106 protein-coding genes, 1 tRNA gene, 1 pseudogene and 1 riboswitch (1 of these 109 only partly in view) are annotated in these 111,654 nt (G+C 67.3%); of the genes and pseudogenes, 56 read left to right on the top strand and 52 right to left on the bottom strand.

What is annotated here, in order from left to right; translation table 11 throughout:
• Positions 1-180: 180 nt before the first annotated feature.
• Positions 181-1,149, bottom strand: coding sequence for a LysR family transcriptional regulator (locus tag IMX13_RS03205; RefSeq protein ID WP_193395738.1), 969 nt, complete (start codon positions 1,147-1,149; stop codon positions 181-183).
• 109 nt (positions 1,150-1,258) lie between these two features.
• Between IMX13_RS03205 and aceB the strand changes: the two genes are divergently transcribed.
• The 4 genes from aceB (at position 1,259) to IMX13_RS03225 (ending at position 8,168) form a co-directional block, all read left to right on the top strand.
• On the top strand, positions 1,259-2,881 hold the full coding sequence (gene aceB / locus IMX13_RS03210) for a malate synthase A (protein WP_053518609.1): 1,623 nt from the start codon (positions 1,259-1,261) through the stop codon (positions 2,879-2,881).
• A gap of 63 nt (positions 2,882-2,944) precedes the next feature.
• The gene (gene aceA / locus IMX13_RS03215; RefSeq protein WP_053518608.1) at positions 2,945-4,237 is read left to right on the top strand and encodes an isocitrate lyase; all 1,293 of its coding nucleotides are present in this window, start codon (positions 2,945-2,947) and stop codon (positions 4,235-4,237) included.
• Positions 4,238-4,594: 357 nt separating this feature from the next.
• On the top strand, positions 4,595-5,635 hold the full coding sequence (locus IMX13_RS03220; protein ID WP_053518607.1) for a GGDEF domain-containing protein: 1,041 nt from the start codon (positions 4,595-4,597) through the stop codon (positions 5,633-5,635).
• 16 nt (positions 5,636-5,651) lie between these two features.
• Complete coding sequence (locus tag IMX13_RS03225; protein ID WP_193395739.1) at positions 5,652-8,168, top strand: putative peptide modification system cyclase; 2,517 nt, start codon at positions 5,652-5,654, stop codon at positions 8,166-8,168.
• Positions 8,169-8,175: 7 nt separating this feature from the next.
• Here the strand turns inward: IMX13_RS03225 and IMX13_RS03230 are convergent, their stop codons facing one another.
• On the bottom strand, positions 8,176-8,460 hold the full coding sequence (locus IMX13_RS03230) for an NHLP-related RiPP peptide (protein WP_053518604.1): 285 nt from the start codon (positions 8,458-8,460) through the stop codon (positions 8,176-8,178).
• 118 nt (positions 8,461-8,578) lie between these two features.
• Here IMX13_RS03230 and IMX13_RS03235 point away from each other — a divergent pair, with 118 nt between their 5' ends.
• Positions 8,579-9,748 carry a putative peptide maturation dehydrogenase gene (locus IMX13_RS03235; protein ID WP_193395740.1) on the top strand — a complete coding sequence of 390 codons (1,170 nt, stop codon included), beginning with the start codon at positions 8,579-8,581 and terminating at the stop codon, positions 9,746-9,748.
• Between the two features lie 6 nt (positions 9,749-9,754).
• On the opposite strand, the gene IMX13_RS03240 is transcribed toward IMX13_RS03235, so the two are convergent.
• Genes IMX13_RS03240 through IMX13_RS03250 form a run of 3 tightly spaced genes read right to left on the bottom strand, consistent with a single transcriptional unit; the run spans position 9,755 to position 14,547 of the window.
• On the bottom strand, positions 9,755-11,737 hold the full coding sequence (locus IMX13_RS03240) for an acetyl/propionyl/methylcrotonyl-CoA carboxylase subunit alpha (protein ID WP_193395741.1): 1,983 nt from the start codon (positions 11,735-11,737) through the stop codon (positions 9,755-9,757).
• Between the two features lie 26 nt (positions 11,738-11,763).
• Positions 11,764-13,374 (bottom strand): carboxyl transferase domain-containing protein, encoded by a 1,611-nt coding sequence (locus tag IMX13_RS03245; protein ID WP_065174183.1) that lies wholly within the window; start codon positions 13,372-13,374, stop codon positions 11,764-11,766.
• A gap of 9 nt (positions 13,375-13,383) precedes the next feature.
• Positions 13,384-14,547 carry an isovaleryl-CoA dehydrogenase gene (locus tag IMX13_RS03250; protein WP_053518598.1) on the bottom strand — a complete coding sequence of 388 codons (1,164 nt, stop codon included), beginning with the start codon at positions 14,545-14,547 and terminating at the stop codon, positions 13,384-13,386.
• 155 nt (positions 14,548-14,702) lie between these two features.
• Between IMX13_RS03250 and IMX13_RS03255 the strand changes: the two genes are divergently transcribed.
• The 3 genes from IMX13_RS03255 to IMX13_RS03265 all read left to right on the top strand — a co-directional run bounded on the left by IMX13_RS03255 (position 14,703) and on the right by IMX13_RS03265 (position 17,683).
• Complete coding sequence (locus tag IMX13_RS03255) at positions 14,703-15,320, top strand: TetR/AcrR family transcriptional regulator (protein ID WP_053518597.1); 618 nt, start codon at positions 14,703-14,705, stop codon at positions 15,318-15,320.
• Positions 15,321-15,519: 199 nt separating this feature from the next.
• Complete coding sequence (locus tag IMX13_RS03260; RefSeq protein ID WP_053518595.1) at positions 15,520-16,038, top strand: c-type cytochrome; 519 nt, start codon at positions 15,520-15,522, stop codon at positions 16,036-16,038.
• A 199-nt stretch (positions 16,039-16,237) separates the two neighbouring features.
• A complete protein-coding gene (locus IMX13_RS03265; protein ID WP_193395742.1) occupies positions 16,238-17,683 on the top strand; it encodes an ExeM/NucH family extracellular endonuclease in 1,446 nt (481 codons plus the stop codon).
• A 136-nt stretch (positions 17,684-17,819) separates the two neighbouring features.
• Here the strand turns inward: IMX13_RS03265 and IMX13_RS03270 are convergent, their stop codons facing one another.
• Positions 17,820-18,677 (bottom strand): hypothetical protein, encoded by an 858-nt coding sequence (locus tag IMX13_RS03270; RefSeq protein WP_053518593.1) that lies wholly within the window; start codon positions 18,675-18,677, stop codon positions 17,820-17,822.
• A gap of 43 nt (positions 18,678-18,720) precedes the next feature.
• Between IMX13_RS03270 and IMX13_RS03275 the strand changes: the two genes are divergently transcribed.
• Positions 18,721-19,392, top strand: coding sequence for a CocE/NonD family hydrolase (locus IMX13_RS03275; RefSeq protein ID WP_111186532.1), 672 nt, complete (start codon positions 18,721-18,723; stop codon positions 19,390-19,392).
• Positions 19,389-20,489 (top strand): cell division protein ZapE, encoded by a 1,101-nt coding sequence (gene zapE, locus IMX13_RS03280; RefSeq protein ID WP_053518589.1) that lies wholly within the window; start codon positions 19,389-19,391, stop codon positions 20,487-20,489. Before IMX13_RS03275 ends, zapE begins: the two co-directional genes overlap by 4 nt.
• A gap of 67 nt (positions 20,490-20,556) precedes the next feature.
• Here zapE and IMX13_RS03285 read toward each other — a convergent pair whose 3' ends face one another.
• Complete coding sequence (locus IMX13_RS03285; protein ID WP_053518587.1) at positions 20,557-21,366, bottom strand: DUF2884 family protein; 810 nt, start codon at positions 21,364-21,366, stop codon at positions 20,557-20,559.
• A gap of 560 nt (positions 21,367-21,926) precedes the next feature.
• Between IMX13_RS03285 and IMX13_RS03290 the strand changes: the two genes are divergently transcribed.
• Together IMX13_RS03290 and IMX13_RS03295 are read left to right on the top strand one after the other, a co-directional pair.
• Positions 21,927-24,329 (top strand): ribonucleoside-diphosphate reductase subunit alpha, encoded by a 2,403-nt coding sequence (locus IMX13_RS03290; protein WP_053518585.1) that lies wholly within the window; start codon positions 21,927-21,929, stop codon positions 24,327-24,329.
• A 106-nt stretch (positions 24,330-24,435) separates the two neighbouring features.
• Entirely contained in the window at positions 24,436-25,455 is a 1,020-nt protein-coding gene (locus tag IMX13_RS03295; RefSeq protein WP_005420683.1) for a ribonucleotide-diphosphate reductase subunit beta, read from the top strand.
• A gap of 144 nt (positions 25,456-25,599) precedes the next feature.
• On the opposite strand, the gene IMX13_RS03300 is transcribed toward IMX13_RS03295, so the two are convergent.
• On the bottom strand, positions 25,600-26,235 hold the full coding sequence (locus IMX13_RS03300; protein ID WP_193395743.1) for a LysE family translocator: 636 nt from the start codon (positions 26,233-26,235) through the stop codon (positions 25,600-25,602).
• A gap of 91 nt (positions 26,236-26,326) precedes the next feature.
• Between IMX13_RS03300 and IMX13_RS03305 the strand changes: the two genes are divergently transcribed.
• The 3 genes from IMX13_RS03305 to IMX13_RS03315 all read left to right on the top strand — a co-directional run bounded on the left by IMX13_RS03305 (position 26,327) and on the right by IMX13_RS03315 (position 28,801).
• The gene (locus IMX13_RS03305) at positions 26,327-26,728 is read left to right on the top strand and encodes an acyl-CoA thioesterase (RefSeq protein ID WP_053518579.1); all 402 of its coding nucleotides are present in this window, start codon (positions 26,327-26,329) and stop codon (positions 26,726-26,728) included.
• Positions 26,729-26,771: 43 nt separating this feature from the next.
• The gene (locus IMX13_RS03310) at positions 26,772-27,578 is read left to right on the top strand and encodes an NAD-dependent protein deacetylase (protein WP_193395744.1); all 807 of its coding nucleotides are present in this window, start codon (positions 26,772-26,774) and stop codon (positions 27,576-27,578) included.
• Positions 27,579-27,700: 122 nt separating this feature from the next.
• On the top strand, positions 27,701-28,801 hold the full coding sequence (locus IMX13_RS03315; protein ID WP_080375304.1) for an NADH:flavin oxidoreductase/NADH oxidase: 1,101 nt from the start codon (positions 27,701-27,703) through the stop codon (positions 28,799-28,801).
• A 3-nt stretch (positions 28,802-28,804) separates the two neighbouring features.
• Here the strand turns inward: IMX13_RS03315 and IMX13_RS03320 are convergent, their stop codons facing one another.
• Complete coding sequence (locus IMX13_RS03320) at positions 28,805-29,716, bottom strand: LysR family transcriptional regulator (RefSeq protein ID WP_111186534.1); 912 nt, start codon at positions 29,714-29,716, stop codon at positions 28,805-28,807.
• A 113-nt stretch (positions 29,717-29,829) separates the two neighbouring features.
• Here IMX13_RS03320 and purU point away from each other — a divergent pair, with 113 nt between their 5' ends.
• A complete protein-coding gene (gene purU, locus IMX13_RS03325; RefSeq protein WP_053518573.1) occupies positions 29,830-30,681 on the top strand; it encodes a formyltetrahydrofolate deformylase in 852 nt (283 codons plus the stop codon).
• A gap of 22 nt (positions 30,682-30,703) precedes the next feature.
• Here purU and pncA read toward each other — a convergent pair whose 3' ends face one another.
• The 3 genes from pncA to metE all read right to left on the bottom strand — a co-directional run bounded on the left by pncA (position 30,704) and on the right by metE (position 34,418).
• Complete coding sequence (pncA, locus tag IMX13_RS03330) at positions 30,704-31,330, bottom strand: bifunctional nicotinamidase/pyrazinamidase (protein ID WP_065174191.1); 627 nt, start codon at positions 31,328-31,330, stop codon at positions 30,704-30,706.
• 55 nt (positions 31,331-31,385) lie between these two features.
• Positions 31,386-32,057, bottom strand: a complete 672-nt coding sequence (locus IMX13_RS03335) for an epoxyqueuosine reductase QueH (protein WP_053518569.1) — start codon at positions 32,055-32,057, stop codon at positions 31,386-31,388.
• A 63-nt stretch (positions 32,058-32,120) separates the two neighbouring features.
• A complete protein-coding gene (gene metE, locus IMX13_RS03340) occupies positions 32,121-34,418 on the bottom strand; it encodes a 5-methyltetrahydropteroyltriglutamate--homocysteine S-methyltransferase (protein WP_128987913.1) in 2,298 nt (765 codons plus the stop codon).
• 218 nt (positions 34,419-34,636) lie between these two features.
• A riboswitch (cobalamin riboswitch) is annotated at positions 34,637-34,866 on the bottom strand.
• A gap of 142 nt (positions 34,867-35,008) precedes the next feature.
• Here metE and IMX13_RS03345 point away from each other — a divergent pair.
• Complete coding sequence (locus IMX13_RS03345; RefSeq protein WP_164972340.1) at positions 35,009-36,856, top strand: patatin-like phospholipase family protein; 1,848 nt, start codon at positions 35,009-35,011, stop codon at positions 36,854-36,856.
• A 356-nt stretch (positions 36,857-37,212) separates the two neighbouring features.
• Here the strand turns inward: IMX13_RS03345 and IMX13_RS03350 are convergent, their stop codons facing one another.
• The gene (locus tag IMX13_RS03350; RefSeq protein ID WP_053520141.1) at positions 37,213-38,580 is read right to left on the bottom strand and encodes a short-chain fatty acyl-CoA regulator family protein; all 1,368 of its coding nucleotides are present in this window, start codon (positions 38,578-38,580) and stop codon (positions 37,213-37,215) included.
• A gap of 112 nt (positions 38,581-38,692) precedes the next feature.
• On the opposite strand from IMX13_RS03350, the gene IMX13_RS03355 reads away from it, so the two are divergent.
• The 5 genes from IMX13_RS03355 to mmsB are packed head-to-tail and all read left to right on the top strand — an operon-like array spanning position 38,693 to position 44,226.
• On the top strand, positions 38,693-40,198 hold the full coding sequence (locus tag IMX13_RS03355) for a CoA-acylating methylmalonate-semialdehyde dehydrogenase (RefSeq protein WP_053520140.1): 1,506 nt from the start codon (positions 38,693-38,695) through the stop codon (positions 40,196-40,198).
• Positions 40,199-40,212: 14 nt separating this feature from the next.
• Complete coding sequence (locus IMX13_RS03360; protein ID WP_193395745.1) at positions 40,213-41,379, top strand: acyl-CoA dehydrogenase family protein; 1,167 nt, start codon at positions 40,213-40,215, stop codon at positions 41,377-41,379.
• A complete protein-coding gene (locus IMX13_RS03365; RefSeq protein WP_193395746.1) occupies positions 41,376-42,173 on the top strand; it encodes an enoyl-CoA hydratase in 798 nt (265 codons plus the stop codon). The genes IMX13_RS03360 and IMX13_RS03365 overlap by 4 nt, the downstream gene beginning before the upstream one ends.
• Positions 42,170-43,339, top strand: a complete 1,170-nt coding sequence (locus IMX13_RS03370; protein ID WP_065174195.1) for an enoyl-CoA hydratase/isomerase family protein — start codon at positions 42,170-42,172, stop codon at positions 43,337-43,339. Before IMX13_RS03365 ends, IMX13_RS03370 begins: the two co-directional genes overlap by 4 nt.
• On the top strand, positions 43,336-44,226 hold the full coding sequence (gene mmsB, locus IMX13_RS03375; protein WP_065174196.1) for a 3-hydroxyisobutyrate dehydrogenase: 891 nt from the start codon (positions 43,336-43,338) through the stop codon (positions 44,224-44,226). Before IMX13_RS03370 ends, mmsB begins: the two co-directional genes overlap by 4 nt.
• Before the next feature lie 200 nt (positions 44,227-44,426).
• Here the strand turns inward: mmsB and IMX13_RS03380 are convergent, their stop codons facing one another.
• Positions 44,427-44,852 (bottom strand): organic hydroperoxide resistance protein, encoded by a 426-nt coding sequence (locus IMX13_RS03380; protein WP_049464150.1) that lies wholly within the window; start codon positions 44,850-44,852, stop codon positions 44,427-44,429.
• A 110-nt stretch (positions 44,853-44,962) separates the two neighbouring features.
• Complete coding sequence (locus tag IMX13_RS03385) at positions 44,963-45,943, bottom strand: cation transporter (protein ID WP_193395747.1); 981 nt, start codon at positions 45,941-45,943, stop codon at positions 44,963-44,965.
• A gap of 159 nt (positions 45,944-46,102) precedes the next feature.
• Here IMX13_RS03385 and dusA point away from each other — a divergent pair, with 159 nt between their 5' ends.
• From dusA to IMX13_RS03405, 4 genes are all read left to right on the top strand, one after another.
• Positions 46,103-47,134 carry a tRNA dihydrouridine(20/20a) synthase DusA gene (gene dusA, locus IMX13_RS03390; protein WP_193395748.1) on the top strand — a complete coding sequence of 344 codons (1,032 nt, stop codon included), beginning with the start codon at positions 46,103-46,105 and terminating at the stop codon, positions 47,132-47,134.
• A 212-nt stretch (positions 47,135-47,346) separates the two neighbouring features.
• Positions 47,347-47,721 (top strand): hypothetical protein, encoded by a 375-nt coding sequence (locus IMX13_RS03395; RefSeq protein WP_053520383.1) that lies wholly within the window; start codon positions 47,347-47,349, stop codon positions 47,719-47,721.
• 73 nt (positions 47,722-47,794) lie between these two features.
• Positions 47,795-48,478 (top strand): response regulator transcription factor, encoded by a 684-nt coding sequence (locus IMX13_RS03400; RefSeq protein WP_053520384.1) that lies wholly within the window; start codon positions 47,795-47,797, stop codon positions 48,476-48,478.
• 25 nt (positions 48,479-48,503) lie between these two features.
• The gene (locus tag IMX13_RS03405; RefSeq protein WP_128987909.1) at positions 48,504-49,928 is read left to right on the top strand and encodes a sensor histidine kinase; all 1,425 of its coding nucleotides are present in this window, start codon (positions 48,504-48,506) and stop codon (positions 49,926-49,928) included.
• A 77-nt stretch (positions 49,929-50,005) separates the two neighbouring features.
• Here the strand turns inward: IMX13_RS03405 and IMX13_RS03410 are convergent, their stop codons facing one another.
• Positions 50,006-50,794 carry a M90 family metallopeptidase gene (locus tag IMX13_RS03410; protein WP_193395749.1) on the bottom strand — a complete coding sequence of 263 codons (789 nt, stop codon included), beginning with the start codon at positions 50,792-50,794 and terminating at the stop codon, positions 50,006-50,008.
• Positions 50,761-51,039: a hypothetical protein gene (locus IMX13_RS03415; protein ID WP_053520154.1), complete on the bottom strand. Its 279-nt coding sequence runs from the start codon at positions 51,037-51,039 to the stop codon at positions 50,761-50,763. The genes IMX13_RS03410 and IMX13_RS03415 overlap by 34 nt, the downstream gene beginning before the upstream one ends.
• A 142-nt stretch (positions 51,040-51,181) precedes the next feature.
• On the opposite strand from IMX13_RS03415, the gene birA reads away from it, so the two are divergent.
• The 6 genes from birA to IMX13_RS03445 all read left to right on the top strand — a co-directional run bounded on the left by birA (position 51,182) and on the right by IMX13_RS03445 (position 56,306).
• Positions 51,182-52,150, top strand: a complete 969-nt coding sequence (birA, locus tag IMX13_RS03420) for a bifunctional biotin--[acetyl-CoA-carboxylase] ligase/biotin operon repressor BirA (RefSeq protein WP_053520153.1) — start codon at positions 51,182-51,184, stop codon at positions 52,148-52,150.
• Positions 52,147-52,878 (top strand): type III pantothenate kinase, encoded by a 732-nt coding sequence (locus IMX13_RS03425; protein ID WP_193395750.1) that lies wholly within the window; start codon positions 52,147-52,149, stop codon positions 52,876-52,878. Before birA ends, IMX13_RS03425 begins: the two co-directional genes overlap by 4 nt.
• A 9-nt stretch (positions 52,879-52,887) precedes the next feature.
• Positions 52,888-53,709 carry an SPOR domain-containing protein gene (locus IMX13_RS03430; protein WP_193395751.1) on the top strand — a complete coding sequence of 274 codons (822 nt, stop codon included), beginning with the start codon at positions 52,888-52,890 and terminating at the stop codon, positions 53,707-53,709.
• Positions 53,710-53,748: 39 nt separating this feature from the next.
• A tRNA-Thr gene (locus tag IMX13_RS03435) sits at positions 53,749-53,824 on the top strand.
• A gap of 523 nt (positions 53,825-54,347) precedes the next feature.
• Entirely contained in the window at positions 54,348-55,376 is a 1,029-nt protein-coding gene (locus IMX13_RS03440; protein WP_227255246.1) for a thymidylate synthase, read from the top strand.
• The gene (locus IMX13_RS03445; protein WP_193395753.1) at positions 55,377-56,306 is read left to right on the top strand and encodes a hypothetical protein; all 930 of its coding nucleotides are present in this window, start codon (positions 55,377-55,379) and stop codon (positions 56,304-56,306) included.
• Here the strand turns inward: IMX13_RS03445 and IMX13_RS03450 are convergent.
• Positions 56,290-57,363, bottom strand: coding sequence for an ImmA/IrrE family metallo-endopeptidase (locus tag IMX13_RS03450; protein ID WP_193395754.1), 1,074 nt, complete (start codon positions 57,361-57,363; stop codon positions 56,290-56,292). The two genes, IMX13_RS03445 and IMX13_RS03450, sit on opposite strands and share 17 nt — an antisense overlap.
• Complete coding sequence (locus IMX13_RS03455) at positions 57,360-57,650, bottom strand: hypothetical protein (protein ID WP_193395755.1); 291 nt, start codon at positions 57,648-57,650, stop codon at positions 57,360-57,362. The genes IMX13_RS03450 and IMX13_RS03455 overlap by 4 nt, the downstream gene beginning before the upstream one ends.
• 689 nt (positions 57,651-58,339) lie before the next feature.
• Between IMX13_RS03455 and IMX13_RS03460 the strand changes: the two are divergent.
• Positions 58,340-58,547, top strand: a pseudogene (locus IMX13_RS03460) (hypothetical protein).
• A 42-nt stretch (positions 58,548-58,589) separates the two neighbouring features.
• Here the strand turns inward: IMX13_RS03460 and IMX13_RS03465 are convergent.
• A complete protein-coding gene (locus IMX13_RS03465; RefSeq protein WP_193395756.1) occupies positions 58,590-58,982 on the bottom strand; it encodes a RidA family protein in 393 nt (130 codons plus the stop codon).
• Positions 58,983-59,104: 122 nt separating this feature from the next.
• Positions 59,105-59,509: a hypothetical protein gene (locus tag IMX13_RS03470; protein WP_193395757.1), complete on the bottom strand. Its 405-nt coding sequence runs from the start codon at positions 59,507-59,509 to the stop codon at positions 59,105-59,107.
• A gap of 784 nt (positions 59,510-60,293) precedes the next feature.
• On the opposite strand from IMX13_RS03470, the gene rocF reads away from it, so the two are divergent.
• From rocF to IMX13_RS03485, 3 genes are all read left to right on the top strand, one after another.
• Positions 60,294-61,214, top strand: a complete 921-nt coding sequence (gene rocF / locus IMX13_RS03475; protein ID WP_193395758.1) for an arginase — start codon at positions 60,294-60,296, stop codon at positions 61,212-61,214.
• Positions 61,215-61,372: 158 nt separating this feature from the next.
• Positions 61,373-61,510, top strand: a complete 138-nt coding sequence (locus IMX13_RS03480; protein ID WP_053520147.1) for an entericidin A/B family lipoprotein — start codon at positions 61,373-61,375, stop codon at positions 61,508-61,510.
• A 214-nt stretch (positions 61,511-61,724) separates the two neighbouring features.
• Positions 61,725-61,946, top strand: coding sequence for a CsbD family protein (locus tag IMX13_RS03485; protein ID WP_019661831.1), 222 nt, complete (start codon positions 61,725-61,727; stop codon positions 61,944-61,946).
• Between the two features lie 72 nt (positions 61,947-62,018).
• Here IMX13_RS03485 and IMX13_RS03490 read toward each other — a convergent pair whose 3' ends face one another.
• A complete protein-coding gene (locus IMX13_RS03490) occupies positions 62,019-62,816 on the bottom strand; it encodes a hypothetical protein (protein ID WP_065174207.1) in 798 nt (265 codons plus the stop codon).
• 108 nt (positions 62,817-62,924) lie between these two features.
• On the opposite strand from IMX13_RS03490, the gene IMX13_RS03495 reads away from it, so the two are divergent.
• The 4 genes from IMX13_RS03495 (at position 62,925) to IMX13_RS03510 (ending at position 67,408) form a co-directional block, all read left to right on the top strand.
• Positions 62,925-64,220 (top strand): tryptophan--tRNA ligase, encoded by a 1,296-nt coding sequence (locus tag IMX13_RS03495; protein ID WP_111186494.1) that lies wholly within the window; start codon positions 62,925-62,927, stop codon positions 64,218-64,220.
• 128 nt (positions 64,221-64,348) lie between these two features.
• Positions 64,349-64,639, top strand: a complete 291-nt coding sequence (locus IMX13_RS03500; protein ID WP_065182023.1) for a hypothetical protein — start codon at positions 64,349-64,351, stop codon at positions 64,637-64,639.
• A gap of 102 nt (positions 64,640-64,741) precedes the next feature.
• Positions 64,742-65,674 (top strand): MBL fold metallo-hydrolase, encoded by a 933-nt coding sequence (locus tag IMX13_RS03505; RefSeq protein WP_053520143.1) that lies wholly within the window; start codon positions 64,742-64,744, stop codon positions 65,672-65,674.
• 81 nt (positions 65,675-65,755) lie between these two features.
• On the top strand, positions 65,756-67,408 hold the full coding sequence (locus IMX13_RS03510) for a M28 family metallopeptidase (protein ID WP_128987916.1): 1,653 nt from the start codon (positions 65,756-65,758) through the stop codon (positions 67,406-67,408).
• Positions 67,409-67,411: 3 nt separating this feature from the next.
• Here IMX13_RS03510 and IMX13_RS03515 read toward each other — a convergent pair whose 3' ends face one another.
• Positions 67,412-67,762 carry a hypothetical protein gene (locus IMX13_RS03515; protein ID WP_227255248.1) on the bottom strand — a complete coding sequence of 117 codons (351 nt, stop codon included), beginning with the start codon at positions 67,760-67,762 and terminating at the stop codon, positions 67,412-67,414.
• Between the two features lie 13 nt (positions 67,763-67,775).
• Entirely contained in the window at positions 67,776-69,110 is a 1,335-nt protein-coding gene (locus tag IMX13_RS03520; RefSeq protein WP_111186492.1) for an MFS transporter, read from the bottom strand.
• A 224-nt stretch (positions 69,111-69,334) separates the two neighbouring features.
• Here IMX13_RS03520 and yedA point away from each other — a divergent pair, with 224 nt between their 5' ends.
• Together yedA and rarD are read left to right on the top strand one after the other, a co-directional pair.
• Entirely contained in the window at positions 69,335-70,240 is a 906-nt protein-coding gene (gene yedA / locus IMX13_RS03525) for a drug/metabolite exporter YedA (RefSeq protein ID WP_193395759.1), read from the top strand.
• Entirely contained in the window at positions 70,237-71,136 is a 900-nt protein-coding gene (gene rarD, locus IMX13_RS03530) for an EamA family transporter RarD (RefSeq protein ID WP_193395760.1), read from the top strand. Before yedA ends, rarD begins: the two co-directional genes overlap by 4 nt.
• A gap of 72 nt (positions 71,137-71,208) precedes the next feature.
• Here rarD and IMX13_RS03535 read toward each other — a convergent pair whose 3' ends face one another.
• The 4 genes from IMX13_RS03535 to IMX13_RS03550 form a co-directional block, all read right to left on the bottom strand.
• Positions 71,209-72,531: an ABC transporter permease gene (locus IMX13_RS03535; protein ID WP_128987897.1), complete on the bottom strand. Its 1,323-nt coding sequence runs from the start codon at positions 72,529-72,531 to the stop codon at positions 71,209-71,211.
• 13 nt (positions 72,532-72,544) lie between these two features.
• Positions 72,545-73,702 carry an ABC transporter permease gene (locus tag IMX13_RS03540; protein ID WP_053516548.1) on the bottom strand — a complete coding sequence of 386 codons (1,158 nt, stop codon included), beginning with the start codon at positions 73,700-73,702 and terminating at the stop codon, positions 72,545-72,547.
• A 14-nt stretch (positions 73,703-73,716) separates the two neighbouring features.
• Positions 73,717-74,406: an ABC transporter ATP-binding protein gene (locus IMX13_RS03545; protein ID WP_053516547.1), complete on the bottom strand. Its 690-nt coding sequence runs from the start codon at positions 74,404-74,406 to the stop codon at positions 73,717-73,719.
• 118 nt (positions 74,407-74,524) lie between these two features.
• Entirely contained in the window at positions 74,525-75,772 is a 1,248-nt protein-coding gene (locus tag IMX13_RS03550; RefSeq protein WP_065174211.1) for an efflux RND transporter periplasmic adaptor subunit, read from the bottom strand.
• Positions 75,773-75,974: 202 nt separating this feature from the next.
• On the opposite strand from IMX13_RS03550, the gene IMX13_RS03555 reads away from it, so the two are divergent.
• Genes IMX13_RS03555 through IMX13_RS03565 form a run of 3 tightly spaced genes read left to right on the top strand, consistent with a single transcriptional unit; the run spans position 75,975 to position 77,979 of the window.
• On the top strand, positions 75,975-76,160 hold the full coding sequence (locus tag IMX13_RS03555; RefSeq protein WP_065182016.1) for a hypothetical protein: 186 nt from the start codon (positions 75,975-75,977) through the stop codon (positions 76,158-76,160).
• Positions 76,157-77,380 carry a sensor histidine kinase gene (locus tag IMX13_RS03560; protein ID WP_193395761.1) on the top strand — a complete coding sequence of 408 codons (1,224 nt, stop codon included), beginning with the start codon at positions 76,157-76,159 and terminating at the stop codon, positions 77,378-77,380. Before IMX13_RS03555 ends, IMX13_RS03560 begins: the two co-directional genes overlap by 4 nt.
• On the top strand, positions 77,377-77,979 hold the full coding sequence (locus IMX13_RS03565) for a response regulator transcription factor (protein ID WP_193395762.1): 603 nt from the start codon (positions 77,377-77,379) through the stop codon (positions 77,977-77,979). The genes IMX13_RS03560 and IMX13_RS03565 overlap by 4 nt, the downstream gene beginning before the upstream one ends.
• Before the next feature lie 90 nt (positions 77,980-78,069).
• On the opposite strand, the gene IMX13_RS03570 is transcribed toward IMX13_RS03565, so the two are convergent.
• The 9 genes from IMX13_RS03570 to IMX13_RS03610 all read right to left on the bottom strand — a co-directional run bounded on the left by IMX13_RS03570 (position 78,070) and on the right by IMX13_RS03610 (position 85,962).
• Entirely contained in the window at positions 78,070-78,606 is a 537-nt protein-coding gene (locus tag IMX13_RS03570) for a cytochrome b (protein WP_065182014.1), read from the bottom strand.
• Positions 78,603-79,706, bottom strand: coding sequence for a catalase family peroxidase (locus IMX13_RS03575; RefSeq protein WP_193395763.1), 1,104 nt, complete (start codon positions 79,704-79,706; stop codon positions 78,603-78,605). The genes IMX13_RS03570 and IMX13_RS03575 overlap by 4 nt, the downstream gene beginning before the upstream one ends.
• A gap of 141 nt (positions 79,707-79,847) precedes the next feature.
• Positions 79,848-81,215 carry a M17 family metallopeptidase gene (locus IMX13_RS03580; RefSeq protein WP_193395764.1) on the bottom strand — a complete coding sequence of 456 codons (1,368 nt, stop codon included), beginning with the start codon at positions 81,213-81,215 and terminating at the stop codon, positions 79,848-79,850.
• 3 nt (positions 81,216-81,218) lie between these two features.
• Positions 81,219-81,938 (bottom strand): HAD-IA family hydrolase, encoded by a 720-nt coding sequence (locus tag IMX13_RS03585; protein ID WP_065174216.1) that lies wholly within the window; start codon positions 81,936-81,938, stop codon positions 81,219-81,221.
• Positions 81,939-81,969: 31 nt separating this feature from the next.
• Positions 81,970-83,079, bottom strand: a complete 1,110-nt coding sequence (locus tag IMX13_RS03590; protein WP_053516537.1) for an AI-2E family transporter — start codon at positions 83,077-83,079, stop codon at positions 81,970-81,972.
• A 67-nt stretch (positions 83,080-83,146) separates the two neighbouring features.
• Complete coding sequence (locus IMX13_RS03595; RefSeq protein ID WP_053516536.1) at positions 83,147-83,584, bottom strand: hypothetical protein; 438 nt, start codon at positions 83,582-83,584, stop codon at positions 83,147-83,149.
• Positions 83,581-84,051 (bottom strand): phage holin family protein, encoded by a 471-nt coding sequence (locus IMX13_RS03600; RefSeq protein WP_053516534.1) that lies wholly within the window; start codon positions 84,049-84,051, stop codon positions 83,581-83,583. Before IMX13_RS03600 ends, IMX13_RS03595 begins: the two co-directional genes overlap by 4 nt.
• Positions 84,052-84,060: 9 nt before the next feature.
• Positions 84,061-84,426, bottom strand: a complete 366-nt coding sequence (locus IMX13_RS03605; protein ID WP_053516533.1) for a hypothetical protein — start codon at positions 84,424-84,426, stop codon at positions 84,061-84,063.
• 102 nt (positions 84,427-84,528) lie between these two features.
• Positions 84,529-85,962, bottom strand: a complete 1,434-nt coding sequence (locus tag IMX13_RS03610) for a Do family serine endopeptidase (RefSeq protein WP_053516532.1) — start codon at positions 85,960-85,962, stop codon at positions 84,529-84,531.
• Between the two features lie 491 nt (positions 85,963-86,453).
• Here IMX13_RS03610 and IMX13_RS03615 point away from each other — a divergent pair, with 491 nt between their 5' ends.
• On the top strand, positions 86,454-87,281 hold the full coding sequence (locus IMX13_RS03615; RefSeq protein WP_053516530.1) for a hypothetical protein: 828 nt from the start codon (positions 86,454-86,456) through the stop codon (positions 87,279-87,281).
• 136 nt (positions 87,282-87,417) lie between these two features.
• Positions 87,418-88,101, top strand: coding sequence for a hypothetical protein (locus tag IMX13_RS03620; RefSeq protein ID WP_193395765.1), 684 nt, complete (start codon positions 87,418-87,420; stop codon positions 88,099-88,101).
• Positions 88,102-88,115: 14 nt separating this feature from the next.
• Here the strand turns inward: IMX13_RS03620 and IMX13_RS03625 are convergent, their stop codons facing one another.
• Positions 88,116-88,475: a DUF1428 domain-containing protein gene (locus IMX13_RS03625; protein ID WP_053516528.1), complete on the bottom strand. Its 360-nt coding sequence runs from the start codon at positions 88,473-88,475 to the stop codon at positions 88,116-88,118.
• A 274-nt stretch (positions 88,476-88,749) separates the two neighbouring features.
• Between IMX13_RS03625 and IMX13_RS03630 the strand changes: the two genes are divergently transcribed.
• Both IMX13_RS03630 and IMX13_RS03635 read left to right on the top strand, forming a co-directional pair.
• Positions 88,750-89,322, top strand: coding sequence for an Ax21 family protein (locus IMX13_RS03630; protein WP_053516527.1), 573 nt, complete (start codon positions 88,750-88,752; stop codon positions 89,320-89,322).
• Positions 89,323-89,508: 186 nt separating this feature from the next.
• Positions 89,509-90,180: a response regulator transcription factor gene (locus tag IMX13_RS03635; RefSeq protein ID WP_053516559.1), complete on the top strand. Its 672-nt coding sequence runs from the start codon at positions 89,509-89,511 to the stop codon at positions 90,178-90,180.
• 9 nt (positions 90,181-90,189) lie between these two features.
• Here IMX13_RS03635 and IMX13_RS03640 read toward each other — a convergent pair whose 3' ends face one another.
• Entirely contained in the window at positions 90,190-90,579 is a 390-nt protein-coding gene (locus IMX13_RS03640; RefSeq protein WP_065174221.1) for a DUF6165 family protein, read from the bottom strand.
• Positions 90,580-90,743: 164 nt separating this feature from the next.
• Here IMX13_RS03640 and IMX13_RS03645 point away from each other — a divergent pair, with 164 nt between their 5' ends.
• Complete coding sequence (locus IMX13_RS03645) at positions 90,744-91,436, top strand: TorF family putative porin (protein WP_319637165.1); 693 nt, start codon at positions 90,744-90,746, stop codon at positions 91,434-91,436.
• Positions 91,437-91,488: 52 nt separating this feature from the next.
• On the opposite strand, the gene IMX13_RS03650 is transcribed toward IMX13_RS03645, so the two are convergent.
• The gene (locus IMX13_RS03650) at positions 91,489-91,956 is read right to left on the bottom strand and encodes a DUF1456 family protein (protein ID WP_193395766.1); all 468 of its coding nucleotides are present in this window, start codon (positions 91,954-91,956) and stop codon (positions 91,489-91,491) included.
• 85 nt (positions 91,957-92,041) lie between these two features.
• Here IMX13_RS03650 and IMX13_RS03655 point away from each other — a divergent pair, with 85 nt between their 5' ends.
• Positions 92,042-92,533, top strand: coding sequence for a hypothetical protein (locus IMX13_RS03655; RefSeq protein ID WP_053516522.1), 492 nt, complete (start codon positions 92,042-92,044; stop codon positions 92,531-92,533).
• Between the two features lie 88 nt (positions 92,534-92,621).
• A complete protein-coding gene (locus IMX13_RS03660) occupies positions 92,622-93,374 on the top strand; it encodes an SDR family NAD(P)-dependent oxidoreductase (RefSeq protein ID WP_065174225.1) in 753 nt (250 codons plus the stop codon).
• Between the two features lie 98 nt (positions 93,375-93,472).
• On the opposite strand, the gene IMX13_RS03665 is transcribed toward IMX13_RS03660, so the two are convergent.
• The 4 genes from IMX13_RS03665 to IMX13_RS19015 form a co-directional block, all read right to left on the bottom strand.
• Complete coding sequence (locus tag IMX13_RS03665) at positions 93,473-94,351, bottom strand: SPOR domain-containing protein (protein WP_128987884.1); 879 nt, start codon at positions 94,349-94,351, stop codon at positions 93,473-93,475.
• A 21-nt stretch (positions 94,352-94,372) separates the two neighbouring features.
• Positions 94,373-96,061 carry an arginine--tRNA ligase gene (gene argS / locus IMX13_RS03670; RefSeq protein ID WP_053516518.1) on the bottom strand — a complete coding sequence of 563 codons (1,689 nt, stop codon included), beginning with the start codon at positions 96,059-96,061 and terminating at the stop codon, positions 94,373-94,375.
• 114 nt (positions 96,062-96,175) lie between these two features.
• On the bottom strand, positions 96,176-96,880 hold the full coding sequence (gene radC / locus IMX13_RS03675; protein ID WP_065174506.1) for a DNA repair protein RadC: 705 nt from the start codon (positions 96,878-96,880) through the stop codon (positions 96,176-96,178).
• A 70-nt stretch (positions 96,881-96,950) separates the two neighbouring features.
• A complete protein-coding gene (locus IMX13_RS19015) occupies positions 96,951-97,577 on the bottom strand; it encodes a response regulator transcription factor (protein ID WP_065182003.1) in 627 nt (208 codons plus the stop codon).
• Positions 97,578-97,804: 227 nt separating this feature from the next.
• Here IMX13_RS19015 and coaBC point away from each other — a divergent pair, with 227 nt between their 5' ends.
• The 3 genes from coaBC to IMX13_RS03695 are packed head-to-tail and all read left to right on the top strand — an operon-like array spanning position 97,805 to position 101,892.
• Positions 97,805-99,067: a bifunctional phosphopantothenoylcysteine decarboxylase/phosphopantothenate--cysteine ligase CoaBC gene (coaBC, locus tag IMX13_RS03685; RefSeq protein ID WP_193395767.1), complete on the top strand. Its 1,263-nt coding sequence runs from the start codon at positions 97,805-97,807 to the stop codon at positions 99,065-99,067.
• A complete protein-coding gene (gene dut / locus IMX13_RS03690; RefSeq protein ID WP_053516506.1) occupies positions 99,064-99,537 on the top strand; it encodes a dUTP diphosphatase in 474 nt (157 codons plus the stop codon). Before coaBC ends, dut begins: the two co-directional genes overlap by 4 nt.
• A gap of 12 nt (positions 99,538-99,549) precedes the next feature.
• Positions 99,550-101,892 carry a phosphomannomutase/phosphoglucomutase gene (locus IMX13_RS03695; RefSeq protein ID WP_193395768.1) on the top strand — a complete coding sequence of 781 codons (2,343 nt, stop codon included), beginning with the start codon at positions 99,550-99,552 and terminating at the stop codon, positions 101,890-101,892.
• Positions 101,893-101,930: 38 nt separating this feature from the next.
• Here IMX13_RS03695 and IMX13_RS03700 read toward each other — a convergent pair whose 3' ends face one another.
• The 8 genes from IMX13_RS03700 to pyrE form a co-directional block, all read right to left on the bottom strand.
• Positions 101,931-102,644 carry a response regulator transcription factor gene (locus IMX13_RS03700; RefSeq protein WP_053516504.1) on the bottom strand — a complete coding sequence of 238 codons (714 nt, stop codon included), beginning with the start codon at positions 102,642-102,644 and terminating at the stop codon, positions 101,931-101,933.
• On the bottom strand, positions 102,625-105,279 hold the full coding sequence (locus tag IMX13_RS03705) for a sensor histidine kinase KdpD (RefSeq protein WP_065182159.1): 2,655 nt from the start codon (positions 105,277-105,279) through the stop codon (positions 102,625-102,627). The genes IMX13_RS03700 and IMX13_RS03705 overlap by 20 nt, the downstream gene beginning before the upstream one ends.
• Before the next feature lie 36 nt (positions 105,280-105,315).
• Positions 105,316-105,966: a potassium-transporting ATPase subunit KdpC gene (gene kdpC / locus IMX13_RS03710; protein WP_111186476.1), complete on the bottom strand. Its 651-nt coding sequence runs from the start codon at positions 105,964-105,966 to the stop codon at positions 105,316-105,318.
• Complete coding sequence (gene kdpB / locus IMX13_RS03715) at positions 105,963-108,020, bottom strand: potassium-transporting ATPase subunit KdpB (protein WP_193395769.1); 2,058 nt, start codon at positions 108,018-108,020, stop codon at positions 105,963-105,965. Before kdpB ends, kdpC begins: the two co-directional genes overlap by 4 nt.
• Positions 108,021-108,030: 10 nt before the next feature.
• Positions 108,031-109,737, bottom strand: coding sequence for a potassium-transporting ATPase subunit KdpA (kdpA, locus tag IMX13_RS03720; RefSeq protein ID WP_065181998.1), 1,707 nt, complete (start codon positions 109,735-109,737; stop codon positions 108,031-108,033).
• A gap of 12 nt (positions 109,738-109,749) precedes the next feature.
• Complete coding sequence (locus tag IMX13_RS03725; RefSeq protein ID WP_053516498.1) at positions 109,750-109,842, bottom strand: potassium-transporting ATPase subunit F; 93 nt, start codon at positions 109,840-109,842, stop codon at positions 109,750-109,752.
• A gap of 174 nt (positions 109,843-110,016) precedes the next feature.
• Positions 110,017-110,679, bottom strand: a complete 663-nt coding sequence (locus tag IMX13_RS03730; protein ID WP_053516496.1) for a hypothetical protein — start codon at positions 110,677-110,679, stop codon at positions 110,017-110,019.
• Positions 110,680-110,698: 19 nt separating this feature from the next.
• Positions 110,699-111,358 carry an orotate phosphoribosyltransferase gene (pyrE, locus tag IMX13_RS03735; protein WP_065174233.1) on the bottom strand — a complete coding sequence of 220 codons (660 nt, stop codon included), beginning with the start codon at positions 111,356-111,358 and terminating at the stop codon, positions 110,699-110,701.
• A 162-nt stretch (positions 111,359-111,520) separates the two neighbouring features.
• Here pyrE and IMX13_RS03740 point away from each other — a divergent pair, with 162 nt between their 5' ends.
• A protein-coding gene (locus tag IMX13_RS03740) for an exodeoxyribonuclease III (protein WP_065174234.1) crosses the window boundary here: on the top strand, positions 111,521-111,654 show its start. Its footprint extends 667 nt past the window's final position; only the first 134 of its 801 coding nucleotides appear in the window; its start codon is at positions 111,521-111,523; its stop codon lies off the right edge, out of view.

Raw genomic sequence — 111,654 nt, forward strand, 5'->3', positions numbered from 1 at the left:
TGGGTCCGGTTGCGGGGGTGTGAGCGGCATGGATGCCGCGACCAAGCCCCCATGGACGGGTTTACGGCGTCCCCCGCAACCGGACCCACCCCGCGGTCCCACACATAGCCAGCTGTTGCCGTTGCTTCGGCTTGAGGCTTCGGCAGGTGCAGGGCGGCAGCCCTGCAAACCAGCCCCCCCTCAGCGCTCGGAATGCCCGCTCTGGTCGTAATCGCGCGGACTGAACAGTTCCGGCTGGATCAGCTCGATGAACGCTCGTGCCTGCGCCGACAGCGCCCTGCCGCGGCGCACGATCACGCCATAGCTGCGCTCCGGGAACCAGCGCTTCATCGACCGCGCCGCCAGTCGCTCGTGGTCGGTCTCGTTCAGGCACAGCGCCGGCACGATGGAAATACCCATGCCCATCGCCACGTACTGCTTGATTACTTCCCAGCCGCCCACCTCGAGGGCGACGGTGTACGCGATGCGATGGCGCTGGAACACCTGGTCGACCAGACGGTAGGTGATCTGCCGCTTCGGCGGCAGCACCAGCGGATAGCGGGCGATGTCGGCCAGCTCCAGCTCCGCGCCCCGGGCCAGCGGATGGTCATGCGGCGCGATCAGCACCTGCTCGAAACGATAGGCCGGGGCGTAGCTGAGGTCGGCGGGCACGTCGGTCATCGAGCCGATGGCAAGGTCAGCGGCGTCCTCGCGCAACAGGTCGGTGCCGTCCGCGCTGATCGCGTTGTGCAGGGTCAGGCGCACGTCCGGGTGATGCATGCGGAAGCGCTCGACGATCTTCGGCAGCAGGTACAGGATGGTCGAACTGTTGGCCGCGATGTTCAGTTCGCCCGCATCCAGCCCGCGCACCTTGTCGCGGAAGCGCGCCTCCAGCCCGTCCAGGCTCTCCACCAGCGGTTGCGCCATTTCGTACAGCAGCTGGCCCTCGCGGCTGGGCACCAGGCGGCGGCCGCTGCGCTCGAACAGCGGCACGCCCAGCTCCCGCTCCAGCGCCTGCAATTGCAGGCTGATGGCCGGCTGGCTGACGAAAAGCGCCTCAGCCGCCCGTGAGACTGAACCCAGACGCACGGTCTGGCAGAACGCACGCAAGGGTTTCAGGCGGTCGGATTTGTAGGAAAAACGAGGACTTGGCGAGCTGCGCGTGGTCATGGCGTAACGAGTATTAGCACAATTTATGTAAATCATTGCAAAAACTGTTTTGCCAAATACTGAGCGCCAGCGGCACGGTGGAGACGTTCCCCACTGCTGGAGTCGTCCCATGTCCGCCGTCGCTTCCGCTGTTCCCTCCCCCGCCGCCAAGGCCACGCCCGGCATCGCCCTGGCGACCCGGGTGGCCGGCCAGGACACCCTGCTGCCGGCGCCGCTGCTGGCCCTGCTGGTGTCGCTGCACCGGGCGGTGGAGCCGGGTCGGCAGGCGCGGCTGCAGGCTCGCCGTGAGCGCCAGGCGTTCTTCGACCGCGGCGGCCTGCCGGACTTCCGTGAGGACACCGCCGCGATCCGCAGCGGCGACTGGACCGTCGCACCGCTGCCAGCCGCGCTGCAGGACCGCCGCGTCGAGATCACCGGCCCGACCGATCCGAAGATGGTCATCAACGCGCTGAACTCCGGCGCCAAGGTGTTCATGGCCGACTTCGAGGATTCGACCTCGCCGACCTGGCGCAACCTGCTGGCCGGGCAGCAGTCGCTGGCCGCTGCGGTGCGTGGTGACCTGGAGTACACCGCGGCCAATGGCAAGCACTACACCCTGCGCCCGTACGACGAGCAGGCCGTGCTGATCGTGCGCCCGCGTGGCTGGCATCTGGACGAGAAGCACGTCCGCATCGATGGCCAGTTCCTGGCCGGTGGGCTGTTCGACGCGGCGGTGTTCGCCTTCCACAACGCCCGCACGCTGCAGCGCAAGGATCGTGGCCCGTACTTCTACCTGCCCAAGCTGCAGAGCATGGAAGAGGCGGCCCTGTGGGAGACCGCGCTGTCGCACATCGAAGGCATGCTGGGCCTGCCGCACGGGCAGATCAAGGTGACCGTGCTGATCGAAACGCTGCCGGCGGTGTTCGAGATGGACGAGATCCTGCACGCGCTGCGCGACCGCATCGTCGGCCTGAACTGCGGGCGCTGGGACTACATCTTCTCTTACCTGAAGACCTTCCGCCGCCACGCCGACCGCGTGCTGCCCGAGCGCGGCCAGGTGACCATGACCCAGCCGTTCCTGAAGGCGTATTCGGAACTGCTGATCCAGACGTGCCACCGCCGGGGGGCACATGCGATGGGCGGCATGGCGGCGCAGATTCCGATCAACAACGACGCCGCTGCCAACGAGCAGGCGATGGCGCGTGTGCGTGCCGACAAGCTGCGCGAGGTGAGTGCAGGCCATGACGGCACCTGGGTCGCGCATCCGGCGCTGATTCCGGTGGCGATGGCGATCTTCGACGAGCACATGCCTGCGCCCAACCAGCACCACGTCCTGCGTCAGGACGTGCGCGTGGGCCGCGACGAACTGATCGCGCGTCCGCCGGGCACCATCACCCGCGCCGGCTTCGAGGGCAATGTCGAAGTCTGCGTGCGCTACCTGGCCGCGTGGCTGGACGGCAACGGTTGCGTGCCCATCCATCACCTGATGGAAGACGCGGCCACCGCCGAGATCAGCCGCAGCCAGTTGTGGCAGTGGTTGCATACCCCGGGCCAGCAGCTGGACGACGGCACTGCCATCGACCTGGCACTGCTCGACACCACCCTGGCGCAGCTGCCCGCACGCCTGGGTGATACCACGGCGCTGCCCGGCGGCGCGCGCATCGGCGAAGCCATCGCCCTGCTTGGCGAACTGAGCCGCAACGATGAACTGACCGACTTCCTGACCCTGCCGGCCTACGCGCGCATCGACTGATCCCCGCGCCCGCTCCACGCCGCTTCCCTTCCCGCTGCACGCACCACTGAACTGGAGATAGACATGAGCACCCTGCCCACTGCCGAACAGATCCAGCACGACTGGGATACCAACCCGCGCTGGGAAGGCATCCAGCGCAACTACAGCGCCGCCGACGTGGTGCGCCTGCGCGGCACTGTCCATATCGAGCATTCGCTGGCCCGGCTGGGCGCGGAGAAGCTGTGGAAATCGCTGCACGAGCGCGAGTTCGTCAACGCGCTGGGCGCACTGACCGGCAACCAGGCCATGCAGCAGGTCAAGGCCGGCCTGAAGGCCATCTACCTGTCCGGCTGGCAGGTGGCGGCCGATGCCAACCTGGCCGGGCAGATGTATCCGGACCAGTCGCTGTATCCGGCCGATTCGGTGCCGGCGGTGGTCAAGCGCATCAACAACACGCTGCTGCGCGCCGACCAGCTGCATCACGCTGAAGGCAAGGACGACATCGATTTCCTGCAGCCGATCGTAGCCGATGCCGAGGCCGGCTTCGGTGGCGTGCTCAATGCGTTCGAACTGATGAAGGCGATGATCGAAGCCGGCGCCGCGGGCGTGCATTTCGAGGACCAGCTGGCATCGGTGAAGAAGTGCGGCCACATGGGCGGCAAGGTGCTGGTGCCGACCCGCGAGGCCATCGAGAAGCTCAACGCGGCGCGGCTGGCGGCCGATGTGCTGGGTGTGCCGACCCTGCTGGTGGCGCGCACCGACGCAGAAGCGGCCGACCTGCTGACCAGTGACATCGACGGCAACGATAAGCCGTTCACCACCGGCGAGCGCACCGTCGAAGGCTTCTACAAGACCCGCAACGGCCTGGAACAGGCCATCAGCCGCGGCCTGGCCTATGCACCGTATGCCGATCTGGTGTGGTGCGAGACCGGCAAGCCGGACCTGGAGTTCGCGCGCAGGTTCGCCGAAGCCATCCATGCGAAGTTCCCCGGCAAGCTGCTGGCCTACAACTGCTCGCCGAGCTTCAACTGGAAGAAGAACCTGGACGACGCCACCATCGCCAAGTTCCAGAAAGAGCTGGGCAGCTATGGCTACAAGTTCCAGTTCATCACCCTGGCCGGCTTCCACGCGCTGAACTACGGCATGTTCAACCTGGCCCACGGTTACGCGCGCCGGCAGATGAGCGCCTTCGTCGAGCTGCAGGAGGCGGAGTTCGAAGCGGCCGAACGCGGCTTCACCGCGGTCAAGCACCAGCGCGAGGTCGGCACCGGTTACTTCGACGCGGTCACCCAGGCGATCCAGCAGGGACAGTCCTCCACCACCGCGCTGACCGGTTCGACCGAAGAAGAGCAGTTCCACAGCGAACGCGCGGCCTGATCCAACGGTGGCCGTGCGATCGGCTGCCGACACCGCTCAGGGTGGCCAGGGAAGGGCCAGACAACGCCGGCCGGTCGGGGGACCTGCCGGCGTTGTTGTATCCCCTCGGCCCGGTCCCGCATGGCATCCGCGTCAATCGGGCGCACGCCTCGCCACGCAACTTGGCCCAAACCCTGTGAAGACGGGCATCAGCTTGATCCGGCAGGAATTTTTACGGACAGTCGTGCTCCCAAGGTGCAGCCCCCGGTCTCCACGCACCTACCGGCTGTCGATTCGTAAAAATGAGATAGGGCGCACACTTTAAAGCGGTGCTATGCTCCGCGGCTCACCAGGGGACGCTGGCGGCGGGTGCAGGGAATGACCGGCAGGGGTGCGGCCGAGAACACTGATGCAACGACCGGTATCGCCCATGTGGCGATGGCCGAGATCGTGCATGCGCTGCTGTCCGATGCCGAGGTCGCATTGTTCGCCAGATTCGGCCGGCCGCGCCGGCTCGAAGCCGGGCAGTGGCTGTTCCAGCGCGGCCATCGTGGCGAGCGCATGTATGTGATCCTGGAAGGCCGTATCGAACTGGATTTCGGCGAGGATCTGGTGATCAAGGTCCTCGGCCACCAGGAGTTCTTCGGCGAGCTGGGCCTGCTGGTCGGCGATCACCTGCGCAGTGCCGGTGCACGTGCGCTGGTCGATTGCCAGGTGCTGGAACTGGGGCCGGCCGATTTCCAGCGTCTGGTCGATGCCGATCCAGGGCTGGTGGCCTACTTCCTGCGCCGTACGATCATGCGCGTGCTGACCAACGAGCAGGCCCTGATCAGCCAGCTGCGGCGCCGCAACCACGATCTGGAAACGGCGCTCGACAATCTGTACATCACCACCCACCAGCTCACGCACACCCGTGAGCTGGTGCGTACCGACGAACTGACCGGGCTGCACAACCGCCGCGGGCTGACCCTGTACCTGCAGGAGTGCCGGGCCGATGGGCAGGGCGCACCGCAGGGCCTGCTGCTGATCGATTGTGATCGCTTCAAGCAGATCAACGACCGGCACGGTCACCAGGCCGGCGACCGGGTGCTGCAGAGCATGGGCAACATCCTGCGCTCGATGGCCGGCGAACACGACCTGGCCTGCCGCCTGGGCGGCGATGAGTTCTGCCTCATCCTGCGGCGCGGCACCCACGAAATCGTGCAGCATGCCGCCGAGTTCATCCTCAGCGCGGTGCATGGTCTACTCGAACGCAGCCATGGCACGCCCCATGTGAGCCTGGTGAGCATCGGCGCCAGCCTGCTGGCGCCGGATGCGGACTGGAGCGAGTGGTATGCGCGTGCGGACCGAGCGCTGTACCAGGCCAAGCGCGATGGCGGCAACTGCCTGCGCTGGGTGGACGCGCCGGACGGGCACTAGAGCGGAGACACCGGTGATGAAGGGCGACAAAGGAACGTCGGCGCCACACAACCAGCAGCTGCGCGCGCTGCTGTTCACCGACCTGTGCGATTCGCTGCAGCTGGTTGAGCGGATCGGTGATGTGGCGGCGGCCGAGCTGTTCCAGCAGCATGACCGTCTGGTGCTGGGTCTGCAGCAACGCTGGAACGGGCAGCTGATCGACCGTTCCGACGGCCTGTTCGTACTGTTCGAGCGCACCATCGATGGCGTCGGTTTTGCCCTGGCCTACCAGACTGCGGTGGAGGCGCTGGGGCGTGAGCGCGGCATCGTGCTGCGCGCGCGTGCGGGCCTGCATGTCGGTGACGTGCTGTTGTGGAACAACAGTGCCGAAGCAATGGCCCATGGCGCCAAGCCGGTGGAGGTGGAGGGCCTGGCCAAGCCGATGGCGGCGCGGCTGATGCAGCTGGCCTGGCCGGGCCAGGTGTTGCTGTCGGCCACCGCCGAGCAGATGGCACGGCGCGCTACCTCCACGCTGCCCTGGGCCAGCGAGGCGCTGCGCTGGAAGCACCATGGGCGCTGGCGCTTCAAGGGCATCACCGAGCGCCAGGATGTGTTCGAGATAGGCCTGCGTGGCAGTGCGCCGCTGCGTCGACCGCGCTCGGGCGAGAAGGCATGGCGCGATCTACCCTTGTGGCGGCGTCCCGCGGCCGTGGTCACCGAGGCCGCGCTGGCGGTGACGCTGGGCGTGCTGCTGTGGATGCTGCTGCGCCCGGCGCCGGCCATCGCCTTCGCCGAACGGGACTGGGTGATCCTGGCCGCGGTGCAGAACACCACCGCCTATCCGCAGCTGGACAGCAGCCTGGAGCAGGCGCTGTACATCAGCCTGGGTCAGTCACGCTTCGTCAACATCCTCAGCGAGTTGAAGGTGCGCGACACCCTGCAGCTGATGCAGCGCTCGCCACAGGCACGGCTGGACCGAGGCCTGGCCATCGAGGTGGCCCTGCGCGACGGCGCACGCGCGGTGCTGGTACCGAGCGTGCTCGAGCTCAACGGCAAGGTGCGGGTCAGTGTCGAAGTGGTCGATCCGCGCAGCGGGCAGACCGTGTATACGCGCTACGCCGATGGTCGAGGCCTGGAATCGATCCTGACCTCCACCGACCACGTGGTGGCGGCGCTGCGCGCCGACCTGGGCGAAGCGTTGCGTGATGTCGGTCGCGATCAGCGACCGCTGCCCACCGTGGCGACGGCCAATCTCGATGCCCTGCATGCCTACGCCAAGGGCGTCGATGCCACGGCGGCCGCCCGCTACGACGACGCACTGATGTTCTACGAGCAGGCCACCCGGCTCGATCCCGCATTCGCCTTTGCCTATGTGGGGCAGATGACCATCCAGCACGCCAAGGGCAACCTGGAGCAGGCCGCCGTGCTGTACCGAAAGGCGGTCAGCCAGCGTGCCCACCTGACCGCACGCGACCAGCTGTACCTGGACGCGTGGGCAGCGGATTTCGCAGGTGCACCGCCCATGCGCATCGCCGACAAGTGGCGCCTGCTGACCGAGCTGTACCCGGACGACCCGGCCGGTTGGATGAACTACGCCAAGATCCTGTACACCCAGGGCGACTATGACGGCGCCCTGGCCGCAACACAGCCGCTGCTGGCCCGCCAGCATTCTCGGCGTGCGCTGGTGCTGGTGTTCGTGGCGCGGGTGCAGCTGGCCCGTGGCGAAGTCGCCGCAGCCGAAGCGGCGCTGCGTGGCGCACGCCTTCATCCGGGCTGGAATGGCGATGGCATGGAGCCGGTGATCGCCGCGCTGGCTGGTGATTTCGAGGCCGCCAATGCCGGCTTTGCGGCGATGCCCGTATCGGGGCCGGGGACGCGCATGCTGCGCGCGGCGGTGCTGGCCATGCAGGAGCGCGCGCACGAGGCAGCCACCGACATGCGGCAGGTGGCTGCCCAGTGCACGACGGTCGGTGGGCTGTGCGACATCTACGCGCTGCAGGCACTGGCCTGGCGCGAACAGGAAGGCGACCACGTGACGGCGCAGGAATACCTGCGTGTGCTGGACCGGGCGCTGGCCGCGGTCGACCGTCGCCATCCTGCGCCAGCGCGCCGCAATGCATTCATCGCCCTGGCGGCGGCCTATCATGCCGCGCGCGCAGGCCACGCCTCGGTGGTGATGCAGCGCAGGGACCCGCTGCAGGCCCTGCCCGAGCGCGACGCGGATCCGCGTCTGCGCGAGCTCTGGAACCTGCTGCGTGCCCGCATGGCCTTCGACCAGGGTGACCTGGACCAGGCGCAGGACCTGCTGGCGCAGCAGCCGTCGGCGAACCTGTTCCAGTGGCGGGTGCTGCAGCTGGATCTGGTGACCGCGCGCGGCGACCAGGCCGCGGTCGCACGGCAGGCGGCGTGGCTGCAGCGCCACGCCGGCCTGGCATTTGCTGAAGACACCGGTGACTACGCTCTGTTGCCACTGAATGCGATGGATGTGCAGCGGCTGGCGGCAGGCCGCGCCGCCGCAGTGATGCCTGACAAGAGCACGGTGGCCGCGCCCTGAGGCCGGTCTATCGATCCAGGCCGGGCAGGCCATCCTCGAACAGGAACGGCACGGTGAACGAGGCACGCGCGTCCAGCAGCTCCCGCAGGCGCGGAGCGGCCTTGGCGAACTCGGCCTTGCTGCCCAGCGTGGCCAGCGGCGTATGGCAGGCGCGCACGCAGTCTTCATCGGCGCCCAGATCGAGCAGTGCCTGGCCCGGATCAGCGGCGAAAGCCTTGCGGAAGTCATCGTCGCTGGACAGGCGTTCCAGCAGCTGCTGGACGACGTGGGTGGGAAGCGGTGAAGAAGACATGGCGTGCAACCGACGGGCTGGGAAAATGGAAGTATCGGCGGCGATCGTGCGAAGTTGATGGCAGGCACGTGCATCGCGCTATGATCGGCGCCCCCGCAGGCCTTTCGATTGCACGCCGATGAGATTCCGCCGTTGCCGGACACTGTTCGTCGAGCCGGTCGAACGCCCGGCCTTTGCATTGGCCGACCTGATGGCCGGCGGCACCGGGGTGACCTTCGAGCAGCGGCTGCAGGTGCGTACCGCCCACCTGCCTTCGGCATGCGAGATCGATGCAGACAGCTGCGCCTGGCTGTTGGCCTGCAGCGCCGAGCATTGGCAGCCGATGCCGGAGGATGCGGCCTGCCGCCGCCGCGTACTGGCGCTGCTGCAGCAGGGACTGCTGGTCAGCGAAGATCCGGCCCATGCCGAGGCCTGTGCGGCCGAGCAGCGCGTGCGCGACAGCCACTGGTGGCCGCTGTCGGCGCTGCACTACCAGCAATCCTGCTGGGATGGCGTGGACAGCAGCGCGGACATGCAGCGTCAGCAGCTGGTGACCGCGCGCGACCTGGTCCGCAGCTTCGGCAATCCGCCGCCGGAGGCGCCGCCACGCCAGCCCGGCGCGCTTGCGCTGCCCCGCTGCGATGATGATCCGATGCAGGAACTGCTGCAGGCGCGTGCCACCTGCCGGAATTTCGATGCGACCCGCGCGCTGCCGCTGCCGTTGCTGGCACGGCTGCTGCAGCAGGTGCTGATGGCGCAGGCACAGGTGGAAACCGATCCGGACGTGCGGTTCCTGAAGAAGAACGTGCCCTCGGCCGGCAGCCTGCATCCGCTGGAAGCCTATCTGATGGTGCGCGACGTGCAGGGCCTGGCGCCGGGGCTCTACCATTACCACGCAGTCGCGCATGAACTGGCCCCGCTGCCGGTGCAGCCCGACGATCCCGCAGGGTTCCGCCTGCGCCTGCTGGCGGGCCAGCACTGGTTCGCCGATGCCCACGTGCTGCTGGTACTGGTGTGCCGCTTCGAGCGCACCTTCTGGAAGTACCGCAACCACGCCAAGGCCTACCGTGCGGTCATGCTCGACGCCGGGCACATCTCGCAGGCGTTCTACAGCGCGGCCACCGCACAGGGCCTGGGCGCGTTCGTCACGGCGGCCATCAACGAGGCCGAGGCCGCGCGCGCGCTTGCCCTGCAGCCGATGGCGGAAGGCGCGCTGGCGGTATGCGGCTTCGGCTGGCGCGCGGCAACGATGCAGACCTCGGAGATGGACCCGGCGGGCCGTGTCTGGCCCGCCAGGATCACGCCGTAGCGTGGCTCAGGCCGCTTCGAAGTCGACCAGCACCGCGCCGTCCCCGACCTGGTCGCCGGCCTTCGCCCGGTAACCCTTCACTGTGCCGTCGGCCGGTGCCTGCAGGGTGTGCTCCATCTTCATCGCCTCGAGTACCACCAGCGGCGTGCCGCGCTTGACCTGGGCACCGGCCTCGACCAGCGTGGCCACGATCCTGCCGGGCATCGGCGCCAGCAGGCTGCCTGCATCGGCCACCGCATGCTCCGACTCGCCGACCGGGTCGTGCAGGGTGAAGCGGTGCTGGCCATCGGCGCCGAACAGATACAGCTGGTCACCCTCGCGCAGCAGCTGCAGTGACCAGCGACGGCCGTCCAGCTGCACCGTCAGGTGCTGGCTGTCGAGGCGACCGAGCACCGACTGCGGGGCCGCATCATCACATTGCACACGCCAGCCATCGGCCTGTGCCCACACCTTCAGCACGTGCCGGCGCTCTCCCTGCTGCAGCGGCAGCACGCGGGGCGCGGGCGCACCCAGGCGCCAGCCATCCTGTGCGCGCCAGGGCGAATGGGGATCGCGCGGGTCGCTGCCGGCGTCGGCCGTGCTGGCAACAGCAGCGACCGCGGCCAACTGCCACAGTGCATCGTCGCTGTCACCGACGGCACTCAGGGCGGCCTGCTCGCGTTCGATCAGTGCGGTATCCAGCCGGGCGTGTGCGAATGAATCGGTGTGGACCAGCCGGCGCAGGAAACCGGCATTGGTGGTCACGCCCACCACCTGGCAGTCGGCCAGCGCCTGGCTCATGCGGCGCAATGCGCTGTCGCGGTCCACATCCCAGACGATCAGCTTGGCGATCATCGGGTCGTAATACGGCGTGATGGCGTCGCCTTCCTCCACGCCGGTATCCACGCGCACGTTGGCCGAGGCCGCCGGCAGGCGCAGCCGACGCAGGGTACCGGTGGACGGCAGGAAGCCGCGGTCGGCATCTTCGGCGTACAGCCGTGCTTCGATCGCGTGGCCGTGGATGGCCAGCTGGTCCTGGCGCAGCGGCAGTGGCTGGCCGCAGGCCACGCGCAGCTGCCATTCCACCAGGTCGGTACCGGTGATGAACTCGGTGACCGGGTGCTCGACCTGCAGGCGGGTGTTCATTTCCATGAAGTAGAAATCACCGTCCGGGCCGGCGATGAACTCCACCGTGCCCGCGCCGACGTAGCCCACGGCGCGTGCAGCGTCGACCGCCGCCTGGCCCATCGCCGCGCGGCGCTCGGCACTCATGCCCGGTGCCGGGGCCTCTTCCAGCACTTTCTGGTGCCGGCGTTGCACCGAGCAGTCACGCTCGAACAGGTAGACCGCATCACCGTGGCTGTCGCCGAACACCTGGATCTCGATATGGCGCGGTCGCTCGACATACTTCTCGACCAGCACATGGTCGTTGCCGAACGCCGAGGCGGCCTCGCGCTGGCAGCTGGCCAGCGCATCGATGAAGTCCTCGCTGCGTTCGACCTTGCGCATGCCCTTGCCGCCACCGCCGGCGCTGGCCTTGATCAGCACCGGATAGCCGATCGTATCGGCCTGCGCGCGCAGGAAGTCCGGCGCCTGCTGGTCACCGTGATAACCCGGCGTCAGCGGCACGCCGGCTTTGGCCATCAAGGCCTTGGCCGCGCTCTTGTCACCCATCGCGCGGATCGCGCTGGCCGGCGGCCCGATGAAGGTGATGCCGGCGGCGGCACAGGCATCGGCGAAGTCGGCGTTCTCGGACAGGAAGCCGTATCCGGGATGGATCGCCTGCGCGCCGCTCCGGCGTGCGGCGTCGAGCAGGGCCTCGCCGCGCAGATAGCTCTCGCGTGCCGCGGCCGGCCCGATGTGGATGGCCTCGTCGGCCAGGCGCACGTGGCGGGCGTTGCGGTCCGCATCGGAATACACCGCCACTGTGGCGACGCCGAGGCGGCGGCAGGTGGCGATGACGCGGCAGGCGATTTCGCCACGGTTGGCGATCAGGACTTTGGTGAACATGGCGACAGGCTCGGTCATGGCGCGGGTTACATGCGGAACACGCCGAAGCGCGTCTGCTGCGGGGCGGCGTTGAGGCTGGCCGACAGCGCCAGGGCCAACACCCGACGGGTATCGGCCGGATCGATCACGCCGTCGTCCCACAGGCGCGCGCTGGCGTAGTACGGGTGGCCCTGCTGCTCGAACTGCTCGCGGATCGGCGCCTTGAACGCGTCCTCTTCCGCGGCTGGCCATTGCCCGCCCTTGGCTTCGATGCCATCGCGACGCACCGTGGCCAGCACGCTGGCGGCCTGTTCGCCACCCATCACGCCGATGCGTGCGTTGGGCCACATCCACAGGAAATTCGGCGAATAGGCCCGCCCACACATGCCGTAGTTGCCGGCGCCGAAGGAGCCGCCGATCACCACGGTGAACTTGGGCACCTTCGCGCAGGCGACCGCCATCACCAGCTTGGCACCGTCCTTGGCGATACCGCCCTGTTCGTACTTGCGCCCGACCATGAAGCCGGTGATGTTCTGCAGGAACAGCAGCGGGATGCCGCGCTGGGTGCACAGCTCGATGAAGTGCGCGCCCTTCAGCGCGGACTCGGAGAACAGGATGCCGTTGTTGGCGATGATGCCGATCGGGTAGCCGTTCAGATGGGCGAAGCCGGTGACCAGGGTGGCGCCATAGCGCGGCTTGAACTCATCGAAGCGCGAGCCATCGACCAGGCGTGCGATCACCTCGCGCACGTCGTAGGGCTTGCGCGTATCGGCCGGGATCACGCCGTACAGTTCGTGCGCCGGCAGCAACGGTTCCTCCGGCGGCTGCATCGCCATCGCCGGTTCCGGCTTGCGCCAGTTCAGCTGGGCGATGATCGCGCGGACCCGTGCCAGCGCCTGCAGGTCGTTGTCGGCCATGTGGTCGGCCACGCCGGAAATGCGCGTGTGCACGTCCGCGCCGCCCAGTTCCTCGGCCGTCACCACTTCACCGGTGGCCGCCTTCACCAGCGGCGGGCCGCCGAGGAAGATGGTGCCCTGCTCGCGCACGATCACCGTTTCATCGCTCATCGCCGGCACGTAGGCCCCACCGGCGGTGCAGCTGCCCATGACGCAGGCGATCTGCGGGATGCCCTGCGCGGACAGGTTGGCCTGGTTGTAGAAGATGCGGCCGAAGTGGTCGCGGTCGGGGAACACCTCGTCCTGCAGCGGCAGGAAGGCGCCACCGGAGTCGACCAGATAGATGCACGGCAGGTGGTTCTGCTCGGCGATCTCCTGTGCACGCAGGTGCTTCTTCACCGTCATCGGGTAATAGGTGCCGCCCTTGACCGTGGCATCGTTGGCCACGATCACGCACTCCACGCCGCTGACCCGGCCGATACCGGCGACCACGCCGGCTGCCGGCACAGCGTCGTCATACATGCCATGAGCAGCCAGCGGCGCGATTTCCAGGAAGGCACTGCCGGCATCGAGCAGGGCGTCGATGCGGTCGCGTACCAGCAGCTTGCCGCGCGCGGTGTGCTTGGCGCGTGCCGCCTCGCTGCCGCCCAGGGCAGTGCGGGCGAGGGTGGCGTGCAGATCGTCGACCACGGCCTGCATCGCCGCGCGGTTGCTTTCAAACGTGTCGCTGCCCGGTTGCAGCTGGCTGTTCAGGACGGTCATGGGGTGGCCTTACAGAGTGCGCTGGAACAATTCACGGCCGATCAGCATGCGGCGGATCTCCGACGTGCCCGCACCGATCTCGTACAGCTTGGCATCGCGCCACAGGCGGCCGGTCGGGTACTCGTTGATGTAGCCGTTGCCACCGAGGATCTGGATCGCCTGCCCGGTCAGCCAGGTGGCTTTCTCGGCGGCGTACAGGATCGCACCGGCCGCGTCCTGGCGGGTGGTACGGCCCTGGTCGCAGGCGCGTGCCACGGCGTACACGTAGGCGCGGCAGGCGCCCAGGCCCACGTACATGTCGGCGATCTTGGCCTGGATCAGCTGGAAGCTGCCGATCGCTTCGCCGAACTGGTGGCGTTCGTGCACGTACGGCATCACCACGTCCATGGCCGCAGCCATCAGCCCCAGCGGGCCGCCGGACAGCACCACGCGCTCGTAGTCCAGGCCGGACATCAGCACGCGCACGCCACCGCCGACGCTGCCGAGCACGTTCTCTTCGGGAATCTCGCAGTCCTGGAACACCAGTTCGCAGGTCGGCGAGGAGCGCATGCCCAGCTTGTCCAGCTTCTGCGCGGTGGAGAAACCCGGCATGCCCTTTTCAACCAGGAAGGCGGTGATGCCCCTGGCGCCGGCGTCCATGTCGGTTTTGGCATAGACCACCAGCACATCGGCGTCCGGGCCGTTGGTGATCCACATCTTGTTGCCGTTGAGGACATAGCGATCGCCACGCTTGTCGGCGCGCAGCTTCATCGATACCACGTCCGAACCGGCGCCGGGTTCGCTCATCGCCAGTGCGCCCACCTTGGCGCCGCTGCACAGGTCGGGCAGGAAGCGCTGCTTCTGCGCCTCGCTGCCGTTCTTGCGCAGCTGGTTCACGCACAGGTTGGAGTGCGCGCCATAGGACAGGCCGATGCCGCCGGAGGCGCGCGAGACCTCTTCCATCGCCACCACGTGGGCCAGGTAGCCCATGCCGGTACCGCCGTATTCTTCCTCGACGGTAAGGCCGAGCAGGCCCTGTTCGCCCAGTTTCGGCCACAGTGCCTGCGGGAACTGGTTGGTCGCATCGGCCTCGGCCGCCAGCGGCGCGATCTCGGCGGCGGCAAAATGGGCCACGCTCTGGCGCAGCAGGTCGATCTCTTCACCGAGATCGAAGTTCAGGGATGGCACGTGCATTACAGCGGCTCCACGGCGGCAAAGTGGGGGATGGACGCACCCAGGGCTTGCCGGCGATGGTTTCCAGGACCGCGCCGGCACGGGCGAGGGCCCAGCGTAACGGGGTTCGGGAAAGAAGTGAACACAAATTCAAAAATTGAAACCAGAATCAAAACATGGCCTACAAACGCTCTGCACTGATGGAAGAACGCCTGGCCGGGGCCCGCGAGCGGATCCTGCTGGCAACCCGTGAACGGGTCGCCACCGGCGGCTGGCGAAACGCCCCGGTGACCGCCGTGGCAACCCAGGCGGGGGTCTCCACCGGCCTGATCTACCGTCATTTCCCCTCCAAGGCCGACCTGTTCGTGGAGGTGCTCAACGCGGCGGTGGCCCATGAAGTGGCGATCATGGAACGCATCGCCAGCGGCCCGGAGGCCGCCAGCGAGCGCCTGCGGCTGGCCATCGCCGCCTTCGTGCGTCGCGCCCTGGCGGGTCCGGGGCTGGCCCACGCCTTCATCGTCGAACCGGTCGATCCGGACGTGGAAGCCGAGCGCATGCGCGGCCGCCGTGCCTTCGGTGATGTGTTCCTGCGCCTGGTGGAGGAAGGCGTGGCCGCCGGCGAACTGCCTGCGCAGGATGCGCATGTGGCGGCCGCGTGCCTGGTCGGGGCCTTCACCGAAGCGATGGTTGGCCCGACTGCGCCCAGCCGTGAAGCGCATCGCGACGAGGATGCGCTGGTCGACGCCATCTGCAGCTTCTGCCTGCGTGCCATCGGCGCACCGGTAAATCGGTAGCGCCGGGCCATGCCCGGTGGCTTGTGTTGCTGGGGTCAGATCCCTTTTGCGGCGCAAAAGGGATCTGACCCCAGCCCCCGGCATGTTGCGCCGCACCAGCATTGACGCCTGTTGTCGCGCGCAGGGCGCGTTCTATACTCGGCCCATCACGCAGTCGCTCAGCCGTGGTCCAACGACTACCAGCCAGGGGTAACGAAGAGTGCGGAATTACGATCTGGAGTTCCTGAAACGCTTCTCCATGGTGATCGCGCTGTTGATGGCCATCACTCTGGGTCTGATCTTCCTTGCCGCCTTCCTGCACACCCGGATTCCGCCCGAGGTGTCGCCCACTGCGGCCAAACGCACCGAACAGCGCATCGCGCCGACCGGAGCCGTGTACGCCGGCAGTACCGGTGCGGCCGCGCAGGCGGCCGCCAAGGCGGCCGCGCTGGCCAAGGCCGCCTCGCAGGTGGCGTACGGCGGCACCACGGATGGCAAGGTCATCTTCGACAACCTGTGCACCGCCTGCCACACCACCGGCGTGGGCCAGGCGCCGACCCTGGACCGCGCGCACTGGGACCAGCGCATCACGCAGGGCAAGGACACGCTCTACAAGCACGCCATCGAGGGCTACACCGGCCCGGACGGCGGCATCATGCCTCCCAAGGGCGGCAACCCGGCGCTGACCGAGGAACAGATCCACGCCACCGTGGACTGGATGCTGGGCAACCTGAAGTAGGACCTTTCCGCAGCGCCGGGCCTGCCCTCGGCAGCCTCTGCGCCACCTGCGCGGGCGGCTGCCGGGCATGGGCCCGGCGCTGCGATCCCGTCGTCGACGGCCCCCGGGGCTTTGCCCACCTGGGCCGATCGCCGGGCTGCAGTCGGGCGTTCGTATTTCGGGGTTAGTCTGTGCCTCCCTTCCGTGGAGTCGCCCGTCGATGCGCCGCCGTTCCCTTGTTCTCGCCCTGTCCCTGCTGCTGCCGGCACCTGCCTTTGCCCAGGCCCAGCCGCAGGCCATGCCGGCCCCGGCGACGTCCACCCCGCGCAACTCCACCGTTGTACTGGCCACCGCGCCGGCCGACTGGCGCGCGCTGGACGGCCAGCGTGTGCGCATCGCTGCGCCGCTGACCCTGGCCGGCACCGACGCTCTGGAACGCTCCGGCCAGCTGACGGTCGCCTTCGGCGGTCGCCTGTGGCAGCCGACCGAAGTGGCCGCGCCGGGCACCGCCGGCATCGAACAGGTGATGGCTGACAACCTGCGCCGCCGCCTGGTCCTGGACGATGGCAGCGATGTGCGTGATCCGGGCAGCGTAGCCTACCTGCCGGGCGACCCGGTGCTGCGCACCGGCATGCTGCTGCGCAATGTGGAAGGCATCGTCCGCGTGGACGCGCAGGGCCGCCCGCAGCTGCAGGTCGAAGGCACGCTGAGCCTGCCCGCACTGCAGCGGCCGGCGGTGCCGGAGGTGCCTGGCAGCCTGCGTATCGCGGCGTTCAACCTGGAAAACTACTTCAATGGCGACGGCCAGGGCGGCGGCTTCCCGACGTTGCGCGGTGCCCGCACGCTGGAGGAGCACAAGGCCCAGGTGGCCAAGCTGGTCGCCACCATCAATGCGCTCGATACCCACATCGCCGCCCTCATGGAGCTGGAGAACGATGGCTACGGACCGCAGTCGGCCATTGCCGAGCTGCTGGCCGCGCTCAATGACCGGCCACACGCCGGGCCGGACGACGCATGGGTGGCGGTCGATCCGGGCGAAGGCCCCGGCACCAATCCCATCCGCGTCGGCATCATCTACAAGCGCGGTGCGTTCAAGACATTGGGCCCGCCGTTGACCAAGCTTGACGGCCCGTTTGCCGAGCACAGCCGCGCACCGCTGGCACAGGCTTTCCAGGGCAAGGGCGCACCGTTCATGGTGGTCGCCAACCACTTCAAGTCCAAGGGGTGCCGCGACGCCAGCGGCGCCGACGCCGACCGCAACGATGGCCAGGGCTGCTGGAATGCGACGCGCGTCGAATCGGCCCGCCAGCTCAACCAGTGGGTGCAGGCCGAAGCCGCGCGCCTGAAGGTGAAGGATGTGGTGATGCTGGGCGATTTCAACGCCTATGCGATGGAGGATCCGATCCGCACGCTGCACACGCTGGGCTGGCAGGACGCCTTCAAGGTGGCCAAGGTCGAACATCCCTACAGCTACGTCTACAACGGCTACAGCGGCCGCCTCGACCACGCCCTGCTGAGTCCGTCCATGGCCCGCCGCCTGGCGGGCGCCGCCGAATGGCACAGCAATGCCGACGAGCAGGACGCCAGCGGCTACCAGGGGCGCAATGTGCCCGGCCCATGGCGCAGTTCCGACCACGACCCGCTGCTGCTGGGCTTCGACAAGTAATGCCCAACGCCGGGGTCGGATCCCATTCCAACGGAATGGGCTCTGACCCCGATGCATCGCCGGGCCATGAACGCGTGGGCCGCACGTGGGGTCAGAGCCCATTCCGTTGGAATGGGATCCGACCCCCGGGCCGTACTCACCCCCAGGCGATCAATCCGATCGCCAGCACCGCCAGCGCCAGGCCGGCCCGGTTCCACTTCGTGGTCGGTTCGCCAAAGGCAAACACGCCCACCAGCGCGCCCAGTACCACCACGCCGATGTTCATGCCGGCGAACACCGTGGCCGGGCTGTCCGGCATCGCCTGGTGCGCGTGCACATAGAACAGGATGTTGCCGCCGTTGAGCAGGCCCAGCAGCGCACCCGCGCCGAGGTTGTGCCAGGCCAGCCGGCTGCGACCGCTGAAGTGCCGCCACAGCTGCAATGCCAGCATCAGCACGAAGGCCACGCTGAAGCTGGCCAGCACCGCCGCCATCGACGGCGTGCCGGACAGCGCCACCTGCTTGAGCAGCACGTCCACCACCGCGAAGCCGCCCCACACGCCCAGCAGCCAGCCCCAGCCACCCGGCGAGGACGCCACCGCCGGGCCGCGCGGGCGCAGGCTGATGGCCACCATCGCCAGCAGGCCCAGGCCGAGCCCGGCCAGCTTCCACGGCGTGGCGGTCTGGCCGAAGAACAGGAACGCCGCCGCCAGTGACAGCAGCAGCGACAGCCGCTGCGCCACGTCGCTGCGGACGATGCCGGCCACCGCCACCGCGCGGCCCAGCACCAGGAAGATCGAGGGCAGCACCACCGCCAGCGCCAGCAACGACGGCCACGGGGCATGCGGCGCGCGCAGCGCATCCAGCGGCGGCTGCAGCACCACGGCGGTCAGGGTCGCAGCCACCAGATAGTTCCAGGTGACCATCTGCGCAACATCCAGTTGGCGGCGTCCGGCCACCTTCAACAGCACCGAAACCAGCACGCTGCAGATCACGGCCAAAGACAGGTAGAGCATGGGGCGGGCACAGGGCAGGGGCGGGGGACGGTATCATGGTGCCATGCACAAGCCTTCGTTCCCCGTCGCCCCTGGCGAAACCGCCTGCCTCGAACTGGACGGCCCGGCCGGCCCGCTGGAAGTGGTCGTCGACCTGCCCAAGGCCGATGTGCCGGTGCAGCCGATCGTGGCCATCGTCTGCCACCCGCTGTCCACCGAGGGCGGCACCCTGCACAACAAGGTGGTCACCATGACCGCCAGCACCCTGCGCGAGCTGGGCATCGCCACGGTGCGCTTCAACTTCCGCAGCGTCGGTGGTTCGGCGGGCACCTTCGATGGCGGCGTGGGCGAGCAGGATGACCTGAAGACCGTGACCGCCTGGGTGCGCAGCCAGCGCCCCGACGACCGCCTGTGGCTGGCCGGCTTCAGCTTTGGTGCGTTCGTTTCGCTGAAGGCGGCCGCCACGCTGCAGCCGGAGGCGCTGATCTCGATCGCGCCGCCGGCCGGCCGCTGGGATTTCGACGGCGTGCAGCCTCCGGCCCGCTGGCTGGTGATCCAGGGCGAGCAGGACGAGATCGTCGACCCGCAGGCGGTCTATCAGTGGCTGGACGCGCTGCAGGCTCCGCATGAGCTGGTGCGGATGCCCGACACCAGCCACTTCTTCCATCGCAAGCTGATCGACCTGCGTGGTGCGTTGACCCACGGCGTCAAGCACTGGCTGGGCGCAGCGGCATGAGTGCAGTCGAGTTGACCCCGTCGCAGCGGTATGCGGCCGGGGTTGCCCGGGGTGACTGGCAGGACGACCCCGCCCAGCACGCGGCGCTGGCCGAGCTGGACCGCATCCACGTGGGCCTGCTGGACAACGCCGACGACGGCTGGCTGGACCGGTTGTCCTCGTTCTGGAAGAAGCCCGAGCCGGTCAAGGGGCTGTATTTCTGGGGGGGTGTCGGCCGCGGCAAGACCTTCCTGGTGGATCTGTTCTACGACGGGCTGCCGATCAAGCAGAAGTACCGCACCCACTTCCATCGTTTCATGCGCAGCGTCCACGAGCGCCTGCGCGAGCACCAGGGCCAGAGCGACCCGTTGGCGAAGATCGCCCAGGAATGGCGCAGCAACCTGCGCGTGCTGGTGCTGGACGAATTCTTCGTCACCGACATCGGCGACGCCATGCTGCTGGCGCGCCTGCTCGAACGCCTGTTCGCCGAGGGCGTGACCCTGGTCACCACCTCCAATACGGCGGTGGAGAACCTGTATCTCAATGGCCTGCAGCGCGAGAGCTTCCTGCCCGCCATCAGCCTGCTGCAGCGCTTCTGCGTCGAGCTGTACGCCGAAGGCACGGAGGATTACCGGATGCGCGCGCTGACCCGCTCGCCGGTGTACCGCGCGCCGCTGGCCGCCGACAGCGACGACTGGCTCGCCACGCGCTGGAACGAACTGAGTGGTGGTCAGCCCGCCAAGGCCGGCAACATCGAGATCGAAGGCCGCAAGATTCCGGTCCGCGGCCGTGGCAAGAGCATCGCCTGGTTCGACTTCGCCGCCCTGTGCGAAGGCCCGCGCGGCCCATCGGACTACATCGAGATCGCGCACGAGTTCAATACGGTGCTGCTGGGCGGCATTCCCGCCTTTGATCGCCTGAACGAGGACGCCGCGCGCCGCTTCGTCAACCTGATCGACGAACTGTACGACCGCCACGTCAACCTGGTCTGCACCGCCAGCACCTCGCCGGTCGAGCTGTACACCGGCCAGCGCCTGCAGGGCGCGTTCGAGCGCACCGCCTCGCGCCTGATCGAGATGCAGAGCGCTGAATACCTGGGTACCCCGCACCGGGCGTGAGGGCCCGGGAGCTGCACGATCTGCCGGAAGGGCAGCCGCGCGCAGGCGCTGCAGCGGCAGCTCGACGTTACCGGCTGGGCGCCAGTGCGTTGCCCTGCGGCCGCTCCTCCGGCCCGGTCGACACCTGCAGGCCGTTGTCGCTGCGCTCCAGCAGCCGCAGCGGCTGGCCCTGGTAACGCACTTCCAGCGCATCGTGGGTATCGGCCAGCGCACGCACCAGCGGGCACAACGCCATCGCGCTGGCCTCCACACGCTGGGCACCGGCTTCCAGGCGCCGGTCCAGCTCGGCATCCAGGCGCTCGGCACGTTCCTCCATGGCGTCGCTGCGGCCGGTGAAGACCTGCCAGAGCACGCTGCGGGCGATCGAGCCGGACAGCGTCTCGGCCATGTCCTGCACCTTCGCCTCGAATCCGGGACCGAAGGTCGCCTGTTCCCAGTAGCCCTTTCCGAGCGTCCCCTCGATCCAGTCATCCGCCTGCCGCCGCAGGCGCCTGACCTTGCGGCTGTTGGCGGTGCCGGTCAGGCTCTCGTAGACGCCATCGAGCGCGTCGAAGCTCAGCTGGCTGACATCGCGCGCCAATGCCGTGGCGGCGGGCATCAACCGGCGCGCGCCGGCCTCCAGCTGGCGCAGGCGGGCGGCATCGGCGTCGCTGACCGGCACGATCGTGTCATCCAGGCTCAGCACACCATCGTGGAACACCACCTCGTGCGGCGCCTGTGGGCCGTGTCGCAGCCAGATGCCGCCGCTGTCCACCAGCACGTCATAGTCCGTGCGGATGCCACACTGGTCCGCGTGCAGCTTCGGCGCGTCGGCCGCCTGCGCCGGCATGATGCACAGCGCCGACAGCACTGCCAGGGCAGGCAGTCGCAGGTCCATTGGACATTCCTTTTCCAGTCGCCAGAGCCCAGCGTCCGCCTCTCCGGCCTGTCCGTCATCGGCCGAAAGTCACGCCGTCCACCGGCTGCCCACCTTCTATCCACAGGGTTGTCCCTTGGTCATTCCGTTACTGTCATGTGAAGCTGTCATTGTTCTGTTTCCGCACGCCGTTGTACCGCCGGAATGACGCGTTCCGGTCTTGACTGCGCGGCCCGTTCCGGCAGGTCCAAAGCGTCCGATCCGGGCGCCGATGGCACGATCCTTGCGGCGCAAGGGATTGCCGAATTTCACTACATTTGGCGTTGACGGACCCCACCACCCCCACTATCTTGTGGCCATCGGTCGCAGCGACCCCACGTCGCAAGGACAACGGGGAAGGCGCAGAGGCGGGAGCCACGCGGCACCCCCGTCCACAGCGATACCCGTCGGCGACCGTCACGGCAGCGGCAGGCGCAGGTCTCACCTCCTGCGACGCCCAGCTGCCATCCTGGGCCGTCATGTCCTGGGCCGCGCCACCGATGCACCTGCAACCACCCCATCACGCCAAGAGGACACACGCCGTGACCACCGAAACCAGCGCCACCATCGAAAAGGAAAGCGAGTTCCTGTTGACGTCGCCGCCGACGGCCAACGCGATGAGTGTGACCAAGCGCAATGGCACGACCGAACTGGTGGACCTGAACAAGATCGTGCGTGCGGTGCAGCGTTCCTCCGAAGGCCTGCACGCCGTCGATCCGATGCGCGTGGCCACCCGCACCATTTCCGGCCTGTACAACGGCGCCACCACCCGCGAGCTGGACGAGCTGTCCATCCGCACCGCCGCCCTGCTGATCGGTGAAGAACCCGAGTACGGCCGTCTGGCCGCGCGCCTGCTGGCCAACTACATCGCCAAGGAAGTGTCGGGCCAGGAAATCTATGCCTTCTCGCAGTCGGTCAGCCGTGGCCATGAAGTCGGCCTGATCAACGACCGCCTGCTGAACTTCGTGCAGACCAACGCGCGCAAGCTCAACGATGCGATCGACATCTCGCTGGACCTGAACTTCGATTACTTCGGCCTGCGTACCCTGTACGACCGCTACCTGCTGCGCCATCCGCACACCCGCAAGGTGATCGAGACCCCGCAGCAGTTCTTCCTGCGCATCGCCAGCGCGCTGAGCGAGGACGTGTCCGAGACCCTGGCGCTGTACAAGCGCATGGGCAACCTGGACTACCTGCCGTCCAGCCCGACCCTGTTCAACTCCGGCACCACCCACGAGCAGCTGTCCTCGTGCTTCCTGCTCGATTCGCCGCAGGACTCGCTGGAGTCGATCTACTCCAAGTACGGCGACATCGCCCAGCTGTCGAAGTTCTCCGGCGGCATCGGCGTCAGCTACACCCGCGTGCGTTCGCGTGGTTCGCTCATCAAGTCCACCAACGGCCATTCCAACGGCATCGTGCCGTGGCTGAAGACCATGGACTCGTCCGTGGCGGCGGTGAACCAGGGCGGCAAGCGCAAGGGCGCGGCCTGCGTGTATCTGGAAACCTGGCACGCCGACATCGAGGATTTCCTCGAGCTGCGTGACAACACCGGTGACGAAGCCCGCCGTACCCACAACCTGAACCTGGCCAACTGGGTGCCGGACCTGTTCATGAAGCGCGTCGAGGCCGACCAGGAATGGTCGCTGTTCGATCCGCGCGTCGTGCCGGAGTTCACCGATCTGTTCGGCGAAGCCTTCGAGCAGGCCTACCTGCAGGCCGAAGCCCAGGGCAAGGCCAACCGCACCATCTCCGCCCGCAAGCTGTACGCCCGCATGATGCGTACGCTGGCCGAGACCGGCAACGGCTGGATGACCTTCAAGGACAAGTGCAACCGCGCCAGCAACCAGACCCTGCGTCCGGGCAACGTGATCCACCTGTCCAACCTGTGCACGGAAATCCTGGAGGTCACCTCCAACGATGAAACCGCGGTGTGCAACCTGGGTTCGATCAACCTGGGCAACCACTTCGACGAGCACAACGAGTTCGACTTCGAGAAGCTGGCCGAGACCGTGCGCCTGGCCGTGCGCCAGCTCGACCGTGTCATCGACCTGAACTTCTACCCGATCGAAACCGCCCGCCGCGCCAACCTGCGCTGGCGCCCGGTCGGCCTGGGCTGCATGGGCCTGCAGGACGTGTTCTTCCGCAAGCGCCTGCCGTTCGACAGCGCCGAAGCCCGTGCCCTGTCGAAGAAGATCGCCGAGACGATCTACTTCCACGCGCTGGAAACCTCGACCGAGCTGGCCCAGGAACGCGGCAAGCACCCGTCGTTCAACGATACCCGTGCCGCCAGTGGCGAACTGCAGTTCGACGCCTGGAACGTGGTGCCGGAAGACACCGCGCGCTGGGATGCCCTGCGTGCCCGCATCAAGGAGCACGGCCTGCGCAACTCGCTGATGATCGCGATCGCCCCGACCGCGACCATCGCCTCCATCGCCGGCTGCTACGAGTGCGTCGAGCCGCAGGTGTCCAACCTGTTCAAGCGCGAAACCCTGTCCGGTGACTTCCTGCAGGTCAACCGCTACCTGGTGAACGAGCTGAAGAAGCTGGGCCTGTGGACCGCCGACATGCGCGATGCCATCAAGCTGGCCGAAGGTTCCATCGCCGGCCTGACGCAGATTCCGGAAACCCTGCGTGAGGTCTACCGCACTGCGTGGGAACTGCCGATGCGTTCGCTGATCGACATGGCCGCCGAGCGTGGCGCCTTCATCGACCAGTCGGCCTCGCTCAACCTGTTCATGGAAAGCCCGAACATCGGCGCGATGTCGTCCATGTACATGTACGCGTGGAAGCAGGGCATCAAGACCACCTACTACCTGCGCTCGCGTCCGGCCACCAAGATCGCCAAGACCACGGTCAGCAACGCGGCCCCGGCCAAGGTGTTCAGCCCGGACGAAGCCATCGCCTGCTCGCTGGAGAACCCGGAAGCCTGCGAGGCCTGCCAGTAATCGCGCGCTGTGCCGTAGATGGAGCCGGGCTCGGCCCGGCTGCGCAATGACAAGGTAGCGCCGGGCCATGCCCGGCGTTTTGACCCGAGAAGACAAGGAAACACCCATGGCCGACAAGCCCAAGCAGATGCTGCTCGATCCCGGTTTTGAACTGACGTTGCGCCCGATGCGCTACCCGCAGTTCTATGACATGTACCGGAATGCGATCAAGAACACCTGGACGGTGGAAGAGATCAATTTCCAGATCGACATCACCGACCTGCACAGCAAGATGTCGCCGGGTGAGCGCCACCTGATCCATCGCCTTGTCGCGTTCTTCGCCACCGGCGATTCGATCGTGTCCAACAATCTGGTGCTGAACCTGTACCAGCACCTCAATGCGCCGGAAGCGCGCATGTACCTGTCGCGCCAGCTGTATGAAGAAGCGCTGCACGTGCAGTTCTACCTGACCCTGCTCGACAACTACCTGCCGGACCCGGAAGAGCGCGCCAAGGCGTTCTCGGCGGTGGAGAACATCGACTCGATCAAGAAGAAGGCCGATTTCTGCTTCAAGTGGATCGACTCGATCCAGGACCTGACCCGCATCGAGACCCGCGAACAGCGCCGCCAGTTCCTGCTCAACCAGATCTGCTTCGCCGCCTGCATCGAAGGCCTGTTCTTCTTTGCTGCGTTCGCCTACGTGTACTACTTCCGTTCGCGCGGCCTGCTGCCGGGCCTGGCCTCGGGCACCAACTGGGTGTTCCGCGACGAAAGCGCCCACATGGAGTTCGCGTTCGAGTCGGTGCGCGTGGTCCGCGAGGAAGAGCCGGACCTGTTCGATGACGAGATGAAGCAGCAGGTGTACGACATGCTGGCCGAAGCGATCGAATGCGAAGTGCAGTTCGCCGAGGACGTGCTGTCCGGCGGCGTGGCGGGCATCTCCACGCGCGACATGCGCCAGTATCTGCAGCACTGCGCCGACCAGCACTTCGCCAAGCTGGGCATGGAAAAGAAGTACAACGTGCGCAACCCGCTGCCGTTCATGGAACTGCAGGACGTGCAGGAGCTGACCAACTTCTTCGAACGCCGCGTTTCGGCCTACCAGGTCGGCGTGCAGGGCGAAGTTGCCTTCGACATGAACTTCTGACCCGTCCGGTCGGGCCTGTCGCAGCGAAAACCCCGGCCGATGCCGGGGTTTTTTGTGGGTAGCGCCGGGCCATGCCCGGCGGGTACCGCCCGGGGCCGCGCGCAGCGTCGATCGCGTCGCGCGCTCGCCGGGCATGGCCCGGTGCTACCGCCGCCCTTCCACCGCCAAGCGCACCGCCAGCCCGGCCAGGACCGTGCCCATCAGCCAGCGCTGTGCCGCCTGCCAGCTTGGGCGCCCGGCGAGAAATGCCGCGATGCTGCCGGCCAGCACCACGATCACCGCGTTCACGCTCAGGCTCACCACGATCTGGGTAGCACCCAGGACCAGCGACTGCATCAGCACGCTGCCGTGTCCGTCCGGATGCAGGAACTGCGGCAGCAGGGACAGGTACATCACCGCGATCTTCGGGTTCAGCAGATTGGTCAGAAAGCCCATCGCAAACAATCTGCGTGGGCTGTCCGGCGGCAGGTCGCGCACCGCGAACGGCGAGCGGCCACCGGGTTTGAGCGCCTGCCAGGCCAGGTACAGCAGGTACAACGCCCCCCCGATGCGCAGCGCGTCGTAGGCGAACGGCACCGTCATCAGCAGGGCGGTGATGCCCAGCGCCGCGCACAGCATGTAGAACACGAAACCCAGCACCACCCCACCCAGCGAGACCAGGCCGGCGCGGCGGCCCTGGCAGATCGAGCGCGAGACCAGGTAGATCATGTTCGGTCCGGGCGTGAGCACCATGCCCAGCGAGATGAGGGCGAACGCCAGCAGATCGGAGGGCGCGGGCATGGGCAGTCCTGGCAGTGGGCGTGGCGCAGTGTAGCGCTGCCTGTACGGGGCCTGGCTTAACATTGCCGCACCCCACACCGAAGCCCTACCCATGACCCCGATCCCTGAAACCGTGCCACCGATCGAAGTGCGCATGGCCGAAATCGTCTTTCCCAACCATACCAACCATATGGGCACGCTGTTTGGTGGCCAGGCGCTGGCGTGGATGGACAAGGCCGCCTTCCTCGCCGCCGCCCGCTACTCGCGCCGCACCGTGGTGACCGCGCGCAGCGACCAGGTCGACTTCAAGCTGCCGATCCGCATCGGCCAGATGGTGGAAACGATCGGCCGCATCGTCGAGGTCGGCCGCAGCTCGATGAAGGTCGAGGTGGAACTGATTGCCGAAGACCTGCACAGCGGCGAGCGCAGGCTCTGCACCCGCGGCCACTTCGTGATGATCGCGCTGGACGAGGCGGGCCAGCCGATCGCGGTGCCGCCGCTGCCGGCGCCCTGAGACGGCGCTTGTGGGGGCGCCGTGCTGCCCCCATCTGGTCGGCATGACCCCGCCGCTGACCGACTTCATCGACCGCGCCCAGCGCCTGTTCGTGCTGACCGGCGCTGGCTGCAGCACGGCCTCGGGAATCCCCGATTACCGGGATACCGATGGCCAATGGAAACGCACGCCGCCGGTCACCTACCAGGCATTCATGGGCGAGGCCGCCACCCGCCAGCGCTACTGGGCACGCAGCCTGCTGGGCTGGCCGCGCTTCGGCCTGGCCCAGCCCAACGGCACCCACCAGGCGCTGGCCGCGCTGGAGAAGCAAGGCAAGGTGCAGTTGCTGCTGACCCAGAACGTGGATGGCCTGCACCAGCGCGCCGGCAGCCAGAACGTGATCGACCTGCATGGGCGGCTGGACCTGGTGCGCTGCATGGGCTGCGAGCGCCGCAGCGGTCGCCAGGCGTTCCAGCAGCGCCTGCTGGACGCCAATCCCGGCTGGGACACGCTCGAGGCCGGCATCGCCCCCGACGGCGACGCTGATCTGGAGACCGATTTTTCCTCCTTCGTGGTGCCCGACTGTCCGTCCTGTGGCGGCCTGCTGAAGCCGGACGTGGTGTTCTTCGGCGAGAACGTGCCGCGTGAACGCGTGGCGACAGTGCATGAGCACCTGCAGCAGGCCGATGCCGTGCTGGTGGTGGGGTCCTCGCTGATGGTCTATTCCGGCTTCCGTTTCGTGCAGGCCGCAGCAAAGGCCGGATTGCCGGTGGCTGCCGTGAACCGTGGCCGCACCCGTGCCGACGACCTGCTGCAGTTCAAGGACGAGCGCGATTGCGCTGAAGCGCTGGCCGGGTTCGTCATCGGGTAGCGCCAGGCCATGCCCGGCGAGCATGCAGCGCCACCGCGAAACAGCGATCCATCCACATGGTTGATTCGCCGCCCTTGCAGCGGTGCAATACGCACCCCCCTCTGCCCGTCCCTGCACCCCTCGTGAGCCAGCTGTTCTCGCCGATCACCTTCGGCCGCCTGACCCTGTCCAACCGCATCGTCATCGCGCCGATGTGCCAGTATTCCGCCGAAGACGGGCGCGCCAGCGATTGGCATGCCATGCATCTGGGCAACCTGGCGCAATCCGGTGCCGGCCTGCTGATCCTGGAAGCGACGGCGGTTGAGCCGCGTGGACGCATCAGCTGGGCCGACCTCGGCCTGTGGGATGACGGTACCGAAGCTGCGCTGGCACACGTGCTGGCCAGCGTGCGGCGCTGGTCGCCGATGCCGCTGGGCATCCAGCTGGGCCATGCCGGCCGCAAGGCCTCGGTACAGCGTCCCTGGGACGGCGGTGGCCAGCTGCCGGCCGATGATGCACGTGGCTGGACCACGGTGGCGCCGTCAGCGCTGCCGTTCCATGCTGCCGATCCCGCGCCGCAGGAACTGGATGAGGCGGGCATCGCGGGAATCGTTGCTGCCTTCGCCGCCAGCGCGGTGCGCGCCGAACGCCTGGGCTTCGAACTGATCGAAGTGCATGCCGCGCACGGCTATCTGCTGCACCAGTTCCTGTCACCGCTGAGCAACCGGCGCACCGATGGCTACGGGGGGTCGCTGCCCAATCGCCTGCGCCTGCTGGTAGAGGTATTCGATGCCGTGCGCGCGGCAGTGTCCGACAAGGTGGCCGTCGGCGTGCGCATCTCCGCCAGCGACTGGGTCGACGGTGGCTGGGATCTGCTGCAGAGCGAAGCGCTGTCCCAGGTGCTGGACGCGCGTGGCTGCGATTTCCTGCACGTCTCCAGCGGCGGCCTGGATGAGCGCCAGAAGATCAGCGTCGGGCCGGGCTACCAGGTGCCGTTCGCGGCCGCGATCAAGGCCAAGGTGCGCATGCCGGTCATCGCGGTGGGGATGATCACCGAACCGGAGCAGGCCGAATCGATCCTGCGTCATCGCCACGCCGATGCCATCGCCCTGGCCCGCGGCATCCTCTACGACCCGCGCTGGCCCTGGCACGCGGCAGCCGCGCTGGGCGACAGCGTGGTGCCGGCTGCGCAGTACCTGCGCTGCGAGCCGCGTGAGGCACGCGGCGTGTTCACCCCGCGCTGAAGGTCATGCCCGCCAGGCCGGCGGCAGGCCGGCCTGCAGGTGATCGAACAGCGCACGGATCCTGGCGGTGAAGTCGCGGCGGTCGCTGACGCAGAAATAGACCTCCATCGGTTCCGGGCGCCATGCGCTGTCCGCGCCGAACACCGCCTGCAACCGGCCATCGCGCAGAAAGGGATCGGCCACGAAGGCCGCCAGCCGGGTGATGCCGGCACCGGCCGCGGCCAGTTCGGCCAGCGCGTCGATGTCATCGCACACCATGCCGGGCGGCAGCGGCGCATCCGCGCGCTGGTCGCCCTTGCGCAGGCCCCAGCGCAGAGGCCGCCCATCGGTGGGGAAACGATGCAGCACACCCCGATGGCCGCGCAGATCGGACGGCTCCTGTGGCCAGCCATGCGCCTGCAGGTAGGCAGGCGAGGCGCAGAAGACGAAGGGAATGCGTGCCAGCGGCCGCGCCACGACGCCGTCCTCCAGCTGCGCATCGATGCGGATGCTGGCATCGACCGCCTCCGGACCATGCTGCACGGCCCGGTCGGACAGCCGCAGTTCCAGCTGCAGCTGCGGATAGCGTTGCTGCAGTGAAGGCAGCAGGGGCGCCAGCACGTGGCGGCCGAACGCGCGGCTGCTGGCGATGCGCAATGGCCCGGCCGGCTCGATGTCACCGCTGGTGACCAGGGCCTGCGCCCGCGCCAGATCGGTTTCGATGTGGCGCACCTGCGCCAGGTACAGCGCACCGGCCTCGCTCAGCGCCAGCTGGCGCGTGCTGCGGTTCAGCAGGCGCACGCCCAGGTGTGCCTCCAGGCGATGGATGTTCTGGCCGACGGCGGTGGCGCTGATGCCAAGGCTGCGGGCCGCAGCGGCAATACTGCCGGTGTCTGCGGTGCGGGTGAAGCTGCGGATCAGCTGCAACAGGTTCATGACCCGCCAGCGTGCCACGAAAGACGGCCACGATCACCTGGAACTGTCCGAAGTGGTTCGTTGCATCGGTGACAATGGATCACGCGGGCGGGGTGCTGCCCTACACTTGCAGGATGCGACCCGATTCCATCCTCACCCTGTCCTGCCCCGACCGTACCGGCATCGTCTACCGCGTGTCGGGCCTGTTGTTCGATCATGGCTGCAACATCCTCGACGCCCAGCAGTTCGGCGACGAGGAAAGCGGCCGGTTCTTCCTGCGCGTGCATTTCGACCGCGACGCCAGCCTGCCCCTGGACACGGTACATGCGTCCATGGCGGCACTGGCCCGCGAGTTCGGCATGGACTGGCAGCTGCAGGACGGTCGGCGTCGTGCGCGCCTGCTGGTGCTGGTCAGCAAGCAGGGCCACTGCCTGAATGACCTGCTGTTCCGTGCGCACAGCGGGCAGCTGAAAGTGGATATCGCGGCAGTGGTGTCCAACCATGCCGATTTCGCACCGCTGGCTGCGTCCTACGGCGTGCCGTTCCACCATCTGCCGGTGAACGCGGATACGCGTGCGGTGCAGGAGCAGCAGATCATCGATCTGGTCGAACACGAGCGTATCGACCTGGTGGTGCTGGCGCGCTACATGCAGATTCTTTCACCCACCCTGTGCCGCGCGCTGGCCGGCCGGGCGATCAACATCCATCACAGCTTCCTGCCCAGCTTCAAGGGCGCGCAGCCCTATCACCAGGCGCACGCGCGCGGGGTAAAGATCATCGGCGCCACCGCGCACTATGTCACCGAGGATCTGGACGAAGGTCCGATCATCGAACAGGACGTGGCCCGGGTCGATCATGCGATGACGCCGCGCGACCTGGTACGCCTGGGCAGCGATACCGAATCGCAGGTGCTGGCGCGTGCCGTGCGCCGCCATGTGGAGCACCGCATCCTGCTCAACGGGCACCGCACGGTGGTGTTCCGCTGATACCTGCCCGGCCGGACGTGCGTCAGAGGATCCCAATCCCCGCAGTGCCCAGTGCTTCGCGCACCATCCCGTCGTTGGCCTCGGTCACCGGCCGGGTCAGGTCCCAGAGGAATTTCACCCTGAAGCCGGACGTGGCTGCGTCCTGCGCGCTCCACAGCACGCAGTAGTCGCGGGCCAGGCCACAGACGTGCACCTCGTCGATGCCGCGCTCATGCAGCCAGCCGGCCAGGCCGGTGGCGGGGCGCCCGCCATCGGGGCCGTGGTTCTCGCGGAAGGCGCTGTAGGAATCCACCTGCTGGCGGGTGCCCTTGCGCAGGATCAGGTCGGCCATGTTCCAGTCCACCTGCGGATGCAGGGCGGCACCGGCGCTGCCCTGCACGCAGTGGTCCGGCCACAGGGTCTGCGGTTGCGCATGCAGCAGGATCGTTTCGAACGGACGATGGCCGGGGTGCTGGCTGGCGAACGAAGCATGGTCCGCGGGATGCCAGTCCTGGGTGGCCACTACGGTGCGGTAGCGGCGCTGCGCCAGCAGCTGCGCGATCGGCGCGACCAGCGCATCGCCACGGTCGCAGGCCAGCGCGCCACCGGGCATGAAGTCCGGCTGCAGATCGATCACCAGCAGGGCGACAGTGGCGGGCAGGGTGGGCATGGACGTTCCAGCGCGGCGGGAGAGGCGACCAGCGTGGCCGCCCCCTCGCCACACGTCAATCGCCCTGCGGCGTTTCGTTGTCCTGGCCGTAATACAGCAGCCCGATCCGGATCCGCTCGCGGCCGGTCTCCCGGCGGTGCCGGTTGGCATCGCGCAGCGAGTACACGCAGCCACAGTACTCCTGCTGGTAGAACCGCTCGCGCTTGCTGATCTCGATCATGCGGCTGGCACCACCGCCCTTGCGCCAGTTGTAATCCCAGTACTGCAGGCCCTCGTAGCGCGCCGCGGCGCGGATGCCGCAGTCATTGATCTGCGCCATGTTCTTCCAGCGCGAGATGCCCAGCGACGAGCTGATGGTGTCGTAGCCGTGCTCATGCGCGTACAGCGCCGTGCGCTCGAAGCGCATGTCGAAGCACATCGTGCAGCGGATGCCGCGCTCGGGTTCGTTCTCCATGCCGCGCGCGCGGCTGAACCAGTTGTCGGTGTCGTAGTCGCAGTCGATGAAGGGGACGCCATGCTGCTCGGCGAAGCGGATGTTCTCCTGCTTGCGGAGCTCGTATTCCTTCACCGGATGGATGTTGGGGTTGTAGAAGAAGATCGCGTAGTCGATCCCGGAGGCGGTGATCGCCTCCATCACTTCGCCGGAGCAGGGCGCACAGCACGAATGCAGCAGGAGGCGCTTGCCGTCGGCGGGCAGGGACAGGGTGGGGCGTTGGAGCTCGGTCATCATCAGGTACCGCACGGACCGCCGGCAACGGCGGCGGCCCGTGCATCGGGGTGGAGAGACAGGTCAGGCGACGCGGGCGTCGGCGTGCTCGGCACGCAGTTCCACTGCGGCGGCAACCAGTGCCTGCAGGGCAGCGCGGGTTTCCGGCCAGCCACGGGTCTTCAGCCCGCAGTCCGGGTTGACCCACAGCTGCTCCGGCTTCAGCACGGCCAGCGCCTTGCGCAGCAGGTCCACCATCTCCGCCTTGTCCGGCACGCGGGGGGAGTGGATGTCATACACGCCCGGGCCGATCTCATTGGGATAGTTGAACTTCACGAAGGCATCCAGCAGTTCCATGCGCGAGCGTGAGGTCTCGATCGAGATCACGTCCGCGTCCATCGCTGCGACCGAGTGGATGATGTCGTTGAACTCCGAATAGCACATGTGGGTGTGGATCTGGGTGGCATCGCGCACGCCGCTGGTACTGATGCGGAACGATTCCACCGCCCAGTCCAGGTAGGCGCGCCAGTGGGCGCGGCGCAACGGCAACCCCTCGCGGATGGCCGGCTCGTCCACCTGGATCACGCCGATGCCGGCTGCTTCCAGGTCCTGCACTTCGTCCCGCAGCGCCAGCGCGATCTGCCGGCAGGTCACATCGCGTTCCTGGTCGTCGCGCACGAACGACCACTGCAGTACCGTCACCGGACCGGTCAGCATCCCCTTCATCGGCTTGTCGGTGAGCGATTGCGCGTAACTGGACCAGCGCACCGTCATCGGCTGCGGGCGGCTGACGTCGCCGAAGATCACCGGTGGCTTGACGCAGCGCGAGCCATAGCTCTGCACCCAGCCGTTGCCGGTGAAGGCGAAGCCTTCCAGCTGCTCGCCGAAGTACTCGACCATGTCGTTGCGCTCGAACTCGCCGTGGACCAGCACGTCCAGGCCCAGCGCTTCCTGCACGCGTACCGCATGCGCGGTCTGCTGTTCCAGGAAGGCCTCGTACTCGGCCAGGCCCAGCTTGCCGGACTTGTGCCGGGCGCGTGCCTCGCGCACCTCCAGCGTCTGCGGGAAGGAACCGATCGTGGTGGTGGGCAGCAGCGGCAGCTGCAGCGCCGCATGCTGCGCGGCGCGGCGCTGCGGGTAGGCGGTGTGCCGCTGCGCATCGGCCACGGTCAGCGCGGCCAGGCGTGCGGCCACGGCCGGGTTGTGCACGCGTGGCGAGCGACGACGCCCCTCCAGCGCAGCGCGATTGGCAGCCAGGCCCGCTTCCGCATCCGCCCTGCCATCGAGCGCGTCGGCCAGCAGGCGCAGTTCCTGCAGCTTCTGCCGGGAGAACGCCAGCCAGCCCTTCAGTTCGTCATCAAGCTTCTTTTCCAGCGCAAGATCCACGGGCGTGTGCAGCAGGGAACAGGACGGTGCCAGCCAGAGCCGGTCGGCGCCGCGGTCCACCTGGGCAAACCGGGCCAGGATCAGTGCGTTGTCCAGATGGGTGCGCCAGATGTTGCGGCCGTTGACCAGGCCGGCCGACAGCACGCGCTCGGCCGGCAGCGCCTTCAACACGGCGTCCAGCTGCTCCGGCGCGCGCACCAGGTCCACGTGCAGTCCGTCCACCGGCAGGCCGGTGGCCAACGCCAGGTTGTCCTCGAGCGCACCGAAATAGGTCGCGACCAGCAGTTTCGGACGCCGTGCCGTGGCCAACCGGGCATAGGCGCGCTCATAGGCTGCCTGCGCATCGGCGTCGAGATCCTGCACCAGCAGCGGCTCATCCAGCTGCACCCAGTCGGCACCGGCGTCGGCCAGCTGGCCGAGCAGCTGCACATAGGCCGGCAGCAGCGCATCCAGCAGGTCCAGCGCGGCGCTGCCGTCGGTGGTCTTGGACAGCAGCAGGAAGCTCACCGGCCCCAGCAGCACCGGACGGGTGTGGATGCCCAGCGCCCTGGCCTCATTGAACTCGGCCAGCGGCTTGTCACCGCGCAGGGCGAAGGCCTGGCCCGCGTGCAGTTCCGGCACCAGATAGTGATAGTTGGTGTCGAACCACTTGGTCATCTCCAGCGCGCGCAGGTCGATGCCATCGCGCTGCAGGCCACGGGCCGTGGCGAAGTAGGCGGCCAGTGGATCGTGCGCGGCCAGTTCGCGGTAGCGTTCGGGAATGGCATCGAACAGCCATGCGGTGTCGAGCACCTGGTCGTACAGGCTGAAGTCGTTGCTCGGCGGTACATCGACGCCGGCCTCGATCTGCAGCTGCCAGTGCCGGGCACGCAGCGCCGCGGCGGTGGCCTGCAGGGTGGCGGCGTCGTCCTCGCCGGCCCAGTGGCGTTCGAGCGCCCGCTTCAGTTCGCGCTTGGCGCCGATGCGGGGAAAGCCCAGGTTGGTAACAGTGGTCATTGCAGCGTGTCCTCATTGCATGTCGGCATTGAGGAACGAAGGAACCGCAGGACGACGCGTGCCGTTGCCGGCCCACGGGCGTCTTGCCAGCGACCTTCGCCCCCGCGGGCGAACCGGATGCCGTGAAAAGGACGCACGTGGCCGCGCACCCTGCAGGCGCAGGACGACGACGGCCCCGGCAACCTCCCCGCGGAGATTCCAGGTCGAGTCAGGGGACGGTCGTGTCCCCCGGCCGGGGCCGGTATTCGGGCTGTTGGACGCGGGCCGCAGCCCACCTACTACCTGCCGCTTCCCAGGCGCGAGCCCAGTGCTGTTGGCAGGATTCGTTTCCATTCACCGCTGCGGGGCAGCTCCGGAATGGGCGCGCGAAGCGCCTTCACCGGATTCCCGTTTAAATTCATCCCTTCATTCGCATGAAGAGATGAATACCTTCGGCGTGCACAAGGTAGGCCGGTTGGCAGCAATGGTCAAGGCCTGGCATCACACCACCGGGATGTGGCGCCTTTCTCAGGCAGTGAGAGGCCGGCTTGCGATACTGGCAACCGATGGACGGGAGGTGACGTGTGGCGGCGAAGTACTGCGATCTGGTCATGAAAGGTGGCATCACCAGCGGCATCGTGTACCCCAATGCGGTACTGGCGCTGGCGCGCGAGTATCGCTTCAAGAGCATCGGTGGCACCTCGGCAGGCGCCATCGCCGCCGCGGTGGCTGCGGCGGCGGCCTATGGTGATCGCCGCCAGCAGGCGGGCGAGCCGCTGCCCGGCGATGCCGGGTACGGTGGATTGTCGGCGGTGTCGGCGCAGCTGTCGCGGCGCGGGTTCATCTACGGTCTGTTCCAGCCGGCGCGCGGCGCGCGTGCAGCCTATCGGCTGCTGGTGGTGCTGACCGGCAATGCAGGCTGGCCCCGCAAGCTGCTGTGCCTGGCCATCGCCGTGTTCCAGATCGCGCCGCTGGAAGTGCTGGTGTCGCTGGCATTGCTGCTCGCGCTGGGCGCGTGGGGCGGCGGCTGGAGTGGAGTGGCGGCAACATTGCTGCCGTCCCTGCTGTGCGCCTACGGCGCTGGCGTGGCCGGGGCCGCGCTGCGGGTCGCGCGGGTGGCACGACGCAATCTGCTGGGCCTGTGCAGCGGCCTCGGCAGCGACGCGCGCCGGCCGGCGCTGACGGAATGGCTGCACGGCTGCCTGCAGCAGCTGTCAGGCAAGCCGGCCGATGTGCCGCTCACCTTTGCCGACCTGCACGATGCGCCGCGCTATGCCGACGAGCCGGACAGCCCGCATGCCATCACCCTGCAGATGATCACCACCTGCGTATCGCACAACGAACCCCGCACGCTGCCGCTGGGCGGCGCGCAGTTCTGGTTCCTGCGCGAAGAGTTCGACCAGCTGTTTCCGGCCAGCGTGGTGCAGTGGCTGGTCAACCATGCGGGTCCGCCGCTGGGCGTGGATGGACGACTCTATTACCGCCTGCCGCAGGGGCCGCAGCTGCCGGTTCTGGTGGCAACGCGGATGAGCCTGAGTTTCCCGTTGCTGATCAGCGCAGTGCCGCTGCATGAGCCCTCGCGCCGCGAGCGCCGCTGCGAGCCTGGAGCGACCGCCTCCGATCCGGAACACAACGTGGCCGACAGCATGGAGGGGCTGACCAGTGCCGGCCAGGCCTGCGGCCCGGTGATCACCGCCTTCCGGATCTGCTGGTTCTCCGATGGGGGCATCAGCAGCAACTTCCCGATCCATCTGTTCGACGCGGCGCTTCCGCGCTGGCCGACCTTCGCCATCAACCTGGTCTATCCACAGCATGCGGAGGAGGTCAGCTCCGGCGGCAATGCACGGCAGGCGCTGGAGCGATCGGTGTTCCTGCCCAGCGAAAACCGTCATGGCTGGCAACGCACCTACCAGTCCATCGCCGCGCCGGTGGCGGCCGGCGAGCTTGGCCGTTTCCTGTTCGCGGTGGTGGCAACCATGCAGAACTGGCGCGACCTGCTGCAGGCGCGTGCTCCGGGCTATCGCGACCGCATCGTGCACGTGACCCTGCAGGGTGATGAGGGCGGCATGAACCTGGACATGCCGCAGGAGGTGCTGACCCGCATCGCCGACAAGGGCAGCCTGGCCGGTGCGCGCTTCTGCGCGTTCTCCTTCGAGAATCACTACTGGATCCGCTGGCGCAACCTGGCCTCGGCCTACCAGCGTTACACGCTGGAGGTGGCGCGTACCGACGATCCCGCGCAGCAGGTGCTGGCCTATCGGGCGGCGTACACGATGGTGGCTGCCGGCGTGCCGTCGCCACCGTCGTACAAGCTGGGCTCGGAGGACAAGCGGCTGGCGTCACAGCAGTTGTGGGGGCTGATGGTGGAGCAGGGCCGCAGCTGGGAGGATCTTGGCCCGGACCTCACCGACGGCGCACCACGGCCGCTGCCGCAGATGAAGGTGACGCCGATCTACTGACCGCTGCCGCAGCCGATTGAACTGTTCCGGCGGGTGCCGACCTTGTCTGGTGGGTGCCGACCTTGGTCGGCACGATCTGATCCCTGCGGTGGCTCATCGCCAGGGTTCGTGTCGACCAAGGTCGACACCCACCAGGGCAATGCGTCGTTCTGACAGCTTGCGGAGATCTGTCGAAGGCGGGGTGGGTCCGGTTGCGGGGGCGTGAGCGCCATGGATGGCGCGACCGAGGCTACATGGACGTACTTGCGCCGTCCCCCGCAACCGGCCCCGCCCCGCCATCCCACGGGATGCCAGCTTTTGCCGTTGCCGTTGCTTCGGCCTGTGCAGGTGCAGGGCGCAGCCCTGCCGAACCAACCCTATCGCCCCGGCAGCTGCGCGAACGCGCGCTGCATGCAGTCCTCGCGCGGGCACACCCGGCAACCCGGGCCGATCGACACCGAATTGCCGGGGCTCTGCACATCCAGCCCCAGCGAATACACCAGCCGCTCGGCATGCTGCAGGTCGCAGCCTAGCGCCACTGCGAAAGTCTTGCGTGGTTGGCCGTGACCAACCGGGCCGCTGCTGACCTGCCGGGCCAGCCAGAAGTGGCGCCGCCCATCGGGCATGCGCGCGGTCTGGGTCAGGATGCGGCCGGGCTGGTTGAACGCCTCGTAGACGATCCACAGCGGGCATGAGCCACCCACCTGCGAGAAGTGGAAGTCGGTGGCCGAGTGACGCTTGGAGACGTTGCCGGCGCGGTCCACACGGATGAAGAAGAACGGCAGGCCGGGCGCGCTGCGGCGGGCCAGCGTGCTCAGCCGGTGGCAGACTGCTTCGAAGCCGACACCGAACTGGTGCGCCAGCAGCTCGATGTCGTAGCTGCTGGCTTCGGCCGCACGCAGGAAGCGCAGGTAGGGCATTACCAGGGCCCCGGCGAAATAGTTCGACAGGCCGATGCGCGCCTGCGCGATGCGCGCCTCGTCGCTGAATCCGGCGCGGGCAATCACCGCATCGATCTGCGGCAGGTAGCCATGCAGTGCCAGTTCGGCGGCCATCTGGAAGGCCTGCTGGCCCGGCTCCAGGTAGTCCGGCAGCCACAGCCGGCGGGCACCGGCATCGTAGTGGCGCTTCTCGCGCCCGGCCTGCAAGGCAGTCACTTCCACCAGCACGCCGTGGCGATCGGCCAGCAACTGGCGCAGGCGCGGGGCGACGTGCCCCGGCGACAGTCCCCATTCGGCAAACAACCGCTCGGCCAGCTCATCCAGCTCCGGGATGTGGTTGTGCATGCGGTTGAAGAACTCGCGCACCTGGTCGCCCGCCGGCAGGGTGCTGCCGGCACCGGGTTCGCCCAGCTGGAACTCCAGTGCGGCGGCATGTTCCCGCAACGCCAGGTGGCGGCGATGCAGGTCCAGCAGCGCCCGGCTCACCTGCGGCAGGTTGCCGGCCAGTGCCCGCAGCTCGGTGGCACTGACGTCGGCCAGCCCCAGGTCCCGCAGGGTTTCGGCCAATGATTCCTGCAATGCCGCGGGTTCATCCTCGTCGAACAGGGCGGAAACGTCGCCCAACACCTCCCCCAGCTTCTTCTGCACGGCGGGCGTCAACGGGCGCTTGTTGCGCTCGATCTGGTTCAGGTAGCTGGCAGACAGGCCCAGGGCGCGGGCCAGGTCGATCTGGCTGTAGCCGCGCTGCTCGCGCAGGCGCAGCAGGCGCAGGCCCAGCTGGCGCTGTGAAGACGGCAGATTCACAGAATTAACAGGAATCGTGAGGGGTGTTGGCCAGATTAAGCGGATTCAGGCCGGAAATCGAGGCGGCGGCTGTGAATAATGCCAAGCATCTTTCGCACCCCTGGATGTCGTCATGACTGTTGCAGCGCCCCGTATCCGCATGCTGATCGATGGCCAGTTCGTCGAATCGGCGACCTCCCACTGGCAGGACGTGATCAACCCGGCCACCCAGGACGTGCTGGCCCAGGTCCCGTTCGCCACCACCGCTGAAGTGGACGCTGCCGTGGCCGCCGCCAAGGAAGCGTTCAAGACCTGGCGCAAGACCCCGATCGGCACCCGTGCGCGCATCTTCCTGAAGTACCAGCAGCTGATCCGCGAGAACATGAGCGAGCTGGCGCACATCCTCACTGCCGAACAGGGCAAGACCCTGCCGGATGCCGAAGGCGATGTGTTCCGCGGGCTGGAAGTGGTCGAGCACGCCGCCGCCATCGGCAACCTGCAGCTGGGCGAGCTGGCCAACAACGTGGCCAATGGCGTGGATACCTACACGATCATGCAGCCGCTGGGCGTGTGCGCCGGCATCACCCCGTTCAACTTCCCGGCGATGATTCCGCTGTGGATGTTCCCGATGGCCATCGCCACCGGCAACACCTTCATTCTCAAGCCGTCCGAGCAGGACCCGATGGTCACCATGCGCCTGGTTGAACTGGCGCTGGAAGCCGGCATTCCGAAGGGCGTGCTGAATGTGGTCCACGGTGGCGAGGAAGTGGTCAACGCGATCTGCGACCACCCGGACATCAAGGCGGTCTCCTTCGTGGGTTCCACCCGCGTGGGTACCCACGTGTACAACCGTGCGTCGCTGGCCGGCAAGCGCGTGCAGTGCATGATGGGCGCCAAGAACCACGCCGTGGTGCTGCCGGATGCCAACAAGGAGCAGACCCTCAATGCGATGGTCGGTGCCGCCTTCGGTGCCGCCGGCCAGCGCTGCATGGCGGCCTCTACGCTGGTGCTGGTGGGTGAAGCGCGCGGCTGGGTGCAGGATCTGGTGGCCAAGGCCAAGACCCTGAAGGTCAGCGGTGGCACCGTGTCCGGTACCGATGTCGGCCCGGTGATTTCCTGCAGCGCGCGCGAGCGCGTGGAAGGCCTGATCGCCTCGGGCGTGGAGCAGGGCGCGCAGCTGGTGCTCGATGGCCGCAATCCGCAGGTCGATGGCTTCGAGAAGGGCAACTTCGTCGGCCCGACCATCTTTGCCGGTGTCACCACCGACATGCGCATCTACCAGGAAGAAATCTTCGGGCCAGTGCTGGTGATCCTGGAAGCGGAAACGCTGGAAGACGCCATCGCGATGGTCAACAGCAACCCGAACGGCAACGGCACCGCACTGTTCACCCAGTCCGGCGCGGCCGCACGCAGGTTCCAGGAAGACATCGACGTCGGCCAGGTCGGCATCAACGTGCCGATCCCGGTGCCGGTGCCGCTGTTCTCCTTCACCGGTTCGCGCGCCTCCAAGCTGGGTGACCTGGGCCCGTACGGCAAGCAGGTGGTGCTGTTCTATACCCAGACCAAGACCGTCACCGCGCGCTGGTTCGATGACGAGACGCTGAGCCACGGCGTCAACACCACGATCAGCCTGAAGTAACGGCAGGAGCAGCCATGAGCCACTCGATGACGACGGAACTGGAAGAAGCGCAGCAGGCCTACCGCGAGGCCGCCCGCGACTTCGCACTGGCCGAACTGGCGCCGCACGCCGCGCGATGGGATGCGGAGGGCATCTTTCCGCGCGAGGCGATCGCCAAGGCCGGTGAACTGGGCTTCTGCGGGCTGTACATGGACCCGGAAGTGGGCGGCAGCGGCCTGAGCCGGCTGGACGCCGCCGTCGTCATCGAGGAGCTCGCCAGTGTCGACCCCTCGACGGCGGCCTACATCAGCATCCACAACATGGCCTCGTGGATGGTGTCCAAGTGGGGTCAGCCGGCACTGCGCGACGCGTGGGGCAACGATCTGGCGGCGGGCATCAAGCTGGCCTCGTACTGCCTGACCGAACCGGGCGCCGGTTCCGATGCCGCCTCGCTGAAAACCACCGCCGTGCGCGATGGCGACCACTTCGTGCTGAACGGCGCCAAGGCCTTCATCTCCGGCGCCGGCGCCACCGAACTGCTGGTGGTGATGGCGCGCACCGGCGGTACCGGTGCCGGCGGCGTCAGCGCCATCGCGGTGCCGTCGGACCTGCCGGGCATCAGCTTCGGCCGCAAGGAAGAGAAGATGGGCTGGAACAGCCAGCCCACCCGTGGCATCACCTTCGAGAACGTCCGCGTGCCGGTCAGCCACCTTCTGGGAGAGGAAGGCGGTGGCTTCAAGCTGGCGATGAAGGGACTCGATGGCGGCCGCATCAACATCGCCGCCTGTTCGCTGGGTGCCGCGCAGGGCGCGCTGGATGCCGCACGCCGCTACATGGGCGAGCGTCGCCAGTTCGGCAAGGCGCTGGCCGAGTTCCAGGCACTGCAGTTCAAGCTGGCCGACATGGTCACCCAGCTGGTGGCCGCCCGGCAGATGGTGCATACCGCCGCGCGCAAGCTCGATGCCGGCGCCAGCGACGCCAACGTGTGGTGCGCAATGGCCAAGCGCTTCGCCACCGATGCCGGTTTCACTGTCTGCAACGAAGCGCTGCAGATCCACGGCGGCTACGGCTACATCCGCGAATACCCGATCGAACGCCTGCTGCGTGACTGCCGCGTGCACCAGATCCTGGAAGGCACCAACGAGATCATGCGGGTGATCGTTGCCCGTCACCTGCTCAACACCGAAGAGGAACTGCGATGAAGGATTGGCGTACCCGGGAGCACGTGGGCCTGAAGGTCGAGGCCGATGGCCACACCGCCGTGGTCACCCTGCACAACCCGCCGGCGCATACCTGGACCGTGCACAGCCTGTCCGCGCTGCGCGACCTGGTGGCTGCGCTCAATGCGGACCGCGACATCTACGCGCTGGTGATCACCGGTGATGGCGAGAAGTTCTTCTCCGCCGGCGCAGATCTGAACCAGTTCGCCTCCGGCGACAAGGCCGCCGCGCGCGAAGCCGCACGCCGCTTCGGCGAAGCCTTCGAGGCGCTGTCCGGCTTCCGCGGCGTGTCGATCGCCGCAATCAACGGCTATGCGATGGGCGGCGGGCTGGAATGCGCGATGGCCTGCGACCTGCGCATCATCGAAGACCACGCCCAGGTCGCGCTGCCGGAGGCCACCGTCGGCCTGCTGCCGTGCGCCGGTGGTACCCAGAACCTGCCACGGCTGGTGGGCGAGGGCTGGGCCAAGCGCATGATCCTGCTGGGCGAGCGCATCAATGCCGAGACCGCGCTGCGCATCGGCCTGGCCGAGGAGAAGGTCGGCAAGGGCGAGTCCAAGGCGCTGGCGCTGGAATGGGCGAAGAAGGCCGGCAAGCAGAGCCCGACCAGCATCGCGGCCTGCAAGACGCTGGTGCAGTCCACCCGCACCGGTACCCACGCCTCGGCGCTGGTGGCCGAACGCGAGGCCTTCGTCGATCTGTTCGATACCGCCGACCAGGTCGAGGGCGTGAACGCCTTCCTGGAAAAGCGCGCCGCGCAGTGGAAGAACGCATGACCACGGTCGCCGACGAAGCGCCGGTCCTGTTCGAAGAGCGCGTGGCCGGCAATGGCGCGCGCATCGGCATCGCCACGCTGAACGCGCCGCGCACGCTCAATGGCTTCTCGCTGCCGATGGCGCACCTGCTGCTGAAGCAGCTCAATGCCTGGGCCGACGACGACGGCATCGCGATGGTGGTGCTGCAGGGCGCCGGTGAAAAGGCGTTCTGCGCCGGCGGTGACCTGCACAGCCTGTACCAGAGCATGCGTGCATTCCGCGAGGCCGGCCGCAGCGATATCCGCGACAACGACTACGCGGCCGAGTTCTTCGACGTCGAGTACCGCGTGGATTACCTCATCCACACCTATGCCAAGCCGATCCTGTGCTGGGGCCATGGCATCGTCATGGGAGGGGGCATCGGCCTGATGTCCGGTGCCAGCCACCGCGTGGTCAGCGAGCGCTCCAAGCTCGCGTTCCCGGAGATCACCGTCGGTCTGTTCCCGGACGTGGGTGGCAGCTGGCTGCTGCCGCGCGTGCCGGGCAAGGGTGGCCTGTTCCTGGCCTTGACCGGTGCACTGCTCAACCCGGGCGATGCGATCTATGCCGGCCTGGCCGACGTGCACGTGGCCGAAGCGCGCCGCAGCGATGTGTTCGATGCACTGCTGCAGGTGGCCTGGTCGCGCGACGCCGCGAGCAACCACGAGCGCCTGGGTCACCTGCTGCAATCGTATGCCAGCGATGCCGCGACCGGTCCGCTGCTGGCCAACGCGGCGAAGGTCGACGCACTGTGCGACGGCGATGACCTCGATGCCATCGTCGAAGGCATCGCCCACCTGCAGACCGAGGATGCCTGGCTGCAGGCCGCCCAGAAGACCCTCGCGGCCGGCGCGCCCGGTTCGGCGCGGCTGGCGTTCGAGCTGCAGCGCCGCAGTGCGGGCCAGGATCTGGCTGCGGTCTACCGCCTGGAATACATCGTCGCCCTGCACTGCGCTGCCCACGGCGATTTCGCCGAAGGCATCCGTGCGCTGCTGATCGACAAGGACCGCACGCCGTCGTGGAACCCGGCCACGCTGGCCGAAGCCAGCGCCCTGTGGGCCGATACGTTCTTCGCTTCGCCCTGGGCCGATGCCGCGCATCCGCTGGCCGACCTGGGTACCCCTGCCGCTGAAAGGAGCCTGGCATGAGCCGCATTGCATTCATTGGGTTGGGCAACATGGGTGGCCCGATGGCCGCCAATCTGGTCAAGAACGGCCACACCGTGCGCGTGTTCGATCTGGTGCCGGCCGCCGTGCAGGCCGCCGTCGACGCCGGTGCCGGTGCCGCGTCGTCAGCACGTGACACCCTGGCCGACGCCGAGGTGGTGATCTCGATGCTGCCGGCCAGTCGCCACGTCGAAGGCCTGTACCTCGGCGATGACGGCATTCTCGCCGCGATTCCGGCCGGCGCGCTGGTCATCGATTGCAGCACGATCGCTCCGGCCAGCGCCCGCAAGGTGTCCGAAGCGGCGGCCGCACGCGGCCTGCAGATGATCGATGCGCCGGTTTCCGGCGGCACGGCCGGTGCCCAGGCCGGCACCCTCACCTTCATCGTCGGTGGTGAGGAGGATGCACTGGAGCGTGCGCGCCCGGTGCTGCAGGCGATGGGCAGGAACATCTTCCACGTTGGCGCCAGTGGTGCCGGCCAGGTGGCCAAGCTGTGCAACAACATGGCGCTGGGCGTGATCATGGCCGTCACCGGCGAGGCCATCGCACTGGGCGTGGCGCACGGTCTGGACCCGAAGGTGCTGTCGCAGATGATGGCGGTGAGCACCGGCCGCAGCTGGGCCACCGAAGTGTGCAATCCGTGGCCGGGCGTGCTGGAGAATGCGCCAGCCTCGCGTGGCTACAGCGGCGGCTTCGGCAGCGACCTCATGCTCAAGGACATGGGCCTGGCAGTGGAAGCGGCGATGAGTGTCGGCGCCTCGATCCCGCTGGGTGAAGTGGCCCGCAACCTGTATTCGATGAATCATCAGGCCGGGCGCGGCAAGCTGGATTTCTCCAGCGTCGTACAGCTCATCACCAGCGAGAAGTAAGCGAATGCGTCCCCGGCCGCGTGCCGGGGCCCACCCGGGGTGGGATGGGCGGATGCCTGGTTTCGACCGGCATCCGCCCATTTTTTTGCGCTTGGAGCCCCGGGGTCAGATCCCTTTCGCAACGCGAAAGGGATCTGACCCCATTTAGCTGCTGGGGTCAGAGCCCTTTGCCGTTGCAAAGGGATCCGACCCCGCCCCCATCAGGCAACGATCAGCGTCACGTCGATGTTGCCGCGGGTGGCATTCGAGTACGGGCACACGATGTGCGCCTTCTGCACAAGCGCTTCAACCTGCTCGCGCGGCACGCCCGGCACGTTGATGGTCAGCTCGGCCTCGATGCCGAAGCCGGTCGGGATCTGGCCGATGCCCACCTTGCCGGTCACGGTGGTGTCGGCCGGCAGCGCGACCTTGGCCTGGCCGGCCACGAACTTCAGCGCGCCCAGGAAGCAGGCCGAGTAGCCGGCGGCGAACAGCTGCTCCGGGTTGGTACCCGGGCCGCCCGCGCCGCCCAGCTCGCGCGGGGTCGACAGCTGGATGTCGAGCACGTTGTCGGAGGAGACGGAACGGCCTTCGCGGCCGCCGGTGGAGGTCGCCTGGGCGGTGTACAGAACCTTTTCGATGGACATCGGGATGCTCCTGGTCAGTGGGTGGTAGTGCGTTGGAGCCTACTTTGCCCGCTTTCCAAGGACGATGGGTGACAGACCGTCTGAAAAATTTGACCGATCGTCCTGCCTGTCTAGATCGTCCATTCCCGATCGGTGGTGAACATGATCGTCAGCCACCGGTCCGGCGAGGCTTCGCCCAGTGCATCGCCGATCTCGTCACGCAGTTGGTCCCACTCCCGCAGGGGCCGCGGCGGATCATCGGCCGGGACCACGAAGAACAGCTCGATCTGCTCGCCACGTCCCACCTGCGCCACATAGCTGCGGTGTTCGACGAAGCCATGCCTGGCGACGATCGTGCGCGCCACGGCGTCCACGTGGGCCTGCAGCTCCGGTGGGGTCACCAGCAGGATGCCGGCCAATGCCCGCCGCACCGTGCCCAGCGGCGCGATCATCACCAGTACGCAGACGAAGGCGAGGATGGCCGGGTCGATGTACGGCCCGATCCAGTCCCACGCAGTGCCACGCACCAGCGCGCCGCCCAGGAAGGCGACCAGATAACAGGCCGACATGCTGGCCGCGATCATCCAGTTCTTCGCGTCCAGCGCGATGAACTCCGAACCGATGCGGCGGTTGGCGCGCAGCACGAACACGCCCAGCGCTGCCTCGGCCAGCAGGGACAGCGCGGCGAAGATCATCGCCGGCCCCAGCGCGATGTGGCGGCCGCCGGACATCAGCGCGTCCACGGCATTGACCAGTGCATACAGCGCCGCACCGATCATCAGCGTGCCGCTCACGCCCAGCACGATCGGTTCCAGGTGCCAGAAGCCCATTGTGAAGCGCTGGTTGAGGCGCGACTGCAGCGCATCGGTATTGGTCGACAGCGCGATCAGGCGCGCGACCAGCAGCGACAGCCAGGTCATCACCACATCGATCAGCCCGTAGATGCCATCGAAGATGATGAGCGAGGAATTGGCCAGCAGGCCGAACACCACCGCAGTCAGCGCCAGCAGCAGTGCGCCGGCGATCGACAGGCGCAGCACGCCCTGCTCGGTGGTGGGGTCGAAGAAGTGCGGGCGGTCGTTGGCCATGACCTGATTGTAGAGCGGAGCCATGCGCTGTCCGGTGCGCGGATTCGCCGCGGCGAGGGTCTGGTACGTACCGTCGGGTCCTGACCCGCGGGTGGATAGGGCGGGCGCTGCGGGCGAATCCGCCGATCGGCTGATCTCCGGTGCCATTCAGCAGCCCGGTGTAAACTATTGATCTCACTGGCAATGCCAGTCTCCACGATCAACGCCCCGATGACGTCCGCCACCGCCCGTTACGCCGATTCCCTGCGCCTGTCCGTCGCCCCGATGATGGACTGGACGGACCGCCATTGCCGCGTGTTCCACCGCGTGCTGGCTCCCGGGGCGCGGCTGTACACGGAGATGGTGCACGCCAACGCGGTCATCCATGGTGACCGCGAGCGCCTGCTCGGCTTCGACCGCAGCGAACAGCCGCTGGCCCTGCAGCTGGGTGGCAGCGATCCGGCCCTGCTGGCGCAGGCCGCGCGCATCGCCGCGGACTGGGGCTACGACGAGGTCAACCTCAACTGCGGCTGCCCGTCCGATCGCGTGCAGGCGGGCCGCTTCGGCGCGTGCCTGATGCGCGAGCCGGTGCTGGTGGCCGAATGCGTGGCCGCGATGGTCGATGCGGTCGACATCCCGGTGACCGTGAAGTGCCGTCTGGGCGTGGATGAGGACAACGAGTACGAGGCGTTCGCCAGCTTCGTCGATCGCCAGGTCGCTGCCGGTGCAGCGATGGTGGTGGTGCACGCGCGCAATGCCTGGCTGAAGGGCCTGTCGCCCAAGGAGAACCGTGAGGTTCCGCCGCTGAAGTACGACTGGGCCTACCGCCTGAAGCAGGAGCGGCCCGCACTGCCGGTGGTGCTCAACGGTGGCCTGGCCAGCATCGAAGCCGTGCAGGCCCAGGCCGGCCATGTCGATGGCGTGATGCTGGGCCGGGCCGCGTACCACGATCCCTATCTGCTGCATCAGCTGGAAGCGCTGCACACCGGTACGCCGCTGCGGTCGCGCGCGGACCTGCTGCGCGCGCTGCGCCCGTATGTCGAGGCCCGTCTGGGCGAGGGCATGGCCCTGAAGCACATCACCCGTCACCTGCTCGGCCTGTTCCATGGGCAGCCCGGTGGGCGCGCGTTCCGCCAGGTATTGAGCGAGGGTGCGCACCGTCCAGGCGCCGACTGGACATTGGTCGAACAGGCCCTTGCCGTCACCGAGCGCGACGCTGACCGTGCCGCTGCGTGACGTCCGTCACATTCCTGACTTGACAACGCCGGCCGATTCGTCCCGAATGTTCACTTAGATGAACAAACCTGCGGTTCGCCCGGAAAAGTTCAGATCGGATTCACTGCCCCAAACCAAGAATTTGCAAAGGAATTGTAAAGACCGGGTCCCGCACCCGGTTCCGGGATTTACGACTTTTGAACGAATCGCCGTGCTCGGCTAGGATCGCATCGATGTCTTCCGCTCCCCTCCATTGCCGCATTGCCCTGGCCACCTGCGTGGTGCTGGCGGCTGCGCCGCTGTCGTCGGCAATGGCACAGCAGCCCCCGCGTGCGGAACACGGCCGGGCGGAGATGATGGAGCGGAGCGAGCGGGGTGGCCGTGGCGACGAGCGCTCGCTGTCCGATGCCGTGCGCCGCGTGCAGCGCACCACCGGTGGCCACATCCTGGGCGCCGAACGGGTGCCGTTCGATGGTCGTGACATCAACCGGGTCAAGTACATGGACGACCGGGGCCGGGTCCGCTACATGGACGACCCCGCCCCGTCGCGTTCACAGCCGCGCACGCCGCGGTCGGATATGTCTTCACTACGCGGCGATAACCCCTGAACAGGGATAGTTGTCGCTATCAACCCGTACCCCACTGGCCTCCGGGCCACACCCAGGACACTAGGGAGAGTTCATGCGTATCCTTCTGGTCGAAGACGAAGCCCCGCTGCGTGAGACCCTGGCAGCCCGGCTCAAGCGCGAAGGCTTTGCCGTCGATGCTGCGCAGGACGGCGAGGAAGGCCTCTACATGGGGCGCGAAGTCCCGTTCGACGTCGGCATCATCGACCTCGGCCTGCCCAAGATGTCGGGCATGGAGCTGATCAAGGCGCTGCGTGACGAGGGCAAGAAGTTCCCGGTGCTGATCCTGACCGCGCGGTCGAGCTGGCAGGACAAGGTCGAGGGCCTGAAGCAGGGCGCCGACGATTACCTGGTCAAGCCGTTCCACGTCGAAGAGCTGCTGGCCCGCGTCAACGCGCTGCTGCGCCGCGCCGCCGGCTGGAGCAAGCCGACCCTGGAATGCGGCCCGGTCGCCTTGGATCTCGCCGCGCAGACGGTCAGCGTCTCCGGCAGCAATGTCGACCTGACCAGCTACGAGTACAAGGTGCTGGAGTACCTGATGATGCATGCCGGTGAACTGGTCTCCAAGGCCGACCTCACCGAGCACATCTACCAGCAGGACTTCGACCGCGACTCGAACGTGCTGGAAGTGTTCATCGGCCGCCTGCGCAAGAAGCTGGACCCGGACGGTGAACTGAAGCCGATCGAGACCGTGCGCGGCCGCGGCTACCGTTTCGCGATCCCGCGCAACGAGGGCTGAGCCGGCTCACCCTGGCGATTGCACGATGTCCGGCCGTCTGTGGTTCTTCCGACGCTGGCGGCCGCGCTCCCTGCAGGCGCGCCAGCTGTTCGCCGCGTCCGTGGGTCTGGTCGCGTTCCTGGCCCTGGCCGGTTACGCGCTCGACGCCGCCTTCGCCGATACGGCGAAGGCCAACCTGCGTGAGCGCCTGAAGAACTACGCCACCGCCTATGCGGCCGGCATCGACTTCACCCGCGATCGTTCGCTGTACATCCGCGAGCAGCCACCGGACCCGCGCTTCGACGTGCCCGGCAGCGGTCTCTACCTGCAGGTGGTGATGCCGGACGGCAAGGGCAATTCAATGTCGGCCGAAGGCCCGATGCTGCCCACCGTCGGCGGCGGCCTGCTTGCGCCACGCCAGGAGGTATTCGAAGGCCCGCTGCCGATGATCCAGATCGACGGCAGCCAGGGTTCGGTGTACCGCTACGGCCTGGGCCTGGTGTGGGACGCCGATGCCGATCCCGCCACCGAGTTCCCGTACACCATCTACGTGATGGAAGACTCGCGCGCGCTCGGTGCGCAGCTGCGGGTGTTCCGCAGCCGTGTCTGGTTCTACCTGGGTGGCATCGGCCTGATCCTGCTGCTGCTGCAGACCGTCATCCTGCAGTGGAGCCTGCGTCCGCTGCGTCGCGTGATCACCGAGCTGACCAAGGTGCAGCGCGGCGAGACCGAGCGCATGAGCGAGCGCCACCCACGCGAGCTGGAACCGCTGACCGACAGCATCAATGCCTTCATCGAAAGTGAGCGCGAGAACCTCGAACGCCAGCGCAACACGCTGGCGGATCTTGCGCACAGCCTGAAAACGCCGATCGCGGTGCTGCGCACGCAGATGGACAGCGGTGCCGGTGATGGCGCGCTGCGCGAAGAGCTGGACGTGCAGCTGCAACGCATGAACAACCTGGTGTCCTATCAGCTGGCGCGCGCTGCGTCGTCGGGCCACAAGCTGTTCTCCGCACCGTTGCCGATCGAGTCCAACGCCGAAGAGATCGTGCGGGGCCTGGAAAAGGTCTATGCGGCCAAGGGCGTGCTGTGCGAGTTCGACATCGATCCGGCCGCGCGCTTCCATGGCGAGCCGGGTGACCTGCAGGAACTGCTGGGCAATCTGCTGGAAAACGCCTTCAAGTGGGCCAAGCGCCGTGTCCTGCTGACCGCGCAGCCCCTGCCGGCACCGAATGCACGCCGCGCCGGCCTGCTGCTGGCCGTGGACGACGACGGCCCGGGCATCGCGCCGGAGGATATCGGCAAGGTGCTGCAGCGTGGCGTACGTGGCGACGAACGCGTGCAGGGCCACGGCATCGGCCTGTCGATCGTGCAGGACCTGATCAAGGATTACCGCGGCGAACTGGCGGTCGGCCGTTCCAGCGAACTGGAAGGCGCCCGCTTCGAAGTGCGTCTGCCGCCGGGCCCGTAGGGCGGGCCTGCTTCGATCCACCGGTCAACGCGAATGCAGGCAGCGCCGGGCCACGCCCGGCGAACCTATGACATGGCTCAGCCACCCCGCGCCGGCGGTTCACCATAGAAGCGCCGCAGATGCGCGGCGACATCGGGCAGCGCTTCGGCAAGCACGTCCGGAGCGGAGAAGTGGTACTCGCTGGCGACCGCGAAGAACTCCTCCGGTGCTTCGGCGGCATACGGGTCGATCAGCGTCTCCTGGCCGGCATCCACCTGCGCGCAGAACGCATCGTAGGACTGCTGGAAGACAGCAGCCCACTCACGTTGCCACGCACGCGGCAGCGGCGGTGTGCCGTCCATCGCGCCGTCAAGCGCATCGAGCTTGTGCACCATCTCGTGCACGGCCACGCAGTAGCCCTCGTGCGGTGCGGCCAGATCGGCCTGCACGTCGGCCCAGGACAGGATCAACGGCCCGCTGTCCCACGATTCGCCGATCAGCTCGTCGTCCCATTCGTGCAGCACGCCCGCCGCATCCATGTGGCTGCGATGCACGCGGAATGCGTCGGGGTACACGATCAGCTGCGACCAGCCCTGCAGCCCCACCTCGCCGAACTCGAGCAGTGGCAGGCAGCACAGGGCCGCCAGCAGCACGCCGTCGGCGGCCTGCAGCTGCAGGTTGCCGATCGGGGTGATGGTCTTCTCATGCAGGAAGCGCGCCGCCAGCGTGCGCAGCCGGGCGCGTCGTTCGTCGGAAAGCCCCTGCAGCCATGCCGCACGGCGGCAGGCCTCATCCCAGTATGCGTCTTCGATCGGCCGCGGTGCGGGCCGCAGCCACTGCAGCAACGACTTGATCAGCGGAACATTCCCGGCAGGTAGCTGTGCCACTTCGGCGCACGCAGCCGCTGCAGCATGTCCTCATCGCTGCCGCCACCGCCGGTGCTGGTGGCGCTGCTGGCCGCCGGGCGTGCCGGAGCAGGCTTGGCCGTGGTGGTCGATGCCGTCGGTGCGCGCTGCGAGGCGGCATCGCCGTTGGAGGACACACAGGCGCCGCGGCTGTCATCCAGTGCTGCTGTGGCCGACGCCGCGAAGGGCATCGTCAGCAGGATCAGGCAATGGGCATAACGGCGCATTGACGACATCCACGTTAAGGGAAGGTGAGTTCCCGATTCTAGCCCGAACCCGGCACCGGATTGGAAGCCCACCGCCGGCCTCGTGGCGGGCGTCGCTGGCGGCTTTCCCGCATAATTCCGTCCTGACTTCGTGGAAGCTGCCGTGGACGATCGCCAATTGCTGGCCAAACTCGCTGCCGGTCGCCTGTCCGGCGACGCCCTGGCCCGTGAGCTGGGCCAGACCCGGGCGGCAATTTGGAAGCGCATTCAAGGGCTTAGGGCCGCAGGTGTCGATATCGAGGGCCGTGCCGGCGAAGGCTACGGCCTGACCCGCCCGGTCGAGCTGCTGGACCCGGCGACCATCCGTGCCGCCCTGCCGGCCGATGCCCTGTCCCTGCTGCATGACCTGCAGGTGGCCTGGACGGTGGATTCCACCAATGCCGAATTGCTGCGGTGCAGCGCGCCCCAGCGCGGGGTCAGCGTCCTGCTGGCCGAACGCCAGACCGGAGGGCGGGGGCGGCGCGGCCGCACCTGGGCCTCGCCGCTGGCGGCCCACGTCTATCTGTCGGTGCTGCGCCTGTTCTCCGGGGGCCTTGGCCGGCTGGCGGGGCTGAGCCTGGTTGCCGGTATCGCCGTGGCCGAAGCGCTGCACGATCTGGGTTTCACCCAGGCGCAGCTGAAGTGGCCGAATGATCTGATCGTCGATGGCCGTCGCAAGCTGGTCGGCCTGCTCGCCGAGGGCGGCGGCGAATACGCCGGTCCGGCTCGCGCGGTGATCGGCATCGGCATCAACACGCACATGCCGCCCTCGTTCGCCGAGCAGATCACCCAGCCCTGGGTGGATCTGGACACACTGGCCGGCGCGCCGGTCGACCGCAACATCGTCGTCGCCGCCGTGCTTGCACGGCTGCTGCCGGCGCTGGAGGAATTCGACCGCGAAGGGCTGGCCCCGTTCCTGCCGCGCTACGCCGCCTTCGACATGCTGGCCGGCCGCGAGGTGCGCGTCGAGCTGGAGGGGCAGTGGCAGCACGGCACCGCACTGGGCCTGGCCGATGACGGCGCGCTGCGCGTGAGCATCGACGGCTGCGAGCGCCGCCTGCATGCCGGCGAAGTCACGGTGAGGGCGGCATGAGCGACTGGTTGTTCGATCTTGGCAATTCGCGCTTCAAGTTCGCGCCGTTGCAGGGGGATCGCGCGGGCGACGTACAGGCCTGGGCGCATGGCGCTGAAGGCATGGCCGGGCAGCCGCCGCACAGCCTGCCCAGCGGCGCGACGGCGTTCGTCGCCAGCGTGGCCGCACCTTCGCTGACCAGCGCCATGCTGGACCAGCTGCAGCGGCGGTTCGACCACGTGCATGTGGTGCGCACCAGCGCCGAATGCGCAGGCGTGCGCATCGCCTACGCGCGCCCGGAGAAGTTCGGCGTGGATCGCTTCCTTGCCCTGCTGGCCGCCGCCAAGGCGCAGCGCCCGGTGCTGGTGGTGGGCGTGGGCACGGCGCTGACCATCGACCTGCTCGATGCCCGTGGCCAGCATCACGGCGGCCGCATCGCCGCATCACCCACCACCATGCGCGAAGCACTGCATGCGCGCGCCGTGCAGCTGCCCGCCAGTGGCGGCGATTACAGCGAGTTTGCCAATGACACCGCCGATGCACTCGCCTCCGGTTGCGATGGTGCTGCGGTGGCGCTGGTCGAGCGCAGTGCGCAGCAGGCGCAGGCACTGCTGGGTGTGATGCCGTCGCTGCTGGTGCACGGTGGCGGCGCGCCCACGCTGATGCCATTGCTGGACGGCGCCGACTACCACCCCTCGCTGGTGCTGGACGGCCTCGCCCGCTGGGCGGTGCACCGCCCCGCAGGCTAGTATCCGCGCATGCTCACCCGTGCCCTGATCGTCGTCCTGGCCATCCTCAATCTTGGCGTTGCCTGCTGGTGGCTGCTGCGCGATGCGCCGCCCAAGCCTGCACCGCCGCCGCGGCCGGCCGGCGTGGCCGAACTGCGCTGGGTGCCCGGTGGCACCGATGCGGCGGCGGCCGCGCAGGCATCGTCGGAGGCACCGGCGCCAGCACTGGTGGAGCGCGACCCCGCAGCGGCGACCGCCGTGGCGTCCACTCCTGCCCCTGCCGCGCCGGCCACGCCGCAAGCCGAGCCGGCCAAGGCGCCGGCTGCGGAAGCAACCTCCAGCCCGACGCCAGCGCCGGCGCCGGTCGCGCAGGCGCCTGCCGCCAGCGAGCCGCCGCGCTGCATCGCGTTGGGTCCGTTCGCCGATCGTGCCGCCGCCAGCGCGGCGCAGGGCCGGGCCGGCACGCTGCTCAACCAGGCACGCCTGCGCGAGCAGCCGGCCGCCAGCGGCAGCGCCCGCTACCGCGTGCTGCTGCCGGCCGCCGCCAGCCGCGAAGAGGCGCAGGCCACGGTCAAGCGCATCGTCGCTGCGGGCCTGGGCGACTACTACATCATCAGCCAGGGTGAGGACGCTAACGCCGTGGCGCTGGGCCAGTACCGCAACCGCGAAGGCGCCGAGCGGCGTATCGCTGCGGTGCAGGCCGCCGGATTCCAGCCGCGCCTGGTGGCCAGCGGTGATGCCGGCCAGTGGTGGCTGGACGGGCAGCTGGCCGGCACCGCACAGCCTGCGCAGGTGCAGCAGCGCAGCGGCGCCGCCCGGCAACAGTCGCTGGAATGCGCGCGACTGCGCTAGAATCCCCCACTGCGGCGCTGCCGCCCGTGCGTCACCCATGCCGCTTTAGCTCAGTTGGTAGAGCAACTGTCTTGTAAACAGTAGGTCATCCGTTCGATTCGGATAAGCGGCACCAATAACTCTTGAATTCAAATAATTCATTGGCGAATCTATGGCGCCAGAAAGTAGGTTTGCCGGTAAATATACCGGTAAAGATAACTCAAGAGTTCATGTTCCACGAAGCTCTGAAGTTGTAGCGCGAAGGCTTTTGGGGCTTGTGATGATTGGAGGGCCTGTCCTCTCATCGCGATTATCAGGCGTCCGGGCATCCGGGATATGCCCAAGCTCTTCCTCTGCGACTGCTGTCGGCCAAGAGCGGACGTTGGAGATAGACAAAAAGAAGAGTCGACTCTGAGCCCAATCTCGTGAAACTGACGAGCATCGGGGCGCCATTGCACCGTATCTAGCGGAACAGCCTCATCGGTCGCGAAGCCGAAAACAGTGGTTAGAGGGGGCTCGGAAAGCTGCGCGCGCGCACTCAACTCCAGGCGCGATTCAAACCGTAATGTTCTCTGATCTCTCCGCTTGTGGAGCCCCTCAGTGCAGTAGAGTGTCAACGAGCGTAAACCAAGGTATGCTCGGCCAGAAAAGGGGGGGGTATGCTATTTCGAGGTTCAACCTTAGACGACGCTTTGCACAGAGTTCTCAAGTCGCTCCTCGTTTCGAGGCGAGCGTACTCTGTCGTATCCACAAGGAAAGCGTCCCGCGAACTTGTTGGCGCCCTGATTAGGGTTGAGAATCCTAGAGCACGCATGAGTATCGCCACCGTCCGTGGCCAGTTGTTCAGTTGCTTGGGTGAACTCTTCTGGTACTTGTCGGGTAATGATGATGTTGAACAGATCGCCTATTACATTACGAAGTACAGGGAGGAATCAGATGACGGAAAAACCGTAAGAAGTGCATACGGTCCTCGCCTGTTCCGCATGAGAGGCATAAATCAGATCGATGAGGTCATCAAACTTCTACAGCTGAAACCCTCAAGCAGGCGCGCCGTGATCCAGCTCTATGATGCGGAGGACTTCGGAGCCACCAAATCACCGCCGTGCACTTGCTTTCTTCAATTTTTCATTCGAGGCGGGCAATTGCACGCCTTTGCTTCTATGCGATCCAATGACGCCTTCATCGGGCTCCCCCATGACGTGTTTGCTTTCACGATGTTGCAGGAGATCCTGGCTAAGGAGCTCGGCCTGGGCTTGGGCACATACTCTCACGCAGTTGGGAGCTTGCATCTTTACACCGAGAATGAGTCTGGTGCTAGGCAGTATCTTGATGAGGGATATCAAGAGCGGGTCTTCATGCCTCCAATGCCTGATGGTTCGGCGTGGCATGCGATCCGAGAGCTCGTTGACTACGAAAGGGCATTGAGAATAGACGGTTGCACGGCGCATGCGCCAGGTGGGCTTGATGAGTACTGGAAAGACATTGGGAGGCTCTTGGCGATCCACGCCGCAATTAAAGGACGCCAGCTCTCGAAAGGACGCAAACTCTCCTTCCTCGATAAGTTGCGAAGCGAGATGTCGTCGAGCGTGTTTGATTTTGCTATTGAGAAAAGGGCCAGGCGTTTGCGCAGGCCGGGGGTGAACACGCAGGCTGAACTCTTCAATAATATAAATGCTGGGGATGTATAAATGTCACTGCTGCGTCGGTCACTGAAAATACATGATCAAAAATCACTGAACCTAGTCCTCTCTGCAATCGAACGAGCTGAACAAAAGGGGCTGGAAGCGCCGGGGATCGCAGACGAAGGTGCTCGCATCGTCTTTGCAATGCAGATCATTGAGAGTATTCGCCGTGTGCAATTTGCGACAGGCTTACTTAACCGGCGGGCGTCGACAGACAGAGCTTCTCATCAGTCTGCTCTGTTTGATCCGATTCGAGGAGCCGCACTTCTGGGCATGGAAGGCGATCAGGATGAAGCATCATGGCTAGTCTTTCTCGCCACTCATTTTGGGCAGCGACCGGGGTCAAAGTGGGCGCTTGTGCGGGCCTTTTACTCGGGTGATCAACATGGCCCATGGACGTGGGAAAGAGCATCGACGAATGTTGATCAGATGCTGGCCTGGCTTGAATCTAGTAAAGACTTCTTGAAGTCGGCCGGGAGGTTCGGTGGCCACCGCCCGTATGAAAGCCTAGGCGCATCAGGCACAGGCGCCACTCTGGGCTCTTACGTGGAATGGGTAACTAGCTACGGATCTCATGCCGAGATGTTCGAGAGCGCTTATGAAGTTTCAGGGCATGACGGTGGGTTAGCTTTCGCTTTCCTCTATGACGATATGAAGAGGGTCAAGCGCTTCGGACGACTAGCTAAGTTCGATTACCTTTGCATGCTGGGCAAGCTCGATATCGCCAACATCTGGCCACTTTCCATGTATATCGCTAGCTCAACAGGGCCGAAGCGTGGAGGTGTGCTGTTATTGGGAAAAGGCGCTACTGCAGCTCAGATGGAAAAGGCTGCCCAGTTACTAGATGCTGAGATGAAAGTGGGGATGCAGGTCTTCGAGGATGCGTTGTGCAATTGGCAAAAGAGCCCGAATAGATTCGTCAGTTATCGAGGCTAGGCCATTTGTATCTGCGCTTCATGTTGTTCATGCGGTTGAATGGAATCAGCCCATCCTTTTGAAGCTGTCCAACCAGAATCCCTGGCGAGATGCGCAATCGTTTAGCTAAGCGAGCAATTTCGTACCTACTGTTTTTCGCCGCAATAAGGCTTGCTCGAAACTCGTTTGGCACCAGCGCTTCTCGAGCGAACTGGTTCGCTTCTCGCTCCTGCTGTTCTGAGCTAGTGGAGTCACCTTCCAAGTGATCAGTTGCGCTCTTGTGCAACAGCAAGTGGCCCGCTTCGTGGAAGAAAGTAAACCAAAGATGGTCGTCAGATAGATGTCTCAGGCTGAGGCAGAGCAGAGCCTTTTCTGGCGTTACGAATCGAGTAGCCCCACTAATTCCTGAGCCGCTTGGGGACCTCGCGAACACCACAGCCACACCAGCACCTGCACATAGGCTTTGTAGTCGTGGCATAAACAGGGATGGATCGCGCTCGTAGCTCAACGGTTTGCACTCATTGAGAACCCGTCGAAACTCATTCGGATCCCAAAGCTTACATGCGATTCTTTCCCCAAGCTGTTCACTGCGCCGCAGCCAAGACGTGACGAGTCCAATCCGGGCGGTACCCTGCGCCCTGCGAAAGGCATAGTCGCCGATCTGAACTTGGTATTTCTCGTGCCAACTACGCGGAGAGTTGACGCCAAAGAAGCTGAGTAGCTCGTTGAAGTCATCGCTGGTTTCAGTGATCCACCCCCACTCTTTCATTTCCCGGAGGGGGAACTGCTTGATCCAGTTTTTCGGCTCCACTTCGCAACGTTTAACTAGAGCTTCTCGGTAATCGGACTCTCGCTTCAGCCAGAAGCCAACTGAGCCACCTAGTGTAGCTGAAAGCTCTTGAGCCATCAGTGAGTCAATCACCAAGCTCCCCGCGAGCAGGCGCTCAACGTCTTCGCGGCCGATGCCGATGGCTTGGCCAAGCTGAGGTAATGCGATTCCATTCTTCTTGATGAGACTCGCGATGGTTGCTCCAGGGGGGCTAGCCCAGTCGGAGAGCAGTGCATCTACGCTAGTCATAGGTCGACCTTCTCGATTCTCATTGCTTGAATCGTACTGGCAGGCTCAAAGGTGCGCATGGTCGCCAGAATTCTGATCCCTGCCTCTGATAGCTCAATCACAACGCTTGTACCTTCCATCACCGCGACGTCGTACAAAGGCGGAAGCTCCGCCAGGTTTTCAGCGGCTTGCAGATCAGCGAGGGCCTGCTGAAGTAAAGTTGCATTGGTGGCGCCAAGCTTTCTGATTGAGGTGGATCCACATTCGCACAGCTCACGCACCGGGATTGAACTGTAAGTGATGTGCACAGATTGAGATTGGCGCTGGGTCGCATATGCGGACGGGTCGCTTCGATTCTAGCAGCTTGCTCCAGTCCTCCGGCTTCCGATCCAATCTACCCAATCCTACAGAGAGCATGAATCACAAAGGCCCCCACCAGAGAGCCCTTGTACTGTCGCGTTCTGAAGCTGTTAGTCCTCCGCCCTCTCACGCCGTCGGCTGTGATGACAGTCGGATGTGACCCGGATCTCATTTCCCTTGCGGGTGTCTCCGACGGCCACGCGGTCATACTCCCCTAGCTGGAAGCATGCGTCCACCACTTTTGCACCTGAGGTGGAGCAGGGTGTTTCCCCACTGAAAGTAAAAACTTGGCAGGGGACCCAAGCGCTCAATTTCGTCCGCTTAGGGGTCGGGAGCGTTCGCTCCGGGCCCTTATATCTTTGGCCACATGGGGGACGCCTTGCCCAACCATTTGGTGCCGTTGCCGGCAAGTTTGGCGATCAGTGTCCCATCAGTTGGCGTTCTGCAGCTGAAGCCAGGCAGCACAATCTGAGGCAGAGCAGGTGGGCACCAGTAGGCCGGAAAAATTTCCGCGGCTGCCACCGTGGGTCAATGGTTTCACGGCTTGCCACCTGCAAAATAAGTCGTCTAAGTTGTTGTTTTCATTAGTTAGATGAAATTACTTGTAGAAAGTAAGGCCATCAGTAGTCGCATACGCATGGCTGTCAAAAAGAAGAGTGAACTCGAAGCATTTGACGTGGCCACGCATCTTCGTACGCCTGAAGAAATGGCCGCCTATCTCGATGCCTGCATCGTTGAAAGCAATGGCGATTCGGCCTTCACTGCCAAGACACTGGGCGATATCGCACGTGCCCTATCGGGCGCTGTCCGGCGAGCGGAGTCCTGATTTCGCGACCGCTGCCTGAGCGGCACGCGCTCGCGCACACGATCTCCCGGAGGCGGCATGCTCAGCCCGGAATGCGGGCGATCACCTTGATCTCGAAGTCGAATCCGGCAAGCCAGTTGACGCCCACCGCCGTCCAGTTGGGATAGGGCTTCTCGGGAAACACCTCGCTCTTTACGGTCATGACGGTTCCGAACTGGTTCTGCGGGTCCGTATGGAAGGTGGTCACGTCGACGATGTCGTCAAGCCCGCAACCACCGGCCTTCAGGGTTGCCTCCAGGTTTGCGAAGGCCAGGCGGACCTGCGCCTCGAAGTCGGGCTCGGGTGTCCCGTCGCTGCGGCTGCCCACCTGGCCGGACACGAACAGCAGGTCACCCGACTGGATCGCAGCCGAATAGGTCTGCGAGGTGTACAGGTCATGCCGGCCGGCCGGGAAAACGGCATTGCGCTTGCTCATGGGATTCTCCAGAAGGGGATCGATGAGCCTCAAGGTAGTCCTCGGCATTGGCCGGATAAACGCCTATAAAGCGCCATCACTATTTGCCAAATCAAAACAATCGGCGGGCGTGGCGGCGCGGCTCATGCCGCGTGCAACTGCAGCTCCACATACTCCGCCAGCCCCCGGCAGGCCAGCAGCAGGCCTTCGCGCGCGCCGTCGCCGATGTCGTCCTTTTCGGCGCCATCCACACGCACGCGCTTGGCGGCGTGGAATACCTCCAGCAGCGTGATCAGGCCGGCGGCGGCGCGGTCGGTACGCGCACGGGTCACGCCCTGGCCTGGGCTGGGCACGGGGCCCTTCCACGGTTGACCATCGGCGGCGTCGCCGCTGCGGATGCGCTGCAGGCAGCCCACCAGCGTGATTGGCTCAGGCAGATCAACGGCAGCGGAAAGCGCAGCTTCCAGAGGCTCGGCCAGTTCGCGGGGCAGGTGCTCGGCGGCATCGCCCAGGGTGGCAAGCAGATAGGGGTAACGGGGTGCGGTCATGGGACATCCTCATGCGGAACAGAGGCGCCACCCGCAAAGGGCGGCGGACGATGCGTGGTTCCAATACCGGAGTCGATGAACCGGCGGGCACAAGGCCCCCACGCACCGCCCGCCGTAGATCGGCAGACGGATTGCCAGCCGGCGCCACCCCGAGACAGGTGGCGCCGACTGACAAGCGTAAACAACATCGACTTCCGGGATTGGAGCCCGGGCCACCCGTTGTCGGTGGCGATTCATCATGCGCACGCGCAAACACCGCCCGCCAGTCATTCTTTCCAATGACTTCGTGCGATTCGAAAGAAAAAATGAATTATCGCTTTTGACCTGTTTCGCGCGATGTAAAGGCAAAAGCGACATCCTGCGCGAGGCCTTTGCAAGGGCGGAATTCCAGTGATCCCACGCGCGGCAATGGACGCGACATACGCGAAGTAAAGCTGGCTTAACCGGTGCGGCAGACGACGGCAGTCACGATGCTAACGGCAATGGCCGGCAAGTGCAGCGCCGATCCTGATGGTGCTGAAGGATCGGCACTGGCGTAGACGCCTCAGTGCTGCCATCCGCCCGGCCCGGGCGGCCCTGCCATCTGCGCATGCGTCGTCATGGCCCGTCGCTCACGTGCGGGCTGGCTACATCGCCCATACGCGCCCAGCCGTGCCGATTCCGACACTGCGTTGCCGTGCGGTGTTCCGCCACCGCCGACCGCGTCTGCCCTGCTGCACCGCCGCGAGTCGTGTCACACAGCTCTGGCTAGACTGTGCTTCTTTTTCCGTTGCAGGAGGCACCCATGGCCCATCCCATTTCCGTCTCGTTGATCGGCGTCCCCACCGATGTCGGGGCCGGCCATCGGGGCGCGCGGCTGGGGCCGGAAGCGCTGCGCGTGGCGGGCCTGCCGGAGGCGCTGGCGGCGCGCGGTGTGGACGTGCGCGATCTGGGCAACCTGGACGGCCCGCGCAACCCGTGGACCGAGCCGGTCGAAGGCTACCGCCATCTGGACGAGGTGGTGGCCTGGAACCATGCACTGATGGAGGCCAGCTATGCCGAGCTGCAGGCCGGGCGCATGCCGATCATGCTCGGGGGCGACCATTGCCTGGGCATCGGCTCGATCACCGCGGTGGCCCGCTGGTGCCGCGAGCAGGGCAAGACCCTGCGCGTGCTGTGGCTGGATGCACACTCGGACTTCAATACCAGTGATGTCACGCCGTCGGGCAACATCCACGGCATGCCGGTGGCCTGCCTGTGCGGGCTGGGGCCGGAGGCACTGACCCGTCTGGGCGGCAGTGCGCCGGCAATCACGCCCGCCCAGGTGCACCAGATCGGCATCCGCTCGGTGGACCCGGAAGAGAAGCGCCTGATCAAGACCCACAAGGTCGATGTCTACGACATGCGCTACATCGACGAGAACGGTATGAAGCGCACCGTGGAGGCCGCGCTGGCCGGAATCGATGACAGCACCCATCTGCATGTCAGCTTCGATGTCGACTTCCTCGACCCGAGCATTGCACCCGGCGTCGGCACCACGGTGCCGGGCGGGGTGAACTACCGCGAAGCGCAGCTGGTGATGGAAATGATCGCCGACAGCGGGCGCATGGGGTCGCTGGATATCGTCGAGCTCAATCCGCTGCTGGACAAGCAGAACGCCACCGCCGAACTGGCCGTGGACCTGGTGGAAAGCCTGTTCGGCAAATCCACGCTGATGCGCGATTGAGGGCATCCCTGAACGGATCGCCGATCCGTTCACGCCCGCTGCACGCCGCAGCCGCCAGATTGCACCTCACGCGGCGGCGGTGGCTTCGGCCCTGCCTGCCGAGCGACAGAACCCCATCCGCGTTGTAGCGGTGAAGCGGCGAACCCAAGGAGAAGCCCATGAAGCGCGTAGTTGCCCTGATGCTGTTGTCGATGTTCTCGGTGGCCATGCTGGCCGGCTGCAACACCGTTGCCGGTGCCGGCAAGGACGTGCAGAAGGCCGGTGAAAAGGTCGAGGATGCCGCCAAGGGCAACTAAGCCCGACGCGGTGTGGAACAGAAAAAGGCCGGGATCTTCCCGGCCTTTTTTTCGTGCGTGTGTATGGCCGCGTAGTCGCCATCGCGTGTGGCGATGGAGTGAACCATTCAAGCACGTGAGCATGTGTTTCATGAGCGGTTGACCGCCTTTCAACAGCGGATGCGGGAAGCTGCAGTCACGGTAAGAACGCCGTTGCAACCAAGGATTCCCAGCAATGAACAAAGACATCATTTCCGGCAAGTGGTCGCAGCTGAAGGGCAAGGCCCAGGCCAAGTGGGGCGATCTGACCAACGACGATTTCGATGTGGCCGAGGGCAATGCCGAATATCTGGCCGGCCGCCTGCAGGAACGGTATGGCTGGGCCAAGGACCGCGCCGAGAAGGAAGTCCGTGACTTCGAAGACAGCGTGCGCAAGGACTACCCGGACTACAAGTAAGTAGCCGGCGGTAAGCGGTTCCCCCACGTCGACGCCCGCACCCTCTGGTGCGGGCGTCGTGCTGTCAGGGACTCAACGTGTCGGCGGATCCGGCACGTAGCGGTTCGGAAACGCCTGCGGCTCGCGCGGCAGGCGCGAAGGCGGGTCGAGCACGATGCCGCGTGCGCGCAGCGCGCGTGCGCTGTCGTAACGCAGCTGCACGACCTGCGCCGGCGTGCGGCTGGCCCGTTCGAATGCGGTATCACGCACCGAGGAGCGTTCGCGCGCGCCGTGACCGGTGCCCAGCGACGGTGCCTGCGACCGCGCTGAGTAGCCGTCCATGCGGCTGGCGCTGGCGTCCGCAGCGGATTCCGCAGCGGCCGGCGCCGGGGCGCCACGGCGCAGCAGCGGCTCCGGTCGGAGCGGCCAGCGACGGGCCTCCTCGAACACCGCCGCGCCGATCACGCCGATGTTGTCCGCACGGCCGGTACGGCTGGCATAGCTGCCACTGGGGCTGCTGAAGACGAACTGCGCCACTTCATCCTGGCTCTTGCGCCAGCCGGTGATGTCGGCGCGCTGGCCGGGGTTGAGCACATAGCCGGTCTGCGACGGGTCGGCATCTTCGCCGGAGATGGCATTGATGCCATCCACCGAGAGCACCACCAGCACTCGCCGCGGGCTGTCGTTGTACAGGCGTACCGCATAGCGATGGCCGCGCTCGCCCGCCACCCAGCGCTGTCCATCGGCTGCATGGCTGCGCAGTTCGGTGCCGCGGTCGCGGTCGATCAGGGTCATCCGCACAGGGCCGTCCTGCGGCATCGGCGGTGGCGGCGGAACCGGGCGGAAGCCGGCCAGGGGCAGGATCAGCAGCAGGGGCAGCAGGCGTTTCATGTGGGAACTCCGGTGGGCTCGGGTGAATGAACGACCCGCAGGCCCTGACGGGGTTGGCCGTGGGCACGGTAAACTGGTTCCGTTCATCGAAGGTTTCCCCACGCAGTCATGACGACCCGAGTCCTTACCGGCATCACCCCCTCCGGCACCCCCCATCTGGGCAACTACGTTGGCGCCATCCGTCCGGCCATCGCGGCCAGCCGCACCCCGGGGATCGAGAGCTTCTTCTTCCTGGCCGACCTGCACAGCCTGATCAAGGCGCAGGATCCGCAGCGCACTCAGCGCGCGACCCTGGAGATCGCAGCCAGCTGGCTGGCCTGCGGCCTGGATCCGGAACACGTCTGGTTCTACCGCCAGAGCGACATCCGCGAAACCACCGAACTGATGTGGTTCCTGACCGCGATCGCCAGCAAGGGCATCCTCAATCGTGCCCATGCCTACAAGGCAGCGGTGGACAAGAACCGCGAGGAAGGCCTGGACGAGGATGCCGGCGTCAGCGCCGGGCTGTTCATGTACCCGGTGCTGATGGCTGCCGACATCCTGATCTTCAAGGCCAACCAGGTGCCGGTCGGTCGTGACCAGATCCAGCACATCGAGATGGCCCGCGACTTCGCCCAGCGCTTCAATCACGTCTATGGCAGGGAATACTTCCCGCTGCCGGAGGTGGTGATCGATGAGCAGGTGGCCACGCTGGCCGGCCTCGACGGCCGCAAGATGAGCAAGAGCTACCACAACACCATTCCGCTGTTCGCGCCGCGCGAGGAGCTGAAGAAGCTGGTGTTCTCGATCCTGACCGACTCGCGCGCACCGGGTGAGCCCAAGGACACCGAGGGCTCGGCGCTGTTCCAGATGTACCAGGCCTTCGCCACCCCGGAGCAGACCGCTGCTTTCGCCCGGGCATTCGCCGAGGGCATCAGCTGGGGCGATGCCAAGCAGCAGTTGTTCGAGCGCATCGACGGTGAGCTGTCACCGTTGCGCGAGCGTTACAACGCGCTGATGGCCGAGCCGGAAAAGATCGAGGCGCTGCTGAAGCGCCGTGGCCAGCAGCTGCGCGAGACGTTCGCGATGCCGCTGCTGGATGAGCTGCGGCACGCCGTGGGGTTGCGCGACCTGTCCACCGCCGGCGACATCGCCAGCGAGGATGCCGGCGCTGCCCGCGTGGCGCCGCCGCAGTTCAAGCAGTACCGCGAAAAGGATGGTCGCTTCTACTTCAAGCTGACCGCCGGCGACGGCACGCTGCTGATGCAGAGCATTGGTTTTGATTCGCCGCGCGATGCCGGCCAGCTGATCGCCGTGATCAAGCAGGCCGAGCAGGGTGATGCGCTGCAGAGCGAGCTGTTCAAGCTGGAGGCGGAGGTTGACGCGGTCCTGGCGGCACTGGCCGCGCTGCGCGAAGATGCCTGAGCGGACGATGCTGTAACGCCGGGCCCATGCCCGGCAGCGCTACCTGATGCACCCCGCCGGGCATGGCCCGGCGCTACCGATGGATGTGGAGCCGGGCATCGGGCCCGGCGCTATGGAAGGAGTCTGCGATGGCGTGGTTGTCGCTGCTGCTTTTCCTGCCCTGGTTCGTCGTGCTGGGCAGCCTGTACTGGCTGTTCCCGCGCCAGCCGCGCACGTCGCGGCGGCGCCTGTTCGATGGCCTGGTGCTGCTGCTGGCCTTTGTTCTGAGCATCGTGGCGATGCTGTGGGGCCACCACCTGGGCCTGGTGCAGACCGACGCGGGGCCGATCTGGCCGCAGGTGCTGGCGGTGCTCTATGCCTACGGCGCGTTCCTGGCGGTGCTGGTGCTGGCACTGCTGCTGCGACCGCGATGGTTGTAGTCCCGGGGCAGAGTGCGTGCCTCCGACCAAAGCCGCATCGAACCGGTCCTGCCTGCGCGCCTACCATGGACGCCTGATTCCGATTCCGCCAGGTGCGTGCCGATGATCGCCGACCCCAGCATCCACACCATCGATACCGGCTTCCAACGTCCCGACTTCGATGCGGCGTACCTGATCGTCGAGAACGGGCGGGGCGCCTTCGTGGACTGTGGCACCGGCCTGTCCGTGCCGGCGATGCTGCGGGCGCTGTCCGATGCCGGCCTGCAGCCCGACGCGGTGGACTGGCTTCTGCTCACCCATGTGCATCTGGACCATGCCGGCGGTGCGGGCCTGTTGATGCAGCAGCTGCCCAATGCCCGGGCCGTGCTGCATCCGCGCGGTGCGCCGCACATGATCGATCCGACCCGGCTGATCGCAGGCGCCACCGCGGTCTACGGCGCGGAGGAGATCGCACGCAGCTATGGCCGCATCGAGGCGATTCCCGAGCACCGCGTCGTGGTGGCCGAGGATGGCCATCGCCTCGATCTTGCCGGACGCGAACTGCTCCTGCTGCATACGCCCGGCCACGCACTGCATCACTACTGCGTATGGGATGCGCGCAGCCGCAGCTGGTTCACCGGCGATACCTTCGGTATCTCCTACCGCGAACTGGACAGCGCGCAGGGCGCCTTCATCTTTCCGACCTCTTCGCCCGTGCAGTTCGATCCCGAAGCGATGAAGGCGTCGATCCAGCGCATGCTCGACTACGATCCGCAGTCGATGTACCTCACCCACTATGGCCGCGTGGAGCAGGTGCAGCGGCTGGCCGGCGACCTGTTCGAGCAGATCGATGCGATGGCGGCGATCGGCCGCCAGTGCGACGAGCGGCCCGACCGCCATCGCTGCCTGCTGGCGGCGCTGCAGGCCCTGTACCTGGAGCGCGCGCAGCAGCATGGCTGCGTGCTGGATGACGCGGCGGTGGTGGCCGTGCTGGCCATGGACATCGAGCTCAACGCGCAGGGACTGGCCTGCTGGCTGGATCGCGAGCGCCGCTGACGGAGCGGGACTGCGGCCGGCACTGCTGTCACGTTACACTCTGGTGACTTCCCATCCTGCCGTGGTATTGCCGTGAACCCGATGCGCGTGTTGCTGCTGTCGTCCTGCCTGTTCGTGGGTGGCCTGGCCCAGGCGGCCAATGACCTTCCCGGCGGCGGTATCGACCCGCAGGCGCTGTCGCGCCACGTGCGTGTACTGGCGTCGGACGAATTCGAGGGCCGCGCTCCGGCCAGCGAAGGCGAAGAGCGCACCGTGCAGTACCTGATCGAGCAGTTCCGCAGCTATGGCCTGCAACCCGGCGGCGTGGACGGCAGCTGGGTGCAGCCGGTGCCGCTGGTGCGTGCGCAGCTGGAGGGTGCGGCCACGGCCAGCCTGGCGTTGAAGCAGGGCCGCCGCGCCCTGGTCAATGGCGTGGATGTGACCCTGCAGAGCCTGCAGCCGCGCGCCCGGGTGCAGATCAAGGATGCACCGCTGGTGTTCGTGGGCTATGGCATCGACGCACCGGAACGCCATTGGAACGACTACAAGGACATTGACCTGCACGGCAAGATTGCCGTGGTGCTGATCAATGATGCCGATTTCGAGGCCGACGCTCCCGGCGCGTTCGATGGCAAGGCAGTGACCTACTACGGCCGCTGGACCTACAAGTTCGAGGAGGCTGCGCGCCGCGGCGCCGAAGGTGTGCTGATCGTGCACGAGACCGCACCTGCGGCCTATGGCTGGGCGACGGTGAAGAGCTCGGGTACCTCGCCGTTGTTCGATATCGAGCGCAGCCAGGCCGAGGCGATGGCCCAGCACACACCGCTGCGCGGCTGGATGCAGCGCGAGCTGGCCGAGGCGATCTTCGCCGACGCCGGCCTCGATTTCGAGGCGGAGAAGCGCAAGGCGATGCGTGCCGACTTCCGTCCGGTGGCCCTGGACAACGCGCGGCTGAGCGTCGATTTCGCCCTCAAGCGCGAGCAGGTGGTGACCCGCAACGTCGTGGCCAAGCTGCCGGGCGGCGAGCACGGCGATGAAGCGGTGATCTTCTCGGCGCACTGGGACGCTTTCGGCATCGGCCAGCCCGATGCGAAGGGCGACCGCGTGCGCCGTGGCGCCATCGACAACGCCACCGGCGTGGCCACCGTGCTGGAACTGGGCCGGGTGTTCGCGGCCGGCCCGCAGCCACAGCGCACGCTGTACTTCGTGGCGCTGACGGCTGAAGAAAAGGGATTGCTGGGGGCCAGCTACTACGCCGCGCATCCGCTGGCGCCGCTGGACAAGACCGCTGCCGTACTGAACATCGAGATGTTCAGCCCGGACGGGCCGACCCGTGACATCGCTTCGTGGGGCAAGGGCCGGGTATCGCTGGAAGGCGACCTGGAGCGGGTGGCCAAGGCACGCGGCCGCAGCTACAGCCCGGACCCCAACCTGGAGGCCGGTTTCTTCTACCGCGCCGACCATTTCGCCTTCGCCCGGCTGGGTGTACCGGCGATCACCATCGGCCCGGGCCTGGACAAGCTGGACGGAGGCGTGGAAGCAGGGCGCGCGCTGCGCGAGAAGTACTTCGCCGACTGCTATCACCAGGCCTGCGACGCGTGGACGCCGGGCTGGGATCCCAGCGGTCATGCCGCCGATACGCTGCTGGTCTACGACCTGGGCGCGGAGCTGGCCAACAGCCGGCGCTGGCCGACCTGGGAGAAGGACTCCGAGTTCCGCGCTGCCCGCGACAAGAGCGAGGCGGCACGCCGCTGACGGCTAGCGCCTGCGCAGCAGCGTCCAGGCACCCCATGCACTGGCGGCCAATGCCGCCAGGTAGCAGGTGATCATGGTGCCGAGGCTGACCGTGCGCAGGCCGCTGAAGCGGCCGAGCAGGTTCATCCGCAGCGAGCTGTGACCGCTGCCCAGGTCCACTGCCAGCTGCACTGCCAGCGCGCTGGCGAAGACCAGAAGGGCGATGCCGAAGCCGGTGCGTGGCCAGCGCGCCTTCGCGCCCGGGCGTCGCAGCAGCCAGCCCAGCGTGGTTGCCACCGCCAGCAGCAGGGCGGCCCACATCAGGGGCGTGGCGGGAGATGCGGCAGCCACCGGCATTGCACCGGTGGCTGCCATCAGCACGGCATCCTTACTTGCGGGTGCCGTCGAGCCAGTTCGGGCCCTTGTTGGTGAGGAAGAACACATAGACCACCAACGATACCGCGATGGTGGCGGTGACATAGATGGCGAACCAGTCCACGTGGCCGGTCTTCAGCGCGCCCTGGTACAGCAGCGGGGCCGTACCGCCGAACAGCGAGTTGGCCAGCGCGTAGCCCAGGCCCACGCCCAGTGCCCGAACGTGGGTCGGGAACAGCTCGGCCTTCACCACGGCGTTGATCGAGGTGTAGCCGGTGAGGATGACGAAGCCCAGCGCCAGGGTGAGGAAGGCGAGGGTGGCATCGTGCTGGTGCGGCAGCTGCGTGATCAGGTACCAGCTGTACAGCACGCCGCCCACGCCGAAGAACACCAGCAGGCTCTTGCGCCCGATGATGTCCGACAGCCAGCCGCCGACCGGCTGCAGCACCATCAGGAAGGCCAGCACGCCCAGGTTGATCAGGGTGCCGGTCATCGGGTCGTCGCCTGCGAAGGCGCTCTGGATCATCTTCGGGCCGTTCACCGAGTAGGTGTAGAAGGCAATGGTGCCGCCGGCGGTGATCAGGAAGCACAGCAGCAGCGGGCGCCACTGGTGCACGAACAGTTCGTACATCGAACCGGATTTCTTGGCCTTGCCTTCGCGCGCGGCCTCGATCGAGGATTCTTCCAGCGACTCATCCATGCCACGGCGCAGCCAGAACACCACGACCGCGGCGATGCCACCGATGCCGAAGGCGATGCGCCAGCCGAACTCGGAGATCTCCGGCTTGCCCCAGACGTTCAGCATCAGGAACAGGGTCAGCTGGGCCAGCACATGGCCGCCGACCAGGGTGACGTAGTGGAAGGAGGACAGGAAGCCACGACGGCCCGGAATGGCGGCCTCGGACATGTAGGTGGCGCTCGCGCCGTACTCGCCACCGGTGGCGAAGCCCTGCAGCAGGCGCGCGAACAGCAGGATGATCGCCGCCCAGATGCCGATGCTGGCGGCAGTGGGGGTGATGGCGATGATGAAGGAGCAGAACGCCATCAGCGTGACCGATACGGTCAGGGCCAGGCGACGGCCATGGCGGTCGGCGAAGCGGCCGAAGAACCAGGCACCGATCGGGCGCATCAGGAAGGTCGCGGCGAAGATCGCCCAGACGTACATCGTGGAGTTCTTGTCTTCCGGCGAGAAGAACTGCGACTCGAAGTACACGGCGAACACCGAGTACACGTAGACGTCATACCACTCCACCAGGTTGCCGGCGGAGCCTTTGAGGGTATTGGAGATCGAGCGGCGCAATGCGGCGCCGTCGTTCGCGGGAACAGCAGGGTGGGGCGTGGTGCTCATCTGGGCGGGGATCCTCGATGCGATAGCGTCCGTGCGCGGAAAATACAGCGTCCGACCATGTGGTGGCGCAGCCGGGCAGCCTTCTTGGTACTGCATGACCCGTCAACGCGGGGTGGCAGGCCAGGACAGGGTGCATGGATGGACGACAGCGTGCCACCTTGCGGGGTGCCGGACCATACTCAAAACGTCCTAGAATCCGCCTTCCCCCGGTCCCTTGGTGCGTCATGTCGGCTCCCCCTGTTCCGTCTGCGGCTGCCCCCCGGGGCGGCCTTGTCGTGTTGGCGCTGCTGCTGGTCTACGTGGTCTGGGGCTCGACCTATCTCGGTATCGCCAAGGCCCTGCACGGCGGTGCGCTGCCGCTGACGATGGTTTCTGGCAGCCGCTTCATCATCGCCGGGGGCCTGATGTACCTGGCGCTGCGCCTGTTCTGGAAAATGCCGAAGCCGACGTTGCGGCAGTGGCGCAGCCTGGTGCTCATGGGGGTGACCATGCTGGTGCTGGGCAACGGCATGGTGGTGCTGGCCGAACGCGATGTGTCGTCCGGCCTGGCGGCCACGGCGGTGGCATCGGTGCCCCTGTGGATGGCGCTGTTCTCGGCGCTGCGCGGCCAGCACGCCAGCCGTGGCGAATGGCTGGGCATCGCCATCGGCTTCCTCGGCGTTGTCTGGCTGAATGCGGGCAGCAGCCTGACGGCGACGCCCACCGGGCTGCTGCTGCTGCTGATCGCACCGATCGGCTGGGCCTTCGGCTCGGTGTGGGCGCGCGGCCTGGACCTGCCTGGCCCGTTCATGACGGCCGCCGGGCAGATGATCTGCGGCGGCGTGCTGCTGGTGCTGATCGGGCTGGCGGTGGGTGAGCGGCCCACCACACTGCCCGATACCGGTGGCCTGCTGGCCATGGCCTATCTGTGCGTGTTCGGTTCGATCGTCGCGTTCACGGCCTACGTGTGGCTGCTGCAGAACGTACGCCCGGCGCTGGCCGGCAGCTACGCCTACGTCAACCCGGTGATCGCGGTGCTGCTGGGCGCAGCCCTCAACAGCGAACGCTTCGGCTGGCGCGACGTGCTGGCGATGGTGGTGATTCTGCTGGGCGTGGTGGTACTGACAATGGCAAGGACGCGCAAGCGATGAACATCGACGAGACAGAACAACGCCGGGGCCTGCTGGTCACCGCATCCACCTTCGTGCTGTGGGGACTGGTGCCGGTGTACTGGCACCTGCTCAATGAAGTGCCGTCGTTCCAGATCATCGCCCATCGCATCATCTGGAGCACGGTGCTGGTGGTGGCCTGGCTGCTGCTCAGTGCGAAGCTGGGCTGGTGGCGGAAGATCGCCGCGCAGCCGCGCGCGCTGCCGATCCTGGCGGTGTCGAGCCTGACCATCGCGTTCAATTGGGGCCTGTACATCTGGGCCGTCAATGCCGGCCACGTGATCGAGACCAGCCTGGGCTACTTCATCAACCCGCTGGTGAACGTGCTGCTGGGGGTGCTGGTGCTGAAGGAACGCCTGCGCCGGCTGCAGTGGGTGGCGGTGGGCATGGCGGCGGTGGGCGTGGCCTGGCTGACTCTCGACGCTGGCACGCCGCCGTGGATCGCGCTGGGCCTGGCCTGTTCGTTCGGCCTGTACGGCCTGCTGCGCAAGCTGGTCTCGGTCGATCCCGTAGCCGGGCTGGGCGTGGAAAGCCTGTATCTGTTCCTGCCTGCGCTGGCGTTCGCGGTCTGGGCCGAGAATAGCCACGGTGGCGGATTCTTCAGCGGCTGGGGCCTGCGCAACGATCTGCTGCTGATCTTCGGCGGCGTGGTCACCGCCGTGCCGCTGATCGGTTTCGCCTACGGTGTGAAGCGCATCGCGCTGTCGCTGGTGGGTATCCTGCAGTACATCGCACCGAGCCTGCAGCTGCTGCTCGGCGTGTTCTTCTTCCACGAATCGTTCGACATGGCCAAGGCCGTCGGTTTCGCAGCGATCTGGGCCGGGCTGCTGCTGTTCATCGGTGACAACCTGCGCACGATGCGGGCGGCAAAGCGCTGAGCCGGAAAGCAACGCGGGACGGAGCACCGGCACCGTCCCGCGTCCGCGCCGCCTCCGCTGGCGGCGCACGCATCAGGTTTCGCGTAGTGCCGTGGTGATCGGCAGGCGGGCGGCGCGCAGCGCCGGGAACAGGCCACCGACCAGGCCGATGCCCAGCGCCCACTTCAGCCCCGTCCACAGCAGTTCCGGCGACACGTGGAACTTGAACACCACCGCGCTGAAGTTGCTGCCGATGGTGGACACGCTGTAGCCATTGAACAGCAGCCATGCCACCGTGCAGCCCAGCAGGCCGCCGAGCAGGGCCAGCAGCATCGTTTCCAGCATCACCGCAGTCACCACCGGCAGGCCGCGGAAACCAATCGCGCGCATGGTGGCGATTTCGCGCGCACGCGTGGCCACGGCGGCATACATGGTGTTGAGCGCGCCGAACACCGCGCCCACCGCCATGATCGTACCGATCACCTTGCCGAGGATGTCGATCAGCTTGGTCAGGCCGCCGCCCTGCTTGCTGTAGTACGCACGGGTGGTTTCCACGTCCAGCTTCAGGCGCGGATCGGCGGCGACGGCGGCCTTGAACTGATCGAAGCCCGGCTTGCCCTCGGTACGCACGCTGATCGACTGCCAGGCACTGCGCTGGTACGTGGTGGCCAGGGTATCGGCGTCGGTCCACAGTTCGGAGTCATGCGCATCACCGGTGGCGAACACACCGACCACCGTCCAGGTCTGGTTGCCCAGGGTGAGCGTCCTGCCGACCTCCATGTCGCGGAACTGGCCCTTGGCGCCCTGGCCGACCACGATCTCGCGCAGGCCGGTGGCGAACTTGCGGCCTTCGATGATCTTGACCTTGTCATGCACCGCCCACGCCTGCGGCCCGACGCCCCTGAACTGCGCGTTGACGTCGGTACCGTCCGATTTGGAGACCAGGTTGACCACCTGCGAGAGTTCAGGCGACAGCAGTGGCCGTCCCTGTGCATCGCGGCTGATGCCGGGCAGGGTGGACAGGGTCGGTACCTGCTCGCGGGTGATGACCGAATTGGTTTCCGCCTGCGAACCACCGCGCAGCACGATGGCGGTGGTGTCATCGCCGGTGTTGCTGAGCGTGGCCTGGAAGCCTTCGCCCATCGCCAGCATCGCCACCAGCACGCCGACCACGCCGGCGATGCCGACCACGATCACCGAGGATGCCCCCCAGCGCTGCGGCAGGCTGGCGATGCCGATGCGGGTGGCGGCCAGGGCCAGCCGCCCGCTGCGGGTCAGCGCCAGCCACAGCCCGACCAGCACCGCCACGGCAAGCACGCCCACCCACGGCAGGCCGATCCATACCGCCAGGCCGATTGCCAGCGCCAGCACGGTCACCGTGTTGCCGAACCACTTCTTGAGCTTGTTCTTGAACATGTCGGTGTCCTCCTCAGCGGCCGGCCAGTGCGTCGACGATCTTCAGGCGCTTGGCGCGCAGCGCCGGCAGCAGGCCGACGACCGCGCCGATCACCACGATCAGGCCCAAGCCCATCAGCCAGGTCGGGGTGGGGATGTGCGGCGGCAGCAGGCCCATGCTCTTCGGGCCGATGGCGGGCAGGATCAGTGCCGCCAGGCCCATGCCGATCAGGCCACCGAGACCGATCAGCAGCACCGATTCGATCATCACCAGTATCAGCACCGTGCTGTCCTTGAAGCCCAGTGTCTTCAGCGTGGCCAGCTCCGGCACGCGCTCGCGTACGGCCTGCGCCATGGTGTTGCCGGTCAGCAGCAGCAGGGTGAAGAACACCGCGCCCATGATCGAGGTGACGATCATGCCGATGTCGGCAAACTGCTTGACGAAGGCCTGCTGGAACGCCGATTCGGTCTGGGTCTTGGTTTCGTGGTCGGAGTTGGCGGAAATCGCATCGATGGCCTGTGCCACCCGCGAAGAATGGTCGGGGTTGTCGAGCGTCACCGTGTACCAGCTGACCTGGTTCTTGATGTAGTCGTTGGACTCATCGAAGTATTTCCAGTTCATCATCAGCTGGCGCTCTTCGTTGGAGGCCTGCGCCGGATCCTTGGAACGGAAGATGCCCTTCAGTTCCAGCGGCCAGTCGTTGCTGCCGCCGCGCGGGAAGATCGTCGCCTGCAGCGGGATGGTGTCGCCGACTTTCCAGCCGAACTGCTTGGCCAGGGTCTCGCCGACGATCGCACCGGTGCGGGTGTTCTTCCAGTCTTCCAGCTGCGCCGGGTCGATCTGCAGCTCGCGGTAGACGTCGAAGTAGTTGGGCGATACCGAGAAGTTCGGGAAGAAGTTCTTCGGATCCTGGTAGATGCCGCCGAACCACATGCCATAGGCCACGTCGCGCACGCCCGCCACCTGGCGGATCTGCGTTTCCAGGCGGATCGGCAGCGACTGGGTGATCGACAGGCGCGAGGCCACCACCAGGCGGTTGGCCCCTTCCACACTGCCACCGGAGGTGAATGCCACGCGCACCGAGTCGAGCATGCCGAACAGCAGGAACGCGGCCACCACCGACAGCAGGGTCAGCAGGGTCCGGGTGCGGCTGCGGAACAGCTGCGCCCAGACCAGAGAGAAGTATTTCATCGCTGTGGCCTCCGTCAGTGGGCCAGCGGCGCGTCGGCCAGCTCGCCCTTGTCCAGGTGCACCGTGTGCGTGGCGTACTCGGCGGCCTTCGGGTCATGGGTGACCATGATGATGGTCTTGCCGTGTTCGCGGTTGAGCTGCTGCAGCAGGCCCAGGATCTCCTCGGCGGACTGGCGGTCGAGATCGCCGGTGGGTTCGTCGCAGATCAGGAAGGTCGGGTCGGAGACGATCGCACGGGCGATCGCCACGCGCTGCTGCTGGCCGCCGGACAGCTCGTTGGGACGATGGTTGCGGCGGTCGGCCAGGCCGACCAGGGTCAGCGCGATCTCGGCGTTGCGGCGGCGCTGCGCGGCATTGAGATGGGTCAGCAGCAGCGGCAGTTCCACGTTCTTCTGCGCGGTCAGCATCGGCATCAGGTTGTAGAACTGGAACACGAAGCCAACGTGGTGGCTGCGCCAGGTCGACAGCTGGCCACCGCTCATCTGATCGATGCGCTCGCCTTCGATGCTGATCTCGCCGCCGCTGGGATTGTCCAGGCCACCGATCAGATTGAGCAGGGTGGTCTTGCCTGAACCGGACGGCCCCATCAACGCGACGAAGTCGCCGCGGGCGATGTCCAGGTCGATGCCGTGCAGCACCTGCACCTTCTCGGGGCCGCGCTGGTAGGTCTTGGTGATGTTGCGCAGTGAAACCAGGGTCGACATGGGTGGTTCTCCACGTAGGCGGGAAACGGTGACGCACCCCGGCTGCCGGCCGGGCATGCGTGGAACGGTGTCGTTGTCGAACGGTGCCGCTGGCGGCGCCCCGGAAGGCGCCGTGCCGCTACTGCGTTTGCTTCTGCTGGACCCGGGTGCCATCGCGCAGGGTGTCCGGCGGGTTGACCACCACCAGCTCGCCGGCATTCACACCCTTGAGCAGCTGGCGATCCTTGCCCATGGCCTGGCCAGCCTGGACCGTGCGCTGCTGCACGCGGTTCTCGTCGCCGAGCACGAAGGCCACCGATGCACCCTCGCGCTCGACCACCGCGCCTGCCGGCACACGCACGCCCTGCGGCTTGGCTTCAGCCTGCGGCGCTGCCTGTTCCAGGAAGCTGACCCGCACGCCCATCTCCGGCACGATGCGCGGGTCCTTCAGCTTCAGGGCCACACGCACCTTCACCGTCGCCTTGCCCCGGTCGGCGGTGGGGATGATGGCGATCACCTCGGCCGGAATCTTCCATTCCGGATAGGCATTGAGGATGGCTTCCACCGGCATCTTCGGTTGCACGCGGCCAATGAAGGCTTCGCCGACCTCGACCTCGATCTCCAGCGAATCCATGTCGACGATGGTGCCGATGCCTGTGCGGGTGAAGCCACCACCGGCCGACAGCGGCGAGACGATCTCGCCCGGCTGTGCCGCCTTGGCCGTGACCACGCCGGAGAACGGCGCACGCACGATGTTGTTGTCCACCCCAAGGTCGGCGATCGCCAGCTGGTCGTTGGCAACCTTCACGTTGCGCTGTGCGGTTTCCAGCTGCGCGCGCAGGCTGTCGCGCTGGGCCACGGCCTGGTCGTACTGCGAGCGCGAGACCAGCTGCTGCCCGACCAGCGCCTGCAGCCGGCTGGCCTCTGCCGCCGCCTGCCTCTGCTGTGCCTCCAGTCCGGCCACCTGGCTGCGTGCGGCCTGCAGCTGCGAGGCATACAGACTGCGCTGCGCGTCGGCATCGATCGGGTCGAGGGTGGCCATGATCTGTCCCGCCTCCACGCGCATGCCTTCCTCGATCATCACCTCGCGCACCTTGCCGGTGATCTTGGCCGACACCGTAGCCATGCGCCGGGCGACGACATAACCACTGGCATCGAGGACCGAGCTGCTGGCGCTGCCCTGCTGGATGGCGACCGCCGGTGCGGTTTCCACCTGCACGGCCGGAGTGCGGCCGAACAACGCGAAGGCGCCTGCGGCCAGGAGCAGCACCACCGCGATCACGGCGATCCACAGCCAGCGGCGACCGCTGCCACCACCACCAGAGGCAGGCGGCGGTGACTTGCGTTCGATACGGAGTTCCTTCAACAGCTCGGCAGAAGCGTTCATTCGTTCCATCACAGGCGTTCGGGCGGGTGTGACCGGAAGGGCGGACAGCGGCGGTTCCGGCAGTGGAGCGTGCGGCACAGCATGACGGCAGGCACGGGGATGACGGCAGTGACAGCTGTCATCCGATGACCTTGACGGTGGCAACTGCGAAACGTGACCAAGGGGGCGCAGGATGGCAACGTCCCCGCTACCGGTACCGCCCATGGCTCCGATCGCCCCGTCGCTGGCTGGCCTGCAGCAGGTGCAGGTGCGTCGTAACGGCGCCGGCAAGAGTACCGCGATCAGCGGGCTGTTGCGCCTGCGCAGGCCTGGCGGAGGGCAGCGCACGCGGCCGGCAGGGCCGTGCTGGCGCGCCCGCGCCTGCGCAGGATCGGCTGAACTGGCATGATCGGCAGCGATCGTTCCCGCCTGGACCCTCCCGTGTCATCGAGCTGGCTGGCCTCCCTGCTGCGCCCTGCGCCGGACTCGGCGGTTGCCGACACGCTGCGGCGTGGCAAGTCGCCCTGGAGCGAGGCGATCCATCTGCTGTGGTCGGTGTGGATCTTCCTGACCCCGCTGCTCGGCCATGGGTTCACCCTGCGCTGGCTGCTGCTGACCTTGGCCAGCTACCCGCTGTTCCTGCTGCTGTACGCCAAGGTGCTGGTATCGCCCCGCCACCACGCAAGCCGTTATGCGCTGGGTCTGATTGCAATGGCCCTGGTCCTGCTGCCCTGGTATCCGTCCGGGCTGACCTACTTCGTGTTCGGCTGCGTACTGATGCGGGTCAGCGGGCGCGGTGGCTGGTGGCGGTACCTGCTGCAGTTGACCGGCCTGAACATCGTGTTCTGCGTGGTCGCGCTCGCGTTCGAGTATCCCTGGCAGAGCCTGGTGTGGATTCCGGCGGTGTCGTACATCGTTGGCCTGGTCGTCAATGTCGAGGCGCTCAACCAGGAGAAGGAGGCGGCCCTGCAGCTGTCGCAGGAGGAAGTACGTCGCCTGGCGGCGACCGCTGAGCGTGAGCGGATCGGTCGCGACCTGCACGACCTGCTGGGCCACACCCTGTCGCTGATCACGCTGAAACTGGAGCTGGCACGCAAACTGCACGATCGCGGCGACGCGCGCGCGCGGCAGGAGATTGGCGAGGCCGAGGCCATCGCCCGCGAAGCGCTGGCGCAGGTGCGCAGTGCGGTCACCGGCATCCGGGCCAGCGACCTGGCCGGGGAGCTGGCCTCGGCGCGGCTGCTGCTGGAGTGCCAGCAGGTGCATCTGCAGTACGCGCCGCCGCCGCCGATGCCGGTGGAGGTGGAGCGTGGCCTGGCGCTGGTCCTGCGGGAGGCCGCGACGAATATTGCCCGCCATGCACAGGCGACACAGGCGCGGGTGGACTTCATGAAGGAAGGAAAAGTACTGGTGATGCAGATCCGCGATGATGGCCGGGGTGGCATGCAGGCCGAGGGCAATGGGCTGAGCGGGATGCGTGAGCGCACTGCGGCGCTGGGCGGGTATCTCACCGTGCAGTCTCCGCGCGGCGGGGGCACGGTGCTGAGCGTGCGCGTGCCGCTGTCGGCGGCCACTGTCCCGTTGCCGCCCGTTGCACCCGCGCCGGTGGCGCAGGATGGCGCGGCATGATCCGCATCCTGCTGGCGGAAGACCAGGCCATGGTGCGCGGCGCACTGTCCGCATTGCTCGGCCTGGAGGCGGACATCGAGGTGCTGGGCAGCGCCGCCGATGGCGAGGCCGCCTGGCGCATGCTGCAGCAGCTGAAGCCGGACATCCTGGTGACCGATATCGAGATGCCCGGACTGTCAGGGCTGGAACTGGCCCAGCGCATCGCACGCCACGAACTGCCCATCAAGGTGGTGATCGTGACCACCTTCGCGCGCGCCGGTTTCCTGCGCCGCGCGCTGGACGCAGGCGTGCTCGGCTATCTGCTCAAGGACGCGCCAGCGGAGAACCTGGCCGATGCACTGCGCAAGGTGAAGCAGGGCGTGCGTGCGATCGACCCACAGCTGGCACTCGATGCCTGGTCACAGGCGGACCCGCTGACCGACCGCGAGCGGCGCGTGCTGCGCCTGGCGGGCGAAGGACGGACTGCCAGCGAGATCGCCGAGCAGCTGGGGTTGTCGCACGGCACGGTGCGCAACTACCTGTCCGAGTGCATCGGCAAGCTGGGCGTGGCCAACCGGATCGAGGCGTACCGGCTGGCACGGCAGAAGGGCTGGCTGTAGCGGAGTGGCTCGACCCTTTTGAGCCGAGCCATGCCCGGCGGCTCCCGAGGGGTTCCCTGGCCCACGAGCGATCGACAGGCCGCAGTCGCGTCAGTCCTTCCCGCGCGCCATCGCCTGGAACACGCCATCGCGGCGGACCCACAGGTGGAAGAGGGCGGCACCGACATGCATCAGCACCGTGGCGAACAGCACGTAGGCCAGCAGGCTGTGCGCGCTGCGCAGCGCCGCATACAGTGCCGGTGTGTGCGGCACGATCGGTGGCAGGTGCAGTCCGCCCCCCAGCACGATGGGGTAGCCTCCCGCGGACAGCATTGCCCAGCCCACCAGCGGCATTGCCAGCATCAGCGCGTACAGCATCCAGTGCGATGCCTTTGCCGCCATCACCTGCCACACCGGAAGATCGGCCGGCAGCGGCGGCGGCCGATGGCGCAGGCGGTTGTACAGGCGCAGCAGCACCAGCACGCCGATCGCGATGCCCAGCGGGCGGTGCAGGTCGAGCAGCATCGGCCGCAGGTGCAGCGAGGCGACCATGGTCACGCCGATGAACAGCATGGCGATGATCATCACCGCCATCGACCAGTGCAGTACCCGCGCCAACAGGTTGAAGTGGCCATTGCCGGTACTCATCGTGCAGCCTCCTTCGGTTGCGCTGCCGCTCCGGCCGCGCGCTCGCGCTCGCGCCGGTTGAACGACTGCGAATAGACCGCCGACCGCGCGGCCAGGATCGGATCGTCACTGCCGCGGATGCCGCTGGGCAGGATCAGCGGGTCGAAGTTCAGCTCGCCGCAGGCGCCCTGTTCCTGCGACTGCATGCGTTCCAGGCTCAGCACGCCTGCCACCACCGTTTCCCGCGCGTCCGGCCAGGGCACCGACGGATCATCGATGGCGTCCCCCGGTTCGGCGATGCTGACCACCAGGTCCCATTGCACCGGGCCGGCCGCCAGCCGGCGCTGCAGGTCCTGGCTGAGGAAATCGACATCGGCGCGCTTGCGGGCGTCGGCATCAAGCTCGGCGACCGGCGTGCGGGGCTGCCATTGCCAGCGCACGGCGCGTCGCTGGCCCTGCGCATTGGTGAACCAGAAGCTGTTGACGCTGTTGAAGCGGGTATTGGCCCAGCTGTCGGTCCACGGCGCGCTGCGTGCCCATTGCTGGAACGCCTGCGCGCTGGGGTACTTCGCCAGCACCGCCGCCATCTTCTGCGGGTCGGGCTTGCCGGTTGCCGGATCCGGGATCTGCGCCTGCGTCTGTTCGAAGAAGGCCTCCGCCGTCGGCACCGCGAAGAACGGGAAACTGTTCATCGCCATCCGCCATTCCTGGCCATCGTCGCTGACCAGCTGCAGGGCGATGCTGCGCACCCGGGCGCTGCCATCGGCCCCATGGGGATCGCCACCACCGATCGACAGGCGGCCCAGCACCGGTACCCGGGCCTGCGAGAACACGCGCGCGCTGGACAGCGTCGGCGCCTGTGCACTGGGTGCGAACCAGCCACTCACGCACACCCCCTTGCTGTGCGCACGGCGGAACCCGGGATGGGCCGGGCCGGTGGCCTCGATGGTGTCGGTGAAGCGTTGCGCGGTGAGGCGGTGGCCGACCCAGCCGGCCAGCCAGGCAAAGCCCAGCGTGACTCCGCCAAGAATCAGGGCGATCAGCGCGATCCAGGGTAGCGGCGAATGCCTGCGCGGTGTGCGCGGCCCCTGGCCGGCGCGGGTGTAGCGGAAGAGCGACATGGTCGGAGTCCTGCCTTCACGGAATGTGTGGGTGGTCGACCGACACATCCTCGCAGAACCCGACCGTGGCCGGAATTCAATTTTTCGTCACAACCCGGTGGAGCGGACCCCTGTCCGGCTCCACCCGCGCATCGGCTGCGCTCAGGCGTAGCGTGCCTTCAGCATCGCCCAGGCCGAGCGCAGGGCCAGTGCTTCGCCGCCGGCCGGGCGGCCCGGCCGTTCGCCATCGTTCCAGGCGTACACATCCAGGTGCGCCCAGCGCTGGCCATCCTCAAGGAAGCGCTCCAGGTACAGCGCGGCGGTAACCGAGCCCGCCATGCGCGAACCGGCATTGGCCAGGTCGGCGATGCCGCTGCTCAGGTAACGCAGGTAGGGACGCCACAGCGGCATGCGCCAGACCGGGTCGCGCGTTTCATCTCCGGCCTGCAGCCACTGCTGGGCGACGGTGTCATCGTTGCTGAAAAGTGCCGGCAGGTCCGGGCCCAGCGCGATGCGCGCAGCGCCGGTCAGGGTCGCGAAGTCCAGCACCAGGTCCGGCTTCTGCTCAGCGGCGAAGGTCAACGCGTCGCACAGGATCACACGGCCTTCGGCGTCGGTGTTGTCGATCTCCACGCTCAGGCCCTTGCGGGTGGCGATGACTTCGCCCGGACGGAACGCATCCGGGCCGATCACGTTCTCCACCGCCGGCACCAGCAGGGTCAGGCGCACCGGCAGCTGCCGGGCCATCACCAGTCCTGCCAGGGCCAGCGCGTGCGCGGCGCCGCCCATGTCCTTCTTCATGTTGCGCATGCCATCGGCCGGCTTGATGTCCAGCCCACCGGTATCGAAGCACACGCCCTTGCCGACCAGCACCAGCGCCGGATCCGTCGGCTTGCCCCAGCGCAGCACGACCAGGCGCGGCGCGCGATGCGATGCGCGGCCGACGGCATGGATGGCCGGGAAATTCTGCGCCAGCAGCGCATCACCGGTGATCGCTTCGACCTCGGCGCCGTGCGCCGCTGCCAGCGTGCGTGCGGCCTCTTCCAGCTGCTGCGGACCCATGTCTTCGGTGGGCGTGTTGACCCAGTCGCGCACGCGCAGGCTGGCGGCGATCAGATCCGCCACTTCCCCGGTCGGTGCGGCAACCAGCTGCGCCGGGTGCCGGTTGCGCTTGCGGTAGCGGTCGAAGCGATAGCTGCCCAGGCCCCAGCCCAGCTGCAGCAGTGCCTGCTCGCTGGCCGGCAGCTCACTGGCGAGCTGCCACACGCTGCCTTCGGGCAGGGCGTGCGGCGCGTGCGCATAGCTGTAGGCATCGCCGCGATCGCCCACGCCCATCACCGCACCGGCCAGACCCTCGCTGCCGGGCAGCAGGGCGATGCTGTGCGAGCCGGCAGTGAAGCCCTGCGAGGCCAGCCAGGCCTGCGTGGCGGCGGGCTGTCCGGCGTTCCAGCGGGCGAACTGCTCGCGATCCAGCACGTACAGCGGCAGTGCGGCAGAAGTGTCGGCGGTGAAGCCCGTGATCTCGCTCATGCGTCAATTGCTCCGGGGTGCGGTGGCGCCGAGGTTGGCGTCCAACCAGTCGGCCAGGCCGGTGAGGGTGTCGAACTGCAGGTCGGGCTGCAGCTGCGGATGGGTCCAGGTGGCGGCGTCGCGGTTGATCCAGCAGCCGCGCAGGCCGGCGGCGATGGCGCCGGCCACGTCCATCTCGATGTGGTCACCGACATGCAGCACCTGCGCCGGGGCCACGCCCAGCCGGGCACACGCGGCATGGAAAATGCTCGCCTCCGGCTTCGCCGCGCCATGTTCGCGCGCACCCAGCTGGAAGGCGAAATGATGGGCCAGCCCGATCCGCTGCAGGTCCGCATTGCCATTGCTCAGCGCGGCCACGGGTACCCGCGCGGCGATACGCGCCAGGGCATCGAGGGCATCGGGATAGCACTCCACCTGGTTGCGCGCGGCATAGAACGCTTCGTAGGCCGGCTCCAGCAGGTCCAGGCTGGCGCCGCTGTTCTGCAGCGCCTCACGCAGCGTCAGCCGGCGCAGCGCGCTCAGGTCATGATGCAGATGCGGGTTGTCGCGGAACGAGCGCTCGCGCAGTTCGCGCATCGCCGCCAGCGGATACATCGCGGCGGTGGCCGGGCTGTGTTCACGCATCCAGTCGTGCAGCACCTGGTCGATGCGGGCGCCGATCGGTGCGAACGGCCACAGCGTGTCGTCGAGGTCGAGGGTGATGGCAAGGACGGGGAAATTCACCCGGTCATTCTACGCCTGCCCGCGCGCGCTTTCATTCCAGCAGGCGCGCCCAGCCCTGCATGCCGTCCAGCCGGGCCAGCACCAGCTTGATGCAGACCAGCAGCGGCACCGCCAGCAGCAGCCCGATCATGCCCCAGGCCCAGCCGAACACCATCAGTGCCAGGATCAGGACCAGCGGCGAGAGCTTCATGCGCCGGCCCAGCACGATCGGGGTCACCAGCTGGCCCTCCAGGGTATGCAGGCCCAGATACGCCGCGGCGGGCAGCAGTGCCTGCAGCGGGTCGCGGAATTCGACGAAGCCCATCAGCAGCATCAGCGCTACTCCGATCAACGGGCCCACATAGGGCGCGAAGTTCAGCAGTGCCGCCACCGTCCCCCACAGCAGCGCTTCCTGCAGGCCGATCCCCAGCAGCATCAGCACACCGGCGAAGACCAGGCCGACCAGCGTGTTGATCACGCTGATGGTCAGCACATAGCGCGACACCTCGCGCTCGATCGAGCGCAGGATGTCGCTGGTGAAGCGCTGTTGCTGGCGGTTCGGGAACAATGCGATCGCCGCACGCTGCAGGCTTTGCCCATAGATCATGAAGAACAGCGTCAGCAGGACCACGGCCAGTACCGAGGCGGCCAGCCGGGGGGCGCGGGTCAGCATGCGATAGGGATCGTCCAGCTGGGTGCGGATCACCTGCACCTTGCGATTGCTGTCGCCGCCGGCAACGCGGGCGAAATTCTCGGCCGCCAGATTGGCCTGCTGCACCGGCTTGGTCAGATCCTGTACCTGCCGGGCGACCTTGCGCAGCTGTTGTGGCGCTTCCTGCGCCCATTCCATCGCCGGGCCGATCAGCTGCACGGCCAGCGAGCTGGTCACGCCCAGGCCGGCACCGAGAACCAGCAGCGCTCCCAGCGCCCGCGGAATCCACAGCTTCTGCAGCAGGCGCAGGATCGGGTTGCCGACCAGCGCGAAGAACATCGCCAGCAGTACCGGCAGGATGATGTCCTGTGCGGCCCACAGCGTGTAGGCCACCGCCAGCGTTGCCAGCACCACCAGCGACATCGGCCCGCGCGGGCGGGTGGGCGGCGGAAGGGCGGCAGCAGACGGTGCGGGTTCGGCCGGTGACGGGGACAGGAGGGACTCGCTCATCGACGTACCGACCGGGAAGGGGAGCCTATTATCCGTCCGCCGCGGTCAACGCGGCGGATGCTGTTCGTCAACGTTCGGACAGTTCGGTGGCCGCTTCGGCAGGCCGCGGTTCGCGCGCCTCAGGCTCGGCAGGTGGCGCGGAAGCGGGTGCCGCGGCAGCGGGAGCGACCGGGTCGGCGGCGGCTTCGGCAGTGTCGGCCGCATCGTCTGCGGTGTCGGCGGCGTAGGCTGCCACGGCGGCAGCCAGCGCTGCCTGGCCGCTGGCCACCAGGCTGGAGACCGAGCCGATCATCTGCAGCCAGCGCGCACCGTTCACTTTGCCCGGCACTTCCAGCTTGCCGGCCACGAAGCCACCGGCCAGGCCGACCACCACGATGCGCAGGGGAGACCAGCCCCGGCGCCAGACCTCGCTGAGCACGGTCCAGTTGTCCTGGGTTTCACCCATGCGCACGGCCACCACCTGTTCGCAACGCTTCACCCGCCGCTGCAATGCGCCGAACTTCATGGCTTGCCCTCCGGAATCTGTACGCCGGCATCGGGATCGTCTTCGCTGGGCTCGTCGAACAGGCCAAGGCGCGACAGCTGGCGCCGGGTAGCATGCATGCCGGTGTGGTGGAAGAAGTAGGACACCCGCCAGATCGCATAGCCGGTTACTGCGAGGCTGATCAGCGAGGTGATCAGAAGCGCCTGCAGCCAACTCAGGCCCCAGCTCTGCAGCAGGGCGATGAGCGTGGCGGCCATCAACAGCCAGGCCGAGGCCCCGAACACGATCGCCACGCCCGCCCAGGCCAGGGCCCGGCCGAACGCACTGCGGGCGAGCGCGAAATCCGACGAGGCCAGGCGACGCAGCGAGCGCAGCGTGTGCTTGGCCGAATCGGCGGCGGCGCGACCGGCCGCGCCGACCTGGCGGATGCTCTCGTCCAGCGGCGGGGTGGCCGCCGGATCGGGGCGTTGCGTGTTGTCTTCGCTCACGCCGTGGACTTACTTGTCGCTGCTGCCGCGAGCCAGCTTGGCGATGATCCAGCCAGTGGCGAAGGCAACACCGAACGATGCCAAGGGACGTTCACGGATCAGTTCAGCGGCGCTGTCGATCAGATCCTTGCCCTTGTCCATCAGTGCATCGACCTGTTCCTTGGCGGCAGCGCCGCCGAATTCAGCCGCAGCAAGGCCGGACAGCGCCGTGTCGGACAGCTCGGCCTTGACGTTGGCCTTGCCGATGCGCAGTTCGTCGGTTGCAGCGCCGGTCGCGCCCTTGATCGCACCGCCGGCAGCACTGGCGGCCTGCTTGAGGTGGGAACCGGCTTCACCCAGGTGTTCCTTCAGGTTCTCGGTATTGGTGGGGCTCATCGAATCACTCCTGTTGCGATGGGGAACGGACGATCGGCTTCAGCCGACAGGGACGTACAGCAATAGCACTGGCCGGGTATAGGGGGTGTTACGGCGGAGCGATCAGCGCATCACCAACTGGCCCTGCTGCTGGCCGTTGTTGCGCAGGATGCGCAGCACCAGGGTCGGTGGCCGCTGCTGGAAATTGGCGCGCCAGCTGGCCAGGTCGGCGAATTCACCCACCGTGGCATCGGTGATGATGTCGCCCTGCTGGAGCCCGTTGCTGGCTGCGCGGCTGCCGCGCTTGACCTCGCTGACCAGCACCCCGCGTACGCCGGACTGGCGCAGCGATTCGGGCAGGTCGACGAAGGTCGCGCCGCCCAGGCGCGGGTCCAGGCTGTCGCCGCTGGCGGCGCGCGCCTGCTCCTTCAGCGTCGCCCGGATCTGCAGCGGCTTGCCTTCGCGGCGCACGTCCAGCGCCAGAACGCTGCCTACCGCTGCCAGGCCCTCCACGTTGTGCAGGGCTTCGGCGCTGTCCACGCGCTGACCGTTGGCGGCAACCACGACGTCGCCCGGCTTCAGCCCGGCCGCCGCACCGGCCGAACCGGCCAGTACCCGGGTGATCAGCGCGCCGCGGGTTTCGCCCAGGCCCAGGCCCTGGGCGATCTGCGCGCTCAGGTTCTGGCTTTCCACGCCCAGGGTGCCGCGCACCACCACGCCATGCTTGACCAGCTGGTCGACCACGCTGCGCGCCAGGTTGGTGGGAATGGCCAGGCCCAGGCCGATGTTGCCGGCCATGCTGCCCTGCGGGTTGAAGCTGGCGGTGTTGATGCCGACCAGCTGACCCTGCAGATCGACCAGCGCACCTCCGGAGTTGCCCGGGTTGATCGAGGCGTCGGTCTGGATGAAGTTCTGGTAGCCCAGCCCACGGATGCCACTGCGGCCGACCGCCGAGACGATGCCCGAGGTCACCGTCTGGCTGAAGCCGAACGGATTGCCGATCGCCACCACGAAGTCGCCGACCCGTAGCTGGTCGCTGTTGCCGAGCTTGATCTCGGTGAGGTTCTGCGCCGGGATGCGGATCAGGGCGATGTCGGTGTCGCGGTCCGAGCCGAGGAATTCCGCCTTGACCGTGCGCCCGTCAGCGAGTGTCACCTGCACGTCATCGGCGTTCTCGATGACGTGGTGGTTGGTCAGCACCAGGCCTTCCTTCGCGTCGATGATGACGCCCGAACCCAGCGATTCGTTGATCCGTTCCTGCGGGATGTCCGGGAACAGGCGGCGGAAGAACGGGTCGTTGAAGAAGGGGTTGCGTACCCGTACCACCTGCTTGGTGTTGACGCTGACCACGGCGGGCATGGTCTTTTCCAGCATCGGTGCCAGCGAAGGCACCGGCTGGCCGGCGACCGAAGCCGGCAATGCGGCGGTGGCCGGAAGGGCAGCCGGCAAGGGCGCGGCGTCGGCGCGGTTGTCCAGGTGGGCGTTGATGCCGGTGGCGACGAATCCACCGAAGGCGGCGGCGATTGCGAGCGTGAGAAGGGTAGGTAGCGGTCGCATGGGAGTCGGTTCGCAGGCGTGGGATGGGGGCCGTTGGCCCATACGGTAAAACAAGCTGAATGAATCTGCCGCGGCGTGGATAAATGCGCGATGAAAGAGACCCTCGTCGATGCGGCGCCCGACGACGGCTGACCCGCCTGCGGTGCGGTCGGCCATCGGCGCTACACCGATAGGGTGTGTCCGCTGGCGTGGCCAGGACACCCTCTGATACTTGCGCAGTTCTGCCGATCCAAGGTGCGCGATGGCACGTCGCGCGTGCAGGTTCCGGCAAGGGGCGTGCAGGCAGCCCGTCGCCGCGACGTGCACCTCAATCCGATGGCGCAGCGCTGAAAAAAAGGGGTTTGCTGCGGATCGACGGTAGCAGCACCAGCCTCCCCCTACACTACTATCGTCGCAGCAGACGCGATTGCAGGCGTACCACCCGTTCCACGATCGTCATTGTCGGTATAGCATCGCCCCGTTTTGACAATCCACGCCCCCAGGAGGGCAACATGAGCAACGGTAATGGTGTGTCGGTCGTGACCGACGCCGTCGAGAACGCGAAAGAAACCGCCACCAACGTCGGCGAGACCATCGCCCACGCCGCTGAAGACGCAGTGAAGTCGGTCAAGAAGACCGTCAAGCGCGCCCGCAAGGCCGCCACCACCCGCGTCGCCAAGGCCAAGAAGGCCGTGGCCAAGGTCGAGAAGACCGTTGCCAAGAAGGCCGAGAAGGCCGCCAAGTCGGTCGGCAAGACGGTCGCCAAGGCCAAGCAGAAGCTGGAAGCCGCCAAGAAGAATGCCAAGGCCGAAGCCGCTGCCCTGAAGAAGGAAGTGGCCAAGAAGAAGGCCGCTGCCGGCAAGACTGTCGCCAAGAAGGCTGCTGTTGCCAAGAAGACCACCAAGGCCGCCACCAAGGCTGCCGGCAAGAAGGTCGCCACGGTGAAGAAGGCTGCGACCAAGAAGGCAGCCGCCACCAAGAAGACGGTTGCCAAGAAGGCCGCCGCCGCGAAGAAGGTTGTCGGCAAGAAGGTGGCCACCGCCAAGAAGGCCGTGGCCAAGAAGACGGTCGCCGCCAAGAAGGTGGCTGGCAAGAAGACCGTGGCCGCGAAGAAGGTTGTCGGCAAGAAGGTTGCCGCTACCCGCAAGGTCGCCACCAAGAAGACGGCTGCCGCCAAGAAGGTTGTCGGCAAGAAGGCCGCTGCCACCCGCAAGACGGTTGCCAAGAAGGCAGCGACCACCAAGAAGGCTGTCGCCCGCAAGGCTGCACCGCTGAAGAAGGCCGCTGCCAAGAAGGCCCCGGCGAAGAAGGCCGTGCGCAAGGCTGCCAAGCGCAAGTAATCGCGCGAGCGGCGAAGGCCCCTCCGCCCTGCCGGGTGGTGGGGCCTTCTGCGTTCATGGGGGGGACAACGGCCCGGCATGAAGCCTGCGGGGTCGTCCTGGGGCAAGATGAAGTCCCTCCGCTGGAGTTCCCATCATGCGTGGCATCGATTTCAGTTCCTGGCAGGGTGTGCTTTCCACGTTGGCCGGCCTGGTCCTGATCACGCTGCTGGGTGTGGGTATCCGCCTGCTGGTGATGCAGACCCTGCAGCAGCGCCGCGAGCGCGAGAACCGGCAGATCAACGAACGGCTGCGCACGCTGATGGCCGCCTACAAAACCCTGGGCGGTTCGTTCACCGGTGAGCTGGGGGTCGACCCCAGTCATCTGCGCGACCTGCGCCAGCGCGCCCATGAGCAGGGCATCGTCGAACCCGGTTCGGATCGCGCGCGGCGCATCCGCGACGCCGTCGAAGCGGCCTTGTCGGACATCCTGCTGCTGGGTACCGATGAGCAGGTGCGGCTGGCCGCGCGCGCCGCCGATGAGCTGGCGCAGGGACGACCGGTGCACACGCATGAGCTGGTGGTGTCGCTGCGCGATTTTGTCCGCGAAGCCCTGGATCTGGCGCCGATCCCGGCCGATCTGCAGATTCCACGGCAGGGCCCGACCCGGCCCGCGGGCGGCAGCGGGGGCGGCAAAGGCCGCCCTGAAGGCGAAGGCAAGGGCGGCCGTGTGGGCGGCGGCGGAATGGGCATGGGCGCCGGCATGGGCGGGCTCGGCCTGGGGGCCGGCGCCGCGCTGGGCGCCGGCACTGCCGGAGAAGACGACGCAGGTACGCGCTGAGCGCCGCGAAGGCGTCAGCGGGTCAGTTCGTAGATGGGTGTGAAACCGCCATAGATCATCCGCGCACCGTCGAACGGCATCGGGTTCTTCGCGGGGTCCAGGCGCGGGTCTTCCATCATCTTCTGCATGCCCGCATCACGGGTGGCCTTGTCAGGCCACTCGATCCAGGAAAACACCACCGTCTCTTCCGGTGTCGCTTTCACTGCGCCGAAGAAGTCCGTCGTCTTGCCATGCGGCACGTCATCGCCCCAGCACTCGACCACGCGCAGCGCCCCGTACTCGATGAAGACCACGTCGCCGCTTCGCGCATGGGCGAGGAACTTTTCCTTGTTGGCGGTGGGAACCGCCAGAACGAAACCATCGATGTAACTCATTGCCTGCCTCCGTGATGGACCGCACTGCATGTGCGGCCTTCTTCTGTTCGACGAACCAGGGCGCCGCAGATCGACACGGCCGCGATCGAAGCATTCAGGACGTACCCGCGCGCCGCGCGTATGCCAGAGACCGCCTGAATCAAGCCAGAAAATTCAGCAATGCGAAGCCTGCTGTTTTCAGGGTGCGTTGTGGCGAATAACGGAGAATTTACATTCCCGATGCGACGGCGCTTCCGCGCTGCTGCTCACCATAAGAAAGTAAAGGTGTACCCCCATGAAGAATTCGCTGATTGCCCTGGCGCTGGCTGCTGCCCTGCCGTTCTCCGCCTCGGCTGCCGAGAACCTGTCCTACAACTATGCTGAAGCCAACTACGCCAAGACCGATATCGACGCGTTCAAGGCCGACGGCTGGGGCGTGAAGGGTTCCTACGGCTTCCTGCCGAACTTCCACGCCTTCGGTGACTACAGCCGCCAGGAAATCGACCACACCAACCTCAAGCTGGACCAGTGGAAGGTCGGTGTCGGCTACAACCAGGAAATCGCACCGTCGACCGACTTCGTGGCCCGCGTGGCATACCAGAAGCGCGACCTGGAGCATGGCCTGGATTTCAACGGCTACAGCGCTGAAGCCGGTATCCGCACCGCGTTCGGTGCCCACGCCGAGGTCTACGGCATGGTCGGTTACGAAGACTTCTCGAAGAAGCGCGGCATCAATCCGGAAGGCGAGTGGTACGGCCGCCTGGGTGGTCAGGTGAAGCTGAACCAGAACTGGGGCCTGAACGGCGAGCTGAAGATGAACCGCGACGGTGACAAGGAATACACCGTCGGCCCGCGCTTCAGCTGGTAATCGCTGCAGGCGCCCTGCGCCCTGCGTGCATCGACAGGCCCGGCATCTGCCGGGCCTGTTGCGTTCCACGCAACCGAAATGAAATCTGACTGCGGCTGCGCAGTCGATGCTGCATTGCAACGAATTGGATTCCGCCGTTGCAGGGCGCGACCTACGGTGGGCATCCCCTTCCGTCGGATCCGCCTGATGCCGCCCGCCCCCGCCACCCCGCATACCGGGAAGCTGCGCCGCCTGGCGCTGCTGGATCCGCATCCGGTGCTGCGGCTGGGCCTGGAAGTGTTGTTATGTGAGCACAGCGGTCTGCAGGTCCGTGGCAGCTTCGCCAATGAAGCCGACCTGCTGTCGCTGCTGCATCAGCAGCCCGGTTGTGTCGATCTGCTGGTGATCGATGCCCTTCCGCTGGGTGACCAAGGGGTTGGCCTGCAACTGCTGCGCACGCTGTCGCAGCAGTGGCCGTCGTTGCCGGTGCTGGTGCTTTCAGCCCATTGCAACGCCAGCACGGTGGTGACGGCCATGCAGGCCGGCGCGCGCGGCTTCCTGTCCAAGGCGACCGCACCGCGCGTGCTGCTGCGGGCTGTGGAGGTGGTGGCCCGGGGTGGGCGGTTCGTGCCGCCGGAACTGCGCCCGCAGTTGAGCCGCTCGCGGGCGCGCCGCATGCCCTCATTGATGCCGCTCAGCCGCCGCGAGCGCGAGGTGCTGCGCCTGGTGCTGGAAGGCTGCAGCACCGGCGAAGTCGCGCAGCGCTTCGGCCGTTCCGCAAGCACGGTCAGCTCGCAGAAAAAAGCGGCCTACCAGAAGCTCGGCATCCGCAGCGACGGCGAGCTGTTCCGCATCCGCCACCTGCTCGAATGCGGCTGAAACCCGGGCTTATTCCCCTTGGTACTGCTTCTCTTCGACCAGTGCCGACCCCGCAACGCGGTTGATCTCGTTCTTGACCTGCACGCGCTCGCCATTGGTACCGTACACGCCGCGCGCCAGCTGGACGAAGGCATCATCGAACACCTGTGCCGCTTCCTTGTCGCGCAGCTGGTCCTGGATGTCCCACATGCGCTCGTTGATGGCCTTCAGCTGCTGCTTCAGCGCGGCAAGTGCCGGCTGTGCTTGCAGCTGCTGCTGCAGCAACGGCAGCAGGCCGTCCAGCTCGGTGCGCACATTGGCCAGCTTGGTGGCATCGCCGATGCGTTCGGCCTTGATCTCGAGAATGGTGATCTTGTCGATCAGCTCGCCGATCGATACCGGCGTCAGGATGGCGTCCATGGGGGGGTTCCTGGAAACAGGCGGCCATCATACCGCGCCACTGCCAAGCGGTTTTACGCTGATTTTGCGCCCCGGCCACGGTAGCGCCATCGAACCGTTACGGCCCTGCCATCGACACTGCCGTCCCGGCGGTTGAGCCGCCATTGGATGAGGAATGATGTGCAGTGGACAGCAAGGGAATGATCGCGGCGGTGGCCGCGGCGTTGGCGGGGCTGCTGGGCGTCGGCACCGCACAGGCACAGGTGAGCGGCAACGCCACGTTGACCAGTGACTACGTCTGGCGCGGCAGTTCGCAGAGTGACGGCGACCCGGCGGTGCAGGCCGGAGCGAAGTTCGCGCTCGCGTCCGGGTGGTATGCCAGCGCGTGGGGCTCGAACGTATCGTTCAAGCCGGACAACGGCGCACGCAGCGAGTTCGATCTGGTAGCGGGCTGGTCCGGCACACCGGCCGCGGACTGGACGCTGGACGCCAACCTGACCCGCTACGTGTATCCGGGGACAGCCCGCGCGCTGGACTGGACAGAGTTCGCTGCCACGGTGGGCTGGAAGCAGCGGACCTGGCTGCAGGTCGCGCATTCCAGCGATGCCCTGGCCGGTGGCCATCGAGGTACCTACGCACAGTTGGGCGTGCGCCTGCCGCTGCACGAGCGCTTCCGGCTTGAAGCGGCCGTGGGCCACTACTGGCTGGCGGCCGCGCAGGGGCCGGATTACCTGCACGGGCAGCTCAGCGCCATCGCCACGTTGGCTCCGGCGTGGGAAGTGCGGGCCACCGTGCATGACACCGATACCGCGGCCAGACGGCTGTTCCCGGGCAACGCGGGCGGGCGCTGGGAACTGGCGCTGCAGGGCAGCTTCTAGCGGGCCGGCGCCGCTACGACGGTATCGGCCCCATGGGCCGGTACCGCGCGGCTCAACCGCGCAGGCGCTGGCTCAGGCCCTTGAGGAAGTTGCGCAGCATCTGATCCAGGCAACGTCGGTAGTTGGCATGCCCGGGTTGGCGCAACAGCGCCCCGATCTCGGACTTGGATACCTTGAAGCCGGCGCTGGCGAAGATGTCCATCAGATCGACGTCGCGCAGCTGGAACGCCACGCGCAGCTTCTTCAGCACCAGGTTGTTGTCGACGCGGGTTTCCACGGCGCGCTGCGGCTGGCTCTCGTCGCGGCCGCGCAGGTGCACGATCAGGCCATCCAGGAAGTGCGCCAGCGCACTGTCGTCCATCGGCACGAAGCCGGCTTCATCCTCGCGCCGCAGCCACGCCCTGGCCTGCTCCAGATCCACCGCGAAGGTCGGGTCGGCCAACTGGCACAGGGCCACCACGTGATGGTCGCCCAGGTCCAGGGAGTAGCGCACGCTGCGCAGTACATCATTGTTGATCATGGCCCATTGTAGCGGTCCGGCCGTTGTCACCGGATTGTCACCGGATTGAAGCATCGTGAGCGCTGTTCCGTAGAGACCTCCTCCGATGCGCCGGTACCTCGTTCTCCTCCTGCTGGCGGCCAGCAGTGTTGCCGCCCATGCCCAGGACCGCTTTGTTCCGGTCGAACAGCGGCTCACTGCGGCCCAGCTGGCCGAAGTGGGGCTGAGCCCGGCCCAGCTGCAGGCGTTGAACCGCGTGCTGCGCCAGGCAGAGGCCGCGTCGCCTGCCATTTCCGCGGTCACGGCCGCCCCCGCCGGCGCGCCGCTGCCTGCGAATGTTCCGGCGCCGGCCGCCATGCACCTGGGGCTGGAAGAAGGCCCGGTCAGCGCACGCGTGGTGGGGGAGGTGGCCGGTTGGGCCCCCGGCACGGTGTTCACCCTCGACAACGGACAGCAATGGCAGGTGATGAAGGGACAGATGAAGCTGCGCAGGGCCCTCCAGGCGCCGCAGATCGAAGTGATCCCGGGCATCGCCGGCCGCTGGTTCCTGCAGGTCGACGAGGATCTGCCGAAGGCCCGCGTGTTCCGCCTGCGCTGAGTGTGCCCGGCGCGAAGACCGATCAGGCAAGGCAGGGTCCTGCCGACGGTGCCAGAATGGGGGTCTCGTTCCTCCACGGAGTTGCCTGATGTCCCGCACCGTCCTGATTACCGGCGCCACGTCCGGATTTGGCGCCGCCGCCGTCCATCGCTTCGCCCAGGCAGGCTGGAAGGTGATCGCCACCGGCCGTCGCAGCGATCGCCTGCAACCGCTGGTCGAGCGCTATGGCAAGGACGTGGTGCACGCAGCGGCGTTTGATGTCCGCGATCCGATCGCAATGGAAGCGGCGCTGCTGGCGCTGCCCCCCGCATTCGGTGAGATCGACCTGCTGGTCAACAACGCCGGTCTCGCGCAGGGCACCGCTCCGGCGCAGAGCGCCAGCCTGCAGGACTGGACGACGATGATCGATACCAACATCACCGCCCTGGTGACGTTGACCCACCGCCTGCTGCCGCAGCTGGTCGAACGCAGGGGTGCGATCATCAACATCTCGTCGGTTGCCGGTGTGTACCCGTACCCGGGCGGCAACGCGTATGGCGGTACCAAGGCGTTCGTCAGCCAGTTCTCGCTGGGCCTGCGTTCGGACCTGCACGGTACGGGCGTGCGTGTGACCACCATCGAGCCGGGCATGGCCGAGACCGAGTTCACGGTGGTGCGTACCCACGGTGACCAGGCCGCGTCGGACAAGCTGTATTCCGGCGCCAACCCGATGACCGCCGAGGACATCGCCGAGCAGATCTTCTGGGTTGCCAGCCTGCCGCCGCATCTGAACATCAACCGCCTGGAACTGATGCCGGTCAGCCAGTCGTTCGCCGGCTTCCAGGTCGCGCGCGAGGGCTGACCTGCGTGCCTTCAGGGCCGCCCGGCGTGGGTCGGCCCTGCGGGGCCCAAAAAAGAAAGCCGGGCAATGCCCGGCTTCTTCCGTTCAGACCCGAACGATCACTGTGCCTTGATCGCCATCGCCTGCAGGCCGGTGCCATCCAGCTTCTGCTTGGCTTCGGACAGCTCACCGGCGCTGCCGTAGGGCCCCATGCGCACGCGGTACACGGTCTTGCCATTGATCTGCGCCGACTCCACCCGTGCCGCCAGGCCCATCATCGCCAGCTTGGCCTTGGTGGCCTCGGCGTCGCCGGAGGCGCCGAACGCACCTGCCTGCAGGATGTAGCGCGCGTTGTCGCCGGCCACGGCCGGTGCCGCAGCGGCGGTCGGCGCCGCGTCCACGCGGGCGGCCTGCGCGGTCGATGCCGTGCTGGTCGCCGCCGGGCTGGTCGTGGCCGGCGCAGCCGTTGCCGGGCGTTCGCTCAGCGGGGCAGGCAGCGGACGGCTGGTCGCGGTCACCGGTGCCGTGCTGGCGACACTGGCCGTCGCGGTCGGTGCCGGCGTTGCGGGGACCGGTTTGCCTTCCAGCGCCGCCTGCGCGCGCTGCGCTTCGGCCTTGGCCCGGCGCTGTTCCTCGGCGCGGGTGCTGGCAGCCAGTTCGGCATCGGACATCTCCACTTCCTTGCCTGGCAGCAGGGTGTAGAAGTCGTACTGGGTCGCCGCCGGCTTCTCGGCTTCGGCCGGTTTCGGCGTGGCCGGTTGTGCGGCCGGCTGCGTGCCGACATCGCTGTCGGCATCGGCGACCGGCGCCGGCTGCGCGTTCGGGTTCGGCTGCGGACCGGCGCGCAGGAAGCCATCGCCCTCGCCCTTGAACAGATTCGGCGCCGCCAGGAACACCACGGCGGCGATGGCCACACCGGCGACCAGCCACACCCATCCCGGGGTGCCCTGGCTGCTGCTGTTGCGTCGTGCCTGGTTTTTGCCGCGTCGTGCTGCCATGTGTACTGCGTCTCCTGATGCTTACATTTTTTCCGGGGCGCTCACGCCCAGGAGGTCGAGGCCATTGGCCAGCACCTGACGCGCCGCGCAGGCCAGCGTCAGCTTGGCGTTGCGATCGTCGGCGTCGTCCACCAGCACCGGTGTCCCGTGATACCACGTGTGGAAGGCATGCGCCAATTCACGCAGGTACTGCGCCACCAGATGCGGCTCCAGCGCCACGCCGGCGGCTTCGACCACTTCCGGATAGCGCGAGATCTCGTTCATCAGCAGCAGCGAGGCGTCATCGGCCAGGCGCACGAGCTGACCCAGGCCACTGCCCTGGTCATAGGCCAGGCCCTTCTCCTGCGCCTGGCGGAGCAGGCTGCACACGCGGGCATGCGCGTACTGCACGTAGAACACCGGGTTGTCGTTGCTCTGCTGGCGGGCCAGATCGATGTCGAAGGTCAGCTGCGAATCGGGCTTGCGCGCGATCAGGAACCAGCGGGTCGCATCGCGTCCAGCTTCTTCGATCAGGTCGCGCAGGGTGAAGTAGCTGCCGGCACGCTTGGACAGCTTCACTTCCTCGCCGCCGCGCATGACGGTGACCATCTGATGCAGCACATACTCGGGCCAGCCCTGCGGGATGCCCACTTCCAGCGCCTGCAGGCCTGCACGCACGCGCGCCAGCGACCCGTGGTGGTCGGCGCCCAGCTCGGTGATCGCGCGCTCGTAGCCGCGCTGCCATTTGGACAGGTGGTAGGCCACGTCCGGCACGAAGTAGGTGAAGGTGCCGTCGGACTTGCGCATCACGCGGTCCTTGTCGTCACCGAAGTCGGTGCTGCGCAGCCACAGTGCGCCGCCTTCCTCGTAGGTGTGGCCGGACGCCTGCAGCTTGGCCACGGTTTCCGCGACCTTGCCATCGGCGTACAGCGAGCTTTCCAGGAAGTAGATGTCGAAATCGACGCCGAACGCGGCCAGGTCCAGGTTCTGCTCGTTGCGCAGGTAGGCCACCGCGAAGCGGCGGATCGCCTGCATGTCGTGCGGATCCTTGGCGCCGACCACGAGGGTGCCTTCCAGGTCGACGCTGGCGCCGGCCATGTAGGCTCGCGCGACATCGGCGATGTACTCGCCGCGGTAGCCGCCTTCCGGCCAGCCCTCCTGGTCGGGGGCGATGCCCTGGACGCGGGCCTGCACCGACAGCGCCAGGTTCTCGATCTGCACGCCGGCGTCGTTGTAATAGAACTCACGCTTGGCGTTCCAGCCGTTGGCGTCGAGCACGCGGGCCACGCAGTCGCCGATCGCCGCAGCGCGGCCATGGCCGACGTGCAGCGGACCGGTCGGGTTGGCCGACACATACTCCACGCCCACCGTGCGGCCGTTGCCGGACAGGTTGCGCCCGTAGTCGTGGCCTTCCTTGATGACCGAGGCGGCTTCGCGCTGGTACGCGGCCGGAGCCAGGTGGAAGTTGATGAAGCCGGGTCCGGCGATCTCGACCTTGCTGACGTCCTCGCTGCGCGGCAGCGCCTCGACCAGTGCCTGCGCCAGTGCGCGCGGGTTGCTGCGCGCGGCCTTGGCCAGCAGCATCGCGGCGTTGGTGGCGAAGTCGCCATGGTCACGGGTCTTCGGGCGCTCGACCACGAAGTCCGGCGGCAGGGAGTCGGCGGGCAGGGTGCCATTGGCGCGCAAGGCTTCGATGCCTTGGCTGATCAGGGCGCGGAGGAGATTTTTCACGAGGCCTGCTGTGAGAATGAGCGGCGGAATCGCCCATTTTAGCGCAGATGCCGGCGGCCACGCTGACCGTTGCCTGCCTGTGCGGTCCCCCCGGGGCGGCCGGGGGGCCGGGGCTCAGCCGAACAGGCGGGCCTGGCGCTGGCCCAGCAGGCCACGTTCAGCAAACGAAACAGGGCGGCCTTCGCCCACTACGAAATGGTCGAGCAGGCGGATGTCGACCAGGGCCAATGCCTGCTGCAGCTCCTCGGTGATGCGCGCGTCGGCCGGCGATGGCTCCGGGTCGCCGGACGGGTGGTTGTGGCTGATGATCACGGCGGCGGCATTGAGCTGCAGGGCGCGCCGCACGACCTCCCGTGGATAGACCGCCGCTGCGGTGAGGGTTCCGGCAAACAGTTCCTCGCACGCGATCAGCCGGTGGCGGTTGTCCAGGAACAGCACCAGGAACAGTTCGCGGGCCTGCCCGCGCAGACGGTGCTGCAGGTAGCGCCCCACCGCCCCGGGATTGTCGCCAACTGCTTCGCCGTGCTGCAGTTCGGCGGCCAGGTACCGGTGGGCCAGTTCCAGGCCGGCGGCCAGGGTGCAGCTGCGGGCCGGCCCCAGCCCGGGCAGCCGTGCCAGCTCGCCGGCAGGCCGGTCCAGCAGTACCCGTAGCGGACCGTGCGCGTGCAGCAGGTCGCGTGCGGTCTGCACGGCATCGCGGCCGCCGACCCCGGAGCCGAGGAACAGCGCCAGCAACTCCGCGTCGGACAGCATGGTGGGACCCCGCGCCAGCAGCTTCTCGCGGGGACGTTCCTGTTCAGGCCAGTCATGGATGGGCATGCCTGCATCATCGCCAGCGGCGCCCGGCGCTCCCATCGGCGCTTGCCGCCGATGACCGTCAGCCGATGCCTCAATCGCGCACGGTCTTCAGGTAGTCGAACAGTTCCTGGTTGCTCTGCAATCCCAGCTTGCGCTTGGCCTCGGCCTTCTGCCGGCTGATCGTCTTCGGGCTGCGGCCGCAGCGGGCCGCGATGGCGTTGATGTTCAGGCCCTCGGCGAGCAGCTGCAGGACTTCCTGCTCGCGCGCGGAGAGCGAGACCGGTGTGCGCTGGAACAGCAGGTCGCGCGACTGCAGGTGATGACGCAGCTGCTGTGAGACGAAAACCTGGCCGGACATGGCTGCCGCGAGCGCCATCGGCAGTTCGGCGAAGCCGGCGCATTTGTCGACCAGGCCATCGATGCCTTCGCGCAGCAGCCTGTCCAGCAGTCCCGGGTGGCGCGCTCCGGTCAGCACCACCACCGGCAGGCCCGGATGACGCTCGCGCAGTGCGCCCAGCAGCGCAGGGCCGTCGGGGCCGGCGCCGGGCATGGACAGGTCGGTGAGGACGGCATGGCAGGTTTCACGCTGCAGCAGGTCGAGCAGCTGGGCACCGTCGGCCGCGCTGCCGGCCACCTGCATCTGGTGAGCCTCCAGCACGATACGGATGCCATGCAGTACAACCGGATGGTCGTCGGCGATGATGATGCGCGGTTGCACGCGGGATCCTCGGGGAAGCGGAGCGGCGCACCGGAGGTGGCCAGTACCGATTCTGCAAAGCCGACCCGGGCACGGGTATAGGAAAGTTCCGAATCATCGGCGGGTGAACCCGGGAACTGCGGTAGTGGAAGTTCCATCTGCTGATAGCTGCCAGCTATGTGCGCTGTGCATCGGGACATTACCGACCATCGGGTAAGCTAGCGCCCTCGTTTGCACAGGAATTCCAGGTGGCTGACTCCCCCAACGCATCCCCCGCGCCGGCCGGCGCGCTGGAAGGCCAGAAACTGCTGTTGTGTGTCGGCGGCGGGATTGCGGCTTACAAGGCCCTGGAACTGGTGCGGCGGCTGCGCGATGCCGGGGCGCTGGTGCAGGTGGCGATGACTGCCGGCGCCCAGCAGTTCGTGACCCCGCTCAGTTTCCAGGCCCTGTCCGGGCAGCCGACCCGCACTACGTTGTGGGACAGCGCCGCCGAACAGGCCATGGGCCACATCGAGCTGGCGCGCTGGGCCGACCGCATCGTGATCGCACCGGGCACCGCCGACCTGCTGGCGCGGCTGGCCCATGGTCACGCCGACGACTTGGTCAGCACGTTGTGCCTGGCCAGTACCGCGCCGCTGACCGTGTGTCCGGCGATGAACCATCGCATGTGGCTGCATCCGGCCACGCAGGCCAACATCGCACTGCTGCGCCAGCGGGGCGCGCAGGTGATCGGACCGGTCGACGGGCCGTTGGCCGAGGGTGAGTCCGGCCCGGGGCGGCTGGCCGAGCCGGGTGACATCGTTGCCGCGCTGGCGGCCGACGGCAATGCCGTGGCGCCTGCCGCGCCCGCGGCAACCCGCGCGCTGCAGGGACTGCGTGTGCTGATCAGCGCCGGACCCACCTACGAGGACATCGACCCGGTGCGCTACGTCGGCAACCGCAGCAGCGGCAAGATGGGCTTCGCACTGGCCGCGGCCGCGGCGACGATGGGGGCGCAGGTGGTGCTGGTCAGTGGTCCCGTGCAGCTGCCGACGCCGGTCGGCGTGCAGCGCGTCGATGTGCGCTCGGCCGCACAGATGCGCGACGCCGTGCTCTCATCGCTGCCGGCCGACATCTATATCGGTGCCGCCGCCGTGTCCGACTACACCCCGCGGCAGGTGGCGCCGCAGAAGCTGAAGAAGACCGCCGACAGCCAGTCACTGGTGATCGAACTGGTGCGTACCCCGGACATCCTGGCCGAGGTGGCCGCGCAGACGCAGTCGCTGAAGCTGGTGGTCGGTTTCGCCGCCGAAACCCACGACGTGGAGAAGTACGCGCGTGGCAAGCTGGTCGACAAACGCCTGGATCTGGTGATCGCCAACCAGGTCGGCATCAGTGGCGGTGGCTTCGAAAGTGACAACAACGCCGCCACGGCCTTCTGGCAGGACGGCGAACAGGTATTCCCGGCGACCTCCAAGCGCGAGCTGGCCGAACAACTGCTGGCGCTGATCGCGCGGAGGCTTCAGGCATGACCCAGGTGATTTCATCGCAACCGTTGCAGGTCAAACTGCTCGATCCGCGCTTCGGCGACAGCTGGCCGCTGCCGGCGTATGCCACCGAGGCCAGTGCCGGCATGGACCTGCGCGCAGCGCTGGACACCGCGCTGACTTTGCAGCCGGGCGATACCGCGCTGGTTCCCAGTGGCCTGGCCATCCACATTGCCGATCCGCACCTGTGCGCGGTCATCCTGCCGCGTTCGGGACTGGGCCATCGCCACGGCATCGTCCTCGGCAACGGCACCGGCCTCATCGACGCCGACTACCAGGGTCCGCTGCTGATCAGCGTCTGGAACCGGGGCCGTGAGGCCTTCACGATCGAGCCGGGTGACCGCATCGCGCAGCTGGTGGTGGTTCCGATTGCCCGCGTCAGCCTGCAGGTGGTGGATACTTTCACCGACAGCGTGCGGGGAACGGGTGGATTCGGCCATACCGGGGTGCGTTGACGGGGGACATCGATGAGCGGCATCGGGGAAAGGCAGCAGGGACGGTCGTTGGGGCGCAGCGCACCGCTGCTGGCAGTGCTGCTCGTGTTGCTGGCCGGCTGGTTCGGCTGGAGCGCCGTGCAGCAGTGGCGCCAGGAGGCAGGTGGCAAGGCGCTGGAAGAGGCGCGTGACCAGGCCGTGCAGGGCCTGCAACAGGCCGCCAGCGGCCAGTTGCAGCAGCTGCAGCAGCAGTTGAAGAACGAGCGCCTGCAGCAGGCGCTGCAGGCCGGCGATGCGTCCGCCGCTGCGCTGGCCCTGCGCGAGAGCTGGTCCGGCGTGGAGCGGGTGGAGGTGCTGGGCGCCGACCTGACCGCTGCCTACGCCGATCCGGCCACCTTTGGCTATGCGCGCCTGGCCCTGCTGGAGCAGGCATTGGGCGAGGACCGGCCGAGCCTGCGGGTGGTCCGCGATGGGGGAGGCAACCGTCTCGGCCTGGCTGCGCCGGTGCAACTGGGCAGCCTGGGGGCGGCGGTGGTCTACGTCCGTCAGCCGCTGCTGCGCCTGACCGCGCCGCTGGATCAGATCCGCGCACCTGCCAGTGGTTTCCTCGGCCTGCGCCAGGGCACGCACGATCTGGTCACCCAGGGCGATTCCGGCCTGGCGCAGATCGCCGAGGCGCAGGCAAGGCCGATTGCCGGCACCCCGCTGCGGCTGGCAGCGGCCGTGCCCAACGTCGAACCCGGCCCGCTCGGTCTGGGCGCGCTGGCCAGCGGCATCGTCGCGCTGCTGCTGGCCTTCATCGCCGTGCTGCTGCTGGTCGGTCGCGACCGCCTGCCGAAGCACCTGCCGCTGCCGCGGCGCACGTCCGCGGTCGAGGTGGATGAGGGCCCGACGCTGCGCGAGAGCCTGCAGATGGCGCCACCGCAGGTCGCCGAAGCTGCCGCCGACGCCACAGTGGCACCTCCGCCGCCGGTCCCGGCGGAAGCGCTGGCAGCGGGTATCTTCCGGGCCTACGACATCCGCGGTGTGGTGGGCAGCGAACTGACGGCAAAGACCGCCGCGCTGATCGGCCAGGCCATCGGTACGGCTGCGCTGGAACAGGGCCTGCGCGAGGTGGTGATCGGCCGTGACGGGCGCCTGTCCGGCCCCGAGCTGGCAGCCGGCCTGGCCGAAGGCCTGCGCCGTGCCGGCTGCGCGGTCATCGACATCGGCCTGGCGCCCACGCCGGTCGTCTATTACGCCGCATTCCACCTGCGTACCGGCACCTGCGTGGCGGTGACCGGCAGCCACAATCCTCCCGAGTACAACGGCTTCAAGGTCGTCATCGGCGGCGAAACGCTGTCCGGCGATGCCATCACCGGCCTGTACCAGCGCATCGTCGAGGGTCGCCTTGTGCAGGCGGCCGAACCGGGTGACTACCAGCAGCGCGATGTCGGCGCCGATTACATCCAGCGGATCGCCGACGACGTGCAGCTCGACCGCCCGCTGAAGGTGGTGGCCGACGCCGGCAACGGGGTTGCCGGTGCGCTGGCCCCGCAGCTGCTGGAAGCGATCGGTGCCGAGGTGATTCCGCTTTACTGCGATGTTGATGGCACCTTCCCCAATCATCATCCCGACCCCAGCGAGCCGGACAACCTGCAGGACCTCGTACAGACGGTCAAACGCTTTGGCGCTGATCTCGGCGTGGCCTTCGACGGTGACGGCGACCGCCTGGGCGTGGTCACCGGCGAGGGCAGGATCATCTACGCCGACCGCCTGCTGATGCTGTTCGCCGCCGATGTGCTGATGCGCAATCCCGGGGCGATGGTGATCTACGACGTGAAGTGCACGGGCAAGCTGTCCGACCACGTGCTGCGCAACGGCGGCAGCCCGCTGATGTGGAAGACCGGGCACTCGCTGATGAAGGCGAAGATGCGCGAGACCGACGCCGAGCTGGCGGGCGAGATGAGCGGCCACTTCTTCTTCAAGGAACGCTGGTTCGGCTTCGATGACGGGCTGTACGCCGCCGCGCGCCTGCTGGAGATCCTCGCCCAGCGCGAGGAAACCCCGGATGAGGTGCTGTCCGGACTGCCGGAGATGGTGGCCACACCGGAGCTGAAGGTGCCGGTGTCCGAGGGCACGCCGCACGCCCTGGTGGCGATGCTGGTGGCGGCAGCGCAGTCGCCGGACAACCCGTATGTGGGTGGACGCCTGTCGACCATCGACGGCCTGCGTGTGGATTTCCCCGACGGCTGGGGACTGGTGCGCGCCTCCAACACCACCCCGGTACTGGTGCTGCGCTTCGAGGGCGACGACGAGGCGGCGCTGGAGCGCATCCAGGCACTGTTCCGCAGCCAGCTGCAGCCGATCGTCGGCGACACCCCGCTGGGGTTCTGATCGATCCGGGTGGGTGCCGACCGTTGGTCGGCACACCCTCACCCCTTGAACCGCAATCCGACACCAGGTTCGGTGAACAGGTAGCGTGAATCCAGCGCCGAATCGCCCAGCTTGTGCCGCAGCTTGCCCACCAGGATGCGCAGGTAGTGCGTGTCGTGCTGGTGGGTGGGTCCCCAGATCTCCTGCAGGATCTGCGGTTGGGTGACCACCCGGCCGGCATTGCGCAGCAGCAGCGACAGCAGCGCGTACTCCTTGCGGGTCAGCGCCACCGGCTCGCCCGCGATCGCCACCTCCCGGCGCACCAGGTCCACATGCAGATGGCCGTCGTCGAATACCGGAGGCGTGCCATCGGTCGGCACGCTGCGTGTCCGCAACAGCGCGCGCACCCGCGCCATCAGTTCCTGCGTGCCGAAGGGCTTGGTCACATAGTCGTTGGCACCGTTGTCCAGCGCCCGCACCTTTTCCGCTTCTCCGGCACGTACGGTCAGCATGATGACCGGCACCTGGCTCCATTGCCGCAGCTGCTCCAGCACCTGGTGGCCCTCCATGTCCGGCAGGCCGATATCCAGGATCACCAGGTCCATGTCCTCGCTGGCAGCCAGCTGCAGGCCTTCCTGGCCGGTCGCGGCCTGCCTGACCTGATAACCCTGCGCCCGCAGGCTGATATCCAGGAAACGGCGGATCTGGGTCTCGTCATCGATCACCAGCACGCGCGGGGCCGGTACGCTCGCATCAATCGGGGTCGGGCTCATCGTGGGAGGCTGGCTTGAGCAGGGGCAGGGTGATGCGGATCAGGGTACCGCGACCGTCACGTCCCGGCAGCGCCTGCACGCTGCCGCCATGCGCGCCGATCATTCCCTGGCAGATGGTCAGGCCCAGACCGGTACCATGGCGGCCACGGTCGCCGCGCTCGACGCTGTAGAACATGTCGAAGATGCGTGCCCGTTCTTCGTCGGGAATGCCGGGACCGGCATCGATCACGTCGATGCGCAGTTGGCCGTCCAGTTCGCGCGCCTGCACCTGTACCGCGGCATCGGCGGGGGAGAACTTGGCCGCGTTCTCCATGACATTGAATACCGCCTGCTCGACCAGCGCCGGATGCACCCAGATCGGCGCCAGGGTCGGCGGAATATCCAGTTCCAGCCTCACGTTGGGCTGGTAGCGCTGCAGCCGTCGCGCGGCCGACCCGATCAACTCGTCCACCCCGATCCAGTCGCGGTTGATCTTCAGGCCTTCGTGGCCCAGCCGGGTCATGTCCAGCAGGTTCTGGATGTAGCGGTCCAGCCGTTCGCCTTCGACCAGGATGGTGTCCAGCAGCGCGCGGCGGTCAGCCACGTCCATCGCCGTGCCATAGCTGGCCAGGCTGTCGGCCGATCCGATCATCGCCGCCAGCGGCGAGCGCAGATCGTGCGATACCGAAGACAACAGAGCAGAGCGCAGGCGCTCGGTCTCGTTGCTGACGTGCGCCCGCTCCAGCTCGGCCACCAGCCGCGTGCGCAATGCCGCCTGGGCAATGTCGTCCACCATCGCTTCGGCGAGCTGGCGCTGCTCGGGCAGCAGGCGTGCACCTGGCAGATACAGGCCGGCCACGCCGATTGCACGGTCCTCGCCATCAAGCAGGGGCAGGAACCACCATTGCGCGCCGGCCAGCGTATCGGTGAAACGCCCGCTGGGCTGGCCGTGGCGCAGTGCCCAGTCGGCGGCAGCCAGGTCGGTGTCGCCGGGCAGGGTGCGGCCGCCGGCGGTGGTGTCCACGCCGATCCGCAGCCATGCCGGCACGTCCATCGCCTGCTCCAGCGCATGGCGGCCGGCCAGTGCCACCTCGCCATCGCCGGCAGCGCTGGCCAGCTGTCGCCCCAGCTGCTGCCGCGCGCGCGCATGCCGGTTGGCGGCCCGCAGGGCGATCACCTGCATGCGCAGCCGTGATGCCAGGCGCCCGGCCACCAGTGCCGCTGCCAGGAACAGGAACACGGTGATCACGCCTTGGCGTGCGCCGATGGCGAAGGTGAAGCGCGGTGCGATGAACAGGAAGTTGTAGGCGAGGAAGCACAGGATCGCGGCCATGACCGCCACGCTGGCGCGGGTGCGGGCTGCGACCAGCACGACCGCCACGATGAACACCATCGACAGGTCGGCCATGCCCACCCAGCGTTCAACCAGCCACGCGACCAGGCAGGCCAGCGCGGTGGCGAGCAGGGCCTGCAGTGGTTCGTGGTTGATGCCGCGCGCCGGCGGCAACAGGCCTTCGCGGCGCGAACGCGCACGTGCCTGCGGCGTGCTGATGATGGTGATCTCGTAGTGCGCACCGCGCTGGATCAGTTGCTGGGTCAGGGTGCGGTTGAACATCCGTGCCAGCGGCCGCTCGCGGGTGCGGCCCAGCACCAGGGTCGAGACACCGTTGTGCGCGGCGTGGTCGAGCAGGGCATCGGCGATGCTGGAGCCATGCAGCAGTTCGGCATCGCCGCCCAGGCGACGTGCCAGCGCGAACGCCGCGTCGATCTCGCGTCGGGTCGCTTCGTCCTGGCGTCGTCCCTGCACCGTCACCACCGTCCAAGGCGCATCGCGCCGTTCGGCAATGCGACGCGCGACCCGCACCAGATACTCGCTCTGCCCGCCACCATCGATCGCCACCAGTACGCCGCGGCGCAGCGGCAGGTTGCCCTCGCCGCGTGCGGCACGGGTCTCGCGCAGGCTGCTGTCGACACGATCAGCGGCTTCCTGCATGGCCAGCTCGCGCAGTGCGGTCAGGTTGGCCGGCGAGAAGAACGCCTGCAGTGCCTGTGCCGCCTGCTCCGGCACGTACACCTTGCCCTGCTGCAGGCGGGCGATCAGTTCGCGTGGCGGCAGGTCCACCAGCACGATGTCGTGCAGGCGGTCGAGCACACCGTCCGGCACGGTTTCGCTGACCCGCACCCCGGTGATGCGCATCACCACGTCATTGAGGCTTTCCAGGTGCTGGATGTTGACCGTGGTCCAGACATCGATGCCCGCATCCAGCAGCTCCATGACATCCTGCCAGCGTCGCTCGTGGCGGCTGCCCGGTGCATTGCGATGTGCCAGTTCGTCGACCAGCACCAGCGCCGGGCGCCGCGCCAGCACGGCATCCAGGTCCATTTCCTGCAGGGCGTGGCCGTGGTAGGCCACGTCCTTCAGCGGCAGCCGTGGCAGTCCTTCCAGCAACGCCTGGGTATCGGCACGGCCGTGCGTCTCCACCAGCCCCACCACCAGGTCGACCCCCCGGCGCAGCTGTTCCTGCGCGCGGTTGAGCATCGTGTAGGTCTTGCCCACGCCCGGCGCCGCGCCGAGGAACACCGTCAGCTTGCCACCGGCTTCGCGTTGCAGGCCTTCCACCAGGGCGTCGGCCTGGCGGGTTCGCAGGTCAGTCATGGCGGCCATTGTGCGCGCAGCGGGTGCACGATCGCATCACGGCCTGGCGGCTGCGTGGTCCAGCGCGAAGTTCAGCGTCACCACGTTCACCCGCGGCTGGCCGAACAGACCCCATTGGCGTCCCTCGGTGTGGGCCTGCAGCAGCGCCTGCACACGTTCCACCGGCAGGCCCCGGGCACGCGCCACGCGGGCCACCTGCAACTGCGCCGCCGCCGGCGTCAGCTGCGGATCGAGCCCGCCGCCGGATTGGGTGACGAGGTCCGCCGGCACCTGGTCCGGTGCGACGCCTTCGCGCGCTGCGACCGCAGCCGTGCTTGCGGCGACGCGCTCGGTCAACGCAGGGTTGCTGCGTGCCAGGTTGGAGCCGGCCGCCGCCATCGGGTCATAGTTGGCGGCCGATGGCCGCGCCTGGAAGTAGCCATCGCCAGCGAACGGCTGCGCCAGCCACGCCGACGCACGCACCTGGCCGCTGCCATCGCGCAGCAGGCTGCCTTCGGCCTGCATCGGGTACGCCAGGCCGGCAAAACCGGTGGCGATGCCGGCGTAGACCGCACCGGCCAGCAGCAGGGTCGCCACACCCAGGCCGATCGCCGGGCGCCAGCTGGCGTCGTCCTGCAGGCGGGCCATGCGGGATGCGGCCTTGGCTTCGCGCGGAAGGGAAGAAGAAGTGGAAGCAGAGCGGTTCATGAGCCGGATACCAGGACAAGAAGGAGGTCGATCGCCTTGATCGCCGCGAACGGCAGCAGCACGCCACCCAGGCCGTACACCAGCATGTTCCGGCGCAGGAGCGCGGTGGCCGTGGCCGGGCGGAAGCGCACGCCCCGCAGAGCCAGCGGAATCAGAGCGGGAATCACCAGGGCGTTGAAGATCAGCGCGGCCAGCACCGCGTTGCGCGGACTGGACAGCTGCATCACGTTCAGCGCCGCCATCGCGGGTACCGCCGCGGCGAACAGCGCCGGCAGGATCGCGAAGTACTTGGAGACATCGTTGGCCAGCGAGAAGGTGGTCAGCGCGCCGCGGGTGATCAGCTGCTGCTTGCCTACCTCCACCACCGCCAGCAGCTTGGCCGGATCCGAATCCAGGTCGACCATGTTGCCGGCTTCCTTGGCGGCCTGCGTGCCGGAGTTCATGGCCAGCCCGATGTCGGCCTGGGCCAGCGCCGGCGCATCGTTGGTGCCATCGCCGACCATCGCCACCAGACGGCCCCCGGCCTGTTCCTGGCGGATGCGTGCCAGCTTGTCCTCGGGCCGGGCTTCGGCGATGTAGTCGTCGACGCCGGCTTCGGCAGCGATGGCGGCCGCGGTCAGCGGGTTGTCACCGGTGATCATCACCGTCCGGATGCCCATCGCCCGCAGCTGTGCGAACTTCTCGCGCATGCCGTGCTTGACCACGTCCGACAGTTCGATCACGCCCAGCACATGGCGACCTTCCGCCACCACCAGCGGCGTGGCGCCGTTGCGGGCGACCTGTTCGACGCGCCCGCCCAGCTCGGCCGGCACCACGCCTCCCTGCGCCTGCACATGGTTACGGATCGCATCCAGCGCACCCTTGCGGATCTGCCGGCCATGGGCAAGGTCAACGCCGGACATGCGGGTCTGCGCACTGAAGGCCAGGTAGACGGCCTGCTCCGGCTCGGCGGTGGTGCACCCCTGCTCGCGTGCCAGGCGCACGATCGACTTGCCTTCCGGGGTCGGGTCGGCCAGCGAGGACAACAAGGCCGCGTCGCGCAGCTGGCTGGCGTCGATCCCGGCCAACGCATGGAAGTGGCTGGCCTGGCGGTCGCCGTAGGTGATGGTGCCGGTCTTGTCCAGCAGCAGCACATCGACGTCGCCGGCCACTTCCACCGCCTTGCCCGACTTGGCCAGCACGTTGGCCGCCAGGGCGCGGTTCATGCCGGCGATGCCGATGGCCGGCAGCAGTCCGCCGATGGTGGTCGGGATCAGGCAGACCAGCAGTGCGATCAGCAGCAGTGGATCGACCTGGACGCCGACATGGGCGCCGATGGCCGGCAATGTCGCCACCACCACCAGGAAGGTCAGCGTCATCGCCGCCAGCAGCAGGGTCAGGGCGACCTCGTTCGGTGTCTTCTGCCGGTTGGCGCCTTCCACCAGCGCGATCATCCGGTCCAGGAAGCTGTGGCCCGGCTCGGCGGTCACACGCACGACGATCTGGTCGGACAGCACCTTGGTACCGCCGATCACGCCGGAGCGATCGGTACCCGCTTCGCGCAGCACCGGTGCCGATTCGCCGGTGACCGCCGCTTCGTTGATGGTGGCCAGGCCCTGCACGATCTCGCCATCGGCTGGCACCAGCTCGCCGGCACTGACGATGACGTGGTCGCCCGGGCGCAGTTCGGCGGCCGGCACCTGCGTTTCTGCGGCCCCTGGCTGCGCGGCGGCCAGTCGGCGCGCCACCAGGTCCTGGCGGGCACGGCGCAACGATGCGGCCTGGCCCCGGCCGCGTGCTTCGGCGACGGCCTCGGCGAAGTTGCCGAACAATACGGTGACCAGCAGGATCGCGGTCACCGCCAGGCCGAAGCCCAGTGGAGCGTTGCCGGTCAGGGTGATGATCGCGGCGACGATCGTGCCGGCCATCACCACCGCCATCACCGGGCTGCGCACCAGATGCATCGGTGAAAGCTTGCGTACGGCGTCGACCAGTGCGCGGCGCAGGCCGGCCGCATCGAGCAGGGCAGGGCGTGACGCAAGCGGGTTACGGGTTGAGGTTGCGTGGCTACTCATGGGGGTGTCCTCAATGCAGTCCCAGGCTCAGGTGGTCGGCGATCGGGCCAAGCACCAGCGCCGGCATGAACTGCAGCACGGTCAGGATGACGATCACCGACACCAGGGTCAGGGCGAACGTCGGGGTTTCGATCTGCAGGCTGCCCGCTGATTCCGGTGCCTGCCGCTTGGCGGCGAGCTGGGCAGCAACCACCAGCGGAATCACCAGCAGCGGAAAGCGACCCAGCAGCAGCACCAGCGAGCAGCTCAGGTTCCACCACGGCGTGGCATCACCCAGTCCCTCGAAGCCCGAACCGTTGTTGGCGTAGGCCGATACGTATTCGTAGAACACCTGGCTGATGCCGTGGAAGCCGGGATTGGAGGTGCCGGCCAGGCCGGGCACGGCCAGAGTGACCGCGGTGAACACCAGCAGGGTGATGGGCTGCAGCAGCACCAGCAGGGCCAGCAGGCGCACCTGCGGGGTCTCCAGCTTGCGACCGAACAGTTCCGGCGTCCGGCCCGTCATCAACCCCGCCAGGAACACGCCCAGCAACAGGTAGACGATGAACTGCTGCAGGCCGCAGCCGATGCCACCCCAGATCGCACTGACCAGCATGTTGACCAGGGCAATGCCACCGCTCAGCGGGGCCAGCGAATCGTGCATGCCGTTCACCGAGCCATTGGACACCTGCGTCGTCACCGCCGCCCACAACGCGGTGCCGTCGGCGCCGAAACGTACTTCCTTGCCCTCCATCAGCAGGGGCGTGGCCGCACTGGCACTGTGGCCTTCGCTCCACACCATGGCGCCGGTGGACAGCAGCGACATTCCCAGCATGCAGACGAACACCAGCGCGCCGAAGCGACGTCGCCCGGTGAATGCCCCGATCATGAAGATCACGGCCATCGGTACCAGCAGGATGCCGATCACTTCGAGAAGGTTCGAAACCGGCGTCGGATTCTCCAGCGGGAAGCTGCTGTTCGGGCCATACCAGCCGCCGCCGTTGGCGCCCAGCTGCTTGGCGGCGACCATCGCCGCGACCGGACCCAGCGGCAGCTTCTGCGTCGTCATGCCGGCGGAGGCATCGATCGGCGTAGCCTGCGGCCCCGCCGCCAGCGTCGACGGCACGCCCTGGCTGGTCAGCAGCAGTGTCCACAGCAGGCACAGCGGCAACAGGACGCGCACGCACAGGCGCACCACGTCGGTGTAGTAGTTGCCCACTGCGACCTGGCGGTCATCGCCGGCGCTGCCTGTGGCCGACTGCGGCGCCGGCGCGAACAGCGCGCGCAGTGTGGCCACCGCCAGCGCCAGGCCCATCATCGGGGTCACCACCTGCAGACCAGTGATCCCGGTCATCTGCGAGAGGTAGGACAGCTGCGCCTGGCCCGAATAGTGCTGCTGGTTGGTGTTGGTCAGGAACGAGATCATCGTGTGCAGCGCGGTGTCCCAGCGCATGTTCGGGATCTGGTCCGGATTCAGCGGCAACCACGCCTGGGTCATGAACACCGCCAGGGTCAGCACCGCCACCACCCCATTGCTGAGCAGGAATGCCAGCACGTAGCCACGCCAGGACATCGAGCGTGCGGGATCGACGCCGAAGACCTTGTACAGCGGCGTTTCGATCCAACGGAACAGCACGTCGACCTTCATCGGCGTGCCCCGCATCACGCGCGCCAGGTACAGTCCCAGCGGCCATGCCAGCGCGACGCTGGCAGCAAGAATGACAAGAATTTCAATCATGGCCGGCTCCGCTCAGAACGACTCGGGCCGCAGCACGACATACAGAAGATAGGCGGCGGCGATCAGCACCAGCACGCCACACACCAACGACAGCCAGGGGGACATGGGAATTGCGTCCTGGTGGAACCCCTCCACCTCAGGCCGTCATGGTCGGCCTGCGCCCCGTAAACGCACTACCCGGCGGACCGGGCCGGCGCGTAAAGACTGCATAAATTCCGCGCGTCAGGCCGTAACCTGGCCACGGGTAGCGCCGGGCCATGCCCGGCGGCAGGAGCGTTTTCAGCCAGCCGGGGCAGCCGGCGCCAGGCCCTTCAGCTCGCGATAGCGCTGCAGGGTGCTTTCGATCTCCGCCTTCAACGCCTGCTGCTGCTGCAGGAAGCCGGACTGCAGGCGCTGCTGCGACTGCAGCTGTACGTGCCGCTGGCGGATCGCTTCGGCCTGCGGGTCGCCCACCTTGGCGCCCGCCAGCTCGCGGTCGCCGGCCGCCGACAGCAGCGCGACCAGCGATTCACGCAGGCTGGCCACGTTGTACTGGGCGGTCTTGAGGTTGTTGTCGAGCACTTCCTGGCGCTCGGCGAACACCCGCCGCAGGTCGTCTTCGCTGCCGTAGGTGGTCAGCATCGCCTGCTCGGTGCGCTGGCGGGTCTGCTCGGCCATCCGGTCCAGCTGCTGCTGTGCCGCCGCGGTACTGGCGGCGGCACGTTCTTCGTCGGTCAGCGCGCGCTGCACCTGCGCATTGCGCAGCCCACTGCGGGCATTGAACTCGTCGCGCGCGTGGTTGACCGCATCGGCAGGAAGCGCATCGGTGCAGATCCGCTCCTGGCCCTCGTTCCAGCAGTACAGCTTCTTCTCGACTTTGTCGCCGCCCCGCGACTGCCCCGCCACGGTGAACGGCAGGGCCAGCAGTAGGCCGGCGAAGAGAACAGCAGGAATTCGGGACATGCGACCTTCCCCCTGGCGGTCAGCGTGTGGAGCGGACGCCGTACTGGGCCCGATAGGCTTCCAGCGGCTGCCGGTAGCCGACAAGTTCCGGGTTTCCCGAGGCGAAATCAAGCAGGTCGCCCAGCGAAGCCACTGCGATCACCGGGATGCCGGCTTCCTCGGCCACTGCCTGCGCCGCGGAGCGGCGATCGGCTTCCGAAGCGATCTCCTGGCGATCCAGAGCGACCACAATGCCGGCCGGAGTGCCGCCTGCCGCGCGGATGATGGCCAGCGCTTCGCGGATCGCAGTACCCGCAGTGATCACGTCATCGACGATCAGCACGCGCTTGCCATTCATGTCGGCGCCGATCAGCTGGCCGCCTTCGCCATGGTCCTTGGCTTCCTTGCGGTTGAACGACAGCGGCAGGTCGCGGCCACGCTGGGCCAGCTCGCAGGCCATTGCCGTGGCCAGCGGAATGCCCTTGTAGGCCGGGCCGAACACCACGTCGTACTTGACCCCGCTGGCGTCGATGGCATCGGCATAACAGGCGCCGAGCTGGGACAGCAGCGAGCCGGAGTCGAAGCGACCGGCGTTGAAGAAATAGGGGCTCAGCCGGCCGGACTTGAGGGTGAACTGGCCGAAGCGCAGGGCGTCGGCGGTCAGGGCCAGCTGCAGGAAACGGTGACGGTGGTCGCTCATCAAAACTCGATTCATCTTCATTTGGAGCACAAATCCTAATGCAGCCGGGCCTTCCGCGCTCGTCGGCGCTCTTCCGGGGGGCCGTCCGGCCGCGTCCGCCGGACTGCGCAGCCCAGCAGCCAACCGGTATGCTTGCCCGGTTTCCCGCCGTAGGTCCCCCGCATGCGCATCATCAGTTTCAACGCCAATGGCATCCGTTCCGCCGCGACCAAAGGCTTCCTCGACTGGTTCCGCGCCCAGGACGCCGACGTCCTGTGCCTCCAGGAGACCAAGGCCCAGGAAGACCAGCTGACCGA

The organism is Stenotrophomonas sp. B2 (genome assembly GCF_014947095.1).
Classification (GTDB): Bacteria; Pseudomonadota; Gammaproteobacteria; order Xanthomonadales; family Xanthomonadaceae; genus Stenotrophomonas; species Stenotrophomonas maltophilia_P.

Bases quoted from the DNA above. Each gene is read 5' to 3' on its own strand.
- IMX13_RS03705 (WP_065182159.1), bottom strand. From the start codon at position 105,279: ATGACTGACCTGCGAACCCGCCAGGCCGACGCCCTGGTGGAAGGCCTG.
- IMX13_RS03255 (WP_053518597.1), top strand. From the start codon at position 14,703: ATGGCCTACAAACGCTCTGCACTGATGGAAGAACGCCTGGCCGGGGCC.
- IMX13_RS03370 (WP_065174195.1), top strand. From the start codon at position 42,170: ATGACCACGGTCGCCGACGAAGCGCCGGTCCTGTTCGAAGAGCGCGTG.
- IMX13_RS03555 (WP_065182016.1), top strand. From the start codon at position 75,975: ATGGCTCCGATCGCCCCGTCGCTGGCTGGCCTGCAGCAGGTGCAGGTG.
- IMX13_RS03640 (WP_065174221.1), bottom strand. From the start codon at position 90,579: ATGGACGCCATCCTGACGCCGGTATCGATCGGCGAGCTGATCGACAAG.
- IMX13_RS03205 (WP_193395738.1), bottom strand. From the start codon at position 1,149: ATGACCACGCGCAGCTCGCCAAGTCCTCGTTTTTCCTACAAATCCGAC.
- IMX13_RS03445 (WP_193395753.1), top strand. From the start codon at position 55,377: ATGTCACTGCTGCGTCGGTCACTGAAAATACATGATCAAAAATCACTG.
- purU (WP_053518573.1), top strand. From the start codon at position 29,830: ATGCGACCCGATTCCATCCTCACCCTGTCCTGCCCCGACCGTACCGGC.
- IMX13_RS03300 (WP_193395743.1), bottom strand. From the start codon at position 26,235: ATGCCCGCGCCCTCCGATCTGCTGGCGTTCGCCCTCATCTCGCTGGGC.
- IMX13_RS03610 (WP_053516532.1), bottom strand. From the start codon at position 85,962: ATGCGACCGCTACCTACCCTTCTCACGCTCGCAATCGCCGCCGCCTTC.
- IMX13_RS03220 (WP_053518607.1), top strand. From the start codon at position 4,595: ATGACCGGCAGGGGTGCGGCCGAGAACACTGATGCAACGACCGGTATC.
- IMX13_RS03500 (WP_065182023.1), top strand. From the start codon at position 64,349: ATGGCGTGGTTGTCGCTGCTGCTTTTCCTGCCCTGGTTCGTCGTGCTG.
- IMX13_RS03485 (WP_019661831.1), top strand. From the start codon at position 61,725: ATGAACAAAGACATCATTTCCGGCAAGTGGTCGCAGCTGAAGGGCAAG.
- radC (WP_065174506.1), bottom strand. From the start codon at position 96,880: ATGCCCATCCATGACTGGCCTGAACAGGAACGTCCCCGCGAGAAGCTG.
- IMX13_RS03590 (WP_053516537.1), bottom strand. From the start codon at position 83,079: ATGAGCGAGTCCCTCCTGTCCCCGTCACCGGCCGAACCCGCACCGTCT.
- IMX13_RS03495 (WP_111186494.1), top strand. From the start codon at position 62,925: ATGACGACCCGAGTCCTTACCGGCATCACCCCCTCCGGCACCCCCCAT.
- IMX13_RS03450 (WP_193395754.1), bottom strand. From the start codon at position 57,363: ATGACTAGCGTAGATGCACTGCTCTCCGACTGGGCTAGCCCCCCTGGA.
- IMX13_RS03265 (WP_193395742.1), top strand. From the start codon at position 16,238: ATGCGCCGCCGTTCCCTTGTTCTCGCCCTGTCCCTGCTGCTGCCGGCA.
- IMX13_RS03615 (WP_053516530.1), top strand. From the start codon at position 86,454: ATGAGCAACGGTAATGGTGTGTCGGTCGTGACCGACGCCGTCGAGAAC.
- zapE (WP_053518589.1), top strand. From the start codon at position 19,389: ATGAGTGCAGTCGAGTTGACCCCGTCGCAGCGGTATGCGGCCGGGGTT.
- IMX13_RS03725 (WP_053516498.1), bottom strand. From the start codon at position 109,842: ATGTCCCCCTGGCTGTCGTTGGTGTGTGGCGTGCTGGTGCTGATCGCC.
- IMX13_RS03510 (WP_128987916.1), top strand. From the start codon at position 65,756: ATGCGCGTGTTGCTGCTGTCGTCCTGCCTGTTCGTGGGTGGCCTGGCC.
- IMX13_RS03465 (WP_193395756.1), bottom strand. From the start codon at position 58,982: ATGAGCAAGCGCAATGCCGTTTTCCCGGCCGGCCGGCATGACCTGTAC.
- IMX13_RS03415 (WP_053520154.1), bottom strand. From the start codon at position 51,039: ATGCGCCGTTATGCCCATTGCCTGATCCTGCTGACGATGCCCTTCGCG.
- IMX13_RS03365 (WP_193395746.1), top strand. From the start codon at position 41,376: ATGAAGGATTGGCGTACCCGGGAGCACGTGGGCCTGAAGGTCGAGGCC.
- IMX13_RS03580 (WP_193395764.1), bottom strand. From the start codon at position 81,215: ATGAGCGAGATCACGGGCTTCACCGCCGACACTTCTGCCGCACTGCCG.
- IMX13_RS03320 (WP_111186534.1), bottom strand. From the start codon at position 29,716: ATGAACCTGTTGCAGCTGATCCGCAGCTTCACCCGCACCGCAGACACC.
- IMX13_RS03565 (WP_193395762.1), top strand. From the start codon at position 77,377: ATGATCCGCATCCTGCTGGCGGAAGACCAGGCCATGGTGCGCGGCGCA.
- IMX13_RS03285 (WP_053518587.1), bottom strand. From the start codon at position 21,366: ATGGACCTGCGACTGCCTGCCCTGGCAGTGCTGTCGGCGCTGTGCATC.
- kdpB (WP_193395769.1), bottom strand. From the start codon at position 108,020: ATGAGTAGCCACGCAACCTCAACCCGTAACCCGCTTGCGTCACGCCCT.
- rarD (WP_193395760.1), top strand. From the start codon at position 70,237: ATGAACATCGACGAGACAGAACAACGCCGGGGCCTGCTGGTCACCGCA.
- yedA (WP_193395759.1), top strand. From the start codon at position 69,335: ATGTCGGCTCCCCCTGTTCCGTCTGCGGCTGCCCCCCGGGGCGGCCTT.
- IMX13_RS03400 (WP_053520384.1), top strand. From the start codon at position 47,795: ATGCGTATCCTTCTGGTCGAAGACGAAGCCCCGCTGCGTGAGACCCTG.
- IMX13_RS03295 (WP_005420683.1), top strand. From the start codon at position 24,436: ATGGCCGACAAGCCCAAGCAGATGCTGCTCGATCCCGGTTTTGAACTG.
- aceA (WP_053518608.1), top strand. From the start codon at position 2,945: ATGAGCACCCTGCCCACTGCCGAACAGATCCAGCACGACTGGGATACC.
- IMX13_RS03540 (WP_053516548.1), bottom strand. From the start codon at position 73,702: ATGAAATACTTCTCTCTGGTCTGGGCGCAGCTGTTCCGCAGCCGCACC.
- IMX13_RS03655 (WP_053516522.1), top strand. From the start codon at position 92,042: ATGCGCCGGTACCTCGTTCTCCTCCTGCTGGCGGCCAGCAGTGTTGCC.
- pncA (WP_065174191.1), bottom strand. From the start codon at position 31,330: ATGCCCACCCTGCCCGCCACTGTCGCCCTGCTGGTGATCGATCTGCAG.
- IMX13_RS03605 (WP_053516533.1), bottom strand. From the start codon at position 84,426: ATGAGCCCCACCAATACCGAGAACCTGAAGGAACACCTGGGTGAAGCC.
- IMX13_RS03440 (WP_227255246.1), top strand. From the start codon at position 54,348: ATGCTATTTCGAGGTTCAACCTTAGACGACGCTTTGCACAGAGTTCTC.
- IMX13_RS03225 (WP_193395739.1), top strand. From the start codon at position 5,652: ATGAAGGGCGACAAAGGAACGTCGGCGCCACACAACCAGCAGCTGCGC.
- IMX13_RS03635 (WP_053516559.1), top strand. From the start codon at position 89,509: ATGCCGCCCGCCCCCGCCACCCCGCATACCGGGAAGCTGCGCCGCCTG.
- IMX13_RS03545 (WP_053516547.1), bottom strand. From the start codon at position 74,406: ATGTCGACCCTGGTTTCACTGCGCAACATCACCAAGACCTACCAGCGC.
- IMX13_RS03730 (WP_053516496.1), bottom strand. From the start codon at position 110,679: ATGTCCCGAATTCCTGCTGTTCTCTTCGCCGGCCTACTGCTGGCCCTG.
- kdpA (WP_065181998.1), bottom strand. From the start codon at position 109,737: ATGATTGAAATTCTTGTCATTCTTGCTGCCAGCGTCGCGCTGGCATGG.
- IMX13_RS03660 (WP_065174225.1), top strand. From the start codon at position 92,622: ATGTCCCGCACCGTCCTGATTACCGGCGCCACGTCCGGATTTGGCGCC.
- IMX13_RS03515 (WP_227255248.1), bottom strand. From the start codon at position 67,762: ATGGCAGCCACCGGTGCAATGCCGGTGGCTGCCGCATCTCCCGCCACG.
- metE (WP_128987913.1), bottom strand. From the start codon at position 34,418: ATGACCACTGTTACCAACCTGGGCTTTCCCCGCATCGGCGCCAAGCGC.
- IMX13_RS03575 (WP_193395763.1), bottom strand. From the start codon at position 79,706: ATGTCGCTCTTCCGCTACACCCGCGCCGGCCAGGGGCCGCGCACACCG.
- IMX13_RS03480 (WP_053520147.1), top strand. From the start codon at position 61,373: ATGAAGCGCGTAGTTGCCCTGATGCTGTTGTCGATGTTCTCGGTGGCC.
- IMX13_RS03625 (WP_053516528.1), bottom strand. From the start codon at position 88,475: ATGAGTTACATCGATGGTTTCGTTCTGGCGGTTCCCACCGCCAACAAG.
- rocF (WP_193395758.1), top strand. From the start codon at position 60,294: ATGGCCCATCCCATTTCCGTCTCGTTGATCGGCGTCCCCACCGATGTC.
- IMX13_RS03230 (WP_053518604.1), bottom strand. From the start codon at position 8,460: ATGTCTTCTTCACCGCTTCCCACCCACGTCGTCCAGCAGCTGCTGGAA.
- IMX13_RS03470 (WP_193395757.1), bottom strand. From the start codon at position 59,509: ATGACCGCACCCCGTTACCCCTATCTGCTTGCCACCCTGGGCGATGCC.
- IMX13_RS03245 (WP_065174183.1), bottom strand. From the start codon at position 13,374: ATGACCGTCCTGAACAGCCAGCTGCAACCGGGCAGCGACACGTTTGAA.
- IMX13_RS03520 (WP_111186492.1), bottom strand. From the start codon at position 69,110: ATGAGCACCACGCCCCACCCTGCTGTTCCCGCGAACGACGGCGCCGCA.
- IMX13_RS03570 (WP_065182014.1), bottom strand. From the start codon at position 78,606: ATGAGTACCGGCAATGGCCACTTCAACCTGTTGGCGCGGGTACTGCAC.
- IMX13_RS03270 (WP_053518593.1), bottom strand. From the start codon at position 18,677: ATGCTCTACCTGTCTTTGGCCGTGATCTGCAGCGTGCTGGTTTCGGTG.
- IMX13_RS03355 (WP_053520140.1), top strand. From the start codon at position 38,693: ATGACTGTTGCAGCGCCCCGTATCCGCATGCTGATCGATGGCCAGTTC.
- IMX13_RS03560 (WP_193395761.1), top strand. From the start codon at position 76,157: ATGATCGGCAGCGATCGTTCCCGCCTGGACCCTCCCGTGTCATCGAGC.
- IMX13_RS03630 (WP_053516527.1), top strand. From the start codon at position 88,750: ATGAAGAATTCGCTGATTGCCCTGGCGCTGGCTGCTGCCCTGCCGTTC.
- IMX13_RS03345 (WP_164972340.1), top strand. From the start codon at position 35,009: ATGAAAGGTGGCATCACCAGCGGCATCGTGTACCCCAATGCGGTACTG.
- IMX13_RS03650 (WP_193395766.1), bottom strand. From the start codon at position 91,956: ATGATCAACAATGATGTACTGCGCAGCGTGCGCTACTCCCTGGACCTG.
- IMX13_RS03395 (WP_053520383.1), top strand. From the start codon at position 47,347: ATGTCTTCCGCTCCCCTCCATTGCCGCATTGCCCTGGCCACCTGCGTG.
- IMX13_RS03235 (WP_193395740.1), top strand. From the start codon at position 8,579: ATGAGATTCCGCCGTTGCCGGACACTGTTCGTCGAGCCGGTCGAACGC.
- IMX13_RS03335 (WP_053518569.1), bottom strand. From the start codon at position 32,057: ATGACCGAGCTCCAACGCCCCACCCTGTCCCTGCCCGCCGACGGCAAG.
- IMX13_RS03250 (WP_053518598.1), bottom strand. From the start codon at position 14,547: ATGCACGTGCCATCCCTGAACTTCGATCTCGGTGAAGAGATCGACCTG.
- IMX13_RS03620 (WP_193395765.1), top strand. From the start codon at position 87,418: ATGCGTGGCATCGATTTCAGTTCCTGGCAGGGTGTGCTTTCCACGTTG.
- pyrE (WP_065174233.1), bottom strand. From the start codon at position 111,358: ATGAGCGACCACCGTCACCGTTTCCTGCAGCTGGCCCTGACCGCCGAC.
- IMX13_RS03535 (WP_128987897.1), bottom strand. From the start codon at position 72,531: ATGTTCAAGAACAAGCTCAAGAAGTGGTTCGGCAACACGGTGACCGTG.
- IMX13_RS03405 (WP_128987909.1), top strand. From the start codon at position 48,504: ATGTCCGGCCGTCTGTGGTTCTTCCGACGCTGGCGGCCGCGCTCCCTG.
- IMX13_RS03550 (WP_065174211.1), bottom strand. From the start codon at position 75,772: ATGAACGCTTCTGCCGAGCTGTTGAAGGAACTCCGTATCGAACGCAAG.
- IMX13_RS03240 (WP_193395741.1), bottom strand. From the start codon at position 11,737: ATGTTCACCAAAGTCCTGATCGCCAACCGTGGCGAAATCGCCTGCCGC.
- IMX13_RS03310 (WP_193395744.1), top strand. From the start codon at position 26,772: ATGACCCCGCCGCTGACCGACTTCATCGACCGCGCCCAGCGCCTGTTC.
- IMX13_RS03380 (WP_049464150.1), bottom strand. From the start codon at position 44,852: ATGTCCATCGAAAAGGTTCTGTACACCGCCCAGGCGACCTCCACCGGC.
- mmsB (WP_065174196.1), top strand. From the start codon at position 43,336: ATGAGCCGCATTGCATTCATTGGGTTGGGCAACATGGGTGGCCCGATG.
- aceB (WP_053518609.1), top strand. From the start codon at position 1,259: ATGTCCGCCGTCGCTTCCGCTGTTCCCTCCCCCGCCGCCAAGGCCACG.
- IMX13_RS03275 (WP_111186532.1), top strand. From the start codon at position 18,721: ATGCACAAGCCTTCGTTCCCCGTCGCCCCTGGCGAAACCGCCTGCCTC.
- IMX13_RS03385 (WP_193395747.1), bottom strand. From the start codon at position 45,943: ATGGCTCCGCTCTACAATCAGGTCATGGCCAACGACCGCCCGCACTTC.
- dusA (WP_193395748.1), top strand. From the start codon at position 46,103: ATGCCAGTCTCCACGATCAACGCCCCGATGACGTCCGCCACCGCCCGT.
- IMX13_RS03665 (WP_128987884.1), bottom strand. From the start codon at position 94,351: ATGGCAGCACGACGCGGCAAAAACCAGGCACGACGCAACAGCAGCAGC.
- dut (WP_053516506.1), top strand. From the start codon at position 99,064: ATGACCCAGGTGATTTCATCGCAACCGTTGCAGGTCAAACTGCTCGAT.
- IMX13_RS03505 (WP_053520143.1), top strand. From the start codon at position 64,742: ATGATCGCCGACCCCAGCATCCACACCATCGATACCGGCTTCCAACGT.
- IMX13_RS03700 (WP_053516504.1), bottom strand. From the start codon at position 102,644: ATGAGCCCGACCCCGATTGATGCGAGCGTACCGGCCCCGCGCGTGCTG.
- IMX13_RS03695 (WP_193395768.1), top strand. From the start codon at position 99,550: ATGAGCGGCATCGGGGAAAGGCAGCAGGGACGGTCGTTGGGGCGCAGC.
- IMX13_RS03430 (WP_193395751.1), top strand. From the start codon at position 52,888: ATGCTCACCCGTGCCCTGATCGTCGTCCTGGCCATCCTCAATCTTGGC.
- IMX13_RS03490 (WP_065174207.1), bottom strand. From the start codon at position 62,816: ATGAAACGCCTGCTGCCCCTGCTGCTGATCCTGCCCCTGGCCGGCTTC.
- IMX13_RS03360 (WP_193395745.1), top strand. From the start codon at position 40,213: ATGAGCCACTCGATGACGACGGAACTGGAAGAAGCGCAGCAGGCCTAC.
- IMX13_RS03305 (WP_053518579.1), top strand. From the start codon at position 26,327: ATGACCCCGATCCCTGAAACCGTGCCACCGATCGAAGTGCGCATGGCC.
- IMX13_RS03595 (WP_053516536.1), bottom strand. From the start codon at position 83,584: ATGAAGTTCGGCGCATTGCAGCGGCGGGTGAAGCGTTGCGAACAGGTG.
- IMX13_RS03425 (WP_193395750.1), top strand. From the start codon at position 52,147: ATGAGCGACTGGTTGTTCGATCTTGGCAATTCGCGCTTCAAGTTCGCG.
- kdpC (WP_111186476.1), bottom strand. From the start codon at position 105,966: ATGAACCGCTCTGCTTCCACTTCTTCTTCCCTTCCGCGCGAAGCCAAG.